Annotated in this window: 94 protein-coding genes and 2 pseudogenes (2 of these 96 running past the window's edge); 83 read left to right on the top strand and 13 right to left on the bottom strand. The window is 44.5% G+C overall.

Annotation, left to right across the window (positions count from 1 at the left end):
* From ASG85_RS10105 to ASG85_RS10070, 9 genes are all read left to right on the top strand, one after another.
* Positions 1-484: the 3' portion of a FadR/GntR family transcriptional regulator gene (locus tag ASG85_RS10105; protein WP_057305647.1), read on the top strand. Its footprint begins 218 nt before the window's first position; 484 of the gene's 702 nt are visible here — the last part of the coding sequence; the start codon falls outside the window, past its left edge; it ends in the stop codon at positions 482-484.
* Positions 485-825: 341 nt separating this feature from the next.
* Positions 826-1,758, top strand: a complete 933-nt coding sequence (locus ASG85_RS10100) for an ABC transporter permease (RefSeq protein WP_235549409.1) — start codon at positions 826-828, stop codon at positions 1,756-1,758.
* 22 nt (positions 1,759-1,780) lie between these two features.
* Positions 1,781-2,662, top strand: coding sequence for a carbohydrate ABC transporter permease (locus ASG85_RS10095; protein WP_082562411.1), 882 nt, complete (start codon positions 1,781-1,783; stop codon positions 2,660-2,662).
* Between the two features lie 54 nt (positions 2,663-2,716).
* Positions 2,717-4,225, top strand: a complete 1,509-nt coding sequence (locus ASG85_RS10090; RefSeq protein WP_057305645.1) for an extracellular solute-binding protein — start codon at positions 2,717-2,719, stop codon at positions 4,223-4,225.
* Between the two features lie 99 nt (positions 4,226-4,324).
* On the top strand, positions 4,325-6,574 hold the full coding sequence (locus tag ASG85_RS10085; protein ID WP_057305644.1) for a helix-turn-helix domain-containing protein: 2,250 nt from the start codon (positions 4,325-4,327) through the stop codon (positions 6,572-6,574).
* A gap of 46 nt (positions 6,575-6,620) precedes the next feature.
* A complete protein-coding gene (locus tag ASG85_RS10080; protein ID WP_235549408.1) occupies positions 6,621-7,775 on the top strand; it encodes a glycoside hydrolase family 105 protein in 1,155 nt (384 codons plus the stop codon).
* A gap of 13 nt (positions 7,776-7,788) precedes the next feature.
* Positions 7,789-9,327 (top strand): galactarate dehydratase, encoded by a 1,539-nt coding sequence (gene garD, locus ASG85_RS10075; RefSeq protein ID WP_057305642.1) that lies wholly within the window; start codon positions 7,789-7,791, stop codon positions 9,325-9,327.
* 202 nt (positions 9,328-9,529) lie between these two features.
* The gene (locus ASG85_RS38595; protein ID WP_156390170.1) at positions 9,530-9,751 is read left to right on the top strand and encodes a hypothetical protein; all 222 of its coding nucleotides are present in this window, start codon (positions 9,530-9,532) and stop codon (positions 9,749-9,751) included.
* The gene (locus ASG85_RS10070) at positions 9,699-10,127 is read left to right on the top strand and encodes a hypothetical protein (protein ID WP_162257247.1); all 429 of its coding nucleotides are present in this window, start codon (positions 9,699-9,701) and stop codon (positions 10,125-10,127) included. Before ASG85_RS38595 ends, ASG85_RS10070 begins: the two co-directional genes overlap by 53 nt.
* Positions 10,128-10,135: 8 nt before the next feature.
* Here ASG85_RS10070 and ASG85_RS10065 read toward each other — a convergent pair whose 3' ends face one another.
* Positions 10,136-11,008, bottom strand: a complete 873-nt coding sequence (locus tag ASG85_RS10065; protein WP_057305640.1) for an alpha/beta hydrolase — start codon at positions 11,006-11,008, stop codon at positions 10,136-10,138.
* A 152-nt stretch (positions 11,009-11,160) separates the two neighbouring features.
* On the opposite strand from ASG85_RS10065, the gene ASG85_RS37745 reads away from it, so the two are divergent.
* The 16 genes and pseudogenes from ASG85_RS37745 to ASG85_RS09990 all read left to right on the top strand — a co-directional run bounded on the left by ASG85_RS37745 (position 11,161) and on the right by ASG85_RS09990 (position 23,117).
* Positions 11,161-11,298 (top strand): hypothetical protein, encoded by a 138-nt coding sequence (locus tag ASG85_RS37745; protein WP_156396515.1) that lies wholly within the window; start codon positions 11,161-11,163, stop codon positions 11,296-11,298.
* A gap of 62 nt (positions 11,299-11,360) precedes the next feature.
* Positions 11,361-11,594, top strand: coding sequence for a hypothetical protein (locus tag ASG85_RS10060; RefSeq protein ID WP_156390168.1), 234 nt, complete (start codon positions 11,361-11,363; stop codon positions 11,592-11,594).
* A 392-nt stretch (positions 11,595-11,986) separates the two neighbouring features.
* Positions 11,987-13,303, top strand: a complete 1,317-nt coding sequence (locus tag ASG85_RS10055; RefSeq protein WP_060646119.1) for a spore germination protein — start codon at positions 11,987-11,989, stop codon at positions 13,301-13,303.
* The gene (locus ASG85_RS10050) at positions 13,300-14,382 is read left to right on the top strand and encodes a GerAB/ArcD/ProY family transporter (RefSeq protein ID WP_060646118.1); all 1,083 of its coding nucleotides are present in this window, start codon (positions 13,300-13,302) and stop codon (positions 14,380-14,382) included. Before ASG85_RS10055 ends, ASG85_RS10050 begins: the two co-directional genes overlap by 4 nt.
* Complete coding sequence (locus ASG85_RS10045) at positions 14,288-15,418, top strand: Ger(x)C family spore germination protein (protein ID WP_156396510.1); 1,131 nt, start codon at positions 14,288-14,290, stop codon at positions 15,416-15,418. The genes ASG85_RS10050 and ASG85_RS10045 overlap by 95 nt, the downstream gene beginning before the upstream one ends.
* A 64-nt stretch (positions 15,419-15,482) precedes the next feature.
* Positions 15,483-15,827: a GNAT family N-acetyltransferase gene (locus ASG85_RS10040; RefSeq protein WP_060646116.1), complete on the top strand. Its 345-nt coding sequence runs from the start codon at positions 15,483-15,485 to the stop codon at positions 15,825-15,827.
* Between the two features lie 161 nt (positions 15,828-15,988).
* Positions 15,989-16,498 (top strand): annotated as a pseudogene (locus ASG85_RS10035) (GNAT family N-acetyltransferase).
* 39 nt (positions 16,499-16,537) lie between these two features.
* A complete protein-coding gene (locus tag ASG85_RS10030) occupies positions 16,538-16,804 on the top strand; it encodes a hypothetical protein (RefSeq protein WP_060646115.1) in 267 nt (88 codons plus the stop codon).
* Positions 16,805-16,970: 166 nt separating this feature from the next.
* A complete protein-coding gene (locus ASG85_RS10025; protein WP_060646114.1) occupies positions 16,971-18,395 on the top strand; it encodes a PQQ-dependent sugar dehydrogenase in 1,425 nt (474 codons plus the stop codon).
* 22 nt (positions 18,396-18,417) lie between these two features.
* Positions 18,418-19,272 carry an ATP-binding cassette domain-containing protein gene (locus ASG85_RS10020; protein WP_063860242.1) on the top strand — a complete coding sequence of 285 codons (855 nt, stop codon included), beginning with the start codon at positions 18,418-18,420 and terminating at the stop codon, positions 19,270-19,272.
* A complete protein-coding gene (locus ASG85_RS10015; protein ID WP_060646113.1) occupies positions 19,248-20,108 on the top strand; it encodes an ATP-binding cassette domain-containing protein in 861 nt (286 codons plus the stop codon). The genes ASG85_RS10020 and ASG85_RS10015 overlap by 25 nt, the downstream gene beginning before the upstream one ends.
* Positions 20,108-20,914, top strand: a complete 807-nt coding sequence (locus tag ASG85_RS10010; protein ID WP_057305630.1) for an energy-coupling factor transporter transmembrane component T family protein — start codon at positions 20,108-20,110, stop codon at positions 20,912-20,914. Before ASG85_RS10015 ends, ASG85_RS10010 begins: the two co-directional genes overlap by 1 nt.
* Before the next feature lie 9 nt (positions 20,915-20,923).
* Entirely contained in the window at positions 20,924-21,490 is a 567-nt protein-coding gene (locus ASG85_RS10005) for a hypothetical protein (RefSeq protein WP_057305629.1), read from the top strand.
* Positions 21,491-21,934: 444 nt separating this feature from the next.
* Positions 21,935-22,423 carry a MerR family transcriptional regulator gene (locus ASG85_RS10000; protein ID WP_057305628.1) on the top strand — a complete coding sequence of 163 codons (489 nt, stop codon included), beginning with the start codon at positions 21,935-21,937 and terminating at the stop codon, positions 22,421-22,423.
* Positions 22,424-22,441: 18 nt separating this feature from the next.
* Positions 22,442-22,888, top strand: a complete 447-nt coding sequence (locus ASG85_RS09995) for an SRPBCC family protein (protein ID WP_060646112.1) — start codon at positions 22,442-22,444, stop codon at positions 22,886-22,888.
* A gap of 13 nt (positions 22,889-22,901) precedes the next feature.
* Positions 22,902-23,117 (top strand): dihydrofolate reductase family protein, encoded by a 216-nt coding sequence (locus ASG85_RS09990; RefSeq protein WP_060646111.1) that lies wholly within the window; start codon positions 22,902-22,904, stop codon positions 23,115-23,117.
* A gap of 12 nt (positions 23,118-23,129) precedes the next feature.
* Here ASG85_RS09990 and ASG85_RS09985 read toward each other — a convergent pair whose 3' ends face one another.
* Positions 23,130-23,540: an HNH endonuclease gene (locus ASG85_RS09985; RefSeq protein WP_057305626.1), complete on the bottom strand. Its 411-nt coding sequence runs from the start codon at positions 23,538-23,540 to the stop codon at positions 23,130-23,132.
* A gap of 280 nt (positions 23,541-23,820) precedes the next feature.
* On the opposite strand from ASG85_RS09985, the gene murD reads away from it, so the two are divergent.
* The 13 genes from murD (at position 23,821) to ASG85_RS09920 (ending at position 35,682) form a co-directional block, all read left to right on the top strand.
* Positions 23,821-25,137 carry a UDP-N-acetylmuramoyl-L-alanine--D-glutamate ligase gene (gene murD, locus ASG85_RS09980; RefSeq protein ID WP_057305625.1) on the top strand — a complete coding sequence of 439 codons (1,317 nt, stop codon included), beginning with the start codon at positions 23,821-23,823 and terminating at the stop codon, positions 25,135-25,137.
* Positions 25,138-25,480: 343 nt separating this feature from the next.
* Positions 25,481-26,947: a hypothetical protein gene (locus ASG85_RS09975; protein ID WP_060646110.1), complete on the top strand. Its 1,467-nt coding sequence runs from the start codon at positions 25,481-25,483 to the stop codon at positions 26,945-26,947.
* Positions 26,948-27,037: 90 nt separating this feature from the next.
* Positions 27,038-27,226, top strand: coding sequence for a hypothetical protein (locus tag ASG85_RS09970; RefSeq protein ID WP_057305623.1), 189 nt, complete (start codon positions 27,038-27,040; stop codon positions 27,224-27,226).
* Positions 27,227-27,647: 421 nt separating this feature from the next.
* Positions 27,648-28,658 carry a peptide-methionine (S)-S-oxide reductase MsrA gene (gene msrA / locus ASG85_RS09965; RefSeq protein ID WP_057306283.1) on the top strand — a complete coding sequence of 337 codons (1,011 nt, stop codon included), beginning with the start codon at positions 27,648-27,650 and terminating at the stop codon, positions 28,656-28,658.
* Positions 28,630-28,890, top strand: coding sequence for a hypothetical protein (locus ASG85_RS09960; RefSeq protein ID WP_057305622.1), 261 nt, complete (start codon positions 28,630-28,632; stop codon positions 28,888-28,890). Before msrA ends, ASG85_RS09960 begins: the two co-directional genes overlap by 29 nt.
* A 127-nt stretch (positions 28,891-29,017) precedes the next feature.
* Positions 29,018-29,446 carry an organic hydroperoxide resistance protein gene (locus ASG85_RS09955; RefSeq protein WP_057305621.1) on the top strand — a complete coding sequence of 143 codons (429 nt, stop codon included), beginning with the start codon at positions 29,018-29,020 and terminating at the stop codon, positions 29,444-29,446.
* 339 nt (positions 29,447-29,785) lie between these two features.
* On the top strand, positions 29,786-29,998 hold the full coding sequence (locus ASG85_RS38835; protein WP_057305620.1) for a hypothetical protein: 213 nt from the start codon (positions 29,786-29,788) through the stop codon (positions 29,996-29,998).
* Positions 29,999-30,188: 190 nt separating this feature from the next.
* The gene (locus tag ASG85_RS09945) at positions 30,189-30,617 is read left to right on the top strand and encodes a GNAT family N-acetyltransferase (protein ID WP_057305619.1); all 429 of its coding nucleotides are present in this window, start codon (positions 30,189-30,191) and stop codon (positions 30,615-30,617) included.
* Positions 30,618-30,774: 157 nt separating this feature from the next.
* Complete coding sequence (locus ASG85_RS09940; protein WP_057305618.1) at positions 30,775-31,659, top strand: serine/threonine protein kinase; 885 nt, start codon at positions 30,775-30,777, stop codon at positions 31,657-31,659.
* A gap of 62 nt (positions 31,660-31,721) precedes the next feature.
* Entirely contained in the window at positions 31,722-32,648 is a 927-nt protein-coding gene (locus ASG85_RS09935; RefSeq protein ID WP_057305617.1) for a phosphotransferase family protein, read from the top strand.
* Positions 32,649-32,745: 97 nt separating this feature from the next.
* On the top strand, positions 32,746-33,981 hold the full coding sequence (locus ASG85_RS09930; protein WP_057305616.1) for a hypothetical protein: 1,236 nt from the start codon (positions 32,746-32,748) through the stop codon (positions 33,979-33,981).
* A gap of 16 nt (positions 33,982-33,997) precedes the next feature.
* Complete coding sequence (locus ASG85_RS09925; RefSeq protein WP_057306282.1) at positions 33,998-34,966, top strand: MraY family glycosyltransferase; 969 nt, start codon at positions 33,998-34,000, stop codon at positions 34,964-34,966.
* A gap of 173 nt (positions 34,967-35,139) precedes the next feature.
* Entirely contained in the window at positions 35,140-35,682 is a 543-nt protein-coding gene (locus ASG85_RS09920) for a GNAT family N-acetyltransferase (RefSeq protein ID WP_063860241.1), read from the top strand.
* 314 nt (positions 35,683-35,996) lie between these two features.
* Here ASG85_RS09920 and ASG85_RS09915 read toward each other — a convergent pair whose 3' ends face one another.
* Complete coding sequence (locus ASG85_RS09915) at positions 35,997-36,758, bottom strand: SDR family oxidoreductase (protein WP_060646109.1); 762 nt, start codon at positions 36,756-36,758, stop codon at positions 35,997-35,999.
* Between the two features lie 106 nt (positions 36,759-36,864).
* Positions 36,865-37,242 (bottom strand): MerR family transcriptional regulator, encoded by a 378-nt coding sequence (locus ASG85_RS09910; protein ID WP_057305614.1) that lies wholly within the window; start codon positions 37,240-37,242, stop codon positions 36,865-36,867.
* A gap of 559 nt (positions 37,243-37,801) precedes the next feature.
* On the opposite strand from ASG85_RS09910, the gene ASG85_RS37730 reads away from it, so the two are divergent.
* Together ASG85_RS37730 and ASG85_RS09905 are read left to right on the top strand one after the other, a co-directional pair.
* Positions 37,802-37,975 (top strand): hypothetical protein, encoded by a 174-nt coding sequence (locus ASG85_RS37730; protein ID WP_156390165.1) that lies wholly within the window; start codon positions 37,802-37,804, stop codon positions 37,973-37,975.
* Between the two features lie 220 nt (positions 37,976-38,195).
* Positions 38,196-38,771, top strand: coding sequence for an MBL fold metallo-hydrolase (locus ASG85_RS09905; protein ID WP_082562406.1), 576 nt, complete (start codon positions 38,196-38,198; stop codon positions 38,769-38,771).
* Positions 38,772-39,037: 266 nt separating this feature from the next.
* Here the strand turns inward: ASG85_RS09905 and ASG85_RS09900 are convergent, their stop codons facing one another.
* Both ASG85_RS09900 and ASG85_RS09895 read right to left on the bottom strand, forming a co-directional pair.
* Positions 39,038-39,931, bottom strand: a complete 894-nt coding sequence (locus ASG85_RS09900) for an SMP-30/gluconolactonase/LRE family protein (protein ID WP_057305612.1) — start codon at positions 39,929-39,931, stop codon at positions 39,038-39,040.
* Positions 39,921-40,133, bottom strand: a complete 213-nt coding sequence (locus ASG85_RS09895) for a hypothetical protein (RefSeq protein ID WP_156396508.1) — start codon at positions 40,131-40,133, stop codon at positions 39,921-39,923. Before ASG85_RS09895 ends, ASG85_RS09900 begins: the two co-directional genes overlap by 11 nt.
* A 409-nt stretch (positions 40,134-40,542) precedes the next feature.
* On the opposite strand from ASG85_RS09895, the gene ASG85_RS09890 reads away from it, so the two are divergent.
* The gene (locus ASG85_RS09890; protein WP_057305610.1) at positions 40,543-41,802 is read left to right on the top strand and encodes an FAD-binding protein; all 1,260 of its coding nucleotides are present in this window, start codon (positions 40,543-40,545) and stop codon (positions 41,800-41,802) included.
* A 164-nt stretch (positions 41,803-41,966) separates the two neighbouring features.
* Here ASG85_RS09890 and nagA read toward each other — a convergent pair whose 3' ends face one another.
* Complete coding sequence (gene nagA, locus ASG85_RS09885; RefSeq protein WP_057305609.1) at positions 41,967-43,112, bottom strand: N-acetylglucosamine-6-phosphate deacetylase; 1,146 nt, start codon at positions 43,110-43,112, stop codon at positions 41,967-41,969.
* On the bottom strand, positions 43,102-43,899 hold the full coding sequence (locus ASG85_RS09880) for a DeoR/GlpR family DNA-binding transcription regulator (protein WP_060646108.1): 798 nt from the start codon (positions 43,897-43,899) through the stop codon (positions 43,102-43,104). Before ASG85_RS09880 ends, nagA begins: the two co-directional genes overlap by 11 nt.
* Positions 43,900-44,094: 195 nt before the next feature.
* Between ASG85_RS09880 and ASG85_RS09875 the strand changes: the two genes are divergently transcribed.
* From ASG85_RS09875 to ASG85_RS09740, 29 genes are all read left to right on the top strand, one after another.
* Complete coding sequence (locus tag ASG85_RS09875; RefSeq protein ID WP_057305607.1) at positions 44,095-45,348, top strand: MFS transporter; 1,254 nt, start codon at positions 44,095-44,097, stop codon at positions 45,346-45,348.
* Positions 45,349-45,554: 206 nt separating this feature from the next.
* Positions 45,555-46,028 carry a pentapeptide repeat-containing protein gene (locus ASG85_RS09870; protein WP_057305606.1) on the top strand — a complete coding sequence of 158 codons (474 nt, stop codon included), beginning with the start codon at positions 45,555-45,557 and terminating at the stop codon, positions 46,026-46,028.
* Positions 46,029-46,156: 128 nt separating this feature from the next.
* Complete coding sequence (locus ASG85_RS09865) at positions 46,157-48,418, top strand: helix-turn-helix domain-containing protein (RefSeq protein ID WP_057305605.1); 2,262 nt, start codon at positions 46,157-46,159, stop codon at positions 48,416-48,418.
* Positions 48,419-48,715: 297 nt separating this feature from the next.
* On the top strand, positions 48,716-50,347 hold the full coding sequence (locus ASG85_RS09860; RefSeq protein WP_060646107.1) for an extracellular solute-binding protein: 1,632 nt from the start codon (positions 48,716-48,718) through the stop codon (positions 50,345-50,347).
* Positions 50,348-50,524: 177 nt separating this feature from the next.
* The gene (locus ASG85_RS09855; RefSeq protein ID WP_060646149.1) at positions 50,525-51,382 is read left to right on the top strand and encodes an ABC transporter permease; all 858 of its coding nucleotides are present in this window, start codon (positions 50,525-50,527) and stop codon (positions 51,380-51,382) included.
* A 25-nt stretch (positions 51,383-51,407) separates the two neighbouring features.
* Positions 51,408-52,298: a carbohydrate ABC transporter permease gene (locus tag ASG85_RS09850; protein WP_057305603.1), complete on the top strand. Its 891-nt coding sequence runs from the start codon at positions 51,408-51,410 to the stop codon at positions 52,296-52,298.
* 109 nt (positions 52,299-52,407) lie between these two features.
* The gene (locus ASG85_RS36890) at positions 52,408-52,515 is read left to right on the top strand and encodes a sporulation protein YjcZ (protein WP_082562404.1); all 108 of its coding nucleotides are present in this window, start codon (positions 52,408-52,410) and stop codon (positions 52,513-52,515) included.
* 414 nt (positions 52,516-52,929) lie between these two features.
* Positions 52,930-53,880, top strand: coding sequence for an aldo/keto reductase (locus ASG85_RS09845; RefSeq protein ID WP_057305602.1), 951 nt, complete (start codon positions 52,930-52,932; stop codon positions 53,878-53,880).
* A gap of 12 nt (positions 53,881-53,892) precedes the next feature.
* Positions 53,893-54,654, top strand: a complete 762-nt coding sequence (locus tag ASG85_RS09840) for an SDR family NAD(P)-dependent oxidoreductase (RefSeq protein ID WP_057305601.1) — start codon at positions 53,893-53,895, stop codon at positions 54,652-54,654.
* A 147-nt stretch (positions 54,655-54,801) separates the two neighbouring features.
* Positions 54,802-55,647 carry an AraC family transcriptional regulator gene (locus ASG85_RS09835; protein WP_057305600.1) on the top strand — a complete coding sequence of 282 codons (846 nt, stop codon included), beginning with the start codon at positions 54,802-54,804 and terminating at the stop codon, positions 55,645-55,647.
* 171 nt (positions 55,648-55,818) lie between these two features.
* Positions 55,819-57,606, top strand: coding sequence for a family 43 glycosylhydrolase (locus ASG85_RS09830; RefSeq protein WP_057305599.1), 1,788 nt, complete (start codon positions 55,819-55,821; stop codon positions 57,604-57,606).
* 84 nt (positions 57,607-57,690) lie between these two features.
* Positions 57,691-59,469 (top strand): sensor histidine kinase, encoded by a 1,779-nt coding sequence (locus ASG85_RS09825; RefSeq protein WP_057305598.1) that lies wholly within the window; start codon positions 57,691-57,693, stop codon positions 59,467-59,469.
* 3 nt (positions 59,470-59,472) lie between these two features.
* Complete coding sequence (locus ASG85_RS09820; protein WP_057305597.1) at positions 59,473-61,077, top strand: response regulator transcription factor; 1,605 nt, start codon at positions 59,473-59,475, stop codon at positions 61,075-61,077.
* 116 nt (positions 61,078-61,193) lie between these two features.
* Positions 61,194-62,783 carry an extracellular solute-binding protein gene (locus ASG85_RS09815; protein WP_057305596.1) on the top strand — a complete coding sequence of 530 codons (1,590 nt, stop codon included), beginning with the start codon at positions 61,194-61,196 and terminating at the stop codon, positions 62,781-62,783.
* 28 nt (positions 62,784-62,811) lie between these two features.
* Positions 62,812-63,768 carry an ABC transporter permease gene (locus ASG85_RS09810; RefSeq protein ID WP_057305595.1) on the top strand — a complete coding sequence of 319 codons (957 nt, stop codon included), beginning with the start codon at positions 62,812-62,814 and terminating at the stop codon, positions 63,766-63,768.
* A 14-nt stretch (positions 63,769-63,782) separates the two neighbouring features.
* On the top strand, positions 63,783-64,676 hold the full coding sequence (locus ASG85_RS09805) for a carbohydrate ABC transporter permease (RefSeq protein WP_057305594.1): 894 nt from the start codon (positions 63,783-63,785) through the stop codon (positions 64,674-64,676).
* A gap of 24 nt (positions 64,677-64,700) precedes the next feature.
* Positions 64,701-66,713, top strand: a complete 2,013-nt coding sequence (locus tag ASG85_RS09800; RefSeq protein ID WP_060646148.1) for an alpha-L-arabinofuranosidase C-terminal domain-containing protein — start codon at positions 64,701-64,703, stop codon at positions 66,711-66,713.
* Positions 66,714-66,765: 52 nt separating this feature from the next.
* Positions 66,766-70,620 (top strand): carbohydrate-binding protein, encoded by a 3,855-nt coding sequence (locus ASG85_RS09795; RefSeq protein WP_060646106.1) that lies wholly within the window; start codon positions 66,766-66,768, stop codon positions 70,618-70,620.
* A 121-nt stretch (positions 70,621-70,741) separates the two neighbouring features.
* Positions 70,742-72,253, top strand: a complete 1,512-nt coding sequence (locus tag ASG85_RS09790) for a sulfatase (protein ID WP_057305592.1) — start codon at positions 70,742-70,744, stop codon at positions 72,251-72,253.
* A 21-nt stretch (positions 72,254-72,274) separates the two neighbouring features.
* Entirely contained in the window at positions 72,275-73,261 is a 987-nt protein-coding gene (locus tag ASG85_RS09785) for a formylglycine-generating enzyme family protein (RefSeq protein ID WP_057305591.1), read from the top strand.
* Positions 73,262-73,352: 91 nt separating this feature from the next.
* Entirely contained in the window at positions 73,353-74,279 is a 927-nt protein-coding gene (locus tag ASG85_RS09780) for an ArsR/SmtB family transcription factor (RefSeq protein WP_057305590.1), read from the top strand.
* Between the two features lie 226 nt (positions 74,280-74,505).
* Positions 74,506-75,843, top strand: a complete 1,338-nt coding sequence (locus ASG85_RS09775) for an extracellular solute-binding protein (RefSeq protein ID WP_235550101.1) — start codon at positions 74,506-74,508, stop codon at positions 75,841-75,843.
* An 80-nt stretch (positions 75,844-75,923) separates the two neighbouring features.
* Complete coding sequence (locus ASG85_RS09770) at positions 75,924-76,865, top strand: carbohydrate ABC transporter permease (protein WP_082562402.1); 942 nt, start codon at positions 75,924-75,926, stop codon at positions 76,863-76,865.
* A gap of 1 nt (position 76,866) precedes the next feature.
* On the top strand, positions 76,867-77,673 hold the full coding sequence (locus ASG85_RS09765; protein WP_057305589.1) for a carbohydrate ABC transporter permease: 807 nt from the start codon (positions 76,867-76,869) through the stop codon (positions 77,671-77,673).
* Positions 77,674-77,676: 3 nt separating this feature from the next.
* Complete coding sequence (locus ASG85_RS09760) at positions 77,677-78,708, top strand: hypothetical protein (RefSeq protein WP_060646105.1); 1,032 nt, start codon at positions 77,677-77,679, stop codon at positions 78,706-78,708.
* Positions 78,709-78,785: 77 nt separating this feature from the next.
* Positions 78,786-81,107 (top strand): family 43 glycosylhydrolase, encoded by a 2,322-nt coding sequence (locus tag ASG85_RS09755; RefSeq protein WP_060646104.1) that lies wholly within the window; start codon positions 78,786-78,788, stop codon positions 81,105-81,107.
* A 42-nt stretch (positions 81,108-81,149) separates the two neighbouring features.
* Positions 81,150-82,919, top strand: a complete 1,770-nt coding sequence (locus ASG85_RS09750; protein WP_060646103.1) for a glycoside hydrolase family 2 protein — start codon at positions 81,150-81,152, stop codon at positions 82,917-82,919.
* A 242-nt stretch (positions 82,920-83,161) separates the two neighbouring features.
* The gene (locus tag ASG85_RS09745) at positions 83,162-89,119 is read left to right on the top strand and encodes an OmpL47-type beta-barrel domain-containing protein (protein ID WP_060646102.1); all 5,958 of its coding nucleotides are present in this window, start codon (positions 83,162-83,164) and stop codon (positions 89,117-89,119) included.
* Positions 89,120-89,587: 468 nt separating this feature from the next.
* Positions 89,588-90,820 carry an MFS transporter gene (locus ASG85_RS09740; protein WP_057305584.1) on the top strand — a complete coding sequence of 411 codons (1,233 nt, stop codon included), beginning with the start codon at positions 89,588-89,590 and terminating at the stop codon, positions 90,818-90,820.
* A 71-nt stretch (positions 90,821-90,891) separates the two neighbouring features.
* Here ASG85_RS09740 and ASG85_RS09735 read toward each other — a convergent pair whose 3' ends face one another.
* The 3 genes from ASG85_RS09735 to ASG85_RS09725 all read right to left on the bottom strand — a co-directional run bounded on the left by ASG85_RS09735 (position 90,892) and on the right by ASG85_RS09725 (position 97,513).
* Entirely contained in the window at positions 90,892-93,309 is a 2,418-nt protein-coding gene (locus ASG85_RS09735) for a beta-propeller domain-containing protein (RefSeq protein ID WP_060646101.1), read from the bottom strand.
* Between the two features lie 105 nt (positions 93,310-93,414).
* Positions 93,415-96,153: an EAL domain-containing protein gene (locus ASG85_RS09730; RefSeq protein WP_060646100.1), complete on the bottom strand. Its 2,739-nt coding sequence runs from the start codon at positions 96,151-96,153 to the stop codon at positions 93,415-93,417.
* A gap of 229 nt (positions 96,154-96,382) precedes the next feature.
* Positions 96,383-97,513: an NADH:flavin oxidoreductase gene (locus ASG85_RS09725; RefSeq protein WP_057305581.1), complete on the bottom strand. Its 1,131-nt coding sequence runs from the start codon at positions 97,511-97,513 to the stop codon at positions 96,383-96,385.
* A gap of 392 nt (positions 97,514-97,905) precedes the next feature.
* Here ASG85_RS09725 and adhE point away from each other — a divergent pair, with 392 nt between their 5' ends.
* The 3 genes from adhE to pflA are packed head-to-tail and all read left to right on the top strand — an operon-like array spanning position 97,906 to position 103,549.
* Positions 97,906-100,512, top strand: a complete 2,607-nt coding sequence (gene adhE / locus ASG85_RS09720) for a bifunctional acetaldehyde-CoA/alcohol dehydrogenase (RefSeq protein WP_060646099.1) — start codon at positions 97,906-97,908, stop codon at positions 100,510-100,512.
* 25 nt (positions 100,513-100,537) lie between these two features.
* The gene (pflB, locus tag ASG85_RS09715; protein WP_060646098.1) at positions 100,538-102,796 is read left to right on the top strand and encodes a formate C-acetyltransferase; all 2,259 of its coding nucleotides are present in this window, start codon (positions 100,538-100,540) and stop codon (positions 102,794-102,796) included.
* Positions 102,797-102,817: 21 nt separating this feature from the next.
* Positions 102,818-103,549 carry a pyruvate formate-lyase-activating protein gene (gene pflA, locus ASG85_RS09710; RefSeq protein ID WP_060646097.1) on the top strand — a complete coding sequence of 244 codons (732 nt, stop codon included), beginning with the start codon at positions 102,818-102,820 and terminating at the stop codon, positions 103,547-103,549.
* Positions 103,550-103,614: 65 nt separating this feature from the next.
* On the opposite strand, the gene ASG85_RS09705 is transcribed toward pflA, so the two are convergent.
* Entirely contained in the window at positions 103,615-103,818 is a 204-nt protein-coding gene (locus tag ASG85_RS09705; RefSeq protein ID WP_057305577.1) for a hypothetical protein, read from the bottom strand.
* A 185-nt stretch (positions 103,819-104,003) separates the two neighbouring features.
* Here ASG85_RS09705 and ASG85_RS09700 point away from each other — a divergent pair, with 185 nt between their 5' ends.
* The 6 genes and pseudogenes from ASG85_RS09700 (at position 104,004) to ASG85_RS09680 (ending at position 109,298) form a co-directional block, all read left to right on the top strand.
* Positions 104,004-104,330 carry an ArsR/SmtB family transcription factor gene (locus tag ASG85_RS09700; RefSeq protein ID WP_057305576.1) on the top strand — a complete coding sequence of 109 codons (327 nt, stop codon included), beginning with the start codon at positions 104,004-104,006 and terminating at the stop codon, positions 104,328-104,330.
* Between the two features lie 1,067 nt (positions 104,331-105,397).
* Positions 105,398-105,913, top strand: a pseudogene (locus ASG85_RS39055) (SulP family inorganic anion transporter); the annotation flags it as partial.
* A complete protein-coding gene (locus tag ASG85_RS39840) occupies positions 105,906-106,199 on the top strand; it encodes a sodium-independent anion transporter (protein ID WP_082562400.1) in 294 nt (97 codons plus the stop codon). The pseudogene ASG85_RS39055 and the gene ASG85_RS39840, both read left to right, overlap by 8 nt.
* Positions 106,200-106,345: 146 nt before the next feature.
* Positions 106,346-107,626 carry a gephyrin-like molybdotransferase Glp gene (gene glp, locus ASG85_RS09690; RefSeq protein ID WP_060646096.1) on the top strand — a complete coding sequence of 427 codons (1,281 nt, stop codon included), beginning with the start codon at positions 106,346-106,348 and terminating at the stop codon, positions 107,624-107,626.
* 12 nt (positions 107,627-107,638) lie between these two features.
* Positions 107,639-108,667 carry a GTP 3',8-cyclase MoaA gene (gene moaA / locus ASG85_RS09685; protein ID WP_321166577.1) on the top strand — a complete coding sequence of 343 codons (1,029 nt, stop codon included), beginning with the start codon at positions 107,639-107,641 and terminating at the stop codon, positions 108,665-108,667.
* Positions 108,668-108,755: 88 nt separating this feature from the next.
* Entirely contained in the window at positions 108,756-109,298 is a 543-nt protein-coding gene (locus ASG85_RS09680; RefSeq protein WP_057305573.1) for a hemerythrin domain-containing protein, read from the top strand.
* A gap of 602 nt (positions 109,299-109,900) precedes the next feature.
* Here the strand turns inward: ASG85_RS09680 and ASG85_RS09675 are convergent.
* Positions 109,901-110,917 (bottom strand): acyltransferase family protein, encoded by a 1,017-nt coding sequence (locus tag ASG85_RS09675; RefSeq protein ID WP_057305572.1) that lies wholly within the window; start codon positions 110,915-110,917, stop codon positions 109,901-109,903.
* 172 nt (positions 110,918-111,089) lie between these two features.
* On the opposite strand from ASG85_RS09675, the gene ASG85_RS09670 reads away from it, so the two are divergent.
* The 4 genes from ASG85_RS09670 to ASG85_RS09655 all read left to right on the top strand — a co-directional run.
* Positions 111,090-111,617, top strand: coding sequence for a hemerythrin domain-containing protein (locus tag ASG85_RS09670; RefSeq protein ID WP_057305571.1), 528 nt, complete (start codon positions 111,090-111,092; stop codon positions 111,615-111,617).
* Between the two features lie 93 nt (positions 111,618-111,710).
* Positions 111,711-112,397, top strand: a complete 687-nt coding sequence (gene ric, locus ASG85_RS09665; protein ID WP_057305570.1) for an iron-sulfur cluster repair di-iron protein — start codon at positions 111,711-111,713, stop codon at positions 112,395-112,397.
* 340 nt (positions 112,398-112,737) lie between these two features.
* Positions 112,738-113,778: a hypothetical protein gene (locus tag ASG85_RS09660; protein WP_057305569.1), complete on the top strand. Its 1,041-nt coding sequence runs from the start codon at positions 112,738-112,740 to the stop codon at positions 113,776-113,778.
* Positions 113,765-115,343: the 5' portion of a molybdopterin oxidoreductase family protein gene (locus ASG85_RS09655; protein WP_057305568.1), read on the top strand. It continues 593 nt past the right edge of the window; only the first 1,579 of its 2,172 coding nucleotides appear in the window; its start codon is at positions 113,765-113,767; its stop codon lies off the right edge, out of view. Before ASG85_RS09660 ends, ASG85_RS09655 begins: the two co-directional genes overlap by 14 nt.

The following is a 115,343-nucleotide window of genomic DNA, read 5'->3' as shown; positions in this document are numbered from 1 at the left end:
AAAAACCCGTGGCGGCACCCATTTTAATAATAAAATCGGCAGCAATCCGTTCTCGGTAATGCTGGCTTTGTCCATTGGCAACCTTCCAGCGATCATCGAAGCGCGGATGGCATTAGAATTGGGACTTGTGGCCATGGCGGCAGAAAAGATCACGAACGAGAAGTTGAAGCGATTAAAGGAAACCATAGATGAAATCGCTGGCAGTGTTGATAACAACTATGGGGAAGCGGATAAGGAATTTCATCGGATTATCGCATTGAGTGCGGACAATCCGATCATTGAAGGGATGATAGATCCTCTGCTTATCACCCATGACAAAATGGATAGACAAATTAGGGAACGTGAACGTGATGTAACGGTCCAATTCCATACAGATATCTATAATGCACTCGTTAATCGGGATCCACACGAAGCGTTTACTCATATGTACCGCCATCTTAGTTATGTCCGAAATAAGCTTTTGCAGGTATATCAAAACGAATAAGCGGTCCATGACGGCCCATTTAAAAAGTCTGCCAATCTCTCGCGACTGCGATACAGAGATCAAGCAGACTTTTTTCGTTCAATTCTATCCACCATGTATATGTATATACGCTTCAATTCTATAAAGGGCAGAGGTTAAGATAGTACGATGCAACTGAAAAGAATGGTAACTGGGGTCCGATTTAACCTATAAGCTGCAATTTCACTGAGAATTTAGATGGTTCGATCCGTACTATTGCCAGTTGTAACCGCGAAACTTATGATTTGAATTGTGATCGATACACAGATGAATTCAGTCAGGGGGGACGGCGGATGAAGGAGCAGTATGAAGCTCAGTTACAAATGAGAACCAATTACCGTTTCTTTAAAGAATCTTTGTTCATAAGGGATATTGTCAGGGATCGATGGTTATATGTAATCTTATTACCAGGCATTTTATATTTTATCATTTTTAAATATGTTCCAATGTTTGGCTTACTCATGGCTTTTGAGGACTATAAACCGCATCTAGGTTTTATGAATAGTCCCTGGGCAGGGCTGAAGCATTTCGAACGATTTTTTTCAGAGCCTCAGTTTTGGATACTGTTCCGTAATACCATTTTGTTAGCGATTTATAACTTGGTGTTTTTCTTCCCGCTGCCTATCGTACTAGCGCTTATGTTGAATGAAGTTCGAATTGGGCTATTCAAACGCTTTGCTCAGACGCTATTGTATTTGCCACATTTTATTTCATGGGTAGTAGCGGTTGGTATCTTCTATGTGTTATTTACAACTGAAGGTGGAGTAGTAAACGAACTGCTCCAAAAAATCGGTTTCGAGAAAATTCCGTTCATGCTAAGTGAGGATTGGTTCAGACCGATGATCATTAGCCAGTCGATTTGGAAAGAGGCAGGCTGGGGAACGATTATTTTCCTCGCAGCGCTGTCCGGAGTCGATCTTCAGCTATATGAAGCGGCTCGTATGGATGGAGCTGGGCGATGGCGCCAGTTGTGGCATATTACATTACCAGCTATTCGCAGTACGATCGTCATCTTGTTTATTCTACGCTTGGGCAGTTTTTTGGACACGGGTTTCGAGCACATCTTTCTGATGCTTAACTCCATGAACCGAGAAGTCGGGGAAGTGTTTGATACTTTTGTATATATGAAAGGCTTGACGCAAGGACAATACAGCTATAGTGCCGCGGTCGGGATGTTTAAATCCCTGGTTGGGCTTGTCCTCGTACTCGGGTCCAATTGGATAGCGAAAAAATTCGGCGAAGAAGGCGTATATTAAAAAGCGTCAGGAGGCTGTCAATATGCTGGCAGAGGATAAGAATTGGAGCAATCGGCTGTTTAATACGGTAAACTATTCGTTGTTGACCCTTGTATCCCTAATCACAATCATTCCTTTCGTATATATCGTTTCAATGTCTTTTGCTTCCCCAGGGGAGGTGGCTAAAGGCGGGCTGCTCTTATTTCCTTCGAAGTTTACCTTAGGGGCATATAAATACATCTTTTCCACCGATACGATGGTTCGGAGTATTCTTATCTCGATTTATATTACAGTGTTCGGAACGTTGATCAACCTGCTGTTGACCTCGTTTACCGCTTACCCGTTGGCTAAAGCGACCTTACGAGGGCGCAAGACGATACTTCTCATGATTTTAATTACGATGCTGTTCAGCGGAGGTTTGATCCCGACCTACTTTGTAGTCAAGGCCTTCGGTATGATCAACACGTACTGGTCCCTGATGATTCCGACTGCTATAAGCGCATTTAATTTAATCGTGCTCAAGAACTTTTTTCAGCAAATTCCCGAAAGCTTAGTAGATTCGGCGAAGATCGATGGCTGTAATGATGTAGGGATTTTGTTTCGTATTATTTTGCCATTATCGATGCCGGCGATGGCTACCTTCGGACTTTTCTATGCCGTGGGACATTGGAATACATTCTTTAATGCGGTGATGTATATGAACGATGCGGAGAAATTTCCAGTCCAGGTTATTTTGAGACAAATTGTTTTGTTATCTCAGGATCAAATCGGGAATACCACATCACAGCAAGATCCAACTGACTTTTTACCGCAGACTATTCGAATGGCTTCCATTGTAGTTGCGACCGTCCCGATTGTGCTCGTCTACCCGTTCTTACAGAAGCATTTTGCCAAGGGTGTGCTATTAGGATCGGTAAAAGGATAACTCTTTCTCGAAGAGTTTCCGTTTCCATAAACAAACATTCAGGAGGGGTTATGTATGGTATGTAAGCGCTGTATTACTGTGGTTTCATTACTGACGACTATAAGTGTTTTAGCGGGGTGCGCAGGCGAGAAGAGTTCACCAATTGCACAGCAGGACAATACACCGCTGGAAGTTACTATTGCTACGCCTCAAATCGGAGAAGCTCCGAAAAAAGGCAGTGAAGTGGAGCAGGCTATCGAGAAATATACGAATTCAAAAATCGATATACAATGGATTCCATCCGCTGCTTTCGAAGATAAGAAAAACATCATGATTGCCTCTAATGAAATGCCCAAAGCATTTAAAATTACATCAAACGCCACTACGCTTAGCGCGATCCAATCCGGCTTGTTTTGGGAGATCGGCCCTTTGTTGAAGGATTATAAAAACTTATCAGGTGTCAACGCACTGTATTATGAAAATTTAAAGGTTGATGGCAAGTTATATAGTTTGCCTTTGTATCGGGACATTGGCCGTGCCGGTATCACGTATCGGAAGGATTGGTTTGATGAACTTGGCCTAAAGACGCCGGTAGCCTTAGATGACTGGTATAACCTCATGAAGACCATCGCGGAGAAGGATCCTGATAAGAATGGTCAGAACGATTCGTATGGTATTTTTCTTGATAAGTCCTATAACGACCCGGTTGCCAGCAGCTCCTTTCTGACCCGACTTGCCGTTTCTCAGGGAGCACCGAATAAATGGGGGATAGAAGGAGGTAAGGTGACAGCTGAATTTATGACCAAACCATATTTCGAGTCCATGAAACTGCTTCGCAGACTATATCAGGAAAAATTAATCAATCAGGACTTTTCCGTTGTACAAACAGCTGATGCCGATAATAAATGGAATGCAGGCAAGGTGGGGATTCGGGTTAATACCGTTGCCTCGGCAGCTGCGACCTCGCAAGACAATCTAAAGAAAGCTGTACCTAATGGTGTAGTTGATATTGCACCTTATATGGGACCGTCAGGCAATCGTGTACCGGCTGAGCCCGGCAATAACGGCTTCTTCGTCTTCCCGAAATCGAGTGTTAAGTCGGAAGCGGAATTAAAGCGACTGCTGGGCTTCTTCGATAAACTGCTGGAGCCAGAGATGTCGACACTTTTAACCAGAGGGATTGAGGGCAAACATTTTACGAAGACGGCTGACGGAAAAGCAGAGTTTAAAGACTTGACCCAATTTAATCTCGAGGTTAAGCCATATCGTGACAGTCTGCCTTCATTTGAGGTGACCGGAACGGGTCTGCCTCTGAAATTATCAGATTTGCAGGCGAAAGGTTGGAAGGTCATTGCTGACAACCTGAAGAATGTGGTGCCCAATGTGGCTTTAACAATGAACTCCAAGACGTATTCTGAAAAAGGCGGAGAATTGGATACATTAATTCGTGATGCCCAAACCAAATTTATTATGGGGAAAATTGATGAGGCTGGTTGGCAAGCAGAAGTGGATAAATGGAGAAAAGCCGGCGGTGATAAGGTGATTGAAGAATATACGGCTGAGTATGCGAAGCAGAAGAAGTAAGACACTCTAATTCTAGTATTTGTATGCATAGGCATCGTAGATTCCTCTGATATAATGGTAATGTCGAATCCTTGAAAGCGAAGAAAGGAGAGGTTTCCGTTGCCAAAATACTTATATCGAATGCTTGTCTTCTCTCTTCTGCTCAGCGCAGTTCCGGTCGTTTGCATTGGGCTCATCTCCTACTATATTGCCTCAAAGGATATTGGGAAGAAAGTTAATGAGGGGAATGTACAGATCCTGCTGCAAAACCAGATGCGAATGGAGCAAATCTTAAAGAACGTGGAAATGGGCGCTGTACAGTACATCAACTCACCGTTGGTAAGCGATTTCATCTACCATGATTTACAGAATGATGATTTTCAAACGATCAACAATCTCTCCAAAGGCTTGTATAATCTTCATTCGATTGCAGGTGTGGCCGACACGCAGCTGATTAACTTGGAGCACGACTGGATGATCAGCAATCTCGGATTTACAACAACAGACGATTTTGTGAATCGAGATTTACTGAGCGATTATGCCAAGCGCCCGCAAAATTTATTTTGGTTAGCTACTATCGGTAAATCCTTAGATGAAAATAAGATCCGGTTGGTCGTCAAGCTTCCAATGATTGCCTCTACGACCACTCCTAAAGCGTTGTTGATGATTGACATGTCGCATGATGCTTTACTGAGTAATTTGGCCCAAAATACCCAATTAGGAAATATTTATGTGCTTAATCGAAACAGGGAGCCGTTCTTAGCTAGTTCCAGCACTGTAGGGATCCAGCCTTCCATCCTGCAAAGGATGAATGTCGCGACGGAACCAGAGGGGGCCTTTGAAACAAACGATATGGGGGTCAACTATAGAGTTTCCTCTTATAACGGCTGGTCCTATGTTTCGGTCGTGTCCATTGATGCAATTACGAAGGAATCTAAGAAAATTGCCTTCATCACCTTAAATGCTTGTGTGATTATTTTTATTCTAATCGCATTAGCCGCCTTCTACGGAACCCGCCGCATGTATAGGCCGATCCATCGGCTATTTATGATGATGGAGCAGTTCGGAGGAGAGTCCAAAGGGAATAAAAAGCGGGATGAATTCGCATTAATCGAAGAGCGCTTTTCTTCCTTGTTTAGCACGAGAAAGCAGCTTCAGCAGCAGCTGCAGGTTCAGAGTGGGCAGGTGAAGGAATTTTTCTTATTGAAGTTGATCATGGGACAGGTCACAGAGAGTGAATTCTCCTATAAGTATGAGACCTATGGCTTTGGGGAAAAGGGGAAGGCGCTAGGAGTACTCGCCTTGCAAATCGATTCTCTAGAGGGCACCAGATATTTGGATAGCGATAAGGAGCTGCTGTTATTCGCGATTAATAACGTCGTTGGGGAGCTGATCCCCAATGACCGTATCCTGGGTACTTTGCTGCTGGACCAGTCTCAGGTGACGCTTCTGCTAGGAGATTCTGAGGATCCGGATGAGTTGAAGGGCTACTTCTACCAAATGGCGGAGCTTATGAAGTCGAAGGTGCACGAGCTGCTTCAGCTCAAAATCAGTATCGGCATCAGTCGGCCGTTTCATAGGTACACGAATGCGATGGATGCCTACTCAGAGGCGTTGGAGGCTTTGAAACGCAGAATTAGTCTTGGAAACGAGCTCATCCTGGGCTATGAAGATATCGAACCGGTTCACCGGAACAGCGTTCAGCCTGCTGCTTCTTGGAATCACCTTGAAGAGAGCTTGATGAATGGGCTTAAAACAGGCGATGCTGCTTCTGCTTACGAGCATTATAACCAGTATGCGTCAGCGATTCTAGAGAAGAGCGTTTCGTTCAATGATTTTCAAATATTTATGCTTCAATTAATCGCCAAAATTTATCGGCTTGTTGGGCAGCAAGGTGGCATGCTGGATGGATTAGTCGGCGCCAAATCGGTCATTATCCGATTCATGAAATTGAATACGGCGGAGGAAATTATGACGTGGTTTAAGACGGAGCTGATCCCGCCCACCCTTGCCTTCCTGCAAAGCCGTATTGATTCGCAATATATCAATATTGCCCACCAAATGATCGAGCTCATTCACGAAAAATACGATCAGGATCTTACTTTGGAATCGTGCGCTGCGCAATTCCGATTTCATCCCGTTTATTTGAGCCGAGTGTTCAAGAAAGAGATTGGAACGACGTTTATCGATTATTTGACGAATTACCGGATGAATATGGCGAAACTGTGGTTAAAGGACAGCAATATGAAGATTACGGAAATCGCGGAGCGTCTCAACTATACCAACTCCACAGGATTTATCCGGACCTTCCGCAAAGCTACTGGCATGACGCCGGGCCAGTATCGAGAGGCCCTTTCGAGATCACAGTAAACGCAAGCTCGGTGACTGAACCATAATCTCTTTATCCATCATGGAGGTGCACCTGTTGACCTATGAATTGGTAGAAAAACTGAAAGCAGCCTATATGTCCAGTGAGAAGTGGTATTCCGTAAGGTGGCATTATATCGAGGGCTGTATCTTAAAGGCATATTTGGACAGCTACGAGCAAACCGGCAGTGAAAGAGAATATAACTTTGTAAAAAGCTATATCGATCGGCTATTTGATGCCGATGGTAATATCCCTGAAATCCAGATCGGCAGTTATAATATCGACCAAATCCGGATGGCTGGAGTTTTGTTTACGCTATACCAAAGGGAGCGGGAGCCCAAATATAAAAGGATCATGGATATGTTGTATCAGCAGTTGGCTTCTTACCCGAGAACGAGTTCCGGTTCGTTCTGGCATAAAGAAAACTATCCCTACCAGGTTTGGTTGGATGGATTGTATATGGGGCAGCCGTTCTATGTTCAGTACGTGAAGCAATTCGTAGAGGTCAAGGATTATTCCGATACGCTGCAGCAGTTCAAAAATGTCCGCCAATTTATATATAACAACGAGAAGCGGTTGTACACCCACGCTTATGACGAGAGTCGCGACATTTTCTGGTGCGATAAATCAACAGGGCAATCACCAAATGTGTGGGGGCGTGCGGTCGGCTGGTTCGCGATGGCACTGGTGGATGTGTTGGAGCTGCTTGAAGGAGAGCCGGCAGACACCGGCATCCTCAAAGCCTATATCAAGGAGCTTATAGATGACATGCTGCCGTACCAGCATAGCGAGGGTATGTGGTATCAGGTCGTGGATAAGAAGGAGCATTCAGGAAATTATCTTGAAGCCAGCGGCACACTGATGTTAGCTTATGCCATTATGAAAAGTGCACGATTGGGATATCTGTCAAAAGAGTATGCCGTATACGGCATACAGGCTTTTAACGGAACGATTGCTCGTTACCTGAGGGAAGAAGACGGTGAAGTGCTGTTAGGCGGCATTTGCCGAAGTGCCGGCCTTGGCAAAAAGCCGGAAACCGGACAAATGCGAGATGGCAGTCTTGCGTATTATTTCTTCGCCGAACAAATCGTAGACAATAACGGGCATGGTGTAGCACCGCTGCTGATGGCCTACAACGAGATTAATCGGCTTGGTGTTAATTCCGATCCTGATGATATCCGTGAGACCGGGATCATGATATAAGGAGGACATATATATGTCTGAGCGAGCAAAAAGTCAAAATGAAACGCCTCTTTACATAAAGGTTCACGCCGAGGATAATGTTGCGATTATCGTTAATTCCGGTGGGTTGTCTAGAGGGAGCATCTTTTCTTGTGGTCTAGAACTTAGGGATAGCATTCCGCAAGGGCATAAAGTAGCCCTAATTGATTTAGAGCAGGATGAACCTATCGTTCGCTACGGTGAAGTTATCGGGTATGCGGATAGTCGGATCCTACAAGGTAGTTGGGTGGAGGAGAAGTTGGTAAGACTCCCTACACCTCCTGAGTTAGATGAGCTGCCGATTGCCAATCATATACCGTTACCGCTGCCGCCGCTTGAAGGGTACACTTTTGAGGGATATCGTAACGAAGAAGGCAGTGTCGGCACGAAAAATATACTGGGAATCACTACCAGCGTTCAATGTGTTGCAGGGGTGCTTGACTATGCAGTGAAAAAGATTAAAGAACAATTGCTTCCGGGCTATCCAAATGTAGAGGATGTCGTGGCTTTAACTCATAATTATGGTTGCGGAGTTGCGATTAATGCTCCTGATGCTATCATTCCGATTCGCACCATTCAAAATATCGCGACCAATCCCAATTTTGGCGGTGAAGTTCTAGTAGTAGGGTTGGGTTGTGAGAAGTTAATACCGGAAAGATTACTTCCGGACGGAGACTCTTCCAACATCGTATCTCTGCAAGATCATCATGGTTTTATGATTATGATTCAGTCCATTATGAGTATGGCGGAAGAGAAATTGGTAAAGTTGAATCGACGACAGCGCGTAACTTGTCCTGTATCCGACCTAGTAGTTGGTTTACAATGTGGAGGAAGTGATGCTTTTTCTGGGGTGACGGCGAACCCGGCGGTAGGGTTTGCCGCTGATCTGTTGGTTCAAGCTGGCGCAACGGTTCTATTCTCAGAGGTCACCGAAGTGCGGGATGCCGTTCACCTGCTAACGCCGCGCGTAATCAATCAAACAGTGGGCCAGGCATTAATACAAGAAATGAAGTGGTACGATCATTATTTGCAAAAAGGTCAAGCGGATCGGAGTGCGAATCCGTCACCGGGAAATAAAAGAGGCGGCTTGGTGAATGTGGTGGAGAAGTCACTCGGATCGATTATCAAATCGGGTAGCAGTCCCATTGTAGGCGTATTATCCCCGGGTGAAAAAGCGACTCAAAAAGGGCTCATTTATGCGGCGACACCTGCAAGTGATTTTGTGTGCGGTACTTTGCAACTAGCCTCGGGGGTAAATATGCAAGTTTTTACAACGGGTAGAGGCACACCTTATGGGTTAGCGATGGCACCAGTTATTAAAGTTTCTACTCGGAATTCTTTAACGGAACAGTGGCATGATTTAATCGATGTGAATGCAGGAACGATAGCAACGGGTGAAGCAACTATTGAAGAAGTGGGCTGGGAGATTTTTCGCATGATCGTAGATGTAGCAAGCGGGAAAAAGAAGACTTGGGCAGACCACTGGGGATTGCACAATGCTTTGTGTCTGTTTAATCCAGCTCCAGTAACCTAGTCAATGTAGGGCGTTGTATGACGTTAATCCAAATTGAATAAATGTAATGAATAAACAGCCCTGTTCGCTTGAAAGCGAAAGGGTTGTTTGACATGCGTCTATCCGATTAAGCTTGGTATGGCAAGGACATATGGGCACTCCAGAGCATCATTGTGCCGATATAAGACCGCAATCATATATCAATAGCCGGGGGGTGGAAGATGTGTACCGCAAACTGCGTCATTCGCTGCAATGGAAACTAATGGTCATGATGACCGCTATCATTACCATCGTGATCACGGTCATCGGAAGCATCAGCTACGACGATGAGATTTATCAGCAAAAACTGGCCCCTGTACATCATGCTCTTGCTGGTAGTGGCCTACTTTATCTTGTTCAAGTACATCCCCTTATTGGGGAGTGTCATTGCTTTCAAGGACTATAACATTTTTGAGGGGTTCATCAAGAGCAAATGGGTCGGATTTGATTGGTTCGTTACGTTGTACAAACAGCCGCAGTTTATGAAGATTTTCAAGAATACGCTTGTCGTTTCGTTTTATCAGGTCGCTTTTTCCTTCCCGGCGCCAATTATTCTGGCTCTGTTGCTGAATGAGGTTCGTAAATTCGCTTACAAGCGTTCGGTGCAAACAATTGTTTACCTTCCGCATTTTCTGTCTTGGGCGCTGGTTTTCGGGATGGCCTATATGATGTTTTCCCCGCAGACGGGATTGGTCAATCAAGTGTTGGGTCATTTCGAAATCGGACCCAAGGGAGAACTGGTAGAAATCCCTTCTGGACAATTAGTTTGCTTACGAGAATAAATGGCTTGCTAGCATTTCATGTGGGTAGCTTGTCCCTCTCCCAGCATCACTCTGAGCCAGTTCCCCATGATTGAGAGTGCATTTTCTGTTTTTACAATTGAGTCGTGATTTTGATCAGCGATGATGCGGACCTCAGCCTTGCAAAATCTTTCATAAAGTGGTTTATATGCACCAGCGTCGAATACCTCATCATCAGCCCCAACCATAACGAAAGTCGGTTGGGTCAACTGTGACAAATATTTTTCGTAATTATTCCCTACCATGCGCGACAAGGCGAGCCGATAGCTAAGATTGCAGGATTCAGTCCCATGTAGCTTTTCAATCGGTGTGAGTCTGCGGTATACAATAGTGTGGTTATAACGGTGAATGCCAAGTGCATTGAGAAGCATTAACAACAGATATCGTGGAATGCTCACCTTGGATTCGTTACCTGATCCACCTTTTCGATCAAGTGGCGCATTGGGGCTAAGTGCTGGTGAAACGAGTAAATAGGCAAAAATGTCCTTGTGAATCGGTCGTATTGTTTGTCTGAGTGCGGTTGCACCTCCCGCAGAATGACCTCCGACAATGATCCTTGCACCGGGATGACGCTTCTGAACAAAACGGAACAGGTCTTCCATATCATCATCAAGTTGCCCGATGTAGTCAATATCACCGCGTCGAATGGGATGATTTCCATATCCACGTAGATCCGGAAGGCACACGGTGGCGAGCCCAAGTTGGGATACATATTGGCCGAATTCCCTCAAATACAGGCTAGGTTCTGTAATGCCGTGCAGAAAAATAAGCACTACATCGGATGGACCCTCAAAAAAACGGTATGGAAGTTGAGCACCATCACGGGCGGTGTACGTTTCAAAGTCTTCAAGGTAAGTATTCATAATGATGATCCCTCCGCATTTCTTTTGACCTTCCTCTAAATAAATCTTACAAGAGACAATCGTTAATGGAAAGAGTTATTATCGGAAAGTGTGGCGACTACGCTAACGGAGAAGTACGATAATCGGCGTGGTGGACGACGGAAACCAACCGCGTGGGTACCAATGATTTCGCGGAATGGGCTAAACAGGTCGGCGCGGAAGTCATGATGGCGATGAATCTGAGCACACGGGGTGCGGATGAAGCCCGGAATTTGGTCGAATACTGCAATCAAGCAATATGCAGGATGTAAAATGCTACGGACAATAAATATTACAGTACATTACTTAATGAGCAAGTTATGATGATATGAGTGTGAATGTAGAAGCCATAATAAAAAAAGAACTCGAACATATTATTTATCAATTACTATTAAAAAAGTATCAGGGCGAAGGTAACGAAAAGCTAAGAATTGTCGCAACCATGCTAAGTTGGATGATTTACGCTGCTGCAGTTGATTGGAAGCAGAACAGCAGTAAATCACCAGAGGATTATTTTGATTATGCAATTTTGTCTATTAGGCAATTATTAGGGAATGGAACAGCTTAACATTTTATAAGTCTCCCCGAAATTATTAAGGATCGTCAGGGATAGGGTATCTATTCCCACGAAACCGTCATGTTTGGATGTGGTTGTATCCGAACAGACTTTACATTCGAATGCAAATGAAAAAAGGGCAGTTTGCATAATGCAAGCTGCCCTTTTTAATACTCCTAAAGCAATATTTTATTCATGAGATCTCCGCAATCTGCTTCGTTACAGTACGCCATTCAAGCTGCCACCGGTGGCAAACAGCCGGTACGAATTGCTACGGAATTTGAAGCTTATATAACCTTATTTTACACGAGGGGCTGCAATGTGGATAAATGGCTTGACCGTGCATAGTCATTCCATTTGCTGGAAACAATAGGGCTACACGTTACTTGAAGGGGTATGGTTTCATGGGCAATTTCGTTCAGGAAATGAAATCCACATTTGCCGAGCATGATGATTTTTTCATTCACGAAGAGCAATTTGATCATACGGCGCTTTTTCTTATAGGATTTAATTCGCTCATCAATTTTTCCAAGTCCAATTTATACGTTCGGCAAATGGCGGAATTGTCTGATTCCGTTGATGAACTATTTACGAACCTCAGTGATCAGCATGATGTTGATGCTAAACAAATCATAAAGGCCGTTCTAGAAGGCAAATTGGTCATCTTAACAGGAGACGATCAACGTAACGCCATTGTAGAACCCGTCCCCCAAAATCTGAGGAGAAGCATTGAAGAGCCCAAAAATGAAAGCCCTGTTCAAGGTCCTTTGGACGCCTTTGGAGAGGATATTGATATTAACATAGGGCTGATCCGAATGAGACTGGGCACTGAGCGTCTGATCCATAGCTCATATCAAGTCGGAGAGCTGCCAAAGCGAAGGATTTCCATGCTTTATCTTAAAGGAAAAGCTCCGGATGATCTTATTGAAAAAATAGACCAGAAGTTGAAACAAGCTCACTCAGATATTGAAACGATAAATGACCTGAATATTCTTTTTGGTGCCCACAAATTTGTACCTGTCAGTCATTTCTCCATAACTGAACTTCCGTTGCAAGCCGTCTATTCATTAAAACGGAACAGAGTCGTTCTCTTTTTGGACAATACCCCCTACGCCTTTGTTCTTCCGCATCTGTTCTGGGATATGTTGTCCACTGCAAACGATCGCAATTTCCATGTCAGTTTCACATATTTGATTCGAACCCTCAGGGGATTGGGGATATTGTGCAATCTCATCCTTCCCGCTTTATATATTGCCATAACGTCAGTCAATCCTGAAGTATTGAAAATAGACCTCGCCTTGTTTGTCGCAGAAAGCAGAGAAGGCATTCCACTAACACCCTTATTTGAAACCCTTGCTATGGTCGTATTAGTTGATTTAGTAACTGAAGCAATTATCAGACTCCCCAAAACAGTAGGACCGACCGTTACGATGGTTGGAGGAGTCATACTAGGCCAAGGGGTCGTGGAAGCTAAATTGGTCAGTAGCTTATTGGTCATTGTCATCACCGCAATGTTGATTTCAGGTTCAGCAATCGTTGGAGTTCAAAACTCGTTGTACATTCGTACGCTAAAATACTTTATTTTAATTGCGGCATCCGTTTTCGGCATAGTGGGTATATGTACCGGATTATTATTTGTATGCATAATTCTGGCAAGTTTTAAAACTTGCGATATTCCGTATATGGCATTTCGGATAACGGAAAAGGGGGATGCCAAGTGAACCATAGGGTACTACTTGCAATGTTGGTTTGTGTCATGAGTGGGGGCTTCGCTTTTTTGCTGTATCCCAAAATCATAAATTCGATCACGGTAGGTGGTCATTGGGTAGTGATTCTTTGTGCAGGATTGCTGCAAATGGTATTTATACTGATCTACAAAAAAGGGTTGGATTATTTTCCGAAAAAGGATGTGATCGATATATTTAGGCAAATGGGAAAGTGGGCTGCATGCATCGTGCTTGTCCCTTTGGCATTTGTTATCACAGCAATGGTTGGATTCGGCCTTCGCGCTCACAGCGAAGAAATCATAGCCATTTTTTTGAATCGGACTCCTTCTTGGGCGGTTCTGGTTGTTCTCGTTTTCCTAGCTGCTTTGGCAGCAGTAAAAGGGTTGGAAACGATGATGCGTGCTTCTGTCGTTGTATTCATTATCGTTAATTCATTGGTATTGTTCATAGCATTTACTGTAATCATCAATTTTGATGTACATAATGCTTCACCCGTTTTGCCTACATCTCCAAAATTTTTATTGAACACAAAGTTTTACTATCTATCGGGTTTTTCAGCGTTATTATTTGTAGGCTTCGTGCCTTCCGAAAACAATATGAAATACGGTCAACTGTTTATGGTATGTACCTATGTGACGGTGCTCATTCTCCTCACGGTTTATCTTCCGATTTTCGTATTTGGACAAGAAACGGTTGTCACGTTTCGTTATCCGGTACAAGAGGCGGTGAATATCGTTGACTTGAGGTGGTTTATATTCAGTCAGCAAACGTTGTTCTTGGGTATCTCATTAATCGGATTCACGATCTTCTTGAATGCCGTAATGCTATGGATGACCGGACAAATTATGCAGAAAACGTTCAATTGGGAAAGAACCAAATCTTATTATTGGATCATTGCTTTCGCTCTAATCGCATTTCTTATGGGAGTATATGTCCCAAACCTGGGCATGGTTGAAAAACTTTTGGTGTTGAGTACAGGTGCTCACGCTTTGTTTATCGTCATCATTACATTTACCATTTTTATCTATGGCATCTTTAGTCGAAGAAGGATGGCAGGTTATGAAAAGTATTAATCGATTCAAACTTTTCATTGTACTTACGGCTTTAACCCTTCTATGTGGTTGTTGGGATGCTAAAGAAATCAATCTGCGTACCCCTCCTTTACTCATCGGCATAGCCAAGGGAAACGATGATGAATACAGAGTGACACTGTATGTTCCCTTTACGAAAAAAGGCAAAACAGAATCAAAAATTGTAACGGAAAAAGGCAATTCCATTTCCAATATTCTCCGACAAATGCGGACAAACTCTGATGATGCCCTTGATTACTCACAAGTACAATTAATTGTCATTCAAAACAACTTGGCAAAGAACGAAGAGGAATTTGGTAAACTTGTTCGACTTTCAATGGAGATAGAGCAACTGCCGTCCAGATCGTTGGTTGCCATTACAGATGACGATATTGAGAAAATGTTGTCGAATATTGATAAAGTAGTGGGTGTTCATGCAACCTCTATCAATGACTTTTTTTATAAAGGGGAGTGGGCACCGGAGGTTTCGAGTACGCGCATTTGGGAATTGTATCGGGGTTTGTATTCCTATACGAAAGATATAAACGTTCCGATCGTCTCTTCCGGCAAAGATACAGTATTACGCTTCGAGGGTGCCGCTATTTTGAAAAAAGGGAAAATAGTGGAGCGGATCAATCCGAAGGAAAATCTATTGGTGAATTTGTTTAATCACCGCAATGCAACAGGAGAGATTGAGAGCCTGGGCTCTGCCGACATAATCGTAAAAAACAGCTCATTGCACATCAAGTCGTCAATGAAAAAGGATGAACCGTTAGTGTCATGCGATTTGAAATTAAAAATACAAGTTATGGAAAGAAAAGAGGGCGTGACGGATAAACAGATCCATGAAGAACTCGAAAAGCAGATCGAAAAGCAGTTTAATAAGATATTTGAACAAGCCCAAGAAAACAAATCAGATATTTTTGGGTTTGGCCAACATTTCCGCAATCGGATTCCATATCAGGAATTAAAAAACTGGAGAGAAGAATATTATCCAAAGCTAAAAGTGAATTTTCAGGTCCATGTAAGCCAATTGTAATTTTCAAAAGAAAAAACGTTTTGGGGAATCGCTTTTTTAGGTCTCTAGAACGATAGTTAAACATATGAAGGGCTGCCGCGTTGCAGCCCTTCATACTGTTGAGAATCCGAAACTAACTCACTTTGGTCTTTTTGAAGAGGAGCAACTGATTTCAGTGCTGTCTCTTTTCGTTCGTGGGGCAGAAGCGCAGTTCCGAAAATTTGCTACGTTAACTTCTCATCAAAACAAGGGCTACGGGAGCAAGCTTCTAATATATGTGGTAGAGGAAGCAGAGCGCGCAGGTGTGAAGCGGATATATTGTAATGCCAGGAAAGAGGAAGCATCCTATTATGAGAAATTTGGTCTTTGTAAAACAGAAAACACGTTTAGTAAAAGCGGTAAAGATTATGTTGTGATGGAGCGTGTATAGGGAACACTGGAAGACGAGAACAGAAGAAAAGATGACTGATGAATTAACGTAACAATTTTTCCATAGATCCGTCTAACGGGGAACTATAGTTAAATGAACACCCAGGACGAGGCTACCGGCATGATCGGTGGTACTATTTTAAGTGTTTGGGGGCATCTATCATGATAGTACTAGAAACAGAACGGCTAATTCTTCGTTACCAAAAAATAGAGGATGCTGCTTTTATCCTTGAGCTATTGAATGATCCTTCTTGGATCCAATACATAGGCGATAGAGGCGTGAGAACCATCGATGATGCGCGGGACTATATTTTAAAAGGAGCTCTAGACATGTATGCCCGTTTGGGCTTCGGATTTTATTTGACGGAGTTGAAGGAAGGAGGCATTCCGATCGGCATTTGCGGATTGGTAAAAAGAGATTTCTTAGAAGATGTAGACATTGGATTTGCTTTGCTTCCTAGGTTCTGAGGGAAAGGATACGCCTTTGAGGCTGCTTCCGCAGTGATGAGTTATGCACAATGCGTTTTAGTGCTAAAACGCATAGTGGCTATTACCTCTGAAGATAATCATGCTTCGGCTAAACTATTAGAAAAACTAGGGTTGCATTTTGAAGGCATGATCCGATATGCGGGTACAGATGAAGAAGTCCGTTTATTTGCAATTAACGTCTAGCGTCCTTATGTAAATCCAACTGCACAAGAAGTTTTAAGAATGGATCCGAATGCTAATGTTTTTATGTGTAAAGACACCATTTATAAGGCAGGAATTCCTTGGGTAGACGAGTTGAAATTAACCAAAGACATACAAGTAACTGAAATTACTCACCAAAGTAATAAGGGTAAAGCTTTTAAAAACGGAACAGCAAATAAACTGGCAGTCGGAACAAAGATCTTTCGTGTCAAAGAGCGAAATGACATACTAATTGCTGAAACAGAAGGTGGGGAGGACATTAGATTTTATCAATTAGTTGAAGGATAATAATATAGATTCTCAATGTCGAATTCGACTAAAAACCAAAAGTTATGCCATTGGCAAGCTTTTGGTTTTTTACAGTGCTTAGATGCGAGGCCCTAATTTGGTACTAATAGAACAGTTCTAATCATATTCTTTTAAGTGAAAATAATAGGAGGGGGTGTAAAGTTAGTTGATAAAAGTTAAGGTTAATTTACGGCCCATTGTCAGTAAGATAAATTTACCCACTGTTTTGAAAACAACTATACTTCCGGGAGACTCAATTGAAAGATTATTTATTGCAACCCAGGTAGGAGAGATCTTTTACGTAGGAAACGGGGTTATAAAGACTTTTTTAGATATTCGCCCAAGAATCATAAAACTAGGTGTTTCTAGTGGTGGATATGATGAACGGGGGTTACTAGGGCTAGCATTTCATCCCGAATTTTATTATAACGGTCTGTTTTATCTCCATTATTCAGTAGCTGGAACCCAAGGTCCAGGTGCTCTTCCAGGTGCATTTGAATCTTTTAAGCCAAACCCGTGTGATTCTAAAACCTTAAACCTAAAGTGGATAAATAGAGAAACTCAATATGATCATATGGATACAGTGGAAGAATGGATTTTACAATCGAATGGTCAACCTCAAAAACGACGGACATTACTTAACATAAGAAGACCATTTTTAAATCATAATGGTGTCAATAGCTTAAACTTTTCACCTGAAACAGGAAAACTTGTTTTAACAACCGGAGATGGCGGATCAGGCTATGATCCATTTAATTTAAGTCAGGACAATATGGAAATCGCAGGTAAAATAATTGAAATTGATGTAGTTAAGAATTCATCTATCGATAATCCACCCGTAGTAACACGTTTTAATGAACTTCCTGTACCTTTTCAGGAAACGCTTACGGTAATTGCCAAAGGGGTTCGCAATATATCAGGAATTTCTTTTCAAAAGTTTTATAATCAGTATATCAAATATGTGGGAAATGTCGGACAGGATTTGGTAGAGTCGATTTTTTCATTCGTTCAGTATCTACCAATACCGGTTACTCAGCTTGTTCAAGCTTTTATAATGGAATCAGAACCTTACCAAGAAGGATTTATTAACTTTGGCTGGCGAGGGTGGGAAGGTGCTTTGCCTACTTCGATTATAAGGGGCTGCTCTGCAAATCCGGCTTTGGATGAGAAAACAATTGCTTATTATAATGAAGCAATAAAAACTTTAGTAGGGCGTCTTCAGCCTTTAACTAGCTATTTTCATAAAGATCCCCGACCCGATAAGTTTGGAGGAACTGCACTTACAGGAGTCCAGCCATATAGGGGGAATGGAATCCCCGATTTAACGGGAAGCGTTGTGTTTACTGATCTTGCCCGGAACGAAGAATCTGGGCCTCCGGTTAGAGGGGTTTTAGCTTATACCAGGGTAAGAGCAGATTGTAAACTAAATGATTTTAGTATTATTGAAACCGATTATAATTTTGGCTCTCAGTCAGCTTATTATGTTAATTTGGGAACGAATCTGGACCAAACCAAACTATATTTAGGGGTTTATGGCTCTATGAAAGTGGCTGATTTTAACCAAGGTACTATTTTTGAAATTGTTCCATAATTCATAGAAGAGTGGCAACTTGATGCCGGCAGGTGATGATGTGACGACTTGCATATTTTTTGAAAACGTTTATTTCAGCTATGGAGAACATGTAGACTGGGCATTGCAAGGAGTTAATTTCGCCGTACATCGGGGAGAATGGGTAACGATGATTGGGGGTAACGGCTCCGGCAAATCAACGATAGCCCAATTAATGAAAGGGCTGCTTATTCCCACCAATGGAAAAGTATATATTTTTGATAAGGAGACGTGCAACCCGGAACATTTGGGGGAAATCCGGCAAAAGGTCGGACTCGTGTTTCAAAATCCGGATCAACAAATAGTTTGCCTTACCGTTCAGGATGACGTCTCATTTGGCTTGGAAAATCTCGGATTGCCTCCGGCGGAAATCGAACGGCGCGTAAACGAGATCATGAGGAAATTAGATTTATTGGCGGTAAAAGAACAAGACCCACATTTTCTGTCACCAGGACAAAAACAAAAACTTGCCTTGGCCGGTATCGCAGTCATGGAACCGGAGATCGTTATTTTTGATGAGGCGTCCTCCATGCTGGATCCCCAGGGAGCGCAGGTTATCTATAACATGATGGCTGAGTTGCATCAACAAGGGATGACCATTGTTCATATTACTCATGATCTTGACGAGATAGAAATCGGTGGACGTATCGTCTTACTGAACGAAGGAAGGATCCATTTCGATGGAAGTTGGGAGGAAATTATGGGGAATACAAAGTTACTGGAAGAGGCGGGTCTTTGCCTACCGTTTGCCGCACGGATACGCGACGCACTGTTTAAAGAAGGATTTGATCTGGCGGAACGTGCAGCTACTCTCGAAGAAATGGCGAAACAAATATGCAAATACGTTTCCGGCAAGTAATCTTCTGGAATCATAAGAATACTCCTTTTGAAAAGCAGGCTTTAAACCGCATTACGCTAGATATTCCCGCCGGACAATTTGTCGCTGTCATGGGGCATGCGGGCTCCGGAAAGACGACGCTAACGCAAATGATCAACGGACTTGTCGTTCCATCTGAAGGAGAAGTATGGGTTGGAAATGATCGCATAACAAACAAACGAAAGGACATGAACCGTCTAAGAGTATCGATCGGCTATGCTTTCCAGTACCCCGAGCATCAACTGCTAGCCGATACCGTTTATCATGATATCGCTTTCTCGCTTCGTAGATTGAACTTGGATGAAGAAGAAATTCGCAACAAAGTGGAAATAGTGATGAACCTGGTGGGATTGCCTTTTGAACAATACAAGGATCGTTCTCCGTTTCAACTCAGTAGGGGACAAATGCGCCGGGTCGCGCTTGCCGGAATATTAGCGAGTGATCCGAACATGTTGATTCTTGACGAACCGACGTCGGGACTTGACCCTCTTGGGCGGTACGAAGTTCTTTCGTTGATCAAAACCTTGCAGTTAAAACAAGGAATGACAACGGTACTCATCACGCATCGTCTGGAGGAGGCACTTGAGTATGCGGATCGAATCATCGTGATGAAAAAGGGGGCAGTCTTTTTGGATCTCACACCTGAAGAGGTAAGGGAGAGATTGCCTGAGTTAATAGAAGCGGGACTGGCATCCACACCGATGCTGAGATTGATCCAAGAGATTGAACAAAGGATTCCTGGATCCATTCCCGGACATATCGTGGAAGAGAATGAATTGATATCGCATTTAATCAAATGGATGAGGTTGGAAAAATAGTGGGGCCTATTGACAAATTTCCTATGGGTCGTTACGTACCCGGTCAAACTTTTGTACATAAGCTTGACCCTCGTTTTAAAATCATTTTTGCAATGATTTTTGCAGCTGCAATTTTTAGTTCAAATACAACTCTGCTATTAGGCATCCATACAGTGGCCGCGTTGTTTGTGATACGCTTAACCCGAATATCGTTCTTTTATTTTTTGCAAAGTCTGCTGGGAATGTCGGCACTCATTGTTTTTATCGGAATATACCACATGTTAACGGATCGTCAAGGATTACCGGTATGGTCTTTGGGACGGCTGATCATCTATGATCAAGGGCTCCTGGAAGCTATTATTATCAATGTGCGGCTCATTCTACTTATTTGCTTAACCTCTTTGCTCACGTTAACGACATCCCCCGGGGATTTGACGGCCGGACTAGAACGGCTGCTTCGTCCCTTCACCGTCATCCGTTTTCCAGCCGGCGAATTTGCTCTCATGCTGGCAATCGCACTTCGCTATATCCCGATCGCGGCAGAGGAAATCGATATCATGATCAAAGCCCGAAAGGCGAGGGGGGCCTTTTACGAAGGCCGGAATTGGATCCGTCGCATGCAGGAGCCGTTGCGGTTGATAGTCCCCTTGCTTGTTCAATCCTTCCGCCGCGCTGAACAATTATCCGTGGCCATGGAATCGCGCTGTTACAAAGGAGAGAGGGGCAGGACACACCGCCATACGCTGAGAATGGGGTGGCGGGAGGCGCTTGCTGGTACCGCTGCCTGTTTCTTTTTCGCTTCTACGTTCATAATTCGATTTTTTTAGGGGGATCGTATGGTCTTTTTGATGAAGGGTCTTTCAAGCGCTCAAGAGCTTCATTCCTATTTTCAACAATACATGTCGAAAACCAATCAGCTAATTTTCACGGCTTTTCTTGCCTCCATCGCAGCTGTCTTGCAAGCCGCCGGCGGTTTTTTGCCGGGTGTCGGATATTTGATCAGCCCCTTTTCTACGGCGCCGATCGTACTATGCACGATTGTTTCCATCCGTTCAGGATTCATGGGGTATATATTGACCATCGTCTTGCTTCTCATTCTGCAGCCGAGCGAAATCATCGTCTTTCCTTTCACAACGGGATTATTGGGGTTGGGTCTTGGCGGAGCCTTCTTGATGCTGAAGCAATGGATCAGTATCATTGCCGCAGCTTCTTTGTTTTTATTTGCCGGGATCAATATCTTGATGTACGGATTGCGTTTCCCCGTTTTGGGGCCGTCTGTTTCTTCAACGTTTCATGTTGTTACATTTGCTTCTATATACATTTTCTCAGCCTTGTACAGCTGGCTATGGGTTGTGATCACCAATGGTTGCATGAAAAAAATGCACTCAATATTGGTCAAATAGAAGTTCTCGAATGGGAAGGGAAAAAATGGACATTTTGCCGATATGTATATGTTTAAAATGAAAAAATGAGAGAGCGAAAGGTGAAACTATGCAGCTGCTTATTCCTGGACAAGATAACCTACTAATTAATCATCTGTGAGGGACTACCCGTAGAGCTGCACGTTAGTTCAAAACATATTTGTCACCCAACAGTCTTTACTTTGTTGGAAGACAATAAAGTTTGGAAATAAACACTTGAAGAAACAAACAATATTTTGTGAAACATATCACAAGCGAGGCGCAATTTTGAGTTTCAACCGCTTTCTGGCTGCGGAAAGTTGCCTCGAAGGGGAATGATGGAGGGAGGACTGATACCTCCAAGAAAAAAAGTCTTGAACATTACGTTACGTAATGTTTTATAATTTAGTTACCGGTAAATGAATGGCGCTGCAGAAGGGGTTGATTATGAAACCGCATTGGAAAGTCGGAGAAATTGCCAAACTGACAGGGTTAACAATTCGAACATTACGATTTTATGATCAAATCGGCTTGTTCTCGCCATCCGATCAGACGGATTCGGGTCACAGGTTGTACACTGAATCTGACATTTCGCGTCTGCACCAAATTCTCTCATTAAAGGAATTGGGTTTAGCGTTGGAGGAAATCAAGTCGCTACTGGCCCAGGAGCATTGCAGTCCAATTGAGATAGTATCCATACAAATTGCCAGTCTAAAAGAAAAAATAAAGATTCAACAGAAGCTTCTTGAAGAGTTAGAACATGTGTCAACACTCATGCAAATGAAGGAACCGTTGACCGTAGACGATTTCACAAAAGTGCTGGTTATGATGAAAAAGAGCCACGACAAATATTTCTTTGAGCGACAGATGAAAGTAGAACAAAGACTCGATCGACTAGGCGACTTCCTCGCCGAACAAGATCTTGACAAACTTTAACATTGGGAGGAACACATGATGAACGAACGATCTGTACACCACGCCACGTTTACTGTTGAGCGAACTTATCAAGCATCACCCGCGCGAGTGTTCGCCGCTTGGGCAGACTCTGAGGCTAAAGCCCGTTGGTTCTCGAAAGCCGATGAATTCGACTTCAGGGTTGGCGGACGGGAATTTAGTCGTGGAGGCCCGCCAGACGGCCCAATCTACACTTTTGACGCCTGCTTTCAGGAAATCGTGCCAAATCAGCGCATTGTCTATTCGTATACCTTGGACATGGGCGAGATGCGAATTTCGGTATCGGTGACGACAGTGGAGTTAAAGCCAACGGATGCAGGCACGAGGTTGATCTTTACAGAACAAGGAACTTATCTCGATGGCCACGATACACCGGAACAGCGTGAACATGGTACGAAGGCCATGCTCGACACTCTCGGGGAGGTATTGATGAACGAATCGAATTAAAAATGGAGGCTGAGTGAGAAAAGTTATTTTATTCATTCATACTTCACTTGATGGCTATATTTCCGGTCCAAATGGAGAAATGGATTGGATCATTTATGATGAAGCATTGCAGAATTATGCCACGGACGTACATAGCACTGTTGACACTGTGTTATACGGGCGCGACGATCCACTAAACAATAAATTCCTCGAATACAGGCAAAAGATAAAAACCGCCTCAAGGCGGTGAAGAGTACTTACATCAGTTCGCTCGACGATGGTTATGTTTAGCTTTAATGATTCGGTAACAGAGCTTTATAGAATTCGGCACGGAAAGTACTTTTTCTAAAAGATATGAGAACGCTGAACGGTTTCCTCGTTTCGTGTTGCATTCCATGCAAGAAGCGAGTAAGTTTTGGGGAAGATCTGAGCCTCCTTTGCTTGAAGGGACAATATGATCTACAGTCGTTGCGGGACGTCCACACCACAAACATGTGTAATGATCCCGTTTTAATGCAGCTTTTCTATAGTCTCGAAATGAAAATGGGTTGTAAAGTAATTGGATTGTCTGCTCGTCAATCCAGACGGCACGGGCTCGATTAACTTCCCTCCAAGCCCGGTGAAGTAAACATGGGGTTAGTTTTTGGCCATCCACATTGAGCACTCTTATCATAGTTAATCGCCTCCTAAGGCTAAAGTTAGTATAACCACAGACAATTTGATTATTTGATACGTGGATATGTATGTTGGAGACGAGAGGAGTATCGGATATCTTTAATACCTTAACAGTTCGATAACGTTGAAGAAGCCTTGTATGGGAAAGCATCCCTGAAAGGCTTTTTTTGATTTTGGCTCTATTAAACCTCGATGTTATTTTATCATTAGCTAAAGGCCAGGATAGTTCCAATATGTGGTATATTTGATTAAATGACATTTTCTAAGCGGAGGTGCTTATGAATCCTGCTTTTGACATCTATATCCAATCGCTGGCCGGTCGGGACGTGACCGTCATCGGCGCCGGCGTTAGCAATTCACCGTTGATCCGCATGCTATGCTCGGCCGGGGCGCGTGTCACCGTACGTGATCGCAATCCTACCCTACCCCGGGAGGAGTGGGACACGCTAGGTGTCGGGTTGCACCTGGGGGAGAATTATCTGGATCACGTTGGGGGCGACGTGGTGTTCCGCACTCCGGGCATGCGCCCAGACCATCCGGCACTGGATTCGGCCCGCGCTGGCGGCAGCCGTGTGACCAGTGAGATGGAGGAGTTCTTTGCGCTGTGTCCTTGTCCTATTTTCGGCGTGACCGGTTCGGACGGTAAGACCACCACCACGTCGTTGATTGCAGACATGCTGGCTGACGGGGGGCGTACGGTGCATCTGGGCGGCAACATTGGCACGCCACTTCTGACGCGCGCGGGCGAGATGTCGCCGCTGGATGCGTGCGCGGTCGAGCTGTCCAGCTTCCAGCTGATGGACATGACGCGCTCTCCCCATGTGGCGGTGATTACCAATCTCTCGCCCAATCACCTCGACTGGCACCGCGACATGGATGAATATACCGCCGCCAAGCGCCGCCTGCTGGATTTTCAGAGTGCTCACGACTTTGCCGTTCTAAACGGCGACAATCCGGCGACCGCCGCACTGCGCGGGCGGGGGCAGACCAAGTATTTTGGCGGGCACACTGTCCACGATGGCGTGATCGACGGTCTATTGCCCATCAGCGACATTCGTTTGCCGGGTTGGTATAACGTAGAGAACGTTATGGCTGCTATGACCGCCGTGCGGGGGACCGTGTCTGATGAGGCAATCCTGGAGACGGTGCGCAACTTCGTCGGCGTGGAGCACCGAAACCAGTGGGTGGCAGCTGTGGGCGGCGTGCATTATTACAACAATTCAATCGGCTCAAGCCCCGCCCGTACCGTAGCCACACTGCATGCGCATGTGGGCCGAGTGCTGCTGATCGCCGGCGGGAGAGATAAGAAAGTACCGTTTGACGAGATGGCTAGGCTGCTGCCTGATCATGTTAAAGTGCTGCTGTTGATCGGAGAAGCAGCCAGTCAAATCGAGGTAGCGGCGCGCAGAGTGCCGAATTGCCCGCCTATTGTCCGCTGCGAAGGCCTGGCCGAGGCAGTGACGCAGGCGCACAAGCTGGCCGCACCGGGTGACACTGTGCTGCTGAGTCCTGCATGCACTGCTTTTGACCAATATCGTAACTTTGAAGAGCGCGGGCGTCACTTTGTAGACTTGGTCGGAGCACTGCACCCTTAAGACGAAAAGGATTGAACAAGACATAAACGTTTGCCGGGGAAAGCTAATTTCCCTGATGTATTTATAGATAGTTCTTAAGAGGAACTGATTAAATGGATTCATTACGCTCTAACTGAAACTTTAGTTCAACAACAGGAGTAGTATGCCGAGGCTAATTGTTTTGAATTGCTAATAAAATTTTCCTGAAATAGCAAAACAACAGTATCGTAACTCTTGCATTTCCCCAAACACAAATCAACCGACACGTGCATAACAAATTCTTTTCCTCTGTTATACCTAGAGCTATAAGCTTGTTCGGTACATAGAAATTAGAGTAGATAATTTTATACAAAGGAGAATTTTTATGAGACGATGGACGTTCTTTTTTATATCCTATTTGCTGCTGTTGTATAGTGTGTTTATAGGCTTTTCGATTACGGCAGAAGCAGCGCGGGATACATCAATCTTGAAATTACCGGAAGAAATTTATTTAAGTGAAAAGCTAACGCCAATCTACGATGATCCTGAAGGCAGCAAACTGTACGACGCGACTCCACAGTTCGTGCGAGTTATCAATGCGGAGGTAAATTGGGATCAAAAGCTATTAGAGAATCAAAGAGATATTTGGTTCGAAATCGAGACGACGGATGGAAACCGTTGGGTAAATGTAGATCATCCTCAGTTTACAGATGCTTACTACAATGACGTGTTGCTAACCGGAGAGGAGCAAGTGTACGAAGAACGTTTCGAAAAGGGTAAGAGACTAGGAGCTGTATCGGCTCAAACGGTTCGGGCGATTTATAGCGCAAATGGGGATTACCTCATTCAAACGTGGCTTGGCTACAATTGGATTCATCCCACCCATCCCGTATACGAGCATGCCCATGTTTATTATGGACCGGTTGGGATATCGATTTCCGTGACTACTCCGATGTTTACCTCGCCAGATGCAGGAGGGGTAGTTATGGGATGGTTATCTTCTCAGGATTTAGTAAGCTCCCTACGTGTGAACGATGACTGGTACTACGTAGATTCATGGCAGGGACCGCGCTGGGTGAATATTAACATTGGTTATCCAAAGGATTTAAGAATAGAGGATAAAGAACTTAAACTAACTTTAAATACACCTGTTTACGAACACCCGAATAAAAAAGCAAAGGTACTTGCTACTTTATCTCCACAAACTGTCGATGTATATGAACGTGGAAGTGGCTGGCAGCACATTCACAGCCAGTGGTTGGGAGACGCATGGATTTATGCTGCCGACTCTGCGTTAGATCCAGAATTGTATGAACTTCCATCCCAAGTAGAAGTAAAGCAAATTTCTTCGAAATGGAGTGAACATACATATGATTTTGGAGCAGGGTGGCGAGGTTCTCCGTTTGCGACGGGAGTTAGTGCGGTAAGCAGCGTCATTAATCAACCTTTCGGTTTTATTGGTGCCGGAGATCCGATTGATATTTCATTCCAAGTTGCAAATGTAAGTGAGGATGATCTTACACTCGTTGAAAGCACATCTTTTGAAATTCAGATTCTGCAAATGGATCGATCAGATCGGAATGCGCCGGGTACTCTCGTATGGTCCGGCAAGCTTCCTGCCTTAAACAAAACCTTTCCCAAGGTAGGAGACGAAATTTATAGTCAGGAGTTGTCATTTAAATGGGATCAAAAAGACGTGAATGGTAAACAAGTTCCATTTGGAGATTACCAGGTAACCTTAAAGAGACCAACAATGATTCAGTATAAGAAAACAAATTCGGATGTTCTACTTGAACAAAAGGAAGAAGGTCATATGCGATCGCAGATGCAGTTCACTATCGCTGCTCCATAATCCTTTATCGATCTTTTCTATCCAATTTCTCCAATAACGCCGTCGAAAGGGTTATATATGTTATGAAAATCAAGAAAGCCTTTCATCACGATGATAGTGCGCGCAATTGTGATTGTAGCTGGGACCATTACGGTCTGTGCGACTTCTGTGCTGAACAAAACGGAAGCTGCTCCAGAATGTTACGGAAGGAACTGTGAAAAATCATTTGTCGAATCTTTTGCCAAGCTCGGTCTTCGCGATAGAACGCAAGCTGCGCTATTCGCCATCTATTATAATTGAAAGAGCATGACTTTTGGCATAGAGCATGAAATTTATCATGCTTTAGCGATCAAATGTTGTGCTCTTTTTGATGTAAAGACATGACTTTCCACAGGTTTGCATGCGCGCTATTCTTGTTAAAATCTAAGTAATGAAAAACAAAAGAAGGATAGGCGTGAAAAAATTTGGCTTAACGGTTCGATTCGTCCTTTTGGTTGTTGTTATTACATTAGTGGTTGGAACTTTGTATGAAGTAATTTGTTTTCTGAACTATTAAGAGACTAGGGTGTACGCTATCCCATTATGTACCGCGGAGGTGTAAGGGAACATGAAGGTAACAAACCGCAAATTATTGGCGCTGTCCATAACTCTACTTGTCTTTCTTGGTTACTCCTTTTTAAGTTTAAATCACAAAAAAGACATCGTGAAAGCTCAAGATGCGATGACAACAGCGAATGAAATTTCGAACACGCCAGACGAAACGGCTATTTTTGCAGGTGGCTGCTTCTGGTTGCTGGAAGAGGTATTTGAGAAGCTTGATGGTGTGTTAGGCGTTGAAAGCGGCTATACGGGAGGCCATAAGGAAAATCCTACTTATGAAGAAGTGGGGTCTCTAACTACGGGACATCTCGAATCGGTGGAAGTTCGATATAACCCGAATCAGATTTCATATGATAAACTACTGCAAATTTTCTGGCGAAACGTTGATCCAACGGATGCAGAGGGACAATTTGCTAATCGCGGCAGCGAATATCAAACCGCCATATTTTATAAAAATAATGAACAAAAGGAGTTGGCTGAGGCGTCCAGAGATGCTTTAGTAGCTTCAGAAAGGTTCAAAAAACCGATTATAACGAAGATTGAATCTGCATCAACCTTTTACAAGGCGGAAGCAGAGCATCAAAACTTTTTCAAGAATAACCCGATCAGTTTCAAAATCAATTTGCTCGGCTCAGGCCGCGATGCAAGCTTAGATAGAGTTTGGGGGAGTGACAGAAACGTGAACATTCAAAAAGGTTTTAATAAGGAAGAAAAGCTGAAAACGCTGACTAAACTCCAATATGAGGTCACTCAACATGGGGTTGACGAAGAGCCATTTAATAACGAATACTGGGACAACAACGAGCAAGGCATTTACGTGGATATCGTTTCCGGCGAGCCGCTGTTTAGCTCGAAGGACAAATTTGATGCAGGTGTAGGCTGGCCAAATTTCATAAAACCACTGGAGCCCAACAATCTGATTGTGAAAAATAGCTATGGCTTTGTGTCTGTAGCTCCCGAGGTTAAAAGCAAGAATGCCGATTCCTTTCTTGGCCACAAGTTCAATAACGGTCCCAAACCAACGGGAGTACGATACTGCATTAATTCTGCGGCTTTAAAATTTATACCGAAGCATGAACTTGAAGAAAGAGGCTACGGTGCGTATGTCCAGCTTTTTGGTAAACAGTCATGATGAGTTCGATTTTCACAAACCAAAAACAGCTTCTCGAAATTTGATTTACTCCATTTACGGTAGAGTAGTTAAACCAGCTATTGGAGTTGGAATAAATTTAGGGCAACTGTCGCCGCATAATTTGCCCGCATGCTTGGAAGGTGCGATGGGTACTATATTTAAGGATGCGAATGGCTATGTTCTAGCCATGAATATGGGCATCGCTATCAGAGGCCGTATAAAAAAGCGTTAGCGGAAGCCCATCTAGTTTGCCTTATGCCAAAGCAACCCGTGGCAATATCGAATTAGTAACGAACGCAGTTGGTTTATCAGCGCACAAAAAGTATATAATAATCCAGTAATAAAAGGAGAGTTTCGGAATGGTAAAAATGGAAAAGAAATTGTATACGGCTACTGTAAACGTTAAAGGCGGAAGAGATGGCAAAGCTGTTTCCAATGATGGCAATCTTAACTTGGACTTGAGATATCCTAAGGAATTAGGGGGTAATGGAGCCGGAACAAACCCAGAACAACTCTTCGCCGCAGGATTTGCCGCATGCTTTGAAGGTGCGATGGGTACTATTCTTAGAAAAAAGAATATTAAAGCGGAAGGTATAACAATCGAGTCTAATGTTACGCTTGGCAAGGATGCGAGCGACGGCTATGTACTAGCCATGAATATGGACATCACTATAAGTGGCGTAGAAACAAGCGTGGCTGAGGAAATCGTCGCGGAAGCCCATCTGGTTTGCCCATATGCCAAAGCAACCCGTGGCAATATCGAAGTAGTAACTAACGTAGTTGGTTAATCAGCACACAAACCGATGAGAATAGCAATTCGTGATTACGTCAATCATTAAATAAACAGCCTGACAAAATAAAGCACTGGCGCACCCATCTGAGTGAGAGTTCATTTCACATGGGTTTTTTTGATATAAAACGAGTTTGTGGCATTTCGTTTTATGGGGTAGGGAGTAAAGAATAAGCGGACCGCTTGATTGTGACACAAACCCTATGTAGTTTCTTGTCGTGTGACAAGAACATTATCTCATTCCCGACGGTTTGCAGTGACCTTAATGATTAAGCTAACGGATAGGATAGTTATAACTTAAATTTATGTGGTAAAATATGGTGCGAGGAGGGATTTTATGGGTTCGCGGTTGATGCATTTAATAATTGCTGAGATAGTCGCTTCTAGCCTCGATATTATTAAAAACAAGAGAGAATTTTTAATTGGTTCAATTGCTCCTGATGCTGCTATCTCGTTTGAAAGGAAAGTTAAAGATGACTACTCATTAGGTTATTTGACTCATTTAATTTCCGACAACGTATGGAGTATATCTATTATCCATATGAATTGAAGAAATTACTTCTGACTCCACACATGATTAAGCTAAACGGAAATAATATTTGAAATACGGCAGGCAGTTGGCCTGCTTTTTTCATTGAAAGGGCAGGATAGCTTAATCACTTGAATACTTCTAAATACGAATAATTTGCGTAAATATATCGTTATATGCAATTAGCCTAATAAAAAGGAGTCGAATCGATATGATTCGTGAAGCTGAACGAACTGATAGAGATCAACTGTTCGAACTCTATCGAATGCTAGTACCAAATAGTAAGAAAATGAATGTTCTTGAAGAACAAATTAATACAATTAGAAATGACCCTAACAATTTTTTACTTGTATACGATGAAGAAGGAAAAATATTAGGGACAGTGACACTAAACATATGTTTACAGGCTTTACATGGCACAAGACCGTATGGAGTAGTTGAGAACATAATTGTCCACGAGAATCATCGAAGTAAGAATATTGGACGAAAACTTTTACAATATGTTGAGGATTATTGTAGATTAATAAATTGTCATAGGATTATGCTTCTAAGTAATTCAACCCGTGAAAGAGCACATCAGTTTTTCGAAAGGGAAGGATATAAAGGATCGATAAGTAAAGGATTTAAAAAATATTTATAAATCATGCTCTGTGGTGCATTGCAAGAGATGCATGGACGGGGAGATTTGCTCAATAACGGGAGGAGAATATTTATTTATAATGTTATTTTATCTGGTGCTGATACAGATAAATTAGATATGTTCAATGGAAGGAGACTACATTTGGAGGAGGAAGCAAATGAATGGTTCTTTAGATATTAAAATTGACGATGTTATGTTCCAGTTACAAGAAGAACATGATTTTGGTTGGCTTGCGAAGTTGGGGCATGTATTTGAAGTCTTTTCCCAGCAGGATTCTGGCAATATAAGCTTTGGTATTGAGAAAAATAGCGAAAGATTTTTCATCAAATATGCTGGTGCTAAAGGCACAGCATTTTCGGGTGACCCTCAAGATGCAATAAACAATTTAAAAAATGCCATGCCACTTTATAGAGAATTAAGCCACCCCTCCCTAATTAAACTAATTGATCATTATGAAGTTGGATCTGGCTACGCAGCTGTATTTGAATGGTTCGACGGTGAATCTCTTCATCCGCATTGGTCTTTTCCGCCCCCAGCGAAGTACAATAATCCAAATTCCCCATTTTATAGGTATAAACAATTATCAGTCGCACAGAGGTTAATCTCGTTGGATCACATTTATTCCTTTCATGAATTTGTCGAGAAAAAAGACTTTGTCGCCATTGATTTTTATGATGGGAGTCTGCTGTACGATTTCTCCAAAAATGAGACTAAAATATGCGATATTGATCTTTATCAAAGAAGACCATATTACAATACAATGGGGAGATTATGGGGATCCTCTCGATTCATGTCCCCCGAAGAGTTTTCTCTCGGAGCTGAGATTGATGGTAGGACAAACGTATTTACCATGGGAGCAACATCGTTTGCTTTGCTTGGAGGAGAGCTTGATCGTTCATTTGAACACTGGGAAGCTGGAAAGGAACTTTATGAGATAGCTTTAAGGGCTGTTGAACCAAGTAGAAAAAATAGGTATGGCAGTGTGTCAGAATTTAAATCTGCATGGGATTCGGCAGTTAAATTCACTGATTTGCAAAGCTAACGGAAACAATAGAGTAGTTACAATAAGGAGGGTCTTGTAACAAAACGAGGGGAAGTGTAGCAATGACTGCATACGAAAAACCAAGCTTGGACATAAGTATGGTTGAGGGAGTATTAAGGACTCATCTAGGTTCTAAAGTGGCAGAGATAACGCCAATGGCTGGCGGTAACTTGAGCAGTGTTTACTCTTTCAGCCATGAAGGAAAAGGATACGTAATTAAATTCAGTGACATGGAGGGAGCGTATCAAACTGAACGCTATATTTCGGATCTGCTCTCTAGCCAGGGCATACCGTTCCCTAAATGTTTTGGACAAGGGAAAGTCGGACATCTAGAATACTCCATAATGGAACGAATTGATGGCGGCAATCTAGCGGATTTCTCAGCTGAGCAGCAAAACCGCCAACTTCCAGAGCTTATAAGGATCTTGACACGTATAAATCATGTGGATCTCGGGTCAACAAGCGGATATGGGTGGATCGGGCCTAAAGGTGACGGAGCATTTCAAACATGGAAGGACTATTTGGTTACATCATTTGCAGAAGATCAGACAGGGACCTTCTGGGAGAATTGGTGCGAATTATTTCAAAGTACTTGTTTAGAAAAAGACGTGTTCGATGAATGTTATAGCCGTTTAATGGCTTACTTACCGTATAATGAACCCCACCGCTACTTTATTCATGGAGATTTTCACCAATGGAATATCCTATCCGACGGCACACGTATAGCCGGTATCATTGATGGTAACTATGCATATGGCGATTTTCTTGTCGATCTCGCAATTCTCGATAGACACATGGAGGGTCGTGAAGTAATTCGAGCTTATCAAGACTATCAAGAAAAAGTTGGAATAATGATCCCGGATTTCAAAGAGAGATTAATTGGAGCTTATTATTTTAAAGGAATAGATGGACTTCGTTTCTATGCAAAAATGGGATGGAAAGATGCTTACTACAGTACTCGTAACTTTCTTCTCAACTTAATTACTTGAGTAATTCTTAAGCTAATAAAATTCGAATATCACCTGATGGAACCATTTGGAAGAATCAAACGTCAACTTTTTAGATCTATTATGAGGAGGCTTGCTTTTGAAAAAAATAGCGTTGATCCTAGTTCTGTGCATGATTAATATGTCTACTGGCGTCCTAGCGGCGTCAGATCTGCAAAGCGGCAAAGCAAACCTGCCTCAGGGGATACCTAAGACAATTAGTCTTTTGGACACTACACCGCTGTATGCGGAACCTTCGTACGATCTTCAAGAGCCGCTGGCTGAGCTCAGTCCTCAGGATGTTGAGGTAGTCTCTACACAGTATGGGGATCAGAATTACGCTTCACCCCTTTCGTATACGTGGGTTCAGATTCATACGACATGGCTAGGAGATTTGTGGATTAAAATGGAGAATCGTAAACTTGGTGTCATCCGGCCACTGGACTTAGATATTCATTTAGGTGAAGAAACACCACTGTACAATCTGCCTTATTCCGAATCTTTGAACGGAGCCAGCCTATCGCCACAGAACGTGCACGCTAAAGCTGAATTCGTCACGCCTTCCGGTTTCTACGCTATTCAAATAGAAACCTCTTGGTTAGGCGATCAATGGTTGCTACAACCTAATGTAAGCAATGGCATAGCAGAAACTCTCTCATTACCCACTGCAACAAGCCCAGATTACGAGGATACGATGCTAATTAAAAACATTCAAGTTGTCAAGTTGGGAGAACGAACTTTTGTCAAAGGAGATTTGGTTCTTCAGAAAGAGGCTTGGGAACGTGGAAGAGCTAAGCCTAGGGGCGATGTTGCAGTTTCCGGCAAGCTTACGTTTATGGATATGTCAGGAAAAACCGTGTCAAGAGTGCCTTATGCTGTTTGGTCCAAAGCAGGGGAAAGTCTGAATTCATCCCTTTTTCTGCCTGTCAATGTGGACCTGTCTTCAGCTGTTGTAGCAACCTTGCAGGATACGTTTCCTTTGTACTTCGGATTACCTCTACCGCCCTTGTTAAATCTCACGGATCCGGATGGAAAAGTATTAGTAGGTATTCTTCGTCATTATTATACAGGAGATTACTCTATTGCGAGAGCCTGGATTAGTGGAAAATTGCCTGGGAAGCATACGTACCAATTGACACTGAACTTTTATTCAAAGGACAATCAATTGTTAGGAACCGCGCATGTTACCCAACTTCTACACGGCCCTGAATCGCCGGATCAAGCGGGAGATGAAGGTGGTGGAACACCATACAGCATAGATATTGTAGGCCAAGGTGATTGGACGAATTACTTAAAGGTTACAATTAAAGTAGATCAAGTATCAGATCATTCATAATCAGCATTCATTGGAGTTGGTATTTATCGCATACGCAGCAGCATTTCTACTATCTTTTTTTATCGTCTACTTATTAATTCCCCCACTGGGTAAATTGGCGTTTCGTCTTAACTTTGTGGATAGACCTAGGCAAGATGTCGAAAGAAAAATACACCGTGAACCGATTCCGCTAACAGCGAGTTACGCTATTTTTATAGGCTTCATCATTACTTTATTGTTATTTATAAAAGGTTTTACGCTCCAGACAGGGGCTATTGTAGCTGGGTCTGTGCTTTTACTGATCATTGGTACCGTGGATGACTGGTATAAAACCAATGGCAAAGATTTTCCGAGTTTACCTAAGTTCATTGTTCAGGTATCCTCGGCTGTGCTGGTGTATGCCTCTGGGATCACATTTAGTGGATTTTACAATCCGTTTAGCGGAGAATTTGTGCTGCTCTCCGATTGGATGCAGTTCATTTTAACTATCCTATGGATATTCGGCGTGACGACAGTAATTAATTTCTCGGATGGGATGGATGGTTTGGCTGGGGGTCTTTCAGCGATATCCGCAATCACTTTGTTCGTTGTGGCGTTAGCAAAAGGTCAATCCGACTCCGCCATGATGGCCATAATCCTTGTCGGCGTCACCGTCGCCTATCTACGCTATAACAAGCCACCAGCCAAAGTGTTTATGGGGGATGCGGGGGCAACATTTCTTGGCTTCATTCTGGGTGTGATTGCTCTGGATGGTGCCTTCAAACAGGCAACGATTTTGTCCCTTTTTATTCCTTTCTTGGCGCTTGGTGTTCCCATTTTTGATAATATATTTGTTGTCATCAAACGTTTATTACAAGGCAAACCAGTCTATCAGGCCGATGCAAGTCAGGCCCATTACCGATTGCTTCGTACAGGACTTAGCCCGAAACAGGTTGTCATGTTCCTCTATTTGATTAGCGGCTGCTTAAGCTTGTCGTCCATCATATTGCTTTTACTTCATGTGTAACTTATCCTCTTCATTGAGTGTCAGGTGACAAGGATATTATCCATACAATCCGCTTAAATTGCCCCTTAGGGCCGGTTTCGTATAATCGCAGCATTAGTCTCATCCAATCAATATCCGAACCTTCCCTCTTGTGATATAATTATCCATTATCTTAGTTTGTGGGGATGGTGCATATGTCGGAGCAGCAAGTGTACGTTCGGTTCCCTGAGGAGGCGGACGCCGGAGAATTAACAGCAATGTATAAGCGTAATCGGGAGTTCTTTAATAAGTTTTCGCCAAGCAACCCGGAGGAATACTATACGGAGGAGCACCAGCTCCAATCGATTATTAAGAGCAAGGCTGACAGGGTGGAGGATCGGAAATATGCTTTTTTGGTATGCCACAAGGAGGACGACCGGATTATTGGCAACATAGGGCTATCCTTTGTGGCGCGGGGACCGCTTCAAAGCTGCATGATCGGATACAGCCTTGACCAGGCTTATAACGGCAATGGCTATATGACGGAGGCAGTGAAGCAGGTGGTACGCTATGCCTTCGAGGAGCTGAAGTTTCACCGGATCGTCGGGGAAGCCTCACCCCGAAATCCAGGATCTATCCGCGTACTTGAGAATGCCGGATTCCACAAAGAAGGCATCTCCCGAAGCAACGTGAAGATCAACGGGGTGTGGGAAGATCATCAGGTTCTGGCCCTTATCAATCCGTCCGAGGATATCTAATCAACCAACGATGAATAATAACGCAGGAGCTGCATTGAAGCAGCTCTTTTTTGATTTCAATGATAGAGTAAATATTTGTCTTTACTATTATTATTTTGCTAAAAGTGCTTGCAAGTTTCCAATGGAATTTCCATTATTAACTTTTGAATATTCTTAGTATGAGTTCAATCTACTAAGTGGTTTAATTACTAGTGAACCTGAAGTTGGATGGATAACTAAAAGAATGAAAACTCGCCAACACTACGGCGAGTTTTTCTTTTTATATGCCAAGGAGAAGTCAAAAGAATTGACATTTTGATTTATGATCTCGGAAGTTATTCAATTGTGTTTTTCGTGGCCTTATACATCTTTTCAGCGTACTCGTCGACTTCATCTCGCGACATGCGTAAGCGATTCACAGAAGTACCATATCCAATTTCCTTTTTACCCTCTTCTAATCCTTTGAAAATTCCATCTGCGAAGGCATCTAATGGTTCTCCTTGAATATGTAACCCCGCTCCACCTAAATTTGTATTCACTGCCGGAGGTGCAACTTCAATCACTTCTACAGACGTATCAGAGAGTTGGTGTCTTAGACTCATTGTAAATGAATGAAGCGCCGCTTTTGTTGCTGAATAAATCGGAGCAATCGCAAACGGCGTAAAAGCTAGCCCAGATGTCACGTTAATGATAGTCGCCTCTTCTTTTGTTGCAAAAAATGGAGCGAACAGCATAGAGAGATGGAAAGGTGCTTCAATGTTGGTTGTGATTTCTTTACTGAAATAACTCCAATTGTTCTTCGCATCCGCTTTTAGCACATTAAAGCGTTGTTGGATTCCTGCATTGTTAACTAACACATTCACTTCTGGATAGTTCGCTGTTACCCAATCAAATAATGCTACACGCTCGGATTCAATATCCAAATTACTTACACGAGTAATAAGGCTAGGGGATTTTTCTTTCGCATTTTGAAGTACATTTTCACGTCGTCCACAAACAATGACTTTATTTCCAGCTTTTATAAAGCGCTCTGCAAAAGCTAATCCTATTCCAGAACTTCCGCCTGTAATAAGTATTGTATTTCCTGAAAGTTTCATGATAGTTCCTCTTCTCCATAATTTTCTTCACTCAATTGTTTATCAATTTCAAAGCAATAAAGCCAATTCATTTATATGCGTCAGTTACTAATACTTTTTCATCTTATCATTCTTCTTTTCTTTCCTGAGTACGTTTTGTATAACGTGTAATTTTTACGTCAATTCCTTTTAAGGATTCGGTCATCAACGAAATTTCAGCTAGCACAGCTTGCTTGTGATTCTTCATCATTCCAAGCCGGAGTTGGGTGGTGTTATCTCCTTCTACTACCCAGTCAACATATTGCTTGATACCACTTATTGGCATGTGCGTGTTTTTTAAATAAATAACGATTTCAAGGAGCGTAATTTGATCTTCTGAAAATAACCGCCTACCAGCTTTATCACGCTCGATTAGTGGAAGTAGTCCTTTTTTTTCATAATAACGTAATGTGGATTCTGGAATATTGAATTTTTTTGAAGCTTCGCTAATTGAACAATACTTCATCTGGAGGCCCCCAAATTTTATCTTTCATTGTCGACAAGAATAGGATACTACTTAAACCACGGTTTAAGTCAATAAAAAAATATTTTGTCTCCAATCGATGCTTTCTGCGGTCTTGAATGGGCCAAGTTATAGGGCCTGTAAACACAAATTGAAGCGATGCCGATAGCCTTGATGAAAATGCATTGAACCTTAACCCTCAAGTGAAAACGTTCTTGGATAGCTTGAACAAATTTTCATCCAATCTTATGCAGATATGTCTGGTACTTGGACAGAATCTGCATTTTTTTGTTTTACAGTTTGTAAGAATTGTGAATCGGCATTACAGCGACAACAATCGTGTTATCGGCCACTTTATTTGACGGTGAAATCGGAACCGCCAATGGTGGCTTTTTGCTTTCGTTACCGACAGGATGCACAAATTGTTAGCGATTCCCGGAATACTTCCCGATTTTATCCTCTAATCTTCCCTATGGATTTCCCGGCCATGTCTCATGCTAAGGGAGTGCACCCGCTGTAAGATGAATGTAGTAAGTGAATTCATTTTATGGAGGTTATAACGATGAACAAAATGAACAAAGCAGTGAAATGGATGTTGGGAGCTGCGTTGATTGCAGCAATTGCTGTTCCAACAACGGTAAGCGCAAAGCCGGAAGCAAAGCCGGAGATGGCTTCAGCCTCGAAACAGGGAGCGATGTTTGCAGCTAAGCCGGAGGCAAAACCAGAGGTAGCTTAACCGGGACGGAATTATACCTTGTTGTTAAGATTCCTTAGAATTTCATTTGTAGAAAAAGGACCTTTATCGGTGACGAGCCGGTAAAAGGTCCTTTTTAAATTCTTTAATGGCAACACAACTGAGCCTACATTCCCATGAAAATTAATAAGCTCTCGTTCTTTAAAGCTTAGCGTAGAGATGCTCGATTTTGTGTTGAGCTCGCCTAGCGGAGCAAGCCGGAATCACCGGGCGGCCTCTGCGCGCCATCGTTTTGACACATCAGGACATCGATCACATCGGCAGCTTGCCGGAGTTTCTGAAGAAAGCGGGTGCAGCACCGTTTGAAGTATATGCCCATGAAGATGACAGGGACACGATCGACGGGAAAGCACCGTTACTGAAATTTCCTCCGGACAGATTACAGGCCGAGGTGGCAACCTTACCGGACGAGGTACGCATTCCATTCGAGAATGTCTTCCTCCATCCGTCCAAGCCGAACGTGACGCGGCTATTGGTGGACGGCGAGACACTTCCGCTCGGCGACGGTTTGACGGTCATCCATACGCCGGGTCATACGCCGGGCCATGTCAGCCTTTACCATCATGCGAACAAGACGTTGATTGCCGGGGACGCCTTGGTGATCAACAACGGTGAGTTGCAATGTTCATCTCCCTACTCAACGATTGACATGGAGAACGCTATCCGCTCGTTGGAGAAATTCAAACCGTTCGACATCGAAAGCGTCGTCTGCTACCACGGCGGACTGATGCGAGGAGACATTAACAAGCAGATCGCGGATTTGACCGTAAGGTTGTAATCTGTTTCCCGAGCGCTTCGCGACTTATCTAATTTAACGCCTTTCCCTCCAACACAGGCGCCACATTGAAGATGACCTCGTCGTGATTGTCTTGCGGCGCTTAGGCAAAGAGTTATAACGAGTTAAGCTAACGGAAAAGTATGACAAGTTCTGCTATAAGCGACTAACATCGTGAAAAGCAGGAGATTACAATGAGTAATCTTAACTTTACAACCGAGGATGGGAATGATGGAACCATGTATCCTGAAACTATTATTCGCTTCGGATCAAAATCCTGCTTTAGTCACCCCAACGGGTATCTTGTATACGGAGGAAGTGGCGGTAATATACATGGTCCGTCCTGATAATCCTCCCCACGTTAAATTGGAAGTTATTTCGGGAATCTTCAACAATCCGATAACGCTTCCGTCTGGTTCAAACACCCATACTCCTCCCGGTCCTGCGCAGTACACGTGCCCCTCTTCGTCTACCTTCAAGCCATCGGCGACGCCTTCTCCCATACTCACGTCCAGCTTGGCGAACAGTCTGCCGTACACCAATCGGCCATGGTTATCAAGATCGAACACTCTGATATGCTGACGTTCCGTGTCGCTGACATACAGCTTTCGTTCATCAGGCGATAACGCTAAACCGTTAGGACCAGCAAAGTCATTGATAAGTAGTGTCAGTTTGCCTGACGGAGATAACCTGTAGACTCCCTGAAATAACTGCTCTTGCGCTTTCGGTGCTTGCAATTCATTCACTAAACCGTAATTGGGGTCTGTGAAGTAAATGGAGCGGTCCGAAGCTACAATCACATCGTTCGGACTGTTCAAGCGTTTACCCTCATAGCGGTCAGCCAGCGTAACGATCGGTCCAATCGAATCATACAGGGAATATAAAGAGAGCCTTCGACCAGCATGTTCGCAAGCAATGAGCCGCTGTTCGGCGTCAAATGCCAGTCCGTTCGACATTCCGCTTGGACGCCGCACTACGGAGAGATGGTCCTGCTCCTTCAAGCGATAAATCGTGTTTGCCTTAATATCGCTGAATACAAGCGAGCCGTCCGTTTTATCCCAAGCTGGACCCTCGGTAAAAATAAATCCGGTGGCTGCCTGTTCGAGACAGGTGATCTGAGGAAACAAATCATAAAATACGTTAGATGCAATATCAGCTTTCATTTTTTTTACCTGCAGCTTCCAAATGTATTTCTTCTTTAAGACCCAAGATGAGTTTTTTCTTAGGATATGCAGGAAACATGTTCGTCGTCAATAACATCACAACATAAACGTTCAATATTATTAGTACTTGGTAGTGGAAATGTCCAAAGAAGAAGGAGCGAAGTGCTCCTTCTTTTTTACAAACCGAGATCATTTGAATCAAAGAGAAACCTCTCATTGGATACACCTCGGTGCTCCTTTTTATGAAAATCACAGATAATCCGAAGGTCGTGAACTATAGTTGAATGAAAACCCAGAAACGAGGCTGCCGATTTGATCGGTGGCCTTCATTGCGTTAACGGGCAGGATAGTTTAACAAAATGTGGAATTATATGAAGAGTATAATCGCTTCGTGAGATGGTCCTATTCAAACATTTTCAAACACAACTCACTGAACTTACGAGGAATTATAGCTCAATAAACACGAATAGGATAAGGCAGCCGACATCCCGGCAGTCTTTGCTCACCCTATAGCAGGAATATTCAGTATTGTTTTGAATTAATTATCTATTGAATTACATGGTCAAGAAATATTTTATCAATTAAAAATACTTTCGAAGGCGAGTGAAGATATGAAAAATATTTGGAATTGGGCTGGCAACTACAAGTATAGTGCCTCTGAACTCCATACTCCCACAAGTGTGGAGCAAGTACAGGAATTTGTGGTTCGCAGTAAGCAAATAAAGGTGCTTGGCACACGGCACTCGTTTAATAGCATCGCCGATTGTACCGAAATCCTTCTTTCGCTTCAGAACCTTAACCGTGTGGTAGCCTTAGATACTCTAAAAAATAAGGTAACTGTTGAAGCAGGAATCCGGTATGGAGAGCTATGTGAACATCTTCATAACCATGGCTATGCGCTTCACAATTTGGCGTCGCTGCCGCACATAACCGTTGCTGGTGCATGCGCTACGGCAACACATGGTTCTGGTGATCGAAATGGCAATCTTGCTACAGTGGTCGATTCAATGGAAGTTGTTCAGGCGAATGGGGACAAGGCTGTATTCTCTCGCGAGCAACAAGACATCGCAGGTTCAATTGTTGGGCTTGGAGGATTGGGGGTAGTCACTAAAATTACACTGGATGTGATCCCAACATTTCAGATGAGTCAGCATGTTTACGATAATTTGTCACTAGTGCAACTTAATGAGCACTTTGACGATATTTTTTCCAGTGCTTACAGTGTTAGTCTATTCACCGATTGGAAGAATCCGAATTTCAATCAAGTCTGGATAAAGCGGAAGCTGACGGATCAAGTCTCTGATCAAGTGGCCCCTGAGTTTTTCGACGCGCAATTAGCAACTTCACCACGGCATCCAGTGCCTGGACATACAGCGGAGAATTGCAGCGAGCAGATGGGCATCGCGGGACCATGGCACGAGAGATTGCCGCACTTTCGTATGGATTTCACTCCGAGTGCTGGAGAGGAACTGCAAAGCGAGTATTTCGTGCCGCGACAAGATGCCTGTCAGGCATTGAATGCGCTTAATGGCATACGGGAGCATATCTCGCCATACCTTTATGTTTCTGAAGTTCGTACCATTGCCAAAGATAATTTGTGGATGAGCCCTAATTACAATCAGGATTCAGTTGCTATTCATTTTACGTGGAAACCGAATTGGGAGGCAGTCAAGCAAGTGCTGCCGATGATCGAAAAGCAACTTGCGCCTTTCCGGGCTCGTCCGCATTGGGGGAAGCTGTTTACCATGCAGCCCGATCAGTTAAAGCCACTCTATGAGAAGCTGCCAGACTTCCGACAACTGATGCTTCAGTGTGATCCACACGGAAAGTTTCGTAACGACTTTTTGAATAAATATTTGATGGAAAAATAGATTACGCATGACATTTCGATTGCTCAATAGGCGAATCAGATTGTGCGGTTTCGTGATGGACGGTTGAATGAAGTTTTCTAGTGTTTATAAGACCGGAACTCCTTGGGAAATAAAGGGTTCCGGTTTGTTTTATTTTTTTGCGGTGGATCAACTTTAAAATTCAGCTAGATGATATCACCCTTAATCATTGTCCATTGCACTTGGAATTGTTCATTTAACAAGACAAGATCAGCGTCAAGTCCCGTGGAGATTCGGCCTAGAGTATCAATGCTTAATATTCGTGCAGGTGTGGTTGAAGCCATTTGAACCGCGTCTTTTAAAGAAATGCCGGTTTCAACGGTTAGACGCAGTGCCTCATTCATCGTAACCGTACTGGAGGCTAAAGTCCCATCCTCTAGTCGAGCTACACCGTCGGAAACCGTAACATGATGGCCACCAAACATATAATTCCCATCACCTAGTCCCATGGCTTGTAAAGCATCTGTGATAAGTATCATGCCATTGGGTCCTTTCAGACGATGCATCATTCGAACGATCGCAGGATGCAAATGAATGCCATCCACAATCGCTTGGAGGCTTACATGTTCTTCTTCAAAAGCGGCTACAACCAGACCGGGATCACGATGATGAATCGGTCGCATGCCATTGAAACAATGCGTTACGTGACTCGCTCCGGCTTCAAAGGCTTGCTTTGCTTCCTCGTATGTGGCATCTGAATGCGCAACGGCGATTATGACGCCCTTTTCTTTCAGAAAAGAGATGAGCTCCATCCCGCCAGGTAATTCTGGGGCTATTGTAACCATCTTAATCAGTCCATCTGCTTCGTTAAAAATTTCTTTCATTTCAGTAAGATTCGGATGTCGTAAAAACCGTTCATTTTGCATACCTTTACGCTTCGGATTCAGATAAGGACCCTCTAGATGAAGACCGGCAATTTTGGCCCCGACTTCATGCCCGATGACACGTTTCACACTGCGAATCATGGCTAGTAATTCTTCAATTGTAGAGCTAACAGAGGTAACCAGAAACGAGGTGCAGCCCGTTTTAGCACAAGCCCGCGAAACCTCTTGAATACTGGCCTCACTGCCATCCATCATATCGAACCCGTTAGCACCGTGGATATGCACATCGATCATTCCAGGTATCAATAAATGTCCTTGGCCATCCATAAGTTCATATTCGCCCTCGGGAAGAGAAGAAAGACCACTTTCTAACTTTTCAATAATTCCGTTTCTTATCCAAAGTGCGGCAGGTAGAACAAGGTCGTCTGGTCGAATCACATTTACGTTGTGCAAAATTTTAAGACTCATCTTTGATATCCTCCTCGTATTTGTCTTTTTCCTCACATTGAATAATCGCTATATTCTTATTATGGAGTACTTCTCTTATTTCGTTAGGCACCTCTTGATCGGTAACCAAAATATCCACAAAGTCAAAATCTAAACGATAAACCGATTTGCTTGTAAACTTCGTGAAATCAGCTACAACGATTACCTGATCCGATCTGCGGGCCATCTCTTTTTTTACAGAAACATCATCTTCGTATGGGAAGTAAAGCCCATCAGTTTGTATAGCTGTAGCTCCGATAAATGCCTTATCAGCTCTCAATTCTCTTAGCTTATCGATGACGGAGGGACCATATAATAACCGATTTTTGGTATGTAAATAACCGCCGAGCACATAAACTTGCAGATCCTCCCGACCTGAGAGAATCCCTACAATGTCTATGGAGTGTGTGATTGCCGTAATATTGTTAGCAGAAATTTGTTCTGCTACAGACTGTACCGTTGTTGATACGTCTAAAATGACTGTTTCCCGATCTTGAATTAGTTTAGCTGCTATCTTCCCAATTTTTCTTTTACTGTCTGTTTCGTCAATTAACCGTTCCTGATAGGTGGCTATTTCCTTCTTCAATTGAGGCAAAGCGACGCCTCCATGTGTACGAATAACGACCCCTTCTTGCACTAATTTAACAATATCTCTTCGGGCTGTATCCCTTGATACATCTAGAAGAGAGCAGATATCCATAACACTCATCGCATGATGTTCATTAATATAGTCGAGTATTTTTAGCAATCGTTCTTCTTGGTACATCATTATCACCTCATATAAGTAAGCTTATCATTAAATATAAGTATTTTGAAGTAAAATTTAAGTATATTTAAGTATTTGAGAAGAATTCTATCTTGTTACTTTGATTGAGAAAATAAGTCATTTCATTATAGGATTGAAACGGATGACGCCGCCATGTAAGATAAAGCACATACTTGTAGCAAGAGGAAAGGTACATCTATGTGGACTTATACCGTAAATCTAGTTCGTGATTTATCTCCCGGCGTGAAGCGGTTCATCGCAACCGAAAGCTTGTTTGGCATCGGAGTGGGCATCTTCAGCCTCATCCTGAATTTACATCTCTTGGACCTTGGCTTTTCCAAAGGTGACATCGGTAGAATAACGTCGCTTGGGGCATTGACAATTGGCCTGGCCAGTCTGCCGGCAGGTTTCATTGTGAAGAGCGTTGGGCGCAAAACAATGCTCGTCACCGGCATGCTCATGGCATTCCTGTCGCTCGCGCTATTCGGCTTTGGAACCAGCCTTGGCGCGGTTACCGCCGCGCAGCTCATCTGGTCGCTCGGCATTACAGCGATCGTGAACTCTGAAATTCAGTTAATCTTCCAATATTGCCACAGCAAGAAAGAAGAGACGAGCGCGTATTCGTTGCTGTTCGCCGTATTCACATTGTTTACCGGCCTCGGCACATGGCTCGGCGGCTACTTGCCGGATTGGCTGCCCGGGCATACCACGTTGTACCAGTTTGCCTTCTTCATTGCCGGCGGATGCTTGGCGCTCTCAGGCATATTACGGGGATTGCTGCTTCCATCTACACATGCAAGGGTGAAAAATGCTGCGGTAACAACGGCCAGCGGCATTCAAACAGCGAAACCTTCGGACCGGCCGAAGAGAAGGCATGCGATGTATTTTCTGCTGATGCTTTCGCTGCTTATTTTCATCTCTGGCTTTACGTACGGGCTGCTTAGCCCGTTTCTGAATGTCATCCTGAAATTCAGGTTTCAGATGGAGGACGGAGGCATCTCCGGTTTGCTCGCGTTGGCCGGATTTTTCTTTTTTATCGGATCGATCGTAATGCCGTACGTCGTAGAGAGATGGGGCAGCCGGAGCACGTTCGTGTTCCTGTTTCTATATAACATGTTTGTCGTGGCGTTGATGGCGCTCGCCATGCCGGCCTTCATATTTGCCGTACTACTGCTCATTCGCGGGACGGGCTTCACGATGCTAAACAACTTGCTGGACAGTGAATGCATGTCGGCAGTCGCCGAAGAAGACCGCAACTTGTTCGCAGTCATGCGGACGGTATCGCGCAGCATCGGCAACACTATCGCCTCTTATTGGGCGGGCTACATTTTGGCAGGAAATCATTATTCGCTGCCCTTCCTTCTTACGGCGGTTGCCATACTTGCGGGGTATGCCTTTTATGCGTGGTTCGTACAGGGCATGCTGGATAAGAGACTGCAGGGACAGTCTTGACGCGGCCGCGAATGTCAGCTAATCGTAAGGAATGATCGCCACTGATGTAATGAAGAAAGCGCCTGTTCGGTTTATCCGGACAGGCTTTTGGTTGAAATGAATAAACGGGAGGATTAATTAACGAGTGAAATCTGAAACGGCAAATTACGAAAATAAAAAGGATAAATTAGCGAAAATGTGGAATATTCAAAGGGGTGTAATCCATTATGAAAGGACGTTTTACAATGGCACTTACAGAAAAGAAAGTATTGGATGCAAAAAACAGATTGGAACTGCAAGATTTAAGAAACGAAGAGATACATATGGCCTGTTTCAAAGAGGCATCTTTTAATAATATTGACATGAGAGGCACTACATTTGCGCATTCGAATTTTGTGAATTCTAAGTGGGAACATATCTATTTCTCAGATGTAACTATTAATATGATTCAGATGGGAGGAACTATATTTGAGAATATTGTTCGTCCTAAAGCTGAAAAAAGTCAGTTACTTGAAGAGCCTGGAACGGGAGGTTGGGTAAATGTCGAGCCAGTAATGTTTAAAAACAGTGATTTGAGTACCTCCATATTTGACTCATGCAATCTTACGAACGTGGAACTCAAGAATTGTAATATTGATGGGTTAAGCATAGATGGAATTTTGATTAAAGATTTATTAGATAAATACAAGAATAGGAACTAATCTATTTGTTATTTTACTTATCTAAGCCCATGGGAAGTCGGTGATCTCATCCACATTGGTTTAACCCATCATGTAACCGCTTACTTGAAATGCTGCATTTTGAGGCCAATTCCTGAAGGGGGACACTTATGAAAAAAAACAGGTTCAACCTGTTGGCCAAATTGTTAATTTCCTATATATTGGTGCTGCTGTTTCCCGTCATCGTTATTCTATTCTACTATTACCCGAATTCAACGGAAGTTGTGAAGCAAAAGGAAATGGACTGGAACGCTCATGTCACCGCACAGTTCATGAACTCGATGGATATTTTCACCCGTTATGTGTATAACCTCCCGTCGGAGCTAGTGAACAACCAGGAGATCAAGTTGTACTTGGCTGGGGACGACGATTATCAAAGAGTCGTCATTGCAAACGAAATGCGGAAATACAATGCGACGGATGCATTCATCGACAACACCTTCTTGTATGTTAAAAGCATCGGCTTTCTGTTTGCCAAGACAGGGAATGCCTTCAGTATTCACGACTTCGAGAGTCCAGGCGTCGGGTATTATTACGAAAATTGGCCGCATAAAGCCATGTTCGAGGAATTGAACAACTTGACTTCACCAACGGTACGGCCGGCCGAAAACGTCATCGTATCCGGCAATAACCGGACGCGAATGTTGACTTTCTTATCGCCGTTGCCGTTAGGCGGACTCAACTCGCCCGGTACCGTTCTCATCATGGTGAAGGAGGAAACGATTATCCGGCTGATGAAGTCGGTTTCCGAAGCTTTTACGGGTGATTTCTTTATTTTTGACTCAAAGGGAAATCGTTTGGTCGCTTCAAATGAAACCTCCTACAGTAACTCGAGTGAATTTAAAGATTTGGTGTCTAGCTTGGATGAGCGTCGGTCTGGATCAGGTATTTATCAGATCAACGGCAAATCTTTTATCGTTTCGCACGAAGTATCGGATAAAAATGCCTGGAAATATGTCACTCTGATGGCTGTGTCTGAAACGTTGCAAGATATCCGATTGATTCAGCGTAACACCGTTGTTCTTTTTATTCTGATTTTATTGCTCGAAGTGATCGTCATCTATGTGTCCATCCGTAAAAATTATCATCCGATCAAAGGTTTGGTCCATTTCGCTAAAAACCTGTTTACGCTAAGAGAGCCGAGAACCATGAACGAAATCGATACGATACGGTATGCGCTCGATCAACTTTCCTCCGCCAACAGCAGGCTGGACGAAAGGGTGAAAAGCACGCTGCCAGTCATGCGTGATAATCTGTTGTTCGAGCTGATATGCGACCGTTACCCGACATGGGATGCGTTTCAAAAGGAGGCCGATCCGTACGGAGTTTGCTTCAACTATACTCATATTACGGTTGCTGTCCTTTCTTGCGAAACAAAAGAAGGCGGCATTGAAGCGATTGCTGAGTATTGTCGGATGGAGGAGCACAGACTGCCAGAAGGATTTCAAGGGTACTTCTTCAATAGCATTTATAATCAAGAGATCGTCTTTGTTGGTTCCCACAACCCGATCTTTCAATTAAAGGTGTATCTCTGCGGTCTTCAGCAAGAGCTGCTCGAACGGACCGGCATACGTACGTTGATCGGAATTGGAGCACCGGGACAATCCCCGGAGGGGGTTCACCTCTCTTATTTGCAGGCCATTCGCGCTGCCGAGCATCTTCGGGTACGGAATCAATACTCGGTTCTTGTTTTCGACGAAATCGAAGTCCAGCAAACAAGCGCAGTTTCCTATTTTGCAGAACAACTGCAATCGCTTGAGCTGTTAATTTTAAAAAATGACTTTTCCGCAATTGAATCGGTTATGGAGCGCATCATCGCCTATATCGGGCACGACGGTACTCCGCCGCATATGGTCAGAGCTGTTTATTTGAACACGGTCATCGTCATATTCAACGGATTGCAGCGTTTCCGGCAGGGCGACCAAAGCTTGCTGCAATTGACCAGTGTCTCTTACCTTCATCGTTACACAATCGAGCAAATGATCGATATTATGCGTGAAAGCTGCTGCAAGCTTTGCGATCTCATTCGCAGCTCACAGCCAACTTCCAGGACAGCATCACAGAATGACATCCTTGCGTTCATTGAAGGAAATGGCATGCATCCTGAATTTTCGCTGCAGCTCATTGCCGATCATTTTAACATGTCGATTTCGGGCTTCAGCTATCACTTCAAGAAAACAATGGGACACAATTTCAAGGAATATATTGATCAGCTTCGTATCCAAAAATCCATCACATTACTTCGAAAATCAGATGAAACGCTGGAATTGGTCGCGCAGCAAGTCGGCTATTCGAATACGTCGAGTTTTATTCGCTCCTTTAAAAAAGTGGTCGGCATTACGCCGGGCCAATACCGGGATTCAAACAAATGAAAGGTAGCTACCCGTTGAAGACAGCGTGGTAGCCGTTTTTTTTTCGTAAAGGTTGCAACTGTTATGCGCGAAGCGGTATCAGTTGTCAACAAGACGCATTTTTTGAAGATATGCAATTTTTGAAATCTGTCTGTAAGACGTATCTGCAAGTATTCTCCATTACCAAAGTTAAGCGTTTTCAAAAAATGGGGATTCATCAAAAACTGATCGTTTACGCCTCCTCGAGTGAAGATTAAAGTTAAGGTGGAATCGGCAAGGATTGTGCATAACCAATACTTTTGAGGGGTGATGACGGCAATGCGTAAAAAGTTAGCAGTTATACTATCGTTGTTTATGGTTTCTGCCGTAGTAATGGCAGGCTGCAGCGAATCCAGCTCCAAAACTGAAGGAAATAGCAACACTGGTTCAGGAAATGCAGGTAAAAGAAGTGCCAAAGTACAATTAACGGGCATCATGGTCAAACACGCTCTAACGAAACCGCTTGCAGAAATGGAATGGCTGAAAAAAGCGGAAGAAGAAGCAGGCGTTGAAATCAAGTGGCAAGAGATTACGGCAGACTGGGGACAGAAAAAGGGTACCATGCTTGCCAGCGGTGATGTTCCGGATTTATTTGTTGGTCCTAATGTCATTACAGACGCCGATTTTGCGCAGTTTCAAGGCCTGTTCCAAGATTTATCCGATTTGGTCAACAAAAACGCTCCGAATGTGCAAATGATGTTTAATGCTAAACCCGAAACCAAAGTCATTGCCACGCAGCCTGATGGAAAAATTTACGGTTTGCCCAAATACCAACGTTTTTGGCCCGCTTCTGCTACAAGACAATTTATTAATAAAAAATGGTTGGACAATCTGGGATTAAAAATGCCGACTACGTGGGATGAATTATATAACGTGTTGGTCGCATTTAAAGAAAAAGATGCTAACGGCAACGGCGATTTGAACGATGAGATCCCCATGGACTGGCCGGGAGGTATCGGCGGATATTTCAATCCTGCAGTTCTCCTGGGGAGTGAGGGCATTACATTATCCGATGGAAGCGGCCAAGGCTATTATGTGGAAAACGGGAAAGTGAAAAACTTCCTGATCGACGATCGTTTTAAAGATTTGGTCGTATTCTTGAATAAATGCTACGCAGCCGGGTTGATTAACCCAGAAGTATTTACACACGATTACACGAAATACCAGTCGATTGCACGCGGCACCGGAGATATGGCCAAAGTCGGCTTCACATGGGGTTGGGTCGCATCGGACAGATTCGGAGATCAGGTGGCGCCGCAATATACCTCGATGTCCCCATTAAAGAGGTCCGCAGATTCTAACGCTAAACTATCTTGGAGCTATGATTACAACTCCCTTAACTTTGGAAGCAACATGGTAGTCATGTCGGCGAAAACGAAGAATAAAGACGCGGCAATGAAATTCATCAATACCTTATATGATCCTAAAGTCAGCATGCAAGTCTTGTTCGGTTCATTAGGTACGAATATTAAGGATAATGGAGATGACAGTTACAGCGTATTGCCGCCGACAGATTCCAAAATGGATCCTGGGACATGGAAATGGACGTCATCTATGGCGGATAACGGACCTATGTATATTGCTGATGCTTTAAAATTGAATCTCGGCAAAGATATGAGCGAGGTTCTCACGCAATCCGAACCGCTGAAGGGCGCTCTGAGTGTAAGTACAAAGACCGACGTCTTCCCTAACTTGTTTATCAAATATTCAACTGCGGATAATAACACATTAAGTCTGAACAACACGAACCTCATGAATTTGGCGAATCCCAAATTTGCGCAATGGGTTACGAAAGGCGGCATTGATGCCCAGTGGGATGCTTATGTGAAAGAATGCCAAAAAGCCGGTTTGCAGCAAAATATTGAGATTATGCAAAAATACTACGATAGCTTCATGAGTAAGAACAAATAAAATAGCATGATGATAGATGCTATGCTTCCTGTGCGGACGGTATAGCATCTATCTAAAAGGGAGAATGCCTGGATGAGCTCTCAAATAAGTGAAATCAGCAAAGATACTGCGGGTATCCGATTAGCTAGAAAACCTACCGTTGTAAGCACATTCAAACGCGACCATCAATTGTGGATCATGATTTTTCCGGCAATCGCTGTCATATTGATTTTTAATTATGTGCCGATGTACGGCATTCAACTCGCTTTCCGGGACTATGATTTTTCCAAGGGCCTTACGGGAGGAGCATGGCACGGATTCTACTATTTTAAACAATTTATGAACAGCTATTTGTTTGTCGATTTAATGAAAAATACGTTTACCATCAGTTTGGCGTCGATTGTTCTCGGGTTTCCTGCTCCTATTATTCTGGCATTGATACTGAATCAGATCAGAAGAAAAAAAGCAAAACAAACCTTGCAAACGACGGTGTATTTACCCCACTTTATATCGACCATTGTACTGGTTGGGATGCTAAATGTCCTATTATCGCCGGAAACCGGCATTGTTGGGCATTTGATGAAGTCCATTGGTATGGGCGATGTTAACTTGCTAGCTTCTACAAATACATTCATGCCCGTTTATGTACTTTCCGATATTTGGCAGCATTGCGGATGGAACAGCATTATTTATTTAGCTGCGCTTTCCACGGTTGATCCACAATTGTATGATTCTGCCAAAATTGATGGGGCCAGTAGATGGCAAACGATACGTTATGTGGATATACCTGCTATTGTTCCTACAATGATTATTTTGTTTATTCTCAGCATGGGGAATGTGCTTGGTACCGGCTTTGAAAAAATCTTTTTAATGCAAAATGCGTTAAATCTCCCTGTTTCCGAGGTTATTGCCACTTATGTATATAAGATTGGTATTGTATCTAATCAATTCAGTTACTCGTCGGCCATTGGTTTGTTCAATACGGTCATTAATTTTATTTTCTTGATTGCTGTGAACGCCATCTCGAAGAGATTTTCAAATATGAGTCTATGGTAATTGGATGTAGAAGGGGGGAGTGGAGTTGAGTCTATTAAGCAAGAATGGTAATGAAATCATATTCCGTCTTTTTCTATTTGTGCTATGTGTCTTGATCTTTTTAATCATTGCATATCCGTTGTACTTTATCATTATTGCATCTATTAGTGACTCTACCCTTGTTTCAACCGGTCATGTCTTATTTCTGCCGAAAGGCATCAGTCTTTTTGGATATCAGGAAATTTTTAAAGACGCCAGAATTTGGGTCGGTTATCGAAATACACTTGTATACACATTGCTCGGAACTTTTGTGAATTTGCTGTTCACTTTACCGGCAGCCTATGTGCTATCAAGGAAAGAATTTAAGGCTAGACGTCCATTAATGTTGATCTTTGTCATTACATTGTTTTTTAACGGAGGTTTAATTCCAACTTACTTATTGATAAAAGGTCTGCACTTGACAAACACGATGTGGGTTTTCATTTTGCCATTTTCCGTTAATGTGTTCAATCTCATTATTGCACGAACATTTTTTGAAACGTTGCCATCGGAATTGTATGAGGCAGCTGCCATGGACGGTTGTTCTCATTTTAAGTATTTTATCCAGGTGGCTATGCCCTTGTCCAAAGCGCTTATATCCGTTATCGGCCTTTACTACTTGGTCGCGCACTGGAATGATTTCTTCACGGCTTTAATTTATATAAGAAATAATGAGCTGCAGCCGCTGCAAATCATTTTAAGGGATATTCTTTTATCGAATCAGGTTTTTGCCAATGGAGCAGGCGTTGGCGGCGATGCGGGAGGCTACGCGCAAAGATATGCTGATCAAATCAAGTATGGTGTGATCATCGTGTCTACGCTGCCGATTTTAATCCTATATCCTTTTATACAAAAATATTTTGAAAAAGGCGTATTGATTGGCTCTATAAAAGGCTGAGCGTGGGAAGGTAGGCGTTTGCCTCCCAGAGACATACGTCCAATCAAGCACTTTGTACCGCACATATGATTATACCGTAGTGAAAATCATTTGAGGGGAATGAGTAAACATGGGAGCAGTAGGTTATGGTGATGGTTATGGTATGGGCCGCAACGTAGCATTTATTTTGGTTCTTTTTATTCTTTTGGTTATCATCACATCAGCTTTTGTAATTTAATATTCCTTCATCCAACACAACACAAAACATATGGAGAAAAATAAAGACGGTCCTATCGCGAAATAAATGCGAAAAAGGCCGTTTTTTCTTTTTGTCGAAAATCTACAATAAACGAAAACCGAACCGTGCGAGTCGGTCTGATTTATCTGGCTATTTTAAGCCTATAGTTAACTTAAAGTAACTTAGTTTAAATTTATTCACTCCTTCTCATGGCAGGAATGATTATCTATAATTGAAAATGTTAGGTGATCGGAGGTGAATGATCTTTCTCGCAGGACAAGGAATGGAACGAAGTGAAACAAAAGTCCGAGCGGGATGGAAAAATAGTTGAACGCGTCGAGCAGATTTTTATGAAACGTGCGGAATATTTTAAAGGATAGATAGGATAATGTGAAAGTAGGAGGAATTATACTCATGAAATATCGTAAACTTGGTAAGAATGGTCCAGAAATTTCAGTCATTGGCTTCGGCTCCTGGGCAATCGGCGGAGGAGGCTGGGCCAGCGCTTGGGGCAACCAAGACGATGAGCTGTCAGCTGAAAGCGTGCGAGTTGCTTTGTACAACGGGATCAATTTTTTTGACACTGCGGCCGTCTATGGTCTGGGTCATTCAGAGGAAGTTATCGGGAATGCGTTGAAGGGAGACCGTGACAAAGTGGTGTTGGCGACCAAATGCGGTCTGGTTTGGGACGAGAACAAAAACATTTCCAAGAACGGAACCTACGACTCCATCCTTCGTGAAGCGGAAGCATCCCTGCGTCGTCTCGGTACCGATTATATCGATTTGTATCAAATGCACTGGCCGGATACGGATGCGAACGCTCCGGCGGAAGAGACGATGCGTGCCATGGATAAGCTCGTACAAGATGGCAAAGTACGTTATGTAGGCGTAAGCAATTACAATGTTTCGTTATTGGAAGCGTCGCTTTCCGTAAGACATGTTGATTCTCTTCAGCCGCCGTATTCCATCCTGAGGCCTGCCGTTGAGAAGGAGATTTTGCCATTCTGTCTGGAGAAAGGAATCGGCGTCGTTGCCTACAGCCCGCTAACTTCAGGTCTCTTGTCAGGAAATTATACCTACGACACCAAATTCTCAGATGACGATTGGCGCTCCCGCAACGCTGCACATACCGGGGAGGGTTTGAGGAAAAACGTGGAACGCGTAGAGAAGCTGAAAGTTATCGCGAGCCGGTACGGCATGACCATGCCTCAGCTTGCTATCGCATATGATCTCGCCCATCCGGCTTTGACCAGCGCTCTTGTAGGCGTTCGCAAGCCGAGTCACATCTTAAGTGTACTGCCGGCCATCGATCTGACTTTGGATGAGGCTACACTTGCAGAAATTCGCAAAATAGCGGTTGAATAAAGGAGAGTCTTTATGAACATTGATTTGAGAGGTCAAACAGCGCTGATTACCGGGGCTTCGGGACAGCTTGGACGTGTCATGGCCCGAACATTGGCTCTATGTGGGGCGGATATTGTCATTCACTATAATCAGAATGAGTTGAAGGCGGCCGAGTTACAGGCCGAGATCGAAGGGATCGGGCGCCGTGCTGTTACTGTTCAAGCTGATGTGACCAAAGCGGATGAAGTCACTGCGCTGAAGGAGCGCGCGCTCGGACTTACGGGGGCTGTAGATATTGTCGTTGCAAATGCCGTTGTACAGTACGAATGGACATCGGTACTCGATCAGCCGATAGAAGACTATATCAGCCAGTTTGAATCGTGCGTTATACAAAGTGTACTGCTCGCAAAGGCATTCTTACCAGACATGGTGAAACGCAAAAAGGGCAGGGTTATCGGTATTAATACAGAATGCTCCATGCAAAATTTCCCTTCCCAATCCGCTTATGTGAGCGGCAAACGGGGGATGGACGGGTTGTACCGGGTACTGGCAAAGGAAGTCGGCGAACATCAAGTGACTGTTAACCAAGTGGCACCAGGCTGGACGATCAGCGATAAGGATCGGGAAAACCTTACGGAACGCCAAGAGTCGTATGAAAGCCACGTACCGTTGAAACGCCGTGGCACCGATCAGGAAATCGCCAATGTGGTAGCGTTTCTGGCATCTGATTTGGCGAGTTTTATTACGGGAGCATTTATCCCCGTGAATGGCGGCAACGTAATGCCGACGATATGAAACTGGGAGCTATATCGATGTTAGGGATATGGCAGTAGCCTGTATGCCCTAAGGCTCTTTCTTCCATCTCACTCCATGTCTCAATACTTGAAATTGTGCTAAAATATAGTCATGGGAACTAGGAACCAAGATGTTAAGAGAGGTCCAATGACGATGATAAATAAACCCGGCAAGCATGGGCCCGTATATCACCTGCCTCCGTTAGGAGAGCCTCCACCTCTGAGCGTCCAGTTCTTAGGGGTTAATTACTGTGATACGGATTACCGCAATATTCGAAAGATTGCACAAATTACCGTTTTCGGTTTCGTACTATCAGGGCAAGGCAGTGTTCAGGTCGGTCCCCAAGCCTATATGGCTCGTCAGGGAGACATGTTCATCCTACCTGCAGGCTATTACCATGAAGTTGCCTCAGACCTAGACCACAAGGAGCAATGGAGTTATATATGGCTAAACATTAGCGGAAGCTGGATTCTGAAGATGCTTGAAGCCTACCAACTGCTTTCACATGTCGTGACGCCCAGAAGCGGATTGGAGTACTTGTTTAAAGAGGCTATTGAAAGCGCTAAACAAAAATCAGTAGAAGAAATGCAAAGTGAGCTGCAGATCATCCTTATGCGAATCATTGTCAGCCTCTCTGAAACTTTACGTAAAAGAGGGGAAGCGTTAACATCAACGGTTCAAGTGATAAAGCAATTTTTGGATAACAGTATCCTTCATCCTTTCGACCCGACCCAGCTCTCTTCACAAATGGGCATTTCCAATAAGCAGATAAATCGCTTGTTTAAAAGAGAAATAGGAACTACCATCTATAACTATGTCATCTCCAAAAAGATAGAATCCGCTAAACTGATGCTGCTCGACACACATCTGACCATAAGCGATATTGGTTATAAGCTTGGATATGTCGATCCGCATTATTTTTCGAACCTGTTCCAAAGCAAAACCGGAGTTAGACCAAGCGCCTTTCGAAAGCAATTTATTAAAATTCAATAGACATGCCGCGAATTGTTCAGGAATTGCGAATGATTCTTCACGGCATGTTTTTGTTTTATGAAAAAGTAAAGGACGTCCATAATCCTCACCCGATGAACCGCTTATTCTATTAAAAAGTTGTACAGACCACGGTATACTTAATTCAGATTATTTTATGAAGGGAAAAATACAATGCACAGTGATTTTATTATACAGCCACCTCATCCTGAAACGGAATGGTCCGCCTGTACAGGCTATTCTGAATCTGCAGTAATGATAGAACGAATTTTGGATGTCTCCCTAAAAGATGCCAGTATTTGCACAGGGCCGGATCATATGTACTATATGACCGGAGCGACAGAAGGCTCAAGCTTGCAGGTATGGACGTCCACAGACTTAAAATCATGGACGGGGCCAGCCGCCGTATGGAGCTTAGAGCAAGAGGGAACGTGGCAAAAGGAGAGTGAGGGCTCCTCTGGTATTTGTGCACCGGAAATCCACTATGTAAAGGGAACGTTCTGGATCACATATGGGTTGAAACAAGGCGGCACTGGTTTGCTCAAAAGCTTGTCCGCCTCCGTCATGGGTCCTTACCAGGATATGGGGAAGATAACAGATGACGGGCAGGATGCCTCTTTATTTGAGGATGAAGACGGAGTTGTTTATTGGATTTACAGCAATGGCAAAATTGCCAAAATGAAAGAGGACATGACCGGTCTTGAGGAACTTCCCCGGATGGTAGAAGTGCAGCCTTGGAAGGTCGCGGGGCGGGAGGATCATCCATCGTACTTACGGAACCTTCAGGTAGGAAGTTACGGGGCTTTTTTATATAAACGGGCTGGGTACTACTATATGTTCTGTGCAGATGCGTTTGAGAGGATGGGCAGCGATGCTGTAGATACCTTTGTAGCGGTGAGCCAATCGATCTATGGTCCCTACAGCCGACGGTATTTGGCACTTCCCCATGGCGGACAAGTCACTTTATTTGATGGACCGGACAATCAGCTGTATGCGTCCTTTGCAGGCTGCGGCAGCTATTCACCGGTTGAGCATTACCCTTCTGTTGTCCCCATGTCCATTGCAGGCCCGGGATTCATAAGGCCGATGGAGGGAACGGTGCTGGAGAAGGGAGCCGTGGGAAGTCTTAAACCTGTAGGGGAGTTCCTGATTCGGGATCCTCATATTAGCAAAGGACCGGATGGGACGTATTATTTGACGGGGACAACAGATAAGCCGCATCGTAATTTTTGGGACCGGAATAACCAACTTCACTTGTGGAGCTCAAATGATCTGAAGGAATGGAACCATGTGGCCAAAGTATGGGATTTATCCGAAAATGGGACATGGGAGAACAACATTTATGAAAATCCTTGTCTCTGGGCCCCGGAGATGATCTATTTGCACGGAACATTCTGGATCACTTATTCGCTAAAAGGCGGAGGCACCGGGTTGATTAAAAGTGTATCTGGACATGCAGAAGGACCGTATATCGATATGGGTCGCATGACGAATACGGATATTGACTCCAGCCTGTACCAGGATGATGATGGTCAAGTGTATTTTGTTTGGCAGGATGGTAAAATCGCCAAGATGAAGAAGGATATGACAGGCTTTGCGGAGGACCCCCGCAAGCTGCTGTGCTCGGATGGACAGCGCGTTGGCTATGAGGGTGCATTCATCGTGAAGTACAAAGGGAAGTACATTCTTGGTGCGGCGGAGTGGAATGGGGATAAACGCGTGGACGGAACGTATGATTTGATGTATGCCGTTGCTGAAGATTTGTACGGCCCTTATACTCCAAGACGGTTGGCGGTACCTCACGGAGGCCACGGAACGATGTTTATCGATAAAGACGGCAGACTCATGTCTACATTTTTTGGTAATGATCGAACCGCTCCATTTCGGACCCGTGTGGGAATTGTCCTGCTGGGGGCCGAAGAGGATGGGGAGGGGCTATGCATTGCACCTTGTTGTGAGTAATATTAAGACATGAATCAAGCTCCTGATCGGGCCGGATTCATGTTTTTTTCTACTATTCGTGAAATGGAAAGGAGCTGCCGGTCCATGAAGTTTTTCTCCGTAAAAAAGTTGGTTTCACCTACGGTAAGCATCCAGGGGAAAATCTTTGTCGCATTCAGTCTGGTTACTCTGATTGGAATCGTTGCTGTGACAAGTATTGTTTATTTGTACATGAGAGAAACGGTAAAGAAAAATGCGATTACTTCCGTTACGGAAAGCATACGCCAGGCGGACGAATCCTTAAATCTCCGATTGGAGGAAGTTAGTCGATTAAATACGGTGGTCGCTACCAATAAAACGGTGCTGGATACGCTGCTTAGCAAGACGGAGGAACCAAGCTACGAGTGGTTCCAGGAGCAAAAGCGGATCGAGGAGTTTTTATCCGCATTGATTGCCTACAAGCCATATATTTCACGCGTTGCCGTCATAGGGCTGAACGAAAAGGTGTTTTTTGTCGGATCCCCATGGCTCGACAAGAACATTTTATATGCACCGATGATGGATTATTTACTTCAAAATGGCTCAGGGCATGCTTATTTTCATCAAACCGGTTTCAGTGACTCCATTGTGACCGGGCGCGAGCTCCGATATAACCGTAATTTAATCGGTATGGTGATGTTCGATCTGAATGACGAGTTCATTAAGAAAATATATGATGTCAAACCTACATCGGACAGTATGTTGTATGTGGTTGATAGGAACAATGAATTTATTTATCAACCCCAAACAAGCGTCTTTGACAAGGCGGTGATCACTTTGCTCAATCAGGAGATATCCGGTTCAGATGGTTCGGTTGAAAGGGTCATCGGACAGAAATCTTACCTGGTTATCACACGGAAATCGGATTATACGGGATGGTCCACGGTGGCACTCGTTCCTATGAAGTCTCTCTTAACTGAAACGACGCGGATCCGAAATGTATTAGCCACAGTAGCCATTGTTGTGTTTATCATTATCGTCATCGGTACTTTACAGGTTTCCTCGAGAATTACAAGAAATATTCGAAGGCTGAGATCTATGATGATGCATGTCATGGAAGGCAACATGACGCTCCCAGCTGTCGAAATTCATTCTAAGGATGAAATAGGCCAGCTCTATCAAGTTTTCAAAAGTATGGTAGAGGAATTAAAGCGTTTACTTGAGGGAATCGTGATGACTGAGAAAGAGAAGCGTGAAGCGGAGTTGGCTGTTTTGCAGGCTCAAATTCGCCCCCATTTTCTGTATAACACGCTGAATACGGTCAAGTATTTGGCCAAACTGAACGGGGTGCCGAATATTGTTGAGGTGTCGGAATCTTTAATAGAGCTCATGCGCGGTGTTTTGGGGAATACGAATGAATTTCTTTCCCTGCAGGAAGAGCTGCAGTATGTCCGCAGCTACGTCAATATTGAAAAATACAAATATGTGGAACCCATCCATGTGAAGATAGAAGTCGAAAATGAAGAGCTTTTACAGTTCAGCGTGTTGAAGTTAATGCTGCAGCCTCTTGTGGAAAATGCCATCATTCATGGGCTATCCTCCTCGGAGCACGAGGGCCTAGTATTGATTCGCATCTATGAGGAAAACAAAGAACTGAGAATCGAAGTGAGAGATAACGGCAAAGGGATGTCAAAGGAACAGATCGATGCGCTGTTTGAAGAGAATAAAGTCCAGACGAACACACGCTTCAGCGGCATGGGCGTTCGCAATGTGCACGAACGCATTGTTCGACTGTTCGGGGAGCCTTACGGCGTGTTTCTTTATAGTGAGCCAGATACCTATACCACTGTGCAGATCAGATTTCCATTGGTGCCGGGTACGGATCGAAAAGGGCAGGAGGAATGAGGAATGTTTCAGGTATTATTGGTCGATGATGAGGCGTTGGCACGAAACGATGTGAAGAGTATGTTGGATTGGGAAAAGCATGGATTCACCATAAGCGGTGAAGCACATAACGGATCTATGGCGCTTTCCATGATGGAGCAGCAACCTCCGCATATCGCAATTTTAGACGTAAGCATGCCGTTAATGAATGGGGTAGAACTGAGCCGTATGATCAAAGACCGGTTTCCCAAGGTTAAAATGATCATGCTGAGCAGTTTTGACGATTACGATTATGTTCGGACCTGCCTCATGAACGGGGCTATGGATTATTTGCTCAAGCATCGCTTGAACGCGGGAGCTCTATTGACGCTTCTAGATAAAGCGGTTCAGGAATGGCAGAGTGAAGAACGAGAGCATGAAGCTCGAAGTGCTCAAACCCAGATGATTGAACGGCTAAGTCCGGTTATTCTTCGCGACTATGTAGCTAATTTGGCTAGAGATGTACAAGAAGCCGGGGAAGCGCTGCAGTCTTATGCAAGGGACAATGATCTGTATACCAATTCCATCACTTATGGAACCGCAGCTGTACAAATCGTACCTTTTCTGTTGTTGACGGAGTCCTTTACCGATGTACAGAAAAATCGGTTTGTTCAGCAGGCCACGGAAGTCATGCAAATGGCAATTGGCGACATTCAGAAGCGGACGGTAGGCTATGTGGGGGAGGGACGCTTTATTGTCCTGTTTTCTTCGGAAGATCGAAGTGAACATACGGTTACAACCCAAATCAATCAAGCCACGAGCTCCCTGGCTCATTCTCTCGAGAAATTCCTTAACTTAAAATGTGTCTATGCCATAGGACCGCTATGCGGAAATTTGCGGTTGGTTGGCTCCAGCTATACCAAAGCAAACGAGGATATAAACGTCATGTTCGATCAAGGATTGAACGCATCCATCCTGAAAGACTCTCTTTTAATGGAAGAACAGAAGCAATTGCTGCTTTTTCTGGAGCGGTTTGATGGGGAAAGAATAAATCAAATCATTTCAACCATTTTTGGTGCACTGCGTAGTCAGCCAGTCTACGCTATGACAGTGCAAATCATTGTAAGCGAAATGCTTCATCTTGTTGAAAGGGCATGGAAGCGGCATTTTCCTCATTCATCCTTAGAAGATAACGGGCTCATCCCCTCGAGGAATGAGCTTGGGCGAATGGGAAGCGTTGCTGAGCTGGAGAGATGGTTGTTAAATTACTATGCACGAATTGTTGAGGCTATTAAGAAAGAGCATGCAGGAGGATCCTATTCGCGTCATATTTCGAAAGCCATACAGTTTATCGCCGATAACTATGCCTCCAACATCTCCTTGGACATTACGGCGAGTGCCCTTAATCTGAATCCTTCCTATTTAAGCAGATTGTTCAAAGAGGAAACGGCTATGACCTTCACAGAGTATTTGAACCGGGTTCGTATTAAAACGAGCTGCATGCTTATGGAATCCGGCACCTATGCGTTGAAACAGATTAGCAGTGAGGTTGGATTTTTGAGTTATACGTACTTTTTTAAAGTGTTTAAAAGCATAACAGGAATGACACCTCAGGCGTACATGGATCATCTGAAACCGTCAAAAAAGTAGAATGGAAAGTCATAAATGTTGAATCATCCCAAAGCATTAATTAACTATACTTAGATCAACCCTTAGAAAACGCTTTCTTTTAAGGGTGAAAACAACGTGATCGGAGGAACGAAAGAATGAAAAGAAATTGGGGGACGGTACTGCTTTCAACTTTAGTAGTATCCAGTATGGCACTTAGCGCCTGCAGCTCGGATACCCCGAGTAAAGAGAAAGAGGGCACAACCAAAGTAGATGATGTGAAAACTGTATCTTCAGCGGGATTTCCCATTGTGAAAGAGCCGATTAAGCTGAAAATGTTCACAAGAATTGCGCCAACCAATGGACCATTTAAGGATATGCCGGTGTTCAAGGACTTTGAAAAAATGAGCAATGTTCAAGTGGAATTTATCGAGGCACCAACGGATGGCTTTCCTGAGAAAAAGAATCTGTTGTTTGCATCGAATGAGCTTCCTGATGCCATGTATCGCTCAGGTCTTACACAATTAGAGGCAATTAAATACGGTGCTGGCGGTCAATTAATTCCACTCGAGAAGCTGATTGATTCTTACGCTCCAAACCTTAAGAAGTTAATGGAAACGTATCCAGAGATTCGTTCCGCCATAACAACACCTGAAGGCCATATTTATGCCATCCCGGGGATTGTGACCGTCAACTCCGCCAGAACCGATAAAAGATGGATGAATCAAGCATGGCTGAAGAAACTGAATCTGAAGGAACCTGAGACTACGGATGAACTGTACGAGGTGCTGAAAGCTTTCCGGGAAAAAGATCCTAACGGCAACGGCAAACAAGACGAGCTTCCGATGACTGCACGCAACGACAAATTGTCTGTCGTAACGCAAATGGCCGGATCTTTTGGATTGGATCTTCAGTTTGGTTATAACATTAACTTGGACAATGACAAGGTTAATATTTGGATGGGTAGTGATCGGAATAAGGAATTGTTGATGTATTTAAACAAGCTGTATTCGGAGAAGCTGCTGGATCAAGAGCTGTTTACACAAAAGGAAGCTCAATATCTGGCCAAGCAAGGGTCCGGAAATACCGGTTTCTTCTTTGATCAGACGAACAATCCGATGCTGGATACGAAAGTTGCAAATCAATATATGGGTATAGCCCCGGTCAAGGGACCGCATGGCGACAGAATGCAGAGCAATGCAGCTCCGGTACCGAGAGATTTTGGAGCTTTTGCCATCACCCCGGTTAACAAGTATCCGGAAGCGACGATGCGTTGGATCGATTATTTCTACAGCGACGAAGGATCCACCTTGCTTCGATTTGGTCGTAAAGGCGAGAATTATGAATTGCGAGAGGGGATTCCTTATTATACAGATGCCTTCTTGGCGACCGGCAATCAATCCAAAATCACCCCATATGCCGGAGGCGGGGCGCCGCATCTGATCAGCGAGAAGGTAGCGTCTTACATCAATCCGCTGCAGGTTCAAGAAGCTCAAAAGAAGCTGGACCCGTTCATGCCGAAAGTTAAGTTCGCACCACCTATGTTCGACGAACAAACGGCTCTAAAAATCAATATGCTGCGGAACGATATTGATAAATATTACGAGGAGCAGAGCACCAAGTTTATTGTAGGCGCGCTTAACTTCGATAAATGGGGCGAGTTCCAGGCCACTTTGAAGAAAATGAAAATTGATGAGCTGCAGCAGCTATACCAAGCCACTTATGATAACCTCAAAAAACAAAACTAAGCACCGCATACCCGCTGGAGGGCTACAGATGAAGAGTGTGGTAAATACTGTGGGCGTTGCGTCTCGATCCCGATCGAGGCGCTCCAGTCTTTATAAATCGATCGTAAGTCGATACGATCTCTACCTGATGCTGCTCATTCCTATCGTATGGTACCTTGTGTTCCATTATGGGCCATTGTATGGTTTGCAAATCGCATTTAAAAACTTCAGTCCGGCCAAGGGAATCAGCGGCAGCGCGTGGGTGGGGCTAGACCATTTCCAACGATTCATAGGATCCTATTATTTCTGGAGGCTGCTTTGGAACACCATTTCGATTAACTTGTTCTCTTTATTGTTTGCTTTTCCAATTCCTATCCTCCTGGCCTTACTCATTACGGAAATCCGTAACAAAACATTCAGCAAAATTGTGCAAAATATTACGTATACCCCTCATTTTATCTCCATCGTCGTCATGGTAGGGATGCTGATGCTGTTTTTATCTCCACGCGGAGGTCCTGTGAATTCGATTATTGCGGCATTTGGCGGAGCGCCGGTTCGATTTCTCGAATCAGCGGCCTGGTTTAAGTCGATCTTTATCGGTTCCAACATATGGCAAAATATGGGTTGGCAATCGATTATTTATATAGCAGCCCTGGCCGGAGTCAATCCGCAGCTGTATGAAGCGGCCAAAATGGACGGCGCGAGCCGGTTGCGGCGTATTTGGCACGTATCCATTCCAGGCATTCTGCCGGTCATCGTCATTTTGCTTATTCTCGATGTCGGACATTTCATGAATGTCGGTTTTGAGAAAATTTTGCTTATGCAAAATAATTTGAATTTGGAATCCAGCGATGTCATTTCTACATTTGTCTACTCGGAAGGTATTTTAAAAGGGGAATACAGCTATACAGCTGCCATTGGCTTGTTTAACTCCATCATTAACCTGGCGCTGCTGTTACTCGTGAATCGCTTTGCCCGTAAAAAGGCGGAGACAAGTTTATGGTGAGGAGGGGATAAGCAATGCAGGAGCAAACGCTCATGAAAAGGAAGTCGGATGAAAAAATATTCGATGCCGTGGTTAACGCATTGGCTATCCTTATCGTCGTAGTGGTACTGTACCCGCTAATATTTATCGTTAGTGCCTCCTTCAGTGACCCTGCGCTGGTGCTGAATGGGGAAGTGATTTTGCTGCCTAAACAGATCACTTTAGAGGCCTATCGGAATGTCTTTCAAAACGATCAAATATGGACCGGATACGGCAATACCATTCTGTATACGGCAGTAGGTACGGTCATTAATTTGGTCATGACAACATTAGCGGCCTATCCGCTGTCGAGACCTGACCTGCCAGGGCGGGGAATCATAATGTTTTTTGTTACGCTTACGATGTTTTTCAGCGGGGGTCTCATTCCGTCTTATCTCCTCGTGAAAAATTTAGGAATGGTGGATACGATGTGGGCGCTAGTCATTCCCGGCGCTATCGCCACTTATAATCTGATTGTGATGAGAACCTATTTTCAATCAAACATTCCTTGGGAGATTCAGGAAGCGGCCCATATCGACGGGTGTTCGAACTGGAAGCTGTTGACACATGTGATATTGCCGCTATCCAAACCGATCTTGGCCGTTATGATCCTTTTTTATGCGGTCGGACACTGGAACTCATTCTTTAATGCCTTGATCTACATTCGCAGCAAGGAGATGTACCCGTTACAGCTTGTGCTGCGTGAAGTGCTGATGATCAGTCAGGCGGATGCGTTGGACAGCAACGCAGGACTGGAATCCAAAATCCTGCTGGCTGAGAGTATCAAATATGTGGTGATTATTATTTCCAGCTTGCCAGTACTGCTGATGTATCCTTTTGTACAGAAGCATTTTGTGAAGGGCGTTATGATTGGATCATTAAAAGGATAATGGATGGAAGGAAGCGTTGTGTTCATGCAAGCAAGAGCTAAGATCCAGGTGAAGACGAATCAAGTCCGTAAGGACCGAATTAATCCTTACATATTCGGACATTTTGTGGAAGATATCCGTGATCATATGGATGCGATGTTGGCCTATCCGCTTGCGGATATGGATTTTGAAAGTGCAGACGTGACATACAGTGGGCTTTCCGGACGCTGGCGTCCTTATACGAACGGGAAGAGTACTCTTTATGCGCTCGAACCCGCTGCTGCGCATCATTCCGGACATAGTCAGCGGGTACGAATCTATAGCGACGATGAGGCTTATGCAGGTCTAAGCCAAGCAATTGCTGTAAAACAGGACCCGGAAGGCTATTATTTGGCTCTGTATGCACGGGCTTCTATCGAAATCAAGTATGTTGTAGCAGAGATTGTAGATAGGAAAAGTGAAGAAGTGCTTGGTTCCACGCGAATCGATGTGGTGAGCCATAATTGGAAGCACTATGAATCGCGACTGACGGTCAGTCGGTCTTGTGAGCATGCGGAGTTCCGATTATATGTACCTTTGGAGCATGAACGCTGGCTGGATCATGTATCCACGGGGATGCTTTGGTTAGATCATATTTCGCTGCTTCCTTCTGACAGTGTAGGCAATGTTCGCAAGGAAGTTATGGATATGACCAGGGACTTAAACGCCGGCATGATGCGGCTTGCCGGGAATTATATTAGTGCCTATCATTGGCAGCAAGCAATTGGCCCTGTGTATGAGCGCCCCAGTGTTATCAATGAAGCATGGGGGGGCTGGACGAATAAGTATTTTGGAACGGATGAGTTTATTAGGTTTTGCCGTGAACTGAATGTGGAGCCCCTTATTTGTGTAAACGATGGTTCGGGAACACCGAAAGAAGCGGCTGAGTGGGTTGAATATTGTAATGGCGATGCCGATACACCTATGGGAAAACTGCGGGCTGCTAACGGGTACACCGAGCCATATGGCGTGAAGTACTGGGAGATCGGCAACGAAGTTTGGGGAGCATGGCAGGTCGGGCATTGCAGCGCTGAGCAATTCGCAGAACGCTACACGCAATTTGCTCAATCTATGAAAGCAAAAGATCCAGGGATTAGGCTGCTCGCTTGCGGGAATGAGAAAATGGATTGGAACAAAACCTTGCTGGAACGAGCTGCTGAGCAGATCGATTACTTAACCTTGCATTTGTATCACGGATACAACCGTTTTGGGATGAATGCTCATACACCGAAAGAAGAGCGTTATAAGGCCATCCTCTCTTATCCAGAATGGACGAGGGAAGCCGTAAGGCAATTAAGGGAGATGTTCGGATCATCCGCCCGTTATGGTCACCTGAAATTGGCGATCACCGAATACAATACGATGTATTATCCGAATACCATCCGCAAGGGTCTTCCGAATGAACACACCTTAGAAGCAGCGGCTGCAAATGCAGCGAATTTGAATGAATATATTCGAAATAGCGATTTAATTGAAATAGGCAGCTTCTCCGACCTCGTCAACGGCTGGCTTGGCGGATGTATCCGAGTAGGGGATTTCTATGCCGATCAGTTTCGCGGTAAGTCCGCTGGCAGAAGGGAGAATTCCTTAACTGTGTATGGCACTCCAAGCTATTATGTCATGAAAATGTATGCTAACCGAGACTTGGGCTATGTGGTGGAGAGCCATACCGATTGCGGCAGCTTTCAAGTGAGTAGTCTTGTACCTGCTGCGCTCCAGCTTGATAACCTACCGAAATTGGACGTCGTGGCTTGTACGAATGTTCGTGGCGATACACTGACGATCTTTATGGTGAATCGAAGTCTAGAAGATACGCTAACTGACGTGCAGCTGGACGGATTTGCCGAATCGGGCACAGCCCGTCTGTTGGAAGTAACAGCGGATGATTACGAATGTTTCAATAGTGTGAATCATCCGGATGCGGTGGTTTGCGAAGCTCATGAATTATCAGTAATGAAATCTCAAGTGACCTGTCTGCTGAGGGCGTCATCCGTCTATGTATTAGAAATCATTCGCTAACGGGAGTAAAGGTCTCACTGCTAACGGTAACAGGAATAGGAGCTGATGATAAATGAAAAAATGGTTGACGGGACTTCTTGCTTTTGTCTTGATCATGTCTTTTCCGGCTTCAGGATTCGCTTACAGCAATCCGCAAATCGTATCGGACTCATGGCGTTGGGATAATGGGGATTTTTATGGGGAAGGCGATCCGTTCATCTTGAAATTTAACGGAGTCTACTATCTGTACACCAGTACGGTGGACGATAAGCCAGGTGTGAAGGTTTGGTCGTCGGAAGACCTGGTGCATTGGGAATATCGCGGTCTGTGCGCTACGGAACCGGTTACGAAAGGGGCCTATGCCCCGGAGGTTGTTTACTGGAACGGCGATTTTTACATGTATACGGCTCTGCTTCGGGATGACGGTACCACGCAGCGAGGTCATCGCGTGCTGAAGAGCTCCAGCCCTACAGGCCCTTTCACGGCCCAAACGGGCAACAAGGTAAATGGTATTGACGGAGACGTATTCATTGACGATGACGGACAATGGTACTTCTACAGCACGGGCAACGGAAATATCGATGTTCGTCCGATGTCCGATCCGTATACATTCGGTGAGAAATTGAATACCGGAGCCGTGATGAATGGTTGGACCGAGGGTCCGACGGTCATCAAACGCAATGGTAAATACTATATGACATATACCGGAAACCATGTGTGGAGCGATGCTTACAGGGTGGATTACGCGAGCAGCTCGAGTCCGGTTGCGGGCTTTGTGCCGGCCGCATCCCAGAACCCGATTCTTCTCGATGCGGAAGGAGATCATGTCGGGCTTGGGCATAACTCCATCGTTCGCGGTCCCGATCTGGATTCCGATTATATGGTCTACCACAGCCATGCCAATCCGGGGCGAAATCTGAACTTGGACCGGGTCGTGTGGAACGGGGACCAGATGCTCGTGCTGGGTCCTACGACATCCGAGCAGCCCGACCCGGCAATGCCTGAGTTCAGCGACCGATTCCAAAGAAATGGATTGGGCTATGATTGGAAGGTTGTAGGCGGAGGGAATTGGGGTATCCGGGACGGCAGCACGTTGTATCAAGATGCCATGGGTGAACCCGAACAATCTCGTATGCTTATATCCCAGAAAGCGACGGATGACAATTTCACGGCGGAATTCAACCTGAAGCAAGTAGAACAGGGGAACAGTACGAACCCGCAGATGGGTGCAGTTTTCTCCTACAAGAATGAGAAAAATTATGGTGTTGCCGTACTTAACAGTAAACAAAATCGTCTGGAAACTGTGTTCCGCGTAGATGGCAAGGATTCAGAGAGGGTAACTAGCTCCCTTCCGGATGGCTATGATTATACGAAATGGCACCAGATCCGAGTGGAGAAGGAGGGCTCCGACTATCGCATCTATGTAGACGGTATGTTGAAGCAAACCCGTTCCATCGAGCGGCTTGACAAGGGCAAGATTGGTTATACGACTACGGATGCGCATGCAGACTTCGGATATGTCGCGTTTAGCAATAAAGTAGGCGGTAACAGCGCCAACGCCGCTTATAAGCCGATTCCCGGTGAGATCCAGGCAATCCATTTCAACCCGAAAGGTAATGGAAAGCCTAATGGTAATTCCGATCATATCAGTATCTCTGAAGCTACATATGGCGGTCATTATGTCGCATCGTTTAATAAGGGGAATTTACCATATAACGTAAATGTATCCGAAGCGGGAACTTATGATGTTGTGATCAGGTACGCCGCAGCAGCCGATGCGCGAGTGAAGCTTGAACTCGATGAATCGACCGTATTGACGGACACGGTACAGCTCCCCTCGACAGGTGGTGCGGATCAATGGAATAATCAGATCATACGGGATGTCAAGCTACCGCAAGGGCTGCATAAGCTCAAAGTGATAGCAGACGGTGGAACATTCGATTTTGCCTCACTGAAGTTGGGCCGTTCCACTGCAACGACAGCCGTAAACGATGATTTCAATGACGGCAACGATTTCGATTGGACGAAATTTGAACAAGGCTGGCGGGTAAATACTGGGGATGCACCTCCGTTTGATCTTCCCAAGCCGGTCCCGGGCATCATAGAAGCTCCTTTCTACAATACGGGCGGTGAAGGAATAGGATATCATGATAACACCCCTGAAAACATCGGCGGTGCCTATCGAGGTGATTCCGTCGATATCCGTACGAACAATAATTTCAACAGTCTTAACGTCGGTTGGAATCAGGCTGGCGAATGGCTTAAATACAACATCGATGTGAAACACGCGGGAATGTATAAGATCGAAGTAACGGCAGCAACCACGTTCAACGATAATCAAGCGCGTATATGGCTGGACGATCATACGGATTTGACCGGTGCGATTAATATACCGAATACCGGGGGCTGGAACAATTGGCAGACAACGGTGTCCGAAGGCGTCTATTTGCCGGAGGGCCGGCATGCGATTACCTTCGAAACGCTTAAAGGCGAGTATGACTTCGCAAGGCTGAAGTTCGTTTCCTTCGACGTACCCAAATCTCTTCCGGGCGTTGTAGAAGCCATTCATTATAACACAGGTGGCGAGGGTGTCGGTTACCATGACAATACGTCAACGAATATCGGCGGCCAATATCGCAAAGATGCGGTTGACATTCGTGTCAATCCGAAAGGTGGCTGGAACGTCGGTTGGAACCAGACCGGCGAGTGGTTGAAGTATAACGTGGGCGTTGCCAAGCCCGCTGCCTATGACGTCAGTGTCCGGATCGCAACGGGGCTTGACGGCGGGAAAGTTCGGTTGTGGCTGGATGATACGACCGATTTAACTGGTGTCGTGGATATTCCCAATACCGGAGGATGGAATAACTGGAGAAACGTCAAGCTTGGAGACGTAAAGCTTCCGGAAGGCGACCATACCATCAAGGTTGAAATCGTTCAGGGCGAATATGATTTGGCTAGTCTCTCGTTTAATACGTTAAATGAATCCCAGAAGCTTCCCGGGACCGTTCATGCCGTGGATTACATGAATGGAGGGGAAGGGGTCGCGTACCATGACAACACGCCAGAAAACATTGGTCGTCTATACCGTACCGATGCTGTCGATATCCGTATGCTCCCGGAAGGGTTCACGACGGGTTGGAACCAGACCGGCGAATGGATGAAATACAATGTGGATGTCGCCGAATCAGGTCCGTACAAGCTGGATTTGCGAGTAGCTACGGCTATGGATGGCAGCCAAGTCAGATTTTGGCTTGATGACACAACCGACCTAACAGGAATCATTAATGTTCCGAATACCGGCAATTTTCAAGAGTGGATGACGGTAAAGAAAGAAGGAGTGACCCTTCCCGCAGGCAAACACACCATTAAGGTGGAAATTGTAACCGGCGAGTTCGACTTTTACAGCTTCCGTTTCCACAATGACCCGATCGTTCCTAAACAAGGCGTATACAAATCTGTGCCGAAAGGGTATCCGAAATCGGTTATCGGCGATAGCAGCTGGTCGGACTATATCGTGGAGACGGATATCAAGTTGGGCGAAAATACGCAAGCGGGAGGTAACGCAGGCATCATTTTCCGTGTAAACAATCCCGCTGACGGAACGTTATTAGGGCAGAACAGAAACGATTTCCTTCAGGGTTACATCGCATACCTAGCCACAGACGGCGTGCATCTGGGCAAATTCAATTATAACTTCCAGTACTTGACTGGAACGGCGCTAGCAGGTACGGCTGGGAATTGGCAGCATATGAAGGTAGTGGCGAGCGGCACTAGGATCAAGGTGTATGTTGGGGACATGGAGAACCCCCTAATTGATTACACGGATCAAAGCGGGACGGCTTTCACGCATGGTAAAATAGGGGTTAGAAGCTTCAACAGTGAAAGCTTAATCGATAACTTCATAGTGACGCCGAATCCGGCCGAATAAACAGCAAAATCACCCTCTTCTGTGGCCTATCTGGCATAGGAGAAGGTGATTTGTTTAGTATAGAATGATTAAATAGAATGTTTATAATGAAAGATATGAATGGTTAAAGGAGCTGAAGTTTGTGAAAAGACCCAACATTTTGCTTATCACCAGCGACCAGCAGCATTGGAATACTATAGGAGCGTTTAACGAGGAAATCCATACCCCTAATCTGGACCGATTGGTTAGGGAAGGGACGACATTTACGAGAGCATATTGTCCGAATCCGACTTGTACTCCGACCCGGTCGTCGATCATTACCGGCATGTATCCGAGTCAGCACGGAGCGTGGACACTCGGCACCAAGCTGCTGGAAGATCGGCATACCGTAGGGGAGGATTTCAATAAGAACGGTTATCAAACAGCTTTGATCGGTAAGGCTCACTTTCAACCCCTGCGCGGTACAGATGAGTATCCATCGCTTGAAGCATACCCGCTACTTCAGGATTTGGATATCTGGAGAGAATTTACGGGACCTTTCTATGGCTTTGACCATGTCGAGTTAGCCCGAAATCATACAAATGAAGCGCATGTAGGCCAGCATTATGCCATTTGGATGGAGGAGAAGGGCTGTAAGAATTGGCGTGATTATTTTCTCCCCCCAACCGGTACAATGGATAAAAGTATTATGCACAAATGGCCGATACCGGAAGAATTTCACTACAATACTTGGATCGCTGAACGGTCAAATGCTCTGCTCGAGCAGTACAAGGAGAATAACGAGCCGTTTTTCCTATGGTCTAGCTTCTTCGATCCGCATCCGGATTATCTCGTGCCTGAGCCTTGGGATACGATGTATGATCCGGACCAGCTTACGATACCGGCGGTCACACCAGGAGAGCATGACCGGAATCCGCCGCACTTCCGGATGACGCAGGAGGAGAATCCTGATTTCTCCGCGTGGCGCGAAACCGGCCAAGGGATTCACGGCTACCAGTCTCATTCTCTTCAATCCCCAGACGAGCGTAAAAAACTGGTTGCGACTTATTACGGAATGATCAGCTGTATGGACAAATATATCGGCAAAATTCTCAATAAGCTGGATGAGCTTGGTCTTGGAGACAACACGATTGTCGTGTTTACGACGGACCATGGGCACTTCTTTGGTCAGCATGGGCTGCAGTACAAAGGCGGCTTTCACTATGAAGATTTGATCAAGCTGCCCTTTATTGTCCGTTATCCCGCGCACGTCCCGGAAGGCCGCGTTTCCCCGGCGATTCAATCGCTTGTCGACCTTGCGCCCACCTTTCTGTCGCTTTCCGGTATTCCGATTCCTCCAGCAATGACAGGGGTGGATCAAAGCGGCGTCTGGCTCGGTACACAATCGGAAGCCAGAAATCATACCGTTTGCGAGTTCCGGCACGAGCCAACGACCATTCATCAGAAGACGTATGTCGATGTACGTTATAAAATCACTGTATACTATAATCAAACCTACGGTGAAATTTTCGACCTTCAAGAAGATCCCGGAGAGCTTAATAACCTTTGGGATGAGCCGCAGTACGCTGCACTTAAATCTGAATTGCTTTTGAAATACGTTTGGGCAGAGCTGGGAAAAGAATCAATGCCCATGCCACGCATTTGGCACGCTTAAATAGAAAGTGAGGCACAGAGCATGTCAGAACATACTTCTCTCAAACCATCCTGCTGCGGTGCAGGAAGAAACCAGATAGAAACAGGTTTCGTGAAATTGGGTAAGCTTGAGCAGAAATCCGGTGCGTTAGATATAACCGCTGGAACGTCCAAAGATAACATGATTTATTTGCCGGGCGGCTCTTTTCTGATGGGAACGGATGATGGGGAAGGCTTTCCTGCGGATGGCGAAGGACCTGTCCGTACAGTAGAGATCAGTTCCTTCTATATCGACCCGTGTGCCGTTACGAATGCAGAATTTCACGCATTTGTCGAAGCTACCGGGTATGTTACTGAAGCGGAGAAATTCGGCTGGTCGTTTGTGTTCCATCTGTTTGTTTCTCCGGAAACAGCTGCGAAGGTGAATAACAAAGTGCAGCATACACCCTGGTGGTTGGTAGTGGAAGGCTCGGACTGGAGGCATCCGGAGGGGCCGGATTCCAGCATCGAAGAGCGTCTGAACCATCCGGTTATCCACGTCTCCTGGAATGACGCGACGGCTTACTGCCGCTGGGCGGGCAAGCGTTTGCCGACGGAAGCGGAGTGGGAATATGCCGCGCGCGGCGGATTGGAACAGAAACGATATCCATGGGGAGACGAATTAAAGCCGGGAGGTGTTCACCGTTGTAACATTTGGCAGGGGAAATTTCCGGATAAAAATAATCAAAGCGATGGATATGCAGGAACAGCACCGGTGAATGCGTATGAGCCTAACGGATACGGGTTGTATAACGTATCTGGCAATGTGTGGGAATGGTGCGAGGATTGGTTCAGTCCGACATATCATCTGAATAGCTCTAAAGTTAACCCGCTCGGTCCGTCATCTGGTGATAACCGAGTGCTTCGTGGTGGATCTTATCTATGTCATAGGTCTTACTGTAATCGCTACCGGGTAGCGGCAAGAAGCAAAAATACGCCGGATAGTTCTACAGGAAACATCGGTTTCCGCTGCGTTATCAGGTCATTATGACTATCATTCCAATCGAATATGCATCCGTGGACGTATAACACCATTTGTTATATGATACATGTATTCATACAAAAATTCGGGAGTGAATACGATGCTAGAGTTAAATATAGAAAATCCAGATGAGCTTGTTCTTGTAGCCCATGCTTTATCCACTGATTTAAGGGTCAACATCATCCAGCTGTTAAATACAAAGAAGTTGAATATAAATGAAATTGCTGACGCACTTCAGATTCCTGTATCCACCGCAGCTTCTAATGTGAAGATATTAGAAAAGGCTCGACTCATTGAAACTGAGCTGCTGCCGGCGACACGCGGAGCTATGAAAGTATGTACGCGAACTTACCATGACATTCATATCATATTAAATTCACAGTTCTATCATCTTCAGCCGGATAAAAACTGCTATGAGATCGAAATGCCCATCGGATACTTTACGAATTGCCAGGTGTCGCCTACCTGCGGGATGGCCAATACGGAGAAAATGATTATTCAGGAAGATTCGCCTGCCGGATTCTTCCATCCCGATCGCTTTTCTGCACAAATCATTTGGTTCCGCAAAGGATTCGTTGATTACCGCTTTCCGTTGGAACTTCCGAAAGGTGCTAAGATCCAATCCGTTCAGTTCAGTTTTGAAATCTGCTCAGAAGCTCCAAATTATGATAATAACTGGCCATCTGATATTTCGTTTTGGGTGAACGGGGTCGATGTGGGAACATGGACCTCGCCTGGCGATTTCGGAGGGCGAAAAGGGAAATTAAATCCAGGCTGGTGGTCAGAATCTGCTACACAGTTTGGATTGCTAAAAACGTTGAGTGTGGACGGTACCATGACCGCAATTGATAACGTTCAAGTGTCTTCGGTCAATTTGCATCAATTAGTGCTTGGAAATAATAGCTTCATCGATTTAAGATTAGGCGTAAAAGATGATGCGACACATAAGGGCGGTATTAACTTATTCGGCAACAAATTTGGGGATTACGAACAAGGGATCGTCATGAAAGTGTTCTTTACGGTTTAAATGATGGGAAATGAGGTCATACAAACAATAATGTTGTATTGACCCTTCTTTTCGTACAAATAAATTGTAATAATAGGATGAAAACATCCTTTATATACAAAAATACTAAAATAAACGTTGACATAATGCAATGTAAGCGGTATTATTTTCTCATAAGATACATAAAAATGGTTATAATACAGAATTATTGTTTTGTATCTTTCAAATGAAAAAGGGAGCGATTGAATTGAAAACAAAAAAAGTATTATCGTCAATGCTAGGCGCCACAATGTTAGTATCCCTAATGGCAGGTTGTTCAAGTAACAGCGGTGGTTCAAGCACAACGCCAGCCAGCACTGAAAAAGCAGCAGAGACGGCGAAAACGGATAATACCGGAGGTAAGAAAACAGAGCTTGTATTCTGGACGTTGTTTGCGGGCGGCGATGGCGAATACATGGATCAGATCATTAGTTCCTTTAATAAATCGCAGGATAATATTTCAATCAAGAACGTCAAGTTGGAGTGGGCAGAATATTACACCAAGCTCGTGACGGGTGTATCTGGCGGTAAAGGTCCGGATATCGGGATTTCCCATACATCTAAATTACCTGAGCTCATTAAGGCGGGGGTTGTATCTGAGCTAGATACGACTGGTAAGGCCATTAATCTCAACTGGGATAACTATAATAGCAATATTTTGAGTTCCGCTACTGTAAATGGAAAGCATTATGCGGTGCCGATCGATACACATCCGTTCATCATGTATTACAATAAGAAGCATTTGCAAACTGCCGGATTGCTGGGCGCTGATGGCAAACCTACAATGGAGTCAGGTGCTGATGGCTTCGTCAAATTCTTAACAACGCTGAAAGAAAAGCTTCCTAAAGATGTAACGCCATTCGCTTTTTCTAATAATGCGGATGATCCATACCGATTGTGGTGGGCGCTCTATTCCCAACAAGGCGGAAATGACGTTATTTCAGATGACGGCAAAACACCTGCGATTGATACGGATAAGGCAATTAAAGCTGCAAACTATATTAAGGACTTATATTATACAAGTAAAGTAATTAAACCGCAGGATCCTGATTTTTACAAAACGTTCCAAAGCGGCAAAGGTGCCATCATGATGACAGGCGTGTGGGCTACAGGAACTTGGGAAACGACCAAAGATCTTGATTTCGGTGCTATGCCAATTCCTAATATCTACGGGAATACGAAAACATGGGGAGATTCCCACACCATCATCTTGCCGGTAACCGCGAAGGAAGATCCTAAAAAGCGCGAAGCTGCATTGACGTTTGCCAACTATGTTGCTGAAAAAGGCGGCCAAGTTTGGGCGAAAGCAGGTCACATTCCTGCTAACAAAACGGTTTTCGATACAGCAGAATACAAAGGTCTGAAATACCGCAGTGACTACGCAAGTGTAGCAGCTGATGTGGTATTCCCTAAGGTATCAGACAAAACATGGCCTAAGAATGATGTTTTGAAAAAATATCTGGATGAAATTTGGTTGAATAAAACCCCGACGGATGCTGTGTTTAAGAAGATTGATAGCGAGTTAAAAACATTGCTCTCTAAATAAATGCCTTTTAAACCAGATAACAAGCTTGGAGTATCATACTTCAAGCTTGTTACTTTCAAGAAAGAGAGGTGTGATACTGCATGCGTACAAATGAAGTTGATTTGAATAAAACCTCGGTCACCGCCCGTTCACAAACGAAAGCAAGGCAGTGGCGACTGGATATCCTGGCTTTTCTATTCCTTCTGCCTTTTCTTGCCGCATACGTCGTGTTTACGATATTCCCGATGATCAAAGGACTGCAGATGAGTCTGTACGACTGGACGCTAATTAAGAAGATGGATTTTGTTGGTCTTAATAATTATATCGCAATGGTACAAGATGCAAATTTTTGGCGTGCGCTCTGGAACTCAACGTACTTTGTTATCTTATCTACGCCTAGCATGCTTATATTTGCTCTACTGCTCGCGGTCATTGCCAATCAAAAAACGAGACTTCAGAAATTTTTTCGCAGCGTCTTTTTCTTGCCGAGTGTTCTATCGGTATCTGTCGTTTCGTATGTAGGTTTGTTTGTTATACAGCCTTATACAGGCTTTCTGAATAATTTACTTAAATTAGTTGGTATTCTTTCGGTAGATCAAGAGATATTTTGGTTGACGGAATCATCTCTGGCTTGGATTGCCATTACGGCCATTACACTGTGGTGGACTGTCGGGGTTAACATGATTCTGTATTTATCGGCTATGCAGGATATTCCAGATGATATTTACGAAGCTGGGAGACTCGATGGCGCATCGGAGAGACAAATGTTTTTTCGAATGACACTTCCACTGCTAGGTCCCATTACAAAAACAATATTGCTGCTTCAAATTATTGCTTCGTATAAAGTGTTTTTGCAAATTTACATTATTACACGAGGTGGACCGGGTACAGATACACGGCCAATTATTCAGTATATTTACGAGGAAGGCATCAAAAACAACCATATGGGTTATGCAGCTACCATGTCGTATGCGCTTTTTGCCATACTCCTTGTCTTGTCGTTGATCCAACTGAGAATGAGTACGAAGAAGGAGGCGGTCTAAGATGCGGGCTCTTCGCTTGTCCTTATCGGTGCTTCTTGCCCTGTTTTTTCTAGTTCCCATCTCATGGATGCTGATTGTTTCTATTAAAGATGAAGGTATGAAGATTACAGGTGTGCTGGATTGGTATAAACCGCCTTACACCTTTGAGACATATGCGTATATTTTTCAAGAAACGTCTCTGTTAAGGTGGATGTTCAACTCCCTTGTGGTTGCTATTGTCGTTACATTGCTAACGCTGTTGGTTTCTTCACTAAGCGCATTTGCCTTGTCCAAAATCAAGTTCCGTTATCAAAAGTTCATGTTCGTCTTGATCTTGGCTGGTCTTTTGATCCCAGGCGAAGCGATTCTCATTCCGCTTTATCAGGTTGTGAAAGAACTGGGGATGTTAGATTCTTATCAAGGATTAATTTTACCGGCGGTGGCCTCTCCATTTGCAGTTGTTGTACTGAAAAGCTTTTTTGATGCAGTTCCCAATGAGCTGCTTGAAAGCGCTGAGATGGATGGGGGGAGCAAGTTAAGGGTTTACGCCAGTATCGTGATGCCGCTCGCTAAACCTGCCTTGGCCTCCATTGTCATTCTTACGTTTATTGCGCAATGGAACAACTTCCTATGGCCGTTTATCGCGATTACATCAGAAGAACTGTTTACTCTACCGATGGGGATTCCTACCCTGATGTCCCAGTACTCGGAAGATTATGTAAGACCTATGGCCATTAACTCGGTAGCATCTATTCCTGTCATGGTCGCGTTCTTGTTCTTCGAGCGGCAAATTGTGAAAGGTCTGAGCTTCTCGGGTATAAAGGGGTAATCCATGAATAAAGAAAGAGATTACAGCATCGACATCTTTAAAGGGTTATTGGTCATCGGGATGGTGTACTGTCATATTTTGCAATTTTTCAGCAATCCCATGGTCTTTACGGGAGCACAACGAGTGATCGATGTTGTTAATATAGTCACTTTTACAGGTTTCGTATTTAGCTTCGGTTACGTTGGCCAATTAGCCTATTACAATAGACCGTTCAAAGCAGTTTACGGAAGAATGCTTTCAACCGCGTTGAAAACGTTAATTGCCTTTTATATTTCAGGTACATACTATCGCTTGTTCTTAGATCGAAAGCCCCTATCTTGGAGCACAATCAAGCCTATTCTGATTCTTCAAGATATTCCTGGTTGGTCGGAGTTTCTGATTTCTTTTTCACTTATCATGTTGGTCGGGTTGGTCTTATTTAAGCCATTAACTTGGTTAGTTGAGCGAAAGTTCAAATTTTGGGTGGTCGTCGTTTTGCTGCTAGTTACTACGTATCTACCCTATGACAAAGTGACCGTGAATCAGTTAGGGCTATTGATTGGCACAAGAAAGTTTGCTTCTTTTCCCGTAGTGCAATATTTTCCCTTCTACTTGATTGGGATGTATGCCGCACGCTACAAGCTGGGGTGGAACTGGAAATTTTTCTTTGGTTCAGTCGTCTTATCAGGCCTATTCATCACTTATGTGATAGCGAAACATGGGCTTCCGGAGCGTTTTCCACCGTCCATATTTTGGATATTAAGCTCTGCATTCTTAATATATGTGTACTTCTTAGTTGCAAAAATGTTGGTAAATAGATTGAGATATACGGGCTTCTTGCTCGTTCTAGGGCAAAATGTGCTGCTATATTTACTTCTGAGCAATATGATGATTTTTACGTTAAAACATAATCAAGGGCAGCTTCTGTTAAGCACGATGGAATGCCTTTGGTTTGATGTCGGTATTCTTTTATTGATTAGCTTTTTTATCCGGATCACGATAAGTACTAAATTGGGTGCGATGGTCGCTTTGAAATCGGAAGGTGTAAATCATTGAAGAGATTGGTGAGCGTAATGGTGACGATCTGTTTGGGTGTATTTCTAACTTCATGTCAGGGAGAGGGACCTAAGAGAATGGAGCTCGAACGCTGGCGTCAAGTTCCCGCCTATAGTAATCCCATGGAGTTAGCTGGAGAGTGGGAGGATTACGGGATTGGCGATCCATTCGTTCTCCGTTACAACGGTAAGTACTATTTGTACTGCAGTACTCAGGATGATCAAATTGGGGTAAAAGCGTGGAGTTCTGCAGATTTAGTGAATTGGAAACCGGAAGGACTCGTTACTGAGGAGCTAATAACAAAAGGGGCGTATGCGCCGGAAGTCGTCTACTGGAACGGTTACTTCTACATGTACACCTCACCGGGAGGCGGCGGTCATTATGTGCTCCGCAGCCAGAGTCCCACAGGCCCTTTTACGGTCCAAACGGATAATTTGGGGATGTCGATCGATGGCTCTGTATTTATTGATGACGATGGAAAATGGTACTTTACCCATGCTTCCGGTCGAGGCATCTTGGCTAACGAAATGTCAGATCCTTATACGTTTGGCCCCGATAAGCTGATCCCGGAAGCCTATTTGCAGCACTGGACAGAGGGCTCATCGATCTGGAAAAGAGAAGGAAAATACCTAATTACCTATACCGGTAATCATGTCTTCAGCACAGGTTATCGAATTCAATATTCGATTTCAGATCAAGGACCCTTAGGTCCTTATCGGACGCTGGAAAACAATCCATTCGTGATCAGCACGGACGATAAATTTAATGGACTAGGTCACAGTTCTACTGTTCTAGGGCCGGATCTGGATTCCTATTATTTGGTGTATCACAATCTGGAAGGCGCATCGACGTCAGGCCCGCCTGTACGCAAGCTTAATATCGACCGTTTGCAGTTTAATGGGGATCGTATGTCTCTACTCGGTCCTACCTTCGCGATGGCCCGTCCTGTTGCCAAAATGCCTGACTTTTCGGCCAAAGAAGTGGTCCCCGGAAGTACGGTTGGTTGGAAACAAGAGCAATTGCGTGATAAAACGATTGTCGTGAGCGACTCTACAACGGAACAGGCATTTACAGCTGAATATAATTTTCACGCATTGTCGACTGACGAAAGTTCTACTCATATAGGCGTTGTATTTGCATACGAGAATGAGCGAAATTTTATGTTTACGGACGTGGATTCGCAAAGTCATGAGCTAATCGTACAGCGGGTTAATGAGGGTAAGATAGTCCTTGTGGGAAAAGCTCAAATCCCAAAGGAAACGGACCTAACCAAACTGCATACGATTCGGGTAATAAGTGTAAATGGCAAGATTCAGGTTTATTGGGACAATATGCATAAGCTAGAGGTAGATAGGCAGATTGCCGGAGGTAAAATGGGTTACATCTATGCTTCTGCATCGAAGTCCGCTCCTGCTATGTTATTCACGGGTTATAGCAATGATGCGGGTGGAAGCAGTGATTATGAAACCGTCAAGCCTGTCCCAGGGAGTATCGAAGCGGTACATTATTTGAAAGATAAGAACCGTGGCTATTCAGATTCCTTAGCCAATGAGCATCGAGGAATTGCAGCGGATGATGGCAGTATGGCAGCTGTTTTGCCGAAGGCCGGAGATTGGCTGCAGTACCCTATACAGGTGAAGCAGGCAGGAACCTACGGCATAGATTTGGATATGCTGCCATCGGATGCGGAGACAACGATTGAAATAGCTGCTGGAGCAGAAAAGCAGCAGTTTATCGTACCAAAGCGGAACAAAGCGGATCAAGCTTGGGAACGAACCCGCATTGGAAGTATGGCATTGAAAGAAGGCTACGCAAACCTGAAAATCAAAGTTGTCCAAGGTTCGCTTTCGTTCAAGACGATGACGTTCTATCCGGGTGATGAAGCGTTCTCTCCAATAGACAATGTGCCTAAAGGTATGGTGGGGATGTGGATTCCTGTAGATGGCGGTTATGAAACTCGCTCTCACGAATATATAAAAACATTCGCGGGAAGTGAAGACTGGACGGATTACCGGATGGATGCGGAGTTCCATTTCCCCACGATGCCGACAAGCGATGCAGGCTTGCTGATCAGATCTGTTCATGAATCGTACTATCCGCATCAAGTACAAGATGCCTTCACAGGTTATTATGCGTTTGTGAACCAAGATGGACTAACACTTAAAAAAGTGAATTACGGAAAACAGGAGATTTTGAAAACTGTGCCTCTAACGATTCAAAAAGATACGAACTATCAAATCAACGTTCAGGTTACCGGCAATCGTATACGTGTATATTGGAACGGATCAAAGGATCCTGTTCTCGATTATCAGGACCCGAGAGCTTATACACATGGCAAAATCGGTCTGCTTTCCAACCATTCCGATATTATTTTTCATAAAGTTTCTGTTTCGAAGTGAAATGCGCAGTTGTAAATACAGAGAAGATAGAGGAGTGTAGATATGACAACTAAGATGTATATCAAAGATTATCCAAGACCGCAATTCGTTCGTGATTCTTGGCTCAATTTGAACGGGGAATGGGATTTCCGTTTTGACGATAATAATGTAGGGGAAATCGAAAAGTGGTATAAACAGCTTAACGGAGATCGTAAAATAACCGTTCCTTTCACTTATGAAACGAAGGCGAGCGGGATTGGAGAAGAGAAGTTTCACCCGAATGTATGGTATGAGCGTGCGTTGGATATCCCGCAGGAGCAAGAAGGGAACCGGGTTATCCTTCATTTTCAGGCCGTAGATTATTTAGCTAAGCTATGGGTTAATGGTGTTTTGGTCGGACAACATCAAGGCGGGTATGCAGCTTTTTCTTTTGACATTACACCGTATCTTCAGTTTGGCGAATCCAATACCCTCGTGTTGAAAGCGGAAGACTCACAAAGCTGCACACAGCCAAGAGGCAAACAGCGTTGGGTTGATGATAATTTTGAGTGCTTTTATGTGCAGACAACAGGCATTTGGCAAAGTGTATGGGTAGAGTATGTAGCAGCATCGTATATAAAATCTGTTAAGATGACGCCTGATCTCGATAATTATTCCGTTCGCTTTGATTATCAGGCACACATAGCTGCCAAATCGAATAAATCGAAACAACTCCGTTTGGAAACTCGGATTAGCTTGAAGGATAAAGTTCTAAAGCAAACGAGTCTCGTTATCGATCGGCCGTGGCTCCAACTGGATATGAATTTATTACACGAAGTGAACGGCCCTTGGAAGGTTCGAACATGGTCACCGCAAAACCCGAACTTATATGATGTGGAATTTATCCTATATGAAGATGATCTCATCATTGATCATGTGTATTCTTACTTTGGTATGAGAAAAATTTCGATTGAAAAAGGAAAAGTACTTCTTAACAATACGCCGATATATCAACGTCTTATTCTTGATCAGGGTTACTGGCCAGACAGTCACTTGACTCCGCCATCAGAGGAGGCGTTGATTGAGGACATTGATGCAATCTTGGCTATGGGTTACAACGGGGTAAGGAAGCATATGAAAATTGAGGATGCCCGATTCCTTTACTGGTGTGATGTGAAAGGCGTGCTCGTCTGGTCCGAAATGGCGGCAACCTTTGAGTTTAACGATGAGGCGATTGAAACATTCACATCGGAATGGACGGAAATCGTCCGCCAGCAGTACAATCACCCTAGTATCGTGACATGGGTACCTTTCAATGAATCATGGGGGATTGCACAAATTTACACCAACGTGAGACAACAAAAGTTTACGGAAAGCATCTATCATTTGACTAAATCAATTGACCCGCATCGGCCTGTTATCGTAAATGATGGCTGGGAACACACCGTTTCTGACATCCTGACATTACATGATTATGAGGAGAAAGGCTCTGCATTCTTAAAGCGTTATACAGACAAAGCTGGACTGCTGAACAACGAATTCTCATTCAATAAGGGGAAATACGCCATGGCCCAAGGATATGCCTATCGCGGCCAACCGATTATGATCACTGAATTCGGAGGCATTGCATTTAATACAGGGAAAGGCTGGGGCTATGGGAATCAGGTTGAGAATGAGGAAGCCTTTATCGAGCGCTTTAGGAACATTACACAAGCGATTAAAGAGACAGAATATATTAGCGGATATTGTTACACCCAAATAACCGATGTTCAACAGGAAGTCAACGGACTGCTTACAGAGGATCGGAAGCCTAAGATACCACTCGAACTGATCAAAGAGATTAATCTTGCTTAAGGTTTAAAAGAAGGACATGGCTTGTTTGTGGAGCCATGTGCTTTTTTTTTTGATTTTGGAAGCGCATTCAACATAACTGTTTTTTAAACAAAGAGAACGTTTTTTTACATGGGAAAGAAGAAAAAAACCATCTATGATGTGGAGAGGAAAACATTCCCAATGGGACGGAGGTGTGACGTTACGCAACGTGAACAGACATCATTGAAGAAGGAAAAACAACACATAGAAGGCGAGGACTCAGTATGATGAAGATGAAAGTAAGTCGAATTGTAGCATTTCTATTGTGTGGTCTTATGATTTCCTACAATATGCTCCCAACTCTGCCTTATGGTGAATCTGCAGCCCATGCAGCAGAGGTGTTTGTAAAGAAATTTGATTTCGGTTCAGCGAGCAGTCCGGTCATGGCAGGCTATAATCAAGTTCATGATCAGTTGACTTATACGAAGGACCGGGGATATGGGCTTGAAACAGCGCTGCCAGCGGGAGCCTCAAGGAATCGGTCAGGCGGCACGGATTTGACGAACGATTTTATTTTGGGAACGCCCTTCACGTTCTTAGCGGACGTGCCAAACGGCAATTATTACGTGACGATTTATTCGGGTGATCTGCTCGCAGGTACGTCCACAACGAAAACGACGGTTGCCCTCGAAGGGGTGACAAAAGGGACGATTTCAACGAAGGTAGCTATTGCACAAGCAACCTACAGCACCACGGTAACTGACGGTCAATTAACAGTTGGCATCTCTACAGGCTACAGCGGCACAGGTGCTGGCTATTTGAACGGCCTCGTCATTGAACAGGTGCCAGCGGCGACGGCGCCTTCGGCTCCTCAATCACTCGCTGTAACCAATATTAATTCCACTCCTGGTGCAGCCTCCGTATCACTCGGTTGGAGCAGTGTTACGGATTCGGTCTATTATAACGTGTACCGTGCGACGAATAGCGTCACGAATTATGATTTTATCAAACAAGTGATGGTAAATGCTTACACTGATACGGCTGTTTCTGTAGGAAATACATATTCTTATCAAGTAACTGCTCTGGGGGCAGGTGGTCTTGAATCTGCTGCAAGCAGCCCGGTAACGGCGGAAGTGAAACAGACAGTTGCAATTCCGGCTGCTCCTGCCAATTTGATTGTAAGCGGTGTCACATCGGATAAAGTGTCCTTGCAATGGTCAGCATCGAATGGAGCAACGGGTTATACGGTATTCCGTTCGGATTCTGCTACCGGAATCTACACCGAGCTCGGCATGGTAACATCGACAACGTACACCGATTCTACGGCCGACACATCGGCTGTTCACTATTATCAGGTAAAAGCAACGAATGCGGCAGGGGTGTCTGATGCCTCGAGCGCGGCAGCAAGCACGGTATATGTTGCGGCTAATGTGCTCCCGTCTGGATTGCCGTTGAAATTAGATTTCGGTCCTGGGGCTATAGCTGACGGCTATTTCGGTATAACGACTCCAGTGGCCTACTCAGCCCAGCTGAAATACGGATTTGCCAATCCTTCGCTCGTCAGCTCTGGTAACAGCGGCACATCGGATCCACTGAAATCTGATTACCTATCGCCAGCTGGCACTTCCTTCAACGTGGATCTGCCAAATGGAGATTACGCTGTTACGGTTACGGCAGGTGATGCCAATGCGGCATCTGAAGTAGCTGTTTCCGTAGAAGGAATGACGGCAAACAAAATTGCGCTCACGCCTAAGGCAGCTGGTGAATATTTGGAGCAGACGTTCGAAGTCGCCCTGGTTGATGGTCAGTTGAATATCAGCTTCTCGGGTTCTGCGCCCAAAATTAATGGGCTTGTCATTTCAAAGCTAGCGGATCGAGTGGCTGGAGAAATGCCAACAGTTTATATCGCAGGGGATTCTACGGTACAGACCTACGATTCGTATTGGAAGCCTCAGGCCGGTTGGGGGCAAATGATTTCCCGCTACTTCACTTCCGACATAACCTTCAGCAATCAGTCCATCGGGGGTCGTAGCAGCAAAACGTTCCTCACGGAAGGCCGTTTGGATACTATTTTGCGGGCGATCAAGCCGAATGACTACTTCTTGATCCAATTCGGTCATAATGATGCGACGATCTCCGTTCCTGAACGGTATGCATCTCCCGAGGATTATAAAAACTATCTGAAGATATATATCAATGGCGCTAGGCAGCGTGGTGCGATACCGATTTTGGTAACGCCTGTCGGTCGCAGGGACTTTAACGCGTCAACCGGCATCTTCAATGTCAGCTTCCCGACATACGTAGCTGCGATGAAAGAACTGGCACAAGAAATGGATGTCAAACTCGCGGATCTCAGCGCATTAAGTCGGGCGTACTATGACACTATCGGCCCAATTGGTACGCTTGCTGTCTTCCTCCATGTACCCGCTGGAACCTACACTGCCTTCCCGAGCGGTAATGCAGACGATACGCACTTCCAGGAATATGGCGCAATTCAAATCGCGCGTCTTCTGTCAGGCGGGATTAAAGACCTGAATATTCCACTTTCCTCCTATGTCACGGATGTTGCTCCGCCTGCTGCAGTTCCATCGAAGCCAGTCGGCATAGTGGCAAGCAGTGTGAGCAATGCAGGAGCTGTATTGACATGGAATGCAGTAGAAGGTGCGGATATTTATAAGATTTATAGAAAGTTATCATCTGACACCACTTACGTCTTAGTTGGTACGTCGACAGTTCCGACGACTACGATTCAAGGTATGACGGAAGGGCTAACCTATGACGTAGTTGTTACAGCAGTAAACGGTAAAGGTGAGTCCGAGCAGTCAGAAGTCATCGTCATCCAAACCAAGCATGCGACGATTAAGTTCGACTTCGGTTTGGCTGCCTCTCCAATTCAAGATGGTTATACTGGCATCAATCTTTCCAGCACATACACAGCAGCAAAAGGCTACGGCATCAAGGACCCAACAGGCATGATTGGCCGGGATCGTGCTACCGGTACGGACCTGCTCCGTGATTGGCTTGGCTATTTCAATGTTGGCTGGGAGTTTATGGTGGATCTACCGAATGGTCTTTATTCCGTGAAGCTTTACGTTGGCGATTATCTGGGAAGTGCAAGAACGACCGTTGCCATCGAAGGTACAGACTTTGGGACAGTTACAGCGGGCAACAAATCCGTCGTTGAAAAGATAATTGCACAGACTTCCGTTAGTGATGGACAAATGAACTTCAAGTTCGGCGGTGCAACCGCAATCGTAAATGGTTTGGAGATTACACCGATTTTAATGGCCCCTACAGCTCTGAAAATCGATGCGAAGAATACAGATCCGGAAAGTCCTTCCGTTTCCCTGTCGTGGACAGGGGTAGAGGACGTCGCGAAATATCATGTTTACCGCAAAGTAAGCGGTACGTCGAAGTTCCAAATGTTGGGCAGCACAACGACGAGCACTTATGTTGATAACACTGTTGATGTAGGGATGGAGTACGATTACCAAGTGACGACAGTGGACCTGGCCTCAACGGAAACCGGTCCATCCACATCACTCACCGTATCCATGATTAATCCCAATGTTCCTATTCCTGCAATACCTGTTAATCTTCAAGCGGTGAGCGTAAATAAAAATGATCTCACCTTTAGCTGGGATTCTGTTACTGGAGCCAAAACGTATAACATTTACCGTGCTGAGTCTAACAATGGCACTTACGAATTGATTGGCAAAGCCCGTCAATCCAGCTATACAGATACGACAGTGCTTACGACGATTCCTTATTACTACAAGGTTTCAGCCGTAAGCGCAGGCGGAGTATCCGGGCAGTCTGAAACACTGGCAACGCCAGTCGTAACTGTACTGAATCGGCAGGCTGAATATCTCGATCGCGCGCTTGTAGCGGTCAAACAAGTTAATGGTGTCTATGTAGGCTGGAAAATGCTTGGCACAGACCCATCTAACATCGCATTCAATCTGTACCGCAGCGGTGTCAAAGTAAATGCAGAACCGATCACAGGCGCAACAAATCTGCTGGATGAAGCGGGAACAGAAACGTCTGTATATCTTCTGAAAACCGTTATCGGAGATAGTGAGAAAGTGGCTTCGAAAGAAGCATTTGTATGGCAAAACAATTATTTGGCCATACCGCTCCAGAAGCCGGAGGGCGGCATAACGAAATCCGGAGAAGCCTATACCTACAGTGCGAACGACACTAGTGTTGGCGATGTGGATGGCGACGGCACGTACGAGTTGATCGTGAAGTGGGATCCGTCCAACTCCAAAGATAACTCTCAGGCAGGATATACCGGCAACGTCTATGTTGATGCCTACAAGTTGGACGGTACTCGCCTGTGGCGTATCGACCTTGGACCGAACATTCGTGCTGGAGCGCACTACACGCAGTTCCAGGTCTATGATCTGGATGGCGACGGCAAAGCGGAAGTCACGTTCAAAACAGCCGATGGCACGATAGACGGAACAGGTATGGCTATTGGTGACGCAACGGCCGATCACCGGAACAGCAGTGGTTATGTGCTGGAAGGACCTGAATATTTAACCGTCTTTAATGGCTTAACTGGAAAAGCAATCGCAACGACGGATTACGATCCGCCTCGTGGAGTCGTTTCGGATTGGGGCGACACTTATGGCAACCGGGTGGACCGTTTCCTGGCAGCAGTCGCTTACCTCGACGGTGAGCATCCGAGCTTGATTTTCAGCCGTGGCTATTATACAAGAACGGTGATTGTTGCCTACGATTTCAAAAATGGCGCATTGACGAAAAAGTGGCGTTTCGATACAAACGATGAAGGACTTGGAGCTGCCTATACCGCACAAGGAGATCATAACTTGTCCATCGGCGACGTAGATGGCGACGGCAAGGACGAGATCACATTCGGTGCCATGGCCATCGATGATGATGGTACGCCGCTATACAACACCGGACTCGGTCACGGGGACGCGCAGCATCTGGGCGACCTGGACCCTTCCAGACCAGGGCTAGAATTCTTCAATGTGCATGAGCATTTAGATTCTCCTTATGGTATGGACTTCCGGGATGCGAAAACGGGCGAAATTCTCTGGGGTGTGTGGACGGGGATAGATACCGGACGCGGCATGTCGGCGGACATCGATCCGAACTATTTGGGCGAAGAGGTATGGTCTGCAACAATAACGAATGCGCAGCATATTCCGATCTCCGGTCTTTACAGCGCGAAAGGCGAATTGATCAGCACGACCATTCCAAGTTCAACGAACTTCGGCATCTGGTGGGACGGCGACCTGAACCGCGAGCTTCTAGACGCCAACCACGTTGATAAATGGGACTATGTGAACCATACGACGAACCGGTTATTTACAGCTGAAGGGGCGTTGTCAAACAACAGCACGAAATCAACGCCGAACCTGCAAGCCGACCTTTTTGGCGATTGGCGAGAAGAAATCGTGTGGAGAAATACAGATAGCTCAGAGCTGCGCATTTATACGACGAGCACTATGACCAATACAAAGCTGCGTACGCTAATGCATGATCCGATATACCGCTTAGGAGTCGCTTGGCAAAATACCGGTTACAACCAACCGCCTCATACAAGCTTCTACCTTGGTGCTGGTATGGAGGAACCGGCTGCGCCGCATCTTACGATAGTTAACGAGCCCGTACCTGCCGTACCACCAACAACTACCGATGACGCTCCTGTAGGCTGGGTGAATAAAGACGTCACAGTAACTCTCAAAGTCAGTGACAGCGGATCAGGCGTAGGCGGCACCTACTACACGTTGAATGGTGGTGCTGTGCAGCAAGGTACTTCCATTATCATCACAGAAGAGGGTACGCATACTCTCACTTACTGGAGCGTTGATAAAATAGGTAACGCTGAATCTCCACATACGGTAATTGTGAAAATTGACAAAACGGCACCTACAGTCAATCTGGTTCTGGATCAAACTGCTTTGTGGCCGCCAAATCACAAAATGATTACCGTAAAGGCAACGATTAGAGCAAATGATAGCCTTTCTGGCAACGCATCCATCGTTCTTACATCCATTACAAGCAACGAGCCTGATAATGGGTTAGGTGACGGAGATACGTCAGATGACATTCTAGGAGCAGAAATCGGCACATTGGACACAGAATTTATGCTTCGTGCAGAGCGTTCAGGTAAAGGGAATGGGCGTACATACACCATCACCTATACGGCTGCTGACTTAGCAGGAAACACAACGACCCAAACAGCTGCCGTTTTAGTTTCTCCTTAATCATCCGGCAAATAATGATGTTAAGCTGAATCTGAAAACACCTACGATAATAAATGAGTGGTATACCGTACTTAAAGTTTTCAAAGAAAAAGATCCGTATGGAAACGGCAAGCCGGATGACTGCTTTTTACCGGTAACTGGGGTCCCGGTAACCTAACGAAGTTGTTAGATTTTTCACCTGGTTTTGGCGTTCTTGGCGGATCCTACAATCGGTATTTGAAGCGGTAAACGGTTGGAATATTTATAAGGCGGGACACCGTTGTTGATCCTGCAATGGGAAAGCAAGCTTAAATCCGTGGTCACTCGCGGATAAGGCTTGCTTTTTGTGTTGGTGTGTAGGCAGCAACAGTATATCGCCATCGCTCGTACTTTGTCAGGAGATTGGCTTCGTGTTTCTAATAGACACCTATCGAACATACGTGCTATAATTGGAAGATTCTGAGTATCATCATAGATTGGAGATTAGGTATGAATCATTCGTTACTTCGGAATCGGACATTTGTTTTCATGATGATCGGAGAAGCCATTCAAGGCGCAGGTATTTGGACAAGTATCATTGCTAATTTGCAATTTATGCAAAGCCACGTCCCGTCTGATTTAGGCAAGAGCTTGATCTTGATGTGCGGTTTATTTCTCGGTGTACTCATTTCGCCGCAAGCCGGGGTGTGGGCAGACCGCTATGATAAGAAAAAAATATTGCTTATATCAGGGCTTGTCCGCTGTCTGGCTCCGATTGTCATGTTTGCGGCTATACACTACCAATCCGTCGCCATCATGCTCTTGTCCGTCGTCATCATGCAAGTAGCGGCTACTGTTTATATGCCTACCGTACAAGCAGCACTGCCTTCCGTTGTTCCGGCCTCAGAGCTGCTTAAAGCGAACAGCTTAAACTTTAACGTGATTACAATGGCGAGAATAGGAGGCACTGCAGCAGCAGGTATATTGGTTTCCATGATGAATTTGTATACGGTCTACGCGTTGTCGCTTGTTTTTTATGTCATCCTAGTGATGCTTATTACACAATTGAGGATTCCCAATACTGCGGATTCCGCGGCTGCAAGAAAACAGGAGAAAATCCGCTTTACGGAGTTGTTTCCGCTCATTCGGGCAGAACCGTCAATATTCATCGGACTTATCAATAGCGGGGTTATTACTTTGTTTCTGGGCGGTTTTAATTTGCTTGTACTGAAGTTTAGTCAAATTCAGCACAAACCGGAACTGATGGGCTGGATCTATTCTTTAGAAGGCACCAGCATCTTAATTGCTGGCATATTCGCAAAGCGTGTGATCGGCATGCGGAATCTGGTAACCAGCTCAACGTTGTTTATGTTACTATTTGCGCTTGCTTTTGCAGGGATGTCCTTCAGCGAGAGCAGCTATGCAGTTCTCGGCTCTTTCGTAATGTTCGGTTGCGCAGTCGCTTTTTTCTTTCCGATGGTATCCACACTATTCCAAATCAAAGTGCCCAAAGAAGCACAAGGCCGCTTTTTCTCATTTCGAGGCATGCTTGACCGCGTCATGTTCCAGATTTCGCTGCTTGCGACCGGCGCTTGTCTCGATTGGTTCGGGATCTCCACATTTTTACTTACGCTCGCCATTCTTACAATATCGAGCGGGATCTTGACGTTGTTCATTGCCAAACGAAAATCAATGGACGTCCGGCAACCGATCACTGTAGACACCGTTGCGGGCGGGAAATAAATCAATCTAGAGAACGAACAAGCCCCGATCCTTGTAGGAATCGGGGCTTGCTTTATTAGTAGTGAAAAAGACTACGGAATTACCACCGAGTTCTTTTCCTGCAGCGTGCTGAGGTCGTTCGCTTTGATTAATCCGTTCGAGACGGTGTACAGCGTGTCGCCGATATAAAGAACGCGCTGTACCTGTTTGTCGCCGGCATGAACGTATTGTCCGGCTTTTTGCAGATCTTCCTGAGTAAGATGGGTTATGCCGCCGCGGAACTGGAAGCCTTTTTCCAAATCAAGGTTGTAGACGTACGCACCTTGGAAAGCAAACTTGCCGTATGCGCTAGCAGGCATCCTCGGATCGTTTGTCGTCTGATTCGGATCGATTTTCATCACGTTAACGGGGAAGGAAAGTAGATTTTTTTCCTTGTTAAAGAGCAATGCACGGTGATTGTGCAGTAGCTCGGAATCCGTACCGCGGTCACCGATCAACTCCTTAAATTTTTCCTTCGGATTATTCACATCAGTTACATCGAACAGCGCCATTTTCATGCCTTGGTAATAGGCAATAGACTGCGGGCCATTCGGATTTTTGATGTCCACCTCGATCGTATCTTTCCCGAAGCCAATAATGTGGTTTTCGTCATATGGATGCAGATAATCGCTGTAGCCAGGAATCTTCAACGCACCTAACAATTGCGGTTTAGCGGGATCCTTTAAATCCATGACGAATAGCGGGTCGGTGTTTTTAAAAGTAACCATGTAAGCACGGTCTCCCATGAAACGGGTGGAGTAAATCCGCTCTCCTGGAGCGATGTTTTCGATCTTGCCTTTCTCTTTCAGGTTCCCGTCAAGTATGAAAATATGATTCTTCGAGATCCCATCATCCGTCCGACCCATTTCGCCTGTAGTTGTAGCAAGCCGGAAATGGCCGTTATACTCATCCATGGAAAATTGGTTGAGTAAGCGTCCGGGCACCTTGCCTGTATTCTTGTACTCTGCTTTTCCTGCGTTCAGCCCGAATTGATAAATGATCGTTTCTTGCTTAGGAAGTTCATACGGCTGGCTGGCTTCGTTAGGCTCACCGATTCGTATGCCTTGTGCAGGAGCACCAGCGGGTATCCTCAATGGCTGGATTCGCATCTGTTCATCATTCGTCACGGCCATATACAAGTTCTCTTCAGATGCGTACACGTTCTGACCGGAGCCGAGGTAAGAAGTGACATTCATCGTCTGCTTCAGTTCATTCAGATTGATGCCTCCGATGAGCACGTAGTTAGGCTCCAAGGCTTTTGGCAAGTAATAGACCTGATTGAGCGGAATAGAGGTAAAGGAATCGCCCGCCGCTGAATCCCGATAAGCAGGAGTAAGGGCAGTTTTCGCTTTTTCTTTATCCGCCATTTCTCGGTACTGGTAGTAATTCACGTACTTATTGGAGATAAAATAGAGCGACGATCCGATTTTGCGGGAAGAAACGTAGTTTCCTTCAAGTTCAGCTTCCTTCACAAGCTTCAGGCTGCTCCGATCGGTGAGGTCGTAAACCATGACCTTCGCGGTTCCCTGTGACCTCATCGGCAGGATCATTTTCATCTCAGTGGCGCCTTCTGCACCATCATAAGGGATTCGTTTATAGTTCTGATAAGAATTACCAAGCACGATCAGATGCTTGTCATCCACGTAGATTTCACTTGGCTGGAACTGAGTGTCTTGATTTCCCGGGAAATCAAGAATGCTCAGTATTTTCATCTGGTCGGCGGGATAAGCCTGAGTGACTACGATACGCTGCTTGTTTACCGTATAGATGTACGTTCCATCTGTCTTGACGACATCGGATTCATCCACGCCTTGCACTTGCACATTCGTGCTGGAGTAGTCGGGTGCCGCTGCCCTGGCCGAATCTTGGACTGCAGCAGCAGCACCGGCACTAGCTGGAGCCGAAGCGATACCGGAGGTGGTTTCAGATTTAGCTTGTTTGGTTAGTAAACTAACTCTGGCGGACCCACTGCTTTCATTCTGCGTCAAAAGTGTGACCAAGTGGTCATAGGTACCGACTACAGGCAAGCTGTCCGCCTGCTTCGTGATGTTCACTGAATTGGTAGCGGAATCCCAGCGAACAACATGATTTGCGCTTTCCATAAAGAAGCGCAGCGGAACGTACATAGATCCATTTACCATTTGCGTGCTGCCGTAAATGGTGTTTGCTTTACCGTTCACGTAGGCAAAATCCGAATTCAATGACAGCTTAAGCTCGTACCCGTTCCCAGTAACAACGGCAAGCCGCTCGGCTTCATTCCATGTCACTTCCATGCTTAAAGCCTTTGCAAGATCTCGAACAGACGCCATTAGAATACCGTCTATTAATTTAGGCTGCAGTGAGAACGTGATCGGCTGGCCCTCAAACCGGACAACTGGTGCCTGATTGGCGTTAGTGGTAACGGGAACAAAGGCGGACGTTAAGATCGTAGCGGATAGCAGGAGGCCGGCGGCCAAAGCTTTTTTCTTCATCTTCTTCATCCTTTTCATGTGTTTTGAGGATTTCCATTATTTTCATCTATATCCTCTTAACGGATGAGCTTTCTGATTTGTTTCAGTGGTTCGAAAATATTTTAACTACTCCGAATAAATAATCTTAGCAATGCTATCCGCAGACATCGGAAGACCCAGAAAATATCCCTGCGCTTCATGACAACCATAGTTCATTAAAAGATTAAGCTGATCCTCAGACTCGACGCCTTCAGCGATTACCTTTAGATTTAAATTGATACCCAAGGCGATGATGGTCTTCACTATGTTTTGATCGCTTATATCATTCGACAAGTCTTTAATAAATGTTCGATCTATTTTAATGCGGTCGATTGGGAAGTTCTTCAAATACGCCAATGAACTAAACCCCGTGCCAAAATCATCAATGGAAATACTTACGCCAATGCCTTTCAGTTTGGAAAGCAGCATCGTTGCACGGTCAAGATTCATAGTAATGCTTTCCGTAACTTCAATTTCTAAGAAATGGGGATCCATGCCTGTTTCATTCAAAATCTTGGTAATCAATTCAATTAAGTCCGGTTCGTACATCTGCCTCGAGGATAGATTGACGGACATTTTAAATGTACGTCCAAAATGGTTATGATCCATCCATAACCGCCACTGTTTGCAGGCTTCATGCAAGACCCATTTCCCGATTGGAACAATAAGTCCAACTTCTTCGGCAAATGGAATAAATTGCAAGGGAGAGACGATTCCCTTCTCTGGATGATTCCACCGAATTAATGCTTCTACACCAATGAATTCTTTCGTTGCTATATCATATTGCGGTTGATAAACAAGTGCAAATTCATTGTTGTCTAATGCTTTTCTTAGATTTCTGTAGAGTTCTACATGTTCAGAGGCGGGATACTCATTCTCTTTTACATAAAACTGGTATAAATTTTCCCCCTGGTTCTTCGCCTGATACATCGCGATATCTGCCTGTTTGATCAATGTTTCAAAAGTGCTCCCATCAAAAGGAAACATGCTGATCCCGATACTAGTCGAGATATATAAATCTTGATCTTGAATACGAAAGGGGATGGTCAATGCAACCATAATTGATTTAGCAATAACTTCAGTTTCCTCTTTGGATGTGTTGGGTAACATGATAGTGAATTCGTCTCCGCCTTGACGTGAGACAACGCCTTTATTCATAATCATGTTTTTCAAACGATCAGAAACATTCTGCAGTAGAACATCTCCTGAGGAGTGCCCCATGGAATCGTTGATCATTTTGAAATGGTCTAAATCAAGATAAAGCACGGAAACGATTTGATCGTTTTGTTTGGCTTCAACAATGACTTTTTCGAGCATATGTTGGAACGATTTTCGATTCGGAAGTTCTGTTAAAGAATCATGAAAAGCCATGTGACGGATGGTTGCTTCCGCTTTATCCCGTTCAATCACCAAACTTACAAGATATGCCGCCCGTTCAATCAATTTAAGCTCATAGGTTTGGGGAGAATGCGGAGTTTTATAATACATGGCAAATGTTCCAAGTACCTGATTTTTTTTATCCGTTATCGGTACAGACCAACAAGCTCTAAGCCCGTGAACGAATGCAATCTCGCGAAAATCATCCCATAGAGGATCATTCCCAATATCAGAAACTATGATTTTGGTATTGTAGAAAGCGGCTGTGCCGCATGAACCTACGGCGGGTCCTATTTCCACTCCATCTATCGCATGAATATAGGATTCTGGCAGGTTTGGTGCTGCATAATGTTTCAACCGTTCGTTTTCCAATAAAAGAATCGAACAAATAGCGCCGCTTTGTTGTTCGACTAATTCAATAATTCGATGCAAAATATCAGCAATGAGTTTTCCTTTTGCTATCATTTCCAATATATCATTTTGACCTAATAAGTTATCTTGTACTAACTTCCGATCCGTAATGTCGCGGCCAATAACAATGAGCCATTCTCGGTTTCCGCTATGATCAAAAAGGGGCACTTTGGTATATTCAACCATCATACTTGCACCATTGGAACGTTTAATTTCTTCCTCGAAAATGATTGCTTTTCGTGCCTGCCAAGCTTCTTGATCCGTTTCTTCACATGTAATGAACATTTCTCTGTAAAATTCATTGGTTTTTTGGAAATCGCTGTTCGTTTTACCTTTGTAGGTATCTTGATCTAACTCAAATAGTCGAAGAACCGTATTGTTCGCTTCGATCCATCTACCTTTTCCATCTTTAAAAACAACAATGTCAGGCATAGTATGTATTAATGTTAGTAAATTCTGCTCGCTTATTTTTAATTTTTTCTCTTCCAACAATCGTATTAGCTCAGCAGATGCCCTAAACGAGAAAATTTTCATAATCGTTTCTGCAAGAGACCGGTCATGAAGAGGTTGATCATTCATCACAACAAGGATGCCAATTACAGTACCATTGACATGTAAAAGAGGAATCCCCAGATAGCTTTGAATATCAAATTTGGTCAAATCTGAGTCCAAAGGAAATATATGCTGCACACAATCTTGATAGCAGCACAGACGCTTTTCATTTACAACATTTTCACAAGGGGTATGTTCCAGATTATATTCAAATTGCTCTATCATTGCTCCTTGCTTGTACATGGCGATTGTTTTTGCACAGTGATGATCAACTTCAGCAATGAAAGCATAAGAGCATTTTAAAACGCGAGCTAAATATTGTACCAAGTGAATAAAAAAGCTTTCTGCGCCATCACCTTCAATACCCTGCTCTATATCGAGAATGGTTTTTTTGAGGTAATCATTTTCATTCTGTAAGGCAATGAAAGCTTCAGCAGTATTACTTGGTTTAAGGTCTATATTAGGGCTATTAAATTGCTTTTTCATATGTTCTCCTGAAGTAGTTAATAGTACCTATAAAATTCGACAAAAAATGATAAACTCCTTCCTCTGAGGCGCTTAATCGAACGACGCGCCTAGCGCTGATGGGAGTTGACAATAATCTGGAAACTGGAAACGCAATCTATATATGTTAGGGCTGAGTTTATTTTTAACCACATGGCTGGACATAAAAAAATGACTCCCATGAATAGGAGTCATTCTAGGACACCCGTAATTAATAGAGTGTTCTGGTTGATTCAGGAGTGAAGGGCAGAAGTTCATTCATGCGGCCATCGCGAATCTTGTTGGCCCATTCGGGATCATGCAGCAAAGCGCGGCCGACAGCGACCAAGTCAAATTCGCCTTGTTCCAATCGCTCCAACAGATTCCCAAGATGCACAGCATTCGCTCCTGCGCCTTCATGGAATAGCTTTGTGAATTCAACATCCAATCCGACGGAGCCGACGGTGATGGTCGGTTTGCCTGTTAGCTTCTTAGTCCAGCCGGCAAGGTTCAGAGAGGAGCCTTCAAATTCAGGTTCCCAGAATCGTCGGGAAGAGCAATGGAACAGATCGACACCGGCATTAACCAATGGAGCCAAGAATTGCGCAAGTTCCTCCGGTGTGTTCGCTAACTTGGCTTCATAATCAGAACTCTTCCATTGGGAGAATCTGAACACGATAGGAAATTCGGGGCCGACTGCACGTCGGCAAGCCTCGATGACTTCAACAGCGAATCGGGTGCGGGCAACCAAGCTTCCACCATAGTGGTCAGTACGCTGATTCGTTTTCTCCCAGAAGAATTGGTCAATTAAGTAACCGTGTGCGCCATGCAGCTCGATACCGTCAAATCCGATTCGTTTAGCGTCGGCAGCAGCTTGCGCGTATGCAGCGACAAGCTCGCCAATTTCTTCTATGGTTAGCGGTTCAGATACCTTCTCTCCCGTCAAATCGAGTCCGGACGGACCTACGGGAAGCACCTCAGGATTCGGTTCGCTTCCAACATTGCGTGCCATCCCTACATGCCATAGCTGCGGAATGATTTTACCTCCTGCCTCGTGTACGCCGGCTGCTACTCTTGCCCAACCTTGCAAGGCAGCTTCGCCGTGGAAATTCGGCCAGTTCGTGCTTGCGCCAGCAACCGGATGGTTGATGAGCGTTCCTTCTGTCACAATGAGTCCGACACCGTGCTCGGCCCGACGGCGATAATAATCCGCAACGTTTTGTCCCGGAACCCCCCCAGGCGAGAATCCACGTGTCATGGGGGCCATAACGATTCGGTTGGCCAATGCCAAATGTTCCGCACGGAAAGGCTCGAATAAGGAATGTGCCGAAACGGAGCTAGCAGGGCTATTCTGATTTGTCATACGTTGATCTCCTTTAAAACATCATTTCATCGAAGGAACCTTGGCTCCAGCGGTGATAAGCTTAGAATACCATAAATTCAGACTAAGTTCATTGGAATACATTATTTATTAGGTGAAGCGGTAAAAAGGAGGAGTGATCCTTCTTTTTTATGCATGAAAAAGAAACTCTGTTTTTTTATGAAAAACGAATGGGGGCGCACGCTGTAACAAACTGTCGCCTTACTTGCAAATTAGCATGTGAAAATATTCACAAATTGTTCAAGGAATTAATCATTCTAACCCCTCATCTTGTGATTTTTGTCATAGTTAGGGGTCTTAATTAAGTTTACTCTAAAGGTAGAACAACAAGATAACGGCTTCACATGGATTGAAAATAAAGGAGTGAATGAACCATGACAACAAAAGAAGCGAAGATGATTGAACAGATTTCTGCTCAAGACGAAGTTAACGAGTTGGTAGCCAGAGCGAAGGTAGCTCAACAGCAATTTCTGAAGTTGGATCAAATGCAGGTTGACCAAATTATACAGCAAATGGCATTAGCCGGCATCGATAGGCACATGGTTCTCGCTAAGCTTGCTGTGGAAGAAACCGGTCGGGGTGTGTACGAAGATAAAATCACCAAGAATTTATTTGCTACGGAATATATCTACCACAGCATTAAAAATAACAAGACGGTTGGTGTGATTGAGGAAAACTCGTATGAGAACTACCGAATGGTGGCTGAGCCCGTGGGCATTATCGCTGGTGTGACGCCTGTCACCAATCCGACTTCGACGACGATGTTCAAGTCATTAATCGCGGCAAAAACCCGCAACCCAATCATATTCGCCTTCCATCCATCTGCACAGCAATCCAGCAGCGCGGCTGCAGCGACATTACTGGAGGCAGCTGTTAAAGCGGGCGCACCGGAGCATTGCATTCAATGGGTAAAGCATCCCTCTGTGGAAGCTACCCAACTGTTGATGAATCATCCGGACGTAGCGCTAGTTCTTGCAACGGGAGGCTCATCGATGGTGAAGGCAGCTTACAGTACTGGAAAGCCAGCCTTGGGTGTTGGACCGGGCAATGTGCCTTGTTTCATTGAGAAAACGGCGAATTTGCAGCAAGCTGTGAACGACTTGATCTTATCGAAGACGTTTGACAATGGGATGATTTGCGCCTCTGAACAAGCAGTTATTATTGAAGAATCGGTTTACGCGGATACAAGAAAGTTGATGACTGAACAGGGTTGTTACTTCTTAAATAAAGAAGAAACGGAGGCTGTTTCCAAATTAGTGATTAACGCTGAGAAGTGTGCGGTTAATGCGGTAATTGTAGGTCAACCTGCTCCGAAAATCGCTGAGATGGCTGGAATTAAGGTTCCTGCGGCTACGAAAATACTAGTCGCGGAATTAGCCGGCGTTGGTGAGGCATTTCCACTATCAGCTGAAAAACTTAGCCCTGTACTCGCTTGTTACAAAGTGAAGAATGCTGAGCAAGGCATTGATCGGGCTGTGGAAGTAGTCAAATTCGGCGGTATGGGACATTCCTCCGTCATTCATTCCCAGAATGCAGAGGTCATCCAGGCGTTCTCTAATAAGCTTCAAACAGGACGTATCATTGTCAATTCACCTTCCACTCACGGTGCTATCGGAGACATATATAATACAAACTTGCCTTCCTTGACACTAGGCTGCGGTTCATACGGTCATAACTCCACAACTTCTAACGTAAGCGCCGTGAATCTGATCAATGTGAAGCGCGTTGCTTACCGCACCGTTAATATGCAGTGGTTCAAAATACCGCCAAAGGTTTATTTTGAAAAAGGAGCTACACAGTATTTAGAAAAAATGCCTGACATTACACGGGTAATGATTGTTACGGATCCGATGATGGTAAAGCTTGGTTACGTAGAACGTGTGGAATATTATCTCCGCAAACGAAAGCTGCCTGTCTATATCGAAGTGTTCTCGGATGTGGAGCCTGATCCATCTGTTGAAACGGTGGAACGCGGCCGGGCACAGATGGCAAGCTTCCAGCCGGATTGCATTATTGCGTTAGGCGGCGGGTCACCGATGGATGCGGCTAAAGCCATGTGGTTGTTCTACGAATACCCAGATACTAGCTTTGATGCCTTAAAGCAAAAATTCATGGATATCCGTAAACGGGTTTACAAATATCCGCGTCTAGGGCGCAAAGCGAAATTCGTCGCGATTCCTACGACATCTGGGACTGGCTCGGAAGTGACGTCTTTTGCCGTGATTACAGATAAGGAGAAGGGCAATACCAAGTATCCACTGGCTGATTATGAGCTTACACCTGACGTTGCCATCATTGATCCTGATTATGTGTACAGCTTGCCGAAGACTGCCGTAGCCGATACGGGAATGGACGTCCTAACTCATGCCATTGAAGCGTATGTGTCCGTAATGGCGAATGATTATTCCGATGGTTTAGCGATGAAAGCCATCCAGTTGGTATTCCAAAATCTAGAGAAATCGTTTGCCACAGCAGATCCTATTGCACGTGAGAAAATGCATAATGCTTCAACAATCGCAGGTATGGCCTTTGCAAATGCCTTCCTAGGCATTAATCACAGCTTGGCGCATAAATGGGGCGGAGAATACCACACCGCACATGGACGCACAAACGCGATTTTGATGCCGCATGTGATTCGCTATAATGCCCAAAAACCGACGAAATTCACTTCGTTCCCGAAATACGATCACTTCATAGCCGATCAACGCTATGCGGAAATTGCGCGTATGCTAGGGCTACCAGCAAAGACAACGGAAGAAGGAGTAAACAGTCTTATCGAGGCTATCCGTAAGCTGAATAAAATCCTGGGTATTCCTGAGAAATTCCAGGATTTGGGGTTCAATGCGGAACAATTCGAGACGCGTGTAGATTACTTGGCGGATCGGGCGTTTGAAGATCAATGTACAACAGCGAATCCTCGGATGCCGCTTGTGACTGAGCTCGCTGACGTTTATCGCAATGCTTTTTACGGAAAGTTTTAATCGGGAAATTGAAGGAGGAACCATCATGGCAATACGAGAAGATGAATTAAAAACAGGTCGTTGTTGGGATGGGTTTGTTAAAGGGAAATGGGAAACGGCCATTGATGTGAAAGATTTTATCGATAAAAATATAACGGTTTACGAAGGAGATCATTCCTTCTTGGCAGGTCCTACAGAAGCTACAGATGAGCTGTGGCTCCTAATCAGTATGCTAACGCGCAAGGAGAGAGAAAATGGTGGTGTATTGGATATCGATGTCCAGACGGTGTCCACAATTACATCGCATGCACCTGGCTATATCGCACAGAGCAAGGAGAAAATTGTCGGTTTGCAAACCGATGCTCCACTGAAGCGATCTGTACAACCTTTCGGCGGTATACGCATGGTTATCGATGCTTGTGAAGCATATGGCTTTAAGCTGCCGGAAGAAATTATACAAGTGTTTACAGATATTCGCAAAACGCATAACCAAGGTGTGTTCGATGCGTACACCTCTGAGATGAAAACAGCACGTAAGGCAGCAATCATTACGGGTCTGCCGGATGCCTACGGACGCGGTCGCATTATTGGCGATTACCGACGTGTCGCTCTATATGGTGTAGACCGTCTGATCGCGGAGAAAAAGAAAGATCTTCTGCAGCTGGAAGTGGACTCGATCACAGAAGATGTCATCCGGCTGCGTGAAGAGCTTTCCGAGCAAATTCGCAGTTTGGGTGAATTAAAACAGATGGCCAAAAATTACGGATACGATATTGCGAAGCCGGCAGTAAATGCTACTGAAGCGGTTCAATGGTTATACTTTGCTTATTTGGCAGCCATCAAGGAGCAGAACGGAGCGGCGATGAGCCTTGGACGCGTATCGAGCTTTCTTGATATCTATTTCGAAAGAGATCTATCGGATGGAACATTGACGGAAGTAGAGGCGCAGGAGCTTGTTGACCATTTTGTTATGAAGCTTCGCATCGTCAAATTTTTACGTACCCCCGACTATAATGAGCTTTTCAGTGGAGACCCTACTTGGGTAACAGAATCAATAGGCGGTATGGGACTTGACGGCAGAGCGCGAGTGACGAAAAATTCCTTCCGCTTTCTGCATACCTTATACAATCTAGGGCCTGCTCCTGAGCCGAACCTGACCGTGCTGTGGTCGACCAGGCTGCCTGATGGCTTCAAAGCTTACTGTGCCAAGGTATCGGCTGAGACCAGTTCGATTCAGTATGAGAATGATGACCTGATGCGGCCTTATTATGGGGATGATTACGGTATTGCATGCTGTGTCTCCGCGATGCGCATCGGCAAGCAGATGCAATTCTTCGGCGCGCGCGCCAATCTGGCCAAGGCTCTGCTTTATGCCATTAATGGCGGTGTGGATGAGAAGCTTGGGATACAAGTAGGACCCCGGTTAGCTGCCTTGACTTCTGATATTTTGAACTATGAAGAAGTAGTGGAGAAATTCGATTCCATCATGGAGTGGCTCGCGAAGCTGTATGTGAACACCCTTAACGTTATTCACTATATGCACGACAAATACTGCTATGAGCGGATAGAAATGGCTCTGCACGACCGTGAAATTGTACGTACCATGGCAACAGGTATCGCTGGATTATCTGTTGTTGCTGATTCGCTCAGTGCGATTAAGTATGCAAAGGTACGCCCGGTCCGCAATGAAAATGGCATTGCAGTCGACTTTGAAATTGAAGGCGAGTACCCGCAGTATGGCAATAATGATGAGCGCGTAGATGCCATTGCCGTTCAATTGACCGAAACGTTTATGAATAAAATCAGGAAGCATAAGACGTATCGCGGAGCAGTGCCAACGATGTCCGTTTTGACCATTACATCTAATGTCGTTTATGGGAAAAAGACAGGAAGTACTCCGGATGGGCGTAAAGCCGGAGAGCCCTTCGCACCAGGAGCGAATCCCATGCATGGACGTGATCGGAAAGGTGCATTGGCCTCATTGGCATCTGTTGCTAAGCTTCCCTATGAGCATTGCCTCGATGGCATATCCAACACGTTCTCGATCGTACCGAAGGCACTTGGCAGGGAAGAGGAGTCACGCATCTCGAATCTTGTTTCCATGCTCGATGGCTACATGGCCAATTACGGTCATCATCTAAATATTAACGTTTTTGACCGTGCAAAGCTGCTGGATGCAATGGAGCATCCGGAGCAATATCCACAATTGACAATTCGTGTTTCCGGCTATGCAGTGAACTTCATCAAGCTGACCAAGGAACAACAGCTTGATGTGATACATCGTACTTTTCACGGCACGATGTAATATAAAGAGGGGAGCAGACCGATGAAAGGACGCATACATTCCTTCGACTCCTTTGGCACCGTTGATGGACCAGGCATCCGCTTTGTTCTTTTCATGCAGGGCTGTGCGCTGCAGTGTAAGTACTGCCATAATCCGGATTCATGGGAAATGAATACAGGCAAGCAGATGGATGTAGAGGAGATTCTAAATGAGATTGAGCCTTACCTCGAATACTATCGCCGTTCAGGTGGGGGAATTACGGTAACGGGCGGGGAGCCAACCTTGCAGGCTCCTTTCTTAGCCCGTTTATTTGTCGAATGCAAAAAGCGCTGGGGGCTGCATACCGTGCTGGATACGAACGGATTTTGTGAGCCGAGTCATGCACAGGAGCTTTTGGATGTAACGGATTTAGTACTGCTCGATCTGAAGCAGATCAATCCTGATAAGCACATCGCGCTTACGGCACAGCCTAATGATCGTATCATTCGCTTTGCCGAACATCTGAATAAGATCGATAAGCCTGTCTGGATTCGTCATGTGCTTGTACCTGGATGGACGGATGACTACAAGGATTTACTCGAACTCGGCAACTTCATAGGTACATTGCCCAATGTTAGTAAATTGGAGCTGCTGCCCTATCACCGAATGGGCGTCTATAAGTGGCAGCAAATGGGGAAGGAGTACCCTCTAGAACAATGTCCTACACCAACAGATCAGGAAGCTGCCAGAGCGAAGGATCTCATTGAAATGGGGATGGATACAGAATTATATTAAAAATAAAAACCAGTAGCGCCGGAAGGGATTCCAGCACTACTGGTTATATTTTTTTGCAGGGTAAGTCATAAAAGGTACTCCTCCTGAAGGCCGGCTTGATGCAGATACTTCATCGTATTCATTTCTTCAGTGGGCGGTTCGAATTGCTGTTGTGTAACTTGCTCATCCTGATTGCGTAACCCACCAACTCTTTCAGCAAATAACTGTCCATACTCGCAGCAGAAATCATCACGTAATACTTCTAAATTCTCATTATGCAGGGTTGTCATAGTAACCACTCCTTCTCTGTTTTATGATTTTATTATACAATATGCCTATGTGAGTGTATGTGATATATTTCACATACACTATAGATTCATAGCGGATATAAGTTATAAACCCAAATCGAATAATGCTATTTGATTTATGATATGATAGATATATTCAAATTTCCGAACATTTAGGGGAGAACGTGATGTTTCAAGAAATACAGCATTTTAAAGCCGACTTTTTCAAGGCATTAGCACACCCATTGCGTATAAGAATTCTTGAAGTATTAGCCGAAGGCGATAAAAACGTTAATGAGATTCAAACGATATTAGGCAGTGAAGGTTCTGCCGTTTCACAACAGTTATCTGTATTAAGAAATAAAAACGTTGTCCGTGGAAGTAAAGACGGAACCTCAGTGATATACTCTCTGACAGATCCACTAATTAAAGACCTGCTTATTGTTGCCAAGCAAATTTTTGACAATCATCTCGTGAATGCTATTTCAATGTTAGAAAATATAAAAAATCAGTAATTTTTTTTTATCATCATTTATATGTTTTTAGGAGTTAGGGGGAGGTGAAGGTGAAGCTTACCCCTATTTGGCATGGAAAGCTATGGATTTTGCTAGTGCTGAATGAAACTGTGGATGCCCGCATAATGATTCGGTAAGTTACTATATTTTCCAGGTGTTTTTAGGTCATTCAGCTTTCATGAGGGGAACTGGGCTATTATGATTAGCAGTGTTGTATTATCTACAACAATTCATACGCCCAAAGGCTATTTTGCAACTTGAAGTTGCAGTTTGGAGTCAATTTCGTAATTCAAAACCCTTGCTACATAAGGATTTATAGCGCATTCAAAAACAGTCACCTACCCAAGATATTATGGCGCTTTGTGGGAAAATAGTGCTTTAATAGTGAAATTAGCTCCTTAAGGTTTATCCGACGATATTTCTATCGAATCCACACTTTATTTGAACGTTAAGAGTCTTTAGGGACTTCTATTTTTACATAATACGGTGAAAATGAAGAGATAGCAGTCTCTAAAGGCTCTTATTCGATTGCTTTTCTCCCGAGATCACACTTTACTTGACGGATAAGAGCCTCTACGGACTCTTATTTTTACAAAATACGCTGGAAATGAAGAAATAGCAGTCTCTAAAGGCTCTTATTCAACTGCATTTCTCCCGAATCCATACTTGGAAAAATCGGACTTTTATTATGAAATTGACTCGTTTGTACAACAATTTTAGCCCATTTATTGCGAAATGGCCTGTATAGGACCAAATTGTTGTACAAGATGCAGCAATGATGGGAGATAGGCCAGATATAGGCCGTAATTGTTGCACTTTCTGCAACAACATTCAACCGAGATCATAGATTCATTCATCCAGAACCTCAATAGAGCAGATATGACGAGGGATCCCGATTTAAGACCACAACCACAACCACAACCACAACCATCATTAACACTCTCACCAGTGGGCGACGTAAGCCGTATTTGTTGACCAAGAAAATTGAAATTGACACCTAATTATTCTAGGTATATGATTTTACATATATTCAAATAATCAGATATTAAGTATTGGTGGGATTGGATATGAAGCTTTCTTTTAGTGGCAGATTTCAGGGTTATAATCGAAGAAAATTTCAAAAAGACTTGATTTCAGGTCTGATTGTAGGTATTGTCGCCATTCCACTAGGGATGGCGTTTGCAATTGCATCAGGGGTAAAACCTGAATATGGTTTATACACAACGATATTTGCGGGGATACTCATCTCATTATTTGGTGGTTCAAAATTTCAAATTGGCGGTCCGACAGGAGCGTTTATACCTATTCTATTTGCGATTGTCATGCAGTATGGATACGACAACCTGCTTATCGCTGGCTTTATGGCAGGAGTCATTTTGTTATTCATGGGGATCTTTAAATTAGGTGGCGTAATCAAATTTATTCCGCGTCCAGTAACAATAGGTTTTACCACAGGAATTGCCGTTACCATATTTACAGGCCAAATTGCCAATTTCCTTGGATTAAGTAATCTTCAAAGACATCAAGAATTTCTTTCCAATATGAAGGAATTATTCATTCACTTTTCAACAATCAATATGTACAGGCAATGTTCCCTATATAGACACAACAGGGGAATCTAATTTATCAAGTATCGTCAATCACTTTAAAAATCAGGGTGGCCTCGTATTCATTTCCGAAATCCAAAACCAACCACGCCAAATGCTCCTAAAAACAAGATTAGACGAGATCATTGGGCAGGGACACATTTTTGATAAAACAGGTGAAGCCGTTAGTTTTGCATTAACAAAACTTAACTTTTCTCAATGTCTTGGATGCAAGCATTTCGCGTTCCGTGAATGCCAGCAGCTATCGAACCCGAGCGGTTAAATATAAAAAGGAGGTAATACTGGTTTAAGTCCATGTTACCTCCTTTTTACATGTACGCTCGTGTGATTAATATCACTTCTACTTTTACCATAAAGATTTATGATTCAACTAATAAGCTAAACGTTGTAGGAAAGGACTATTGATCCATGATAAACCGGAGCATGAGGTTTGCTCGCAAGGCCGTCAAAGTTGAGCATGCCCAGAACATGATTATGCAGCATGTTCTGCAGCTGGAGAACGAATATACGTCGATTGATTCTTGTTTACATAGAAGGATTTCGGAACCTCTGTTCTCGAAGGAATGTATGCCTCATTTTCGTCGCTCTGGGTTAGACGGGTATGCGGTTCGGAGCGAAGAAGCCTTATTCGCTACTCCACAGCATCCTACATGTCTAAGAGTGATTGATGAAGTGCCTGCCGGATACACTTCGAATAAACAAGTGGTTCCTGGTACAGCGATTCGTATCATGACGGGCTCCGCTGTTCCGGACGAAGCGGATGCTGTCATCATGTTCGAGCAGACAGAGGAATATCAGGAGGAAGGACAAGTTTATATCCGTATTAAGCATAAGGTCACCACTGGACAAAACATTACCAAGGTCGGGGATGAAATAACGACAGGGCAGCTGTTAATGGGCGCAGGCACCCGAATAGGTCCAGGCCAAATTGCACTGCTTGCCTCTATGGGGTATGAAAAAGTTCCTGTTTTCCGTCGACCTGTCGTCGGCGTATTAACGACTGGAAGTGAATTGATCTCTGTGGGGGAGCCGCTTCAACCAGGGAGAATTCGTAATAGCAATGCCTACATGCTTTCGTCACAAATTGAACAATACGGCGGGTTGGCTGTCAAGGTTGGAACTGCTCCCGATGATATTGATGAAGTCAATCGAACGATTAAAAATGCCTTGGGAAAATGTGATATGCTTATTGTTAGTGGAGGGGTCTCGGTTGGGGATTATGATGTAATGGCAGACTTCTTTACTTCAACGAGCGAGAACGATATGACGCTGCTATTCAATAAAATCGCCATGAGGCCCGGGAGTCCAACTTCAGCAGCCGTTATCAATAATAAGCTCGTACTTGGTCTTTCCGGCAATCCCGGCGCCTGCTTCGTGAGTTTTGAACTGCTTGTACGGCCTGTGCTGCTTGCCATGCAAGGAATAGAAAGTCCATGTAAGCATCACATTCAAGCGATTATTACGAATGATTATGATAAAGGGTGTCCGCACGATAGATATATAAGAGGACGCTTGATGTATTTAAATGAACAGGTAAAGGTAAGTGTGTTAGAAAAAAATAACTCGAGTATGCTTGTATCCATACAAGATGCTAATTGCATCATTATGATACCAGCGGGTTCCAAAGGGATTGCTGCCGGCCAGCAAGTAGAGGTTATCCCACTTCCCTACGAATTTACTATGTACTGAGAGAGGCGAAATATGGAAAATCTCGATAAGATTGTTCCACCAATGACAGATGCGCTTCAAAGGCCGCTTCGCGATTTACGGATATCGGTAACGGATCGCTGTAATTTCCGCTGCCGATATTGTATGCCTGAAGAGGTGTTTGGTCCAGATTATCGGTTTCTTCCGCAAGAAAAGCTGCTTAGCCTTCAAGAATTAGAACGGTTAACGCGGATATTTATATCTCTTGGCGTAGAGAAAGTACGGATTACAGGCGGAGAGCCTCTTTTAAACAAAGATATTGGCAAAATTATTTCCCTGGTTCGCCATATAGAGGGCGTCAAAGATATTGCCGTTACAACCAATGGGTCATTATTGAAACTCAAGGCAAAGGAGTTAAGAGACTCTGGATTAGAGCGAATCACAGTGAGTCTGGATAGTTTGGATGATGAGCGATTCGGTGCCATGAACGGGAGAGGATTTACGGCAAAAGGCGTGCTGGAAGGCATCGATGCCGCGGCTTCGGCAGGATTATCCGTGAAGGTGAATATGGTTGTACAAAAGGGCGTTAATGACCAGGATATTGTTCCAATGGCCAAATACTTCCGGGAGCGCGGGCATATTTTGAGATTTGTTGAGTTTATGGACGTTGGGAATAGTAATGGTTGGAATTTGAAACATGTTGTTTCAAGCAAAAAGATTATCGAGATCATTCATAGAGAGATGCCGCTGGAACGGGTGGAATCGAATTATACAGGCGAGGTTGCAACGCGTTATCGTTATAAGGGTTCTCAGCAAGAGATTGGTTTGATCTCTTCTGTGACTCAGGCGTTCTGCAGTACCTGTACAAGAGCCCGGCTGTCTCCGGAAGGACATTTGTATACGTGTTTGTTTGCTTCAGAAAAGACGGACCTGCTAAGTGTGCTCAGAGACGGCGCAAGTGATGAAGATCTAAGATCTTTAATTGTTCAAGTATGGGGAGAGCGTCAGGATCGGTATTCCGAAAGGAGACTAGCACAGACGACTCCCGCACATAAGGTTGAAATGTCTCATATTGGCGGTTAGTGTGATGTATCGCACAGCGAGAACCTACTCTTGAAGCTATTCTAGAGATAGATAGTGAACGATACGATTATTTTGGGAGGGACTCTGTATGGTGATTCATTCCACAAGCAATAATTATGGGATTGCTTCTTCAAACCCGGATGTGCTTGCCTTTGCTACCGATCGATTAAGGGTAGAGCATGAAGAATTAAGAGAAAAACTCAGGACGATTGAAACGAGTGCCAAGGAAGTCATTCTATTGGATGATCCGGTAAAGGGAATGCAGCTTGTCCAAGATCTCAGAAACCTGACCGCACAATTTGTGGAGAAACTGGAACGACATTCTGAATGGGAGGAGCAGGAATTATTTCCGTTCCTGTTAACTTATTTTCATCGTCAATCGACGCCCTCTATCATGCCTTCTTTTTGGGTATTGGAAAAAGATCACCAACTTGGCATGTCATTTATCCAATCCTTTCAAGAAGCTATTATTGAGGTAACACCTCTCGTCGTGAAGAAGAGATTAGCGGAGGCAGCATCTAATCTCGTGCAGGCATGTTTAATACTAAACGACCACTTTACCATGGAAGAACAACTTATTTTTCCTTTAACTGAGAAAGTGCTGACGGATTTGGAATCCTTTTTTTCATAGGAGATGAGCAAAATGAATACGCATCAATCGATGTTGTTGCCGATAAATTTGAAAGACAAACACGGAGTAGATCAAGCATAGAATGCGTCATCAAAGCGGGTTAAAATAGCGGGCATTTGGAAGCCTTGAGCCTGTAAGCAGGGAAAACGATTCCTCGTTTATCGCCGAAACGATGGCATGTTTGGTCTTATTACAACTTCATCACAGGAAGAGGTATGGGTTATTCGACCATACCTCTTTTTTGTTTGTTTCTAAGCGTTTTGAAAGAGTCGTTTACGCATTTCATTAGGCTGGTAAGGCAGCTGAGGTTGCTTATTTGTCGGAATCGCCCCGTTTTGATTTTTATAAGCAAGCTAAGCTTGCCTATTGTTTGCTAATACGGCCAAGTATGTAGCGTGTGCAGATAATAAGCGCGTACGTTGGTCTTATCTCATGAGGTGCCGCGATATTAGAAAGGATAAGGGATATTAGCTTGCTTAATCAATCATGGTTAAACCGCTATCCATAGTAGTCTCGGTGTGTACCAGACAGCTTGTAAGAGCGAATGTTTGCTTTAACGAAAGCAGGTCGTAATCGCCCAATCTGAAACCAATCTTAAGGACCTAGATGCTATGTTTTCGGGATAACCATCGCTCCCAAAAAGATAGATCCGGTTCGATAAGAGGCCGACTGAATCGGCGTACCCATTCTTGTAACAGCAGCCAGGTAATTGCCACCGCAAGCAGTAGGACGAGAGTCAATTGTGTAAAAGTGTGTATATACGAGAATAGTCCCATCGAAATCGCGGTTTTCGTAATAAACGCATGCAGCAAGAACACATATACCGTATATTTGCCCCATTCTGTAAGGATGGACTGTTTGCGAGGAACGAAGCTTAAGAAGCAAAAGGAAGCGATAATTTCTAGTGTATAAACACCTAAACGATATGCCCCCGTATGCCAATGAAAGGCCCCTAGCTCCTTATAAGTAAAACTGCTATATAACCATTTTGGATCAAGTGGGGTCGTGTTGAGAAAGACCAGGATACCCAGAAGGCCAATTACGCTTAACCCCTTGTTCATGCGAACGAAATGTTTAGGAATCATATCGAGGTGAAAATAATATCCGGCCAAGAAGAAAGGAAAGAAGACGAGTGTTCTGGAAAAGCTGAGCATCGTTCCAGTGAAAGGTGCGTATCCAATGAGTACGCCTAGAATGACTGAGACCACAAGCGGATGCTGCATTTTTGTAAAGAGTAGAAGGAGCAATCGCCAACAAAAATGGCTGAATAAAAACCACAATAACGAATACGGAATGAAAAAAGAATAACGGACACCCGGCGCATGGAAGGCCAGCGAATCGAGCAGAGAGTAGAGGCTCTGGAAGATCAGATAATGATAAAAAATCATCTGCAGACTTTTGATTCCTGAGACATCTAAACGGAAACCTTTAGAGAAATACCCGGTCACCATGACAAACATGGGAATATGAAAGGTGTAAATACCCAGATATAAGGAATGGAAAGCTGCACTTTGTTGAATCAGCGGCTCTATACAATTAGCGATGACCACAAACAAAATAAGAAGAAACTTAGCGTTTAACATAAACGTATTCGAAGCAGTATTGTCTTCTCTACCCATGACGATTACCTCCATGATGGAATCAATTCTTTTTCTTCTAATCTAAATCTAGCTTCAATTTCCCGCAGTGATTAAAGTCACGAAAAAGAAACGAGCGTTGTGATTCTCCTCACAGAGAAAGCTGAAATGAAGGTATACAATGTGATTACAGCAATAAAAGGAGGAATCATGTATGGTTATTGATCTTGGGATGCCGTTAGATGACGCTCAGACTTCTAGTCTTCAACTGATTCTGGAGCGATTAAAGGACGAACATGGCGCGTTAAAGAAAGAACTTGATCATGTCCAGGAAATGACAAGTCATATGGTCGGCATGCTTGGCTCGGAAGAGTCAAGGCGTTTATTTCAAGAGATTCGTAAACAAATGGAAACCTTCATGCAGCAGTTAGAGGCTCACGAACACTGGGAGGAAGATGAGGTTTTACCCCTCCTTGCCGTTTATGCGAGTCAAGGGATGGAGCCTACTTTTTTGACCTCAACCTGGGTTCTGGAAGAGGATCATAAACAAGCGGAACGATTTGTTCGCTCATTTCTTGAATATGCAGATCAATGCAAAGGTGCTGACAGCATAAGGCTGAAAAAGGCGATTTCACTGCTTAGTGTGGCCTGCTCTGTATTATCGGAGCATCTTTTGTCCGAGGAGGAGATGTTTTTCCCGGTTGCGAATCAAATGCTAAGCGATATTCATGGAAAAGCTTAAAAAGCATTTTCAATAGTGTGACGGCTATCACACATGGTTACCTGTTGTTTAGGTATAGTTGATTCAGATCACAGCTGAACTGGAGGATTTATCATGGAAGTGAACATTCAATTAACCGATCGGGTAGGAGATATTGTGAAGGGATTTCCCAAGACAGCTGAGGTGTTTAAGGAATACCGTATTGATTTCTGCTGCGGAGGGAATAAATCACTTCTTCAAGTGATTCGAGACCAAAAAATTGAGGAAGAGGTTCTGTTAAAAAGCCTTGTTGAAGCAGCTACATCCGCTAAATCAGACAACTTGAATTGGAGTGAGTTAAGCGCAAGCGAATTAATTGATTATATTATTCGCGTCCACCATGGCTATTTGAAAACGGCACTGCCGCATTTAAGTGAATATGTGCAAAAAGTGGCACGTGTGCATGGATCTTACCATCCTGAACTCCTTCAAGTTCATCAATGGTATGAAGCATTGAAAAGTGAGATGGAGCATCATATGGATAAAGAAGAAAGAGAAGCATTCCCAGCTGTCATTGCGTTTGAGAAAGATCCCACAAAAGAGAAAAGAGAAGAGCTGCTGGAAATTCTGGCTGCGCTCGAACAGGAGCATGAGGGCTCGGGTGATCTACTTAGACAAATGAGGGAAATCACCAAAGACTATGAGCTGCCGGAGGATGCCTGCACAACGTTTCAGCTTACTTACTTGAAGCTGGAGGCATTGGAAGCGGATATGTTCCAGCACATCCATTTGGAGAACAACATTTTGTTTAATCGCGTTTAGGGGGAAGAGCCCATGTTCAGGCTTCCACTTCTGTTTATAGCCACCGGGATTCTCAGCTTTCTAGCGTTGGTATGGAGCTTAATCGCCCGTGTATTCACACGGTAAGATTGCGGCTTTCCCTTAGATCTAAGTAGATCTGATGGAAGGTCGTTTTTTTGTCCATCTCGTGTCATTCGAAGAAATGTGTTTGAGATCACATTTATGATTGCTGGAAATCCGTATAGTTGGATCAAGCACCTAACACGAAGTGGGTTTACAGTGATTTTTCTCACAGTGCAGAAGGGCCGAATCATGATTTAATACAAATATAAGATTGACAAGTGAAGGGGCAATGATAAATATGGATCGAGCGTTCGCGTCAAAATTCGCCAAATGTGTCTTCCTAGTTGTTAGCGGGTTATTCATTCTTATGGGAGTGGGTTCGAGGTTTTTTACACATATTGACTTGGCTTTATATGGGTATATGGTAGGTACGGTCGTTTTCATTTGCGGATTCTTTTATCGCTTTATTGCTTGGGGGGAACGCCCGCCTACGAAAATTATTTTGAAAAAAGGCATAAAGCTGTTATTTCGAAAAAGCACGCCTCAGACAACTACTGAGCATCTACTCACCTATCGCTTTATCTGGAATCGCGGGTGGTATCGCTGGACACAGCACGTTCTTCTTGGTTGGGGATGTATCTTATCCGCCTTCGTTACTTTTCCGCTGGTGTTCGGTTGGATGTACTTCACGATGGCAGAGAACGGAACCTACACGGTTGTTGGATTCGGGATCAACCTCATGAATATAAAGGCGGATGGGCTTCTCGGATTTCTATTCTACAATGCGTTGAACATTACGGCCTTCATGGTGATTGGCGGAGTATGCATGGCCTTATATCGTAGACTTAAGAACATGCAGGCCCGAGCGGAACAAACATTTATCTATGATTTTCTTCCGCTATATATGCTGTTATTCGTTAGTTTAACAGGATTGCTGCTCACCTTCTGCAATATATTCCTTCACGGCTATGGACATTCGGTTGTCACATTAGTCCACCAATGGTCCGTTATCGTGACACTGATTTATATCCCTTTCGGAAAGCTGGCGCACATACCGTTTCGTCCTATGAGTGTGTTTGCGCGGAACTACAGAGAACATTACACAGAGCAAGAGATGAAAAGCTGTAAGGTTTGTGGAACGGGCTTTGTATCTGTCGAGCAATCCAATGATGTCATCGCTGTGCTTAAAGTGAATGAGATTGAATTCAAAACAGAGGAAGGCTTCCACTTGGCAGAGCTTTGCCTGCCATGCCGCCGGAAATACAGAATGTCTCGATTTACAGGAATACCTACCCATCAGATTCGCGTAAAGGAGAGCAACCAGAATGCAAAAGGATAAATTCTTTAAGACAATCGCGAATAAAACCCACCCGAACGAAAAATTGGTTAAAACCCATTGCTCTTACTGTGGCATGCAGTGCGGGATGAATTTGCGGGTGGATACTTCTTCCAATCAAATCATCGGCGTCGAGCCGCGCTATGATTGGCCGGTAACGTTGGGCAAGATGTGTCCCAAAGGTGTGACGGCCTATCAACAAACGAATCACGATGATCGCCTGCTGCGTCCGCTAATCCGTGACGATGCATCGCTCAAAGGAACGAAGGAAGGCTTCCGCGAAGCCAGCTGGGAAGAGGCCTACGCGTTAATCGTTCAAAGATTTCAAGAGATGCAAAGCAAGTACGGCAAGGACTCACTTTCAGTATTCAGCGGTGTATCGATGACCAATGAGAAATGTTATCTGACAGGGAAGTTCGCCCGAGTCGCGCTGCAGACTCGTTACATTGATTACAATGGCCGATTCTGTATGTCAAGCGCAGCAGCAGGTTTCCTTCGCAGCTTTGGAGTTGACAGAGGATCTACATTACCGTGGACCGATTTGCATGAGACGGATTGCTTGTTCATCGCCGGCAGTAATACAGCCGAGTGTCACCCTACCTCTATGTTCCGCATATGGGAAGTGCAGAGCCGCGGCGGTTATTTGATTGTAGCAGATCCCCGAGAAACGCCTATCGCCAGGCGGGCGGATGTTCATCTCGATTTACGCCCAGGCACGGACTTGGCGCTTGCGAATTGTATGATCCATTTACTGATTCAAAATGGGCACGTTGATGCTGAATTTGTCGCCAATCACACCAACGGCTTTGATGAAATGAAAGAGGTTGTGAAGGAATTCACGCCTGAATATACGAGCGAAATCACAGGTGTTTCTCCTGAGAAATTAATACGGGCTGCTGAGATTTATGGTAAAGCCCCTAACGCTATCGTTATGTTCGCTCGTGGCATTGAACAACAAATTAAAGGATCTGATAACGTATCAGCCTACACGAATATGTGCTTGGTGACTGGGAAGATCGGCCGTCCAAAGTCAGGTGTAGCCACCTTTACCGGGCAAGGAAATGGTCAAGGCGGAAGAGAGCACGGACAAAAGGCCGATGCCCTTCCAGGGTACCGCAAAATAACGAATCCGAAGCATGTAGAAGAAGTGTGCAGCGTGTGGGGAATTAAACCTGAAGAAATGCCACAGCCCGGCGTATCGGCTTATGAAATGTTTGAGCTTATGCAAGACAAGACAATTCGCGGCTTGTACCTTCTTTGTTCAAATCCAGCCGTTTCTGCGCCAAACCTAAACTTCGTCCGCTCTGCTTTAAAAAATCTGGACTTCATGGTCTGTTCAGATATGTACTTATCCGAATCGGCTGAGTTTGCCGATGTTGTACTGCCATCTGTAACCTGGTCAGAAGATGAAGGTACAGTGACGAATCTGGAAGGACGGATCATCAAGATTAATAAAGCGCAAGAACCCGTTGGCGAATCGAAACCTGACTGGCTGATTCAAGTAGAACTCGCGGAGCGACTAGGCAGAGGGCAGTATTTCGGCCATCTAAAGACAGCCAGGGATGTAG

It is taken from the genome of Paenibacillus sp. Soil724D2 (assembly GCF_001427935.1).
GTDB lineage: Bacteria > Bacillota > Bacilli > Paenibacillales > NBRC-103111 > Paenibacillus_E.
Note: the sequence above shows the minus strand (reverse complement) of the source record. Positions and strands in the feature narration are given on the sequence as shown.

Excerpts from the sequence above, each read along its gene's own strand:
- ASG85_RS09680 (WP_057305573.1), top strand. The coding sequence starts at position 108,756 with ATGGTGATTCATTCCACAAGCAATAATTATGGGATTGCTTCTTCAAAC.
- ASG85_RS09800 (WP_060646148.1), top strand. The coding sequence starts at position 64,701 with ATGCAAGCAAGAGCTAAGATCCAGGTGAAGACGAATCAAGTCCGTAAG.
- ASG85_RS09700 (WP_057305576.1), top strand. The coding sequence starts at position 104,004 with ATGTTTCAAGAAATACAGCATTTTAAAGCCGACTTTTTCAAGGCATTA.
- adhE (WP_060646099.1), top strand. The coding sequence starts at position 97,906 with ATGACAACAAAAGAAGCGAAGATGATTGAACAGATTTCTGCTCAAGAC.
- ASG85_RS09870 (WP_057305606.1), top strand. The coding sequence starts at position 45,555 with ATGAAAGGACGTTTTACAATGGCACTTACAGAAAAGAAAGTATTGGAT.
- ASG85_RS09865 (WP_057305605.1), top strand. The coding sequence starts at position 46,157 with ATGAAAAAAAACAGGTTCAACCTGTTGGCCAAATTGTTAATTTCCTAT.
- ASG85_RS09845 (WP_057305602.1), top strand. The coding sequence starts at position 52,930 with ATGAAATATCGTAAACTTGGTAAGAATGGTCCAGAAATTTCAGTCATT.
- ASG85_RS09945 (WP_057305619.1), top strand. The coding sequence starts at position 30,189 with ATGATTCGTGAAGCTGAACGAACTGATAGAGATCAACTGTTCGAACTC.
- ASG85_RS09730 (WP_060646100.1), bottom strand. The coding sequence starts at position 96,153 with ATGAAAAAGCAATTTAATAGCCCTAATATAGACCTTAAACCAAGTAAT.
- ASG85_RS09920 (WP_063860241.1), top strand. The coding sequence starts at position 35,140 with ATGTCGGAGCAGCAAGTGTACGTTCGGTTCCCTGAGGAGGCGGACGCC.
- ASG85_RS09935 (WP_057305617.1), top strand. The coding sequence starts at position 31,722 with ATGACTGCATACGAAAAACCAAGCTTGGACATAAGTATGGTTGAGGGA.
- ASG85_RS09910 (WP_057305614.1), bottom strand. The coding sequence starts at position 37,242 with ATGAAGTATTGTTCAATTAGCGAAGCTTCAAAAAAATTCAATATTCCA.
- ASG85_RS09880 (WP_060646108.1), bottom strand. The coding sequence starts at position 43,899 with ATGATGTACCAAGAAGAACGATTGCTAAAAATACTCGACTATATTAAT.
- ASG85_RS38835 (WP_057305620.1), top strand. The coding sequence starts at position 29,786 with ATGGGTTCGCGGTTGATGCATTTAATAATTGCTGAGATAGTCGCTTCT.
- msrA (WP_057306283.1), top strand. The coding sequence starts at position 27,648 with ATGACAACAGCGAATGAAATTTCGAACACGCCAGACGAAACGGCTATT.
- ASG85_RS09805 (WP_057305594.1), top strand. The coding sequence starts at position 63,783 with ATGCAGGAGCAAACGCTCATGAAAAGGAAGTCGGATGAAAAAATATTC.
- ASG85_RS37730 (WP_156390165.1), top strand. The coding sequence starts at position 37,802 with ATGAACAAAATGAACAAAGCAGTGAAATGGATGTTGGGAGCTGCGTTG.
- ASG85_RS36890 (WP_082562404.1), top strand. The coding sequence starts at position 52,408 with ATGGGAGCAGTAGGTTATGGTGATGGTTATGGTATGGGCCGCAACGTA.
- ASG85_RS09725 (WP_057305581.1), bottom strand. The coding sequence starts at position 97,513 with ATGACAAATCAGAATAGCCCTGCTAGCTCCGTTTCGGCACATTCCTTA.
- garD (WP_057305642.1), top strand. The coding sequence starts at position 7,789 with ATGTCTGAGCGAGCAAAAAGTCAAAATGAAACGCCTCTTTACATAAAG.
- ASG85_RS10090 (WP_057305645.1), top strand. The coding sequence starts at position 2,717 with ATGGTATGTAAGCGCTGTATTACTGTGGTTTCATTACTGACGACTATA.
- ASG85_RS10040 (WP_060646116.1), top strand. The coding sequence starts at position 15,483 with ATGAAGGGCTGCCGCGTTGCAGCCCTTCATACTGTTGAGAATCCGAAA.
- ASG85_RS09875 (WP_057305607.1), top strand. The coding sequence starts at position 44,095 with ATGTGGACTTATACCGTAAATCTAGTTCGTGATTTATCTCCCGGCGTG.
- ASG85_RS10005 (WP_057305629.1), top strand. The coding sequence starts at position 20,924 with ATGGTCTTTTTGATGAAGGGTCTTTCAAGCGCTCAAGAGCTTCATTCC.
- ASG85_RS09840 (WP_057305601.1), top strand. The coding sequence starts at position 53,893 with ATGAACATTGATTTGAGAGGTCAAACAGCGCTGATTACCGGGGCTTCG.
- ASG85_RS10095 (WP_082562411.1), top strand. The coding sequence starts at position 1,781 with ATGCTGGCAGAGGATAAGAATTGGAGCAATCGGCTGTTTAATACGGTA.
- ASG85_RS09835 (WP_057305600.1), top strand. The coding sequence starts at position 54,802 with ATGACGATGATAAATAAACCCGGCAAGCATGGGCCCGTATATCACCTG.
- pflB (WP_060646098.1), top strand. The coding sequence starts at position 100,538 with ATGGCAATACGAGAAGATGAATTAAAAACAGGTCGTTGTTGGGATGGG.
- ASG85_RS10055 (WP_060646119.1), top strand. The coding sequence starts at position 11,987 with ATGGGCAATTTCGTTCAGGAAATGAAATCCACATTTGCCGAGCATGAT.
- ASG85_RS09745 (WP_060646102.1), top strand. The coding sequence starts at position 83,162 with ATGATGAAGATGAAAGTAAGTCGAATTGTAGCATTTCTATTGTGTGGT.
- ASG85_RS09755 (WP_060646104.1), top strand. The coding sequence starts at position 78,786 with ATGGAGCTCGAACGCTGGCGTCAAGTTCCCGCCTATAGTAATCCCATG.
- ASG85_RS10030 (WP_060646115.1), top strand. The coding sequence starts at position 16,538 with ATGGATCCGAATGCTAATGTTTTTATGTGTAAAGACACCATTTATAAG.
- ASG85_RS09670 (WP_057305571.1), top strand. The coding sequence starts at position 111,090 with ATGGTTATTGATCTTGGGATGCCGTTAGATGACGCTCAGACTTCTAGT.
- ASG85_RS09995 (WP_060646112.1), top strand. The coding sequence starts at position 22,442 with ATGAACGAACGATCTGTACACCACGCCACGTTTACTGTTGAGCGAACT.
- murD (WP_057305625.1), top strand. The coding sequence starts at position 23,821 with ATGAATCCTGCTTTTGACATCTATATCCAATCGCTGGCCGGTCGGGAC.
- nagA (WP_057305609.1), bottom strand. The coding sequence starts at position 43,112 with ATGAGTCTTAAAATTTTGCACAACGTAAATGTGATTCGACCAGACGAC.
- ric (WP_057305570.1), top strand. The coding sequence starts at position 111,711 with ATGGAAGTGAACATTCAATTAACCGATCGGGTAGGAGATATTGTGAAG.
- ASG85_RS09820 (WP_057305597.1), top strand. The coding sequence starts at position 59,473 with ATGTTTCAGGTATTATTGGTCGATGATGAGGCGTTGGCACGAAACGAT.
- ASG85_RS09960 (WP_057305622.1), top strand. The coding sequence starts at position 28,630 with ATGTCCAGCTTTTTGGTAAACAGTCATGATGAGTTCGATTTTCACAAA.
- moaA (WP_321166577.1), top strand. The coding sequence starts at position 107,639 with ATGGAAAATCTCGATAAGATTGTTCCACCAATGACAGATGCGCTTCAA.
- ASG85_RS09975 (WP_060646110.1), top strand. The coding sequence starts at position 25,481 with ATGAGACGATGGACGTTCTTTTTTATATCCTATTTGCTGCTGTTGTAT.
- ASG85_RS09900 (WP_057305612.1), bottom strand. The coding sequence starts at position 39,931 with ATGAAAGCTGATATTGCATCTAACGTATTTTATGATTTGTTTCCTCAG.
- ASG85_RS09860 (WP_060646107.1), top strand. The coding sequence starts at position 48,716 with ATGCGTAAAAAGTTAGCAGTTATACTATCGTTGTTTATGGTTTCTGCC.
- ASG85_RS09940 (WP_057305618.1), top strand. The coding sequence starts at position 30,775 with ATGAATGGTTCTTTAGATATTAAAATTGACGATGTTATGTTCCAGTTA.
- ASG85_RS10065 (WP_057305640.1), bottom strand. The coding sequence starts at position 11,008 with ATGAATACTTACCTTGAAGACTTTGAAACGTACACCGCCCGTGATGGT.
- ASG85_RS10015 (WP_060646113.1), top strand. The coding sequence starts at position 19,248 with ATGCAAATACGTTTCCGGCAAGTAATCTTCTGGAATCATAAGAATACT.
- ASG85_RS09675 (WP_057305572.1), bottom strand. The coding sequence starts at position 110,917 with ATGGGTAGAGAAGACAATACTGCTTCGAATACGTTTATGTTAAACGCT.
- glp (WP_060646096.1), top strand. The coding sequence starts at position 106,346 with ATGATAAACCGGAGCATGAGGTTTGCTCGCAAGGCCGTCAAAGTTGAG.
- ASG85_RS09825 (WP_057305598.1), top strand. The coding sequence starts at position 57,691 with ATGAAGTTTTTCTCCGTAAAAAAGTTGGTTTCACCTACGGTAAGCATC.
- ASG85_RS09760 (WP_060646105.1), top strand. The coding sequence starts at position 77,677 with ATGAATAAAGAAAGAGATTACAGCATCGACATCTTTAAAGGGTTATTG.
- ASG85_RS09705 (WP_057305577.1), bottom strand. The coding sequence starts at position 103,818 with ATGACAACCCTGCATAATGAGAATTTAGAAGTATTACGTGATGATTTC.
- ASG85_RS09890 (WP_057305610.1), top strand. The coding sequence starts at position 40,543 with ATGAAAAATATTTGGAATTGGGCTGGCAACTACAAGTATAGTGCCTCT.
- ASG85_RS09855 (WP_060646149.1), top strand. The coding sequence starts at position 50,525 with ATGATTTTTCCGGCAATCGCTGTCATATTGATTTTTAATTATGTGCCG.
- ASG85_RS09660 (WP_057305569.1), top strand. The coding sequence starts at position 112,738 with ATGGATCGAGCGTTCGCGTCAAAATTCGCCAAATGTGTCTTCCTAGTT.
- ASG85_RS09740 (WP_057305584.1), top strand. The coding sequence starts at position 89,588 with ATGAATCATTCGTTACTTCGGAATCGGACATTTGTTTTCATGATGATC.
- ASG85_RS09955 (WP_057305621.1), top strand. The coding sequence starts at position 29,018 with ATGGTAAAAATGGAAAAGAAATTGTATACGGCTACTGTAAACGTTAAA.
- ASG85_RS09765 (WP_057305589.1), top strand. The coding sequence starts at position 76,867 with ATGCGGGCTCTTCGCTTGTCCTTATCGGTGCTTCTTGCCCTGTTTTTT.
- ASG85_RS09915 (WP_060646109.1), bottom strand. The coding sequence starts at position 36,758 with ATGAAACTTTCAGGAAATACAATACTTATTACAGGCGGAAGTTCTGGA.
- ASG85_RS09970 (WP_057305623.1), top strand. The coding sequence starts at position 27,038 with ATGATAGTGCGCGCAATTGTGATTGTAGCTGGGACCATTACGGTCTGT.
- ASG85_RS09795 (WP_060646106.1), top strand. The coding sequence starts at position 66,766 with ATGAAAAAATGGTTGACGGGACTTCTTGCTTTTGTCTTGATCATGTCT.
- pflA (WP_060646097.1), top strand. The coding sequence starts at position 102,818 with ATGAAAGGACGCATACATTCCTTCGACTCCTTTGGCACCGTTGATGGA.
- ASG85_RS10000 (WP_057305628.1), top strand. The coding sequence starts at position 21,935 with ATGAAACCGCATTGGAAAGTCGGAGAAATTGCCAAACTGACAGGGTTA.
- ASG85_RS09750 (WP_060646103.1), top strand. The coding sequence starts at position 81,150 with ATGACAACTAAGATGTATATCAAAGATTATCCAAGACCGCAATTCGTT.
- ASG85_RS09830 (WP_057305599.1), top strand. The coding sequence starts at position 55,819 with ATGCACAGTGATTTTATTATACAGCCACCTCATCCTGAAACGGAATGG.
- ASG85_RS10100 (WP_235549409.1), top strand. The coding sequence starts at position 826 with ATGAGAACCAATTACCGTTTCTTTAAAGAATCTTTGTTCATAAGGGAT.
- ASG85_RS09735 (WP_060646101.1), bottom strand. The coding sequence starts at position 93,309 with ATGAAGAAAAAAGCTTTGGCCGCCGGCCTCCTGCTATCCGCTACGATC.
- ASG85_RS09780 (WP_057305590.1), top strand. The coding sequence starts at position 73,353 with ATGCTAGAGTTAAATATAGAAAATCCAGATGAGCTTGTTCTTGTAGCC.
- ASG85_RS09815 (WP_057305596.1), top strand. The coding sequence starts at position 61,194 with ATGAAAAGAAATTGGGGGACGGTACTGCTTTCAACTTTAGTAGTATCC.
- ASG85_RS09785 (WP_057305591.1), top strand. The coding sequence starts at position 72,275 with ATGTCAGAACATACTTCTCTCAAACCATCCTGCTGCGGTGCAGGAAGA.
- ASG85_RS09810 (WP_057305595.1), top strand. The coding sequence starts at position 62,812 with ATGAAGAGTGTGGTAAATACTGTGGGCGTTGCGTCTCGATCCCGATCG.
- ASG85_RS09770 (WP_082562402.1), top strand. The coding sequence starts at position 75,924 with ATGCGTACAAATGAAGTTGATTTGAATAAAACCTCGGTCACCGCCCGT.
- ASG85_RS10020 (WP_063860242.1), top strand. The coding sequence starts at position 18,418 with ATGCCGGCAGGTGATGATGTGACGACTTGCATATTTTTTGAAAACGTT.
- ASG85_RS09985 (WP_057305626.1), bottom strand. The coding sequence starts at position 23,540 with ATGATAAGAGTGCTCAATGTGGATGGCCAAAAACTAACCCCATGTTTA.